Source organism: Thermoproteus thermophilus, assembly GCF_055392855.1.
In genome coordinates this window covers 493,646-603,679 of sequence record NZ_AP042466.1, presented here as the reverse complement: position 1 = coordinate 603,679, position 110,034 = coordinate 493,646, and the positions used below count along the sequence as shown (strand labels likewise).

At 58.7% G+C, this 110,034-nt stretch carries 115 protein-coding genes, 7 tRNA genes and 2 pseudogenes (2 of these 124 only partly in view); 48 read left to right on the top strand and 76 right to left on the bottom strand.

The annotated features are described in order from the left end of the window. On the bottom strand, positions 1–847 hold the 5' portion of the coding sequence (gene glyS, locus ACZ5PA_RS03545) for a glycine--tRNA ligase (RefSeq protein ID WP_464930904.1). The gene continues 920 nt to the left of window position 1, outside the view; the window shows 847 of its 1,767 coding nt (coding positions 1–847); the start codon lies at positions 845–847; the stop codon falls past the left edge of the window. An 86-nt stretch (positions 848–933) separates the two neighbouring features. Between glyS and ACZ5PA_RS03540 the strand changes: the two genes are divergently transcribed. Further along, on the top strand, positions 934–1,722 hold the full coding sequence (locus ACZ5PA_RS03540) for an arginase family protein (RefSeq protein ID WP_464931271.1): 789 nt from the start codon (positions 934–936) through the stop codon (positions 1,720–1,722). Here ACZ5PA_RS03540 and ACZ5PA_RS03535 read toward each other — a convergent pair. The 5 genes from ACZ5PA_RS03535 to ACZ5PA_RS03515 form a co-directional block, all read right to left on the bottom strand. Beyond that, positions 1,700–1,885 carry a DNA-directed RNA polymerase subunit P gene (locus tag ACZ5PA_RS03535; RefSeq protein WP_464931270.1) on the bottom strand — a complete coding sequence of 62 codons (186 nt, stop codon included), beginning with the start codon at positions 1,883–1,885 and terminating at the stop codon, positions 1,700–1,702. The two genes, ACZ5PA_RS03540 and ACZ5PA_RS03535, sit on opposite strands and share 23 nt — an antisense overlap. 53 nt (positions 1,886–1,938) lie before the next feature. After that, on the bottom strand, positions 1,939–2,439 hold the full coding sequence (locus ACZ5PA_RS03530; protein WP_464930903.1) for a nicotinamide-nucleotide adenylyltransferase: 501 nt from the start codon (positions 2,437–2,439) through the stop codon (positions 1,939–1,941). Between the two features lie 106 nt (positions 2,440–2,545). Then, positions 2,546–3,025 carry a Mut7-C RNAse domain-containing protein gene (locus ACZ5PA_RS03525; protein ID WP_464930902.1) on the bottom strand — a complete coding sequence of 160 codons (480 nt, stop codon included), beginning with the start codon at positions 3,023–3,025 and terminating at the stop codon, positions 2,546–2,548. Next, positions 3,022–4,896, bottom strand: a complete 1,875-nt coding sequence (rqcH, locus tag ACZ5PA_RS03520) for a ribosome rescue protein RqcH (protein ID WP_464930901.1) — start codon at positions 4,894–4,896, stop codon at positions 3,022–3,024. Before rqcH ends, ACZ5PA_RS03525 begins: the two co-directional genes overlap by 4 nt. Further along, positions 4,893–5,723, bottom strand: a complete 831-nt coding sequence (locus ACZ5PA_RS03515) for a TIM barrel protein (protein ID WP_464930900.1) — start codon at positions 5,721–5,723, stop codon at positions 4,893–4,895. Before ACZ5PA_RS03515 ends, rqcH begins: the two co-directional genes overlap by 4 nt. A 43-nt stretch (positions 5,724–5,766) precedes the next feature. Between ACZ5PA_RS03515 and truD the strand changes: the two genes are divergently transcribed. Then, positions 5,767–7,002, top strand: a complete 1,236-nt coding sequence (gene truD / locus ACZ5PA_RS03510; protein WP_464930899.1) for a tRNA pseudouridine(13) synthase TruD — start codon at positions 5,767–5,769, stop codon at positions 7,000–7,002. Between the two features lie 39 nt (positions 7,003–7,041). Beyond that, the gene (locus tag ACZ5PA_RS03505) at positions 7,042–7,842 is read left to right on the top strand and encodes a DUF362 domain-containing protein (protein ID WP_464930898.1); all 801 of its coding nucleotides are present in this window, start codon (positions 7,042–7,044) and stop codon (positions 7,840–7,842) included. Between the two features lie 14 nt (positions 7,843–7,856). On the opposite strand, the gene ACZ5PA_RS03500 is transcribed toward ACZ5PA_RS03505, so the two are convergent. Continuing rightward, on the bottom strand, positions 7,857–8,291 hold the full coding sequence (locus ACZ5PA_RS03500) for a 50S ribosomal protein L14 (RefSeq protein WP_464930897.1): 435 nt from the start codon (positions 8,289–8,291) through the stop codon (positions 7,857–7,859). Positions 8,292–8,436: 145 nt separating this feature from the next. On the opposite strand from ACZ5PA_RS03500, the gene ahcY reads away from it, so the two are divergent. Next, positions 8,437–9,750, top strand: coding sequence for an adenosylhomocysteinase (ahcY, locus tag ACZ5PA_RS03495; RefSeq protein ID WP_464930896.1), 1,314 nt, complete (start codon positions 8,437–8,439; stop codon positions 9,748–9,750). Between the two features lie 11 nt (positions 9,751–9,761). Here the strand turns inward: ahcY and ACZ5PA_RS03490 are convergent, their stop codons facing one another. Both ACZ5PA_RS03490 and ACZ5PA_RS03485 read right to left on the bottom strand, forming a co-directional pair. After that, positions 9,762–10,127, bottom strand: coding sequence for a hypothetical protein (locus ACZ5PA_RS03490; RefSeq protein WP_464930895.1), 366 nt, complete (start codon positions 10,125–10,127; stop codon positions 9,762–9,764). After that, positions 10,118–10,435, bottom strand: coding sequence for a hypothetical protein (locus ACZ5PA_RS03485; RefSeq protein ID WP_464930894.1), 318 nt, complete (start codon positions 10,433–10,435; stop codon positions 10,118–10,120). Before ACZ5PA_RS03485 ends, ACZ5PA_RS03490 begins: the two co-directional genes overlap by 10 nt. Before the next feature lie 119 nt (positions 10,436–10,554). Between ACZ5PA_RS03485 and ACZ5PA_RS03480 the strand changes: the two genes are divergently transcribed. Next, a complete protein-coding gene (locus tag ACZ5PA_RS03480) occupies positions 10,555–11,229 on the top strand; it encodes a B3/B4 domain-containing protein (RefSeq protein ID WP_464930893.1) in 675 nt (224 codons plus the stop codon). On the opposite strand, the gene ACZ5PA_RS03475 is transcribed toward ACZ5PA_RS03480, so the two are convergent. Continuing rightward, positions 11,216–12,538: a cyclic 2,3-diphosphoglycerate synthase gene (locus ACZ5PA_RS03475; RefSeq protein ID WP_464930892.1), complete on the bottom strand. Its 1,323-nt coding sequence runs from the start codon at positions 12,536–12,538 to the stop codon at positions 11,216–11,218. The genes ACZ5PA_RS03480 and ACZ5PA_RS03475 overlap by 14 nt on opposite strands. A gap of 63 nt (positions 12,539–12,601) precedes the next feature. Between ACZ5PA_RS03475 and ACZ5PA_RS03470 the strand changes: the two genes are divergently transcribed. Further along, entirely contained in the window at positions 12,602–13,201 is a 600-nt protein-coding gene (locus ACZ5PA_RS03470; protein WP_464930891.1) for a metallophosphoesterase family protein, read from the top strand. On the opposite strand, the gene ACZ5PA_RS03465 is transcribed toward ACZ5PA_RS03470, so the two are convergent. Beyond that, positions 13,169–13,612, bottom strand: a complete 444-nt coding sequence (locus tag ACZ5PA_RS03465; RefSeq protein ID WP_464930890.1) for a hypothetical protein — start codon at positions 13,610–13,612, stop codon at positions 13,169–13,171. The two genes, ACZ5PA_RS03470 and ACZ5PA_RS03465, sit on opposite strands and share 33 nt — an antisense overlap. A 166-nt stretch (positions 13,613–13,778) precedes the next feature. Between ACZ5PA_RS03465 and ACZ5PA_RS03460 the strand changes: the two genes are divergently transcribed. The 7 genes from ACZ5PA_RS03460 to ACZ5PA_RS03430 all read left to right on the top strand — a co-directional run bounded on the left by ACZ5PA_RS03460 (position 13,779) and on the right by ACZ5PA_RS03430 (position 19,323). Continuing rightward, positions 13,779–16,322 carry an adenosylcobalamin-dependent ribonucleoside-diphosphate reductase gene (locus ACZ5PA_RS03460; protein WP_464930889.1) on the top strand — a complete coding sequence of 848 codons (2,544 nt, stop codon included), beginning with the start codon at positions 13,779–13,781 and terminating at the stop codon, positions 16,320–16,322. A 31-nt stretch (positions 16,323–16,353) separates the two neighbouring features. Next, on the top strand, positions 16,354–16,836 hold the full coding sequence (locus tag ACZ5PA_RS03455) for a hypothetical protein (RefSeq protein ID WP_464930888.1): 483 nt from the start codon (positions 16,354–16,356) through the stop codon (positions 16,834–16,836). Positions 16,837–16,873: 37 nt separating this feature from the next. After that, positions 16,874–17,131: a hypothetical protein gene (locus ACZ5PA_RS03450; RefSeq protein WP_464931269.1), complete on the top strand. Its 258-nt coding sequence runs from the start codon at positions 16,874–16,876 to the stop codon at positions 17,129–17,131. A 28-nt stretch (positions 17,132–17,159) separates the two neighbouring features. Further along, complete coding sequence (gene serS / locus ACZ5PA_RS03445; protein WP_464930887.1) at positions 17,160–18,521, top strand: serine--tRNA ligase; 1,362 nt, start codon at positions 17,160–17,162, stop codon at positions 18,519–18,521. Positions 18,522–18,569: 48 nt separating this feature from the next. Next, positions 18,570–18,677: transfer RNA gene (locus ACZ5PA_RS03440), tRNA-Leu, on the top strand. Positions 18,678–18,785: 108 nt separating this feature from the next. After that, positions 18,786–18,892, top strand: a tRNA-Ser gene (locus ACZ5PA_RS03435). Positions 18,893–19,190: 298 nt separating this feature from the next. Further along, positions 19,191–19,323, top strand: a tRNA-OTHER gene (locus ACZ5PA_RS03430). 240 nt (positions 19,324–19,563) lie between these two features. On the opposite strand, the gene ACZ5PA_RS03425 is transcribed toward ACZ5PA_RS03430, so the two are convergent. The 3 genes and pseudogenes from ACZ5PA_RS03425 to ACZ5PA_RS03415 all read right to left on the bottom strand — a co-directional run bounded on the left by ACZ5PA_RS03425 (position 19,564) and on the right by ACZ5PA_RS03415 (position 21,076). Beyond that, positions 19,564–19,664 (bottom strand) — tRNA-Gln (locus tag ACZ5PA_RS03425). A gap of 269 nt (positions 19,665–19,933) precedes the next feature. Beyond that, positions 19,934–20,025, bottom strand: a tRNA-Asn gene (locus ACZ5PA_RS03420). A 26-nt stretch (positions 20,026–20,051) separates the two neighbouring features. Next, positions 20,052–21,076 (bottom strand): annotated as a pseudogene (locus ACZ5PA_RS03415) (zinc-binding dehydrogenase). A gap of 132 nt (positions 21,077–21,208) precedes the next feature. Here ACZ5PA_RS03415 and ACZ5PA_RS03410 point away from each other — a divergent pair. Together ACZ5PA_RS03410 and ACZ5PA_RS03405 are read left to right on the top strand one after the other, a co-directional pair. After that, the gene (locus ACZ5PA_RS03410; protein ID WP_464930886.1) at positions 21,209–21,826 is read left to right on the top strand and encodes a cysteine hydrolase family protein; all 618 of its coding nucleotides are present in this window, start codon (positions 21,209–21,211) and stop codon (positions 21,824–21,826) included. Between the two features lie 95 nt (positions 21,827–21,921). After that, positions 21,922–22,878, top strand: a complete 957-nt coding sequence (locus tag ACZ5PA_RS03405; protein WP_464930885.1) for an MBL fold metallo-hydrolase — start codon at positions 21,922–21,924, stop codon at positions 22,876–22,878. Here ACZ5PA_RS03405 and ACZ5PA_RS03400 read toward each other — a convergent pair. Continuing rightward, positions 22,875–24,701 carry an aldehyde ferredoxin oxidoreductase family protein gene (locus ACZ5PA_RS03400; RefSeq protein ID WP_464930884.1) on the bottom strand — a complete coding sequence of 609 codons (1,827 nt, stop codon included), beginning with the start codon at positions 24,699–24,701 and terminating at the stop codon, positions 22,875–22,877. The genes ACZ5PA_RS03405 and ACZ5PA_RS03400 overlap by 4 nt on opposite strands. 65 nt (positions 24,702–24,766) lie before the next feature. Between ACZ5PA_RS03400 and ACZ5PA_RS03395 the strand changes: the two genes are divergently transcribed. The 3 genes from ACZ5PA_RS03395 to ACZ5PA_RS03385 are packed head-to-tail and all read left to right on the top strand — an operon-like array spanning position 24,767 to position 28,114. After that, the gene (locus ACZ5PA_RS03395; RefSeq protein WP_464930883.1) at positions 24,767–26,224 is read left to right on the top strand and encodes a glycogen/starch/alpha-glucan phosphorylase; all 1,458 of its coding nucleotides are present in this window, start codon (positions 24,767–24,769) and stop codon (positions 26,222–26,224) included. Further along, on the top strand, positions 26,224–27,597 hold the full coding sequence (locus tag ACZ5PA_RS03390; RefSeq protein ID WP_464930882.1) for a glycoside hydrolase family 57 protein: 1,374 nt from the start codon (positions 26,224–26,226) through the stop codon (positions 27,595–27,597). Before ACZ5PA_RS03395 ends, ACZ5PA_RS03390 begins: the two co-directional genes overlap by 1 nt. Before the next feature lie 22 nt (positions 27,598–27,619). Beyond that, positions 27,620–28,114: a hypothetical protein gene (locus tag ACZ5PA_RS03385; protein ID WP_464930881.1), complete on the top strand. Its 495-nt coding sequence runs from the start codon at positions 27,620–27,622 to the stop codon at positions 28,112–28,114. Here ACZ5PA_RS03385 and ACZ5PA_RS03380 read toward each other — a convergent pair. Together ACZ5PA_RS03380 and ACZ5PA_RS03375 are read right to left on the bottom strand one after the other, a co-directional pair. Next, a complete protein-coding gene (locus ACZ5PA_RS03380; protein ID WP_464930880.1) occupies positions 28,111–28,530 on the bottom strand; it encodes a hemerythrin domain-containing protein in 420 nt (139 codons plus the stop codon). The genes ACZ5PA_RS03385 and ACZ5PA_RS03380 overlap by 4 nt on opposite strands. Next, positions 28,518–28,943, bottom strand: coding sequence for a bis(5'-nucleosyl)-tetraphosphatase (locus tag ACZ5PA_RS03375; protein ID WP_464930879.1), 426 nt, complete (start codon positions 28,941–28,943; stop codon positions 28,518–28,520). Before ACZ5PA_RS03375 ends, ACZ5PA_RS03380 begins: the two co-directional genes overlap by 13 nt. Before the next feature lie 36 nt (positions 28,944–28,979). On the opposite strand from ACZ5PA_RS03375, the gene ACZ5PA_RS03370 reads away from it, so the two are divergent. Together ACZ5PA_RS03370 and ACZ5PA_RS03365 are read left to right on the top strand one after the other, a co-directional pair. Then, entirely contained in the window at positions 28,980–30,107 is a 1,128-nt protein-coding gene (locus tag ACZ5PA_RS03370; RefSeq protein ID WP_464930878.1) for a SufD family Fe-S cluster assembly protein, read from the top strand. 38 nt (positions 30,108–30,145) lie between these two features. After that, positions 30,146–32,644 (top strand): WD40 repeat domain-containing protein, encoded by a 2,499-nt coding sequence (locus tag ACZ5PA_RS03365; RefSeq protein ID WP_464930877.1) that lies wholly within the window; start codon positions 30,146–30,148, stop codon positions 32,642–32,644. Positions 32,645–32,649: 5 nt separating this feature from the next. Here the strand turns inward: ACZ5PA_RS03365 and ACZ5PA_RS03360 are convergent, their stop codons facing one another. Beyond that, a complete protein-coding gene (locus tag ACZ5PA_RS03360) occupies positions 32,650–34,059 on the bottom strand; it encodes an elongator complex protein 3 (protein WP_464930876.1) in 1,410 nt (469 codons plus the stop codon). A gap of 15 nt (positions 34,060–34,074) precedes the next feature. Continuing rightward, positions 34,075–34,650: a class I SAM-dependent methyltransferase gene (locus ACZ5PA_RS03355; RefSeq protein ID WP_464930875.1), complete on the bottom strand. Its 576-nt coding sequence runs from the start codon at positions 34,648–34,650 to the stop codon at positions 34,075–34,077. 254 nt (positions 34,651–34,904) lie between these two features. On the opposite strand from ACZ5PA_RS03355, the gene ACZ5PA_RS03350 reads away from it, so the two are divergent. Next, the gene (locus tag ACZ5PA_RS03350; RefSeq protein WP_464930874.1) at positions 34,905–35,114 is read left to right on the top strand and encodes a hypothetical protein; all 210 of its coding nucleotides are present in this window, start codon (positions 34,905–34,907) and stop codon (positions 35,112–35,114) included. Between the two features lie 44 nt (positions 35,115–35,158). Here the strand turns inward: ACZ5PA_RS03350 and ACZ5PA_RS03345 are convergent, their stop codons facing one another. The 5 genes from ACZ5PA_RS03345 to ACZ5PA_RS03325 are packed head-to-tail and all read right to left on the bottom strand — an operon-like array spanning position 35,159 to position 39,599. After that, positions 35,159–35,647 carry a hypothetical protein gene (locus tag ACZ5PA_RS03345; RefSeq protein WP_464930873.1) on the bottom strand — a complete coding sequence of 163 codons (489 nt, stop codon included), beginning with the start codon at positions 35,645–35,647 and terminating at the stop codon, positions 35,159–35,161. Then, positions 35,644–36,768 (bottom strand): DUF58 domain-containing protein, encoded by a 1,125-nt coding sequence (locus ACZ5PA_RS03340; RefSeq protein WP_464930872.1) that lies wholly within the window; start codon positions 36,766–36,768, stop codon positions 35,644–35,646. The genes ACZ5PA_RS03345 and ACZ5PA_RS03340 overlap by 4 nt, the downstream gene beginning before the upstream one ends. Then, positions 36,756–37,682, bottom strand: a complete 927-nt coding sequence (locus ACZ5PA_RS03335; RefSeq protein WP_464930871.1) for an AAA family ATPase — start codon at positions 37,680–37,682, stop codon at positions 36,756–36,758. The genes ACZ5PA_RS03340 and ACZ5PA_RS03335 overlap by 13 nt, the downstream gene beginning before the upstream one ends. Further along, complete coding sequence (locus tag ACZ5PA_RS03330; RefSeq protein WP_464930870.1) at positions 37,679–38,515, bottom strand: hypothetical protein; 837 nt, start codon at positions 38,513–38,515, stop codon at positions 37,679–37,681. The genes ACZ5PA_RS03335 and ACZ5PA_RS03330 overlap by 4 nt, the downstream gene beginning before the upstream one ends. Beyond that, positions 38,499–39,599 (bottom strand): hypothetical protein, encoded by a 1,101-nt coding sequence (locus ACZ5PA_RS03325; protein WP_464930869.1) that lies wholly within the window; start codon positions 39,597–39,599, stop codon positions 38,499–38,501. The genes ACZ5PA_RS03330 and ACZ5PA_RS03325 overlap by 17 nt, the downstream gene beginning before the upstream one ends. Positions 39,600–40,202: 603 nt before the next feature. On the opposite strand from ACZ5PA_RS03325, the gene ACZ5PA_RS03320 reads away from it, so the two are divergent. Continuing rightward, positions 40,203–41,183, top strand: coding sequence for an ornithine cyclodeaminase family protein (locus ACZ5PA_RS03320; protein ID WP_464930868.1), 981 nt, complete (start codon positions 40,203–40,205; stop codon positions 41,181–41,183). Here the strand turns inward: ACZ5PA_RS03320 and ACZ5PA_RS03315 are convergent. Both ACZ5PA_RS03315 and ACZ5PA_RS03310 read right to left on the bottom strand, forming a co-directional pair. Then, positions 41,170–42,051, bottom strand: a complete 882-nt coding sequence (locus ACZ5PA_RS03315) for a hypothetical protein (protein ID WP_464930867.1) — start codon at positions 42,049–42,051, stop codon at positions 41,170–41,172. The genes ACZ5PA_RS03320 and ACZ5PA_RS03315 overlap by 14 nt on opposite strands. Next, positions 42,051–42,224 carry a hypothetical protein gene (locus tag ACZ5PA_RS03310; protein WP_464930866.1) on the bottom strand — a complete coding sequence of 58 codons (174 nt, stop codon included), beginning with the start codon at positions 42,222–42,224 and terminating at the stop codon, positions 42,051–42,053. Before ACZ5PA_RS03310 ends, ACZ5PA_RS03315 begins: the two co-directional genes overlap by 1 nt. A gap of 105 nt (positions 42,225–42,329) precedes the next feature. Here ACZ5PA_RS03310 and ACZ5PA_RS03305 point away from each other — a divergent pair. The 3 genes and pseudogenes from ACZ5PA_RS03305 to ACZ5PA_RS03295 all read left to right on the top strand — a co-directional run bounded on the left by ACZ5PA_RS03305 (position 42,330) and on the right by ACZ5PA_RS03295 (position 43,950). Further along, positions 42,330–42,444: transfer RNA gene (locus ACZ5PA_RS03305), tRNA-Tyr, on the top strand. Positions 42,445–43,005: 561 nt separating this feature from the next. Further along, positions 43,006–43,173, top strand: a pseudogene (locus tag ACZ5PA_RS03300) (Rieske (2Fe-2S) protein); the annotation flags it as partial. Between the two features lie 288 nt (positions 43,174–43,461). Next, on the top strand, positions 43,462–43,950 hold the full coding sequence (locus tag ACZ5PA_RS03295; protein ID WP_464930865.1) for a hypothetical protein: 489 nt from the start codon (positions 43,462–43,464) through the stop codon (positions 43,948–43,950). A gap of 25 nt (positions 43,951–43,975) precedes the next feature. Here the strand turns inward: ACZ5PA_RS03295 and ACZ5PA_RS03290 are convergent, their stop codons facing one another. Further along, positions 43,976–44,605, bottom strand: coding sequence for a nucleotidyltransferase (locus ACZ5PA_RS03290; RefSeq protein WP_464930864.1), 630 nt, complete (start codon positions 44,603–44,605; stop codon positions 43,976–43,978). A 30-nt stretch (positions 44,606–44,635) separates the two neighbouring features. On the opposite strand from ACZ5PA_RS03290, the gene ACZ5PA_RS03285 reads away from it, so the two are divergent. After that, entirely contained in the window at positions 44,636–45,859 is a 1,224-nt protein-coding gene (locus ACZ5PA_RS03285; protein ID WP_464930863.1) for an urease accessory protein UreH domain-containing protein, read from the top strand. A gap of 2 nt (positions 45,860–45,861) precedes the next feature. Here the strand turns inward: ACZ5PA_RS03285 and pdo are convergent, their stop codons facing one another. From pdo to ACZ5PA_RS03255, 6 genes are all read right to left on the bottom strand, one after another. Next, positions 45,862–46,602 carry a protein disulfide oxidoreductase gene (gene pdo / locus ACZ5PA_RS03280; RefSeq protein WP_464930862.1) on the bottom strand — a complete coding sequence of 247 codons (741 nt, stop codon included), beginning with the start codon at positions 46,600–46,602 and terminating at the stop codon, positions 45,862–45,864. Positions 46,603–46,620: 18 nt separating this feature from the next. After that, positions 46,621–47,019 carry a hypothetical protein gene (locus ACZ5PA_RS03275; protein WP_464930861.1) on the bottom strand — a complete coding sequence of 133 codons (399 nt, stop codon included), beginning with the start codon at positions 47,017–47,019 and terminating at the stop codon, positions 46,621–46,623. Further along, positions 47,016–47,942 carry a malate dehydrogenase gene (locus tag ACZ5PA_RS03270; RefSeq protein WP_464930860.1) on the bottom strand — a complete coding sequence of 309 codons (927 nt, stop codon included), beginning with the start codon at positions 47,940–47,942 and terminating at the stop codon, positions 47,016–47,018. The genes ACZ5PA_RS03275 and ACZ5PA_RS03270 overlap by 4 nt, the downstream gene beginning before the upstream one ends. Positions 47,943–48,018: 76 nt before the next feature. Further along, entirely contained in the window at positions 48,019–49,365 is a 1,347-nt protein-coding gene (locus ACZ5PA_RS03265) for an FAD-dependent oxidoreductase (protein ID WP_464930859.1), read from the bottom strand. A gap of 49 nt (positions 49,366–49,414) precedes the next feature. Continuing rightward, a complete protein-coding gene (locus tag ACZ5PA_RS03260) occupies positions 49,415–49,837 on the bottom strand; it encodes a thioredoxin family protein (RefSeq protein ID WP_464930858.1) in 423 nt (140 codons plus the stop codon). Positions 49,838–50,029: 192 nt separating this feature from the next. After that, positions 50,030–50,620, bottom strand: a complete 591-nt coding sequence (locus ACZ5PA_RS03255; protein ID WP_464930857.1) for a 50S ribosomal protein L6 — start codon at positions 50,618–50,620, stop codon at positions 50,030–50,032. Between the two features lie 75 nt (positions 50,621–50,695). Here ACZ5PA_RS03255 and ACZ5PA_RS03250 point away from each other — a divergent pair, with 75 nt between their 5' ends. Both ACZ5PA_RS03250 and ACZ5PA_RS03245 read left to right on the top strand, forming a co-directional pair. Then, the gene (locus ACZ5PA_RS03250) at positions 50,696–51,250 is read left to right on the top strand and encodes an XTP/dITP diphosphatase (RefSeq protein WP_464930856.1); all 555 of its coding nucleotides are present in this window, start codon (positions 50,696–50,698) and stop codon (positions 51,248–51,250) included. 16 nt (positions 51,251–51,266) lie between these two features. After that, complete coding sequence (locus ACZ5PA_RS03245; protein WP_464930855.1) at positions 51,267–52,097, top strand: CBS domain-containing protein; 831 nt, start codon at positions 51,267–51,269, stop codon at positions 52,095–52,097. Here ACZ5PA_RS03245 and ACZ5PA_RS03240 read toward each other — a convergent pair. After that, positions 52,063–52,626 (bottom strand): hypothetical protein, encoded by a 564-nt coding sequence (locus tag ACZ5PA_RS03240; protein WP_464930854.1) that lies wholly within the window; start codon positions 52,624–52,626, stop codon positions 52,063–52,065. The two genes, ACZ5PA_RS03245 and ACZ5PA_RS03240, sit on opposite strands and share 35 nt — an antisense overlap. Before the next feature lie 76 nt (positions 52,627–52,702). On the opposite strand from ACZ5PA_RS03240, the gene ACZ5PA_RS03235 reads away from it, so the two are divergent. The 3 genes from ACZ5PA_RS03235 to ACZ5PA_RS03225 are packed head-to-tail and all read left to right on the top strand — an operon-like array spanning position 52,703 to position 57,026. Further along, complete coding sequence (locus ACZ5PA_RS03235) at positions 52,703–55,501, top strand: DEAD/DEAH box helicase (protein WP_464930853.1); 2,799 nt, start codon at positions 52,703–52,705, stop codon at positions 55,499–55,501. A gap of 20 nt (positions 55,502–55,521) precedes the next feature. Further along, positions 55,522–56,535 carry a sugar phosphate transferase gene (locus ACZ5PA_RS03230; RefSeq protein ID WP_464930852.1) on the top strand — a complete coding sequence of 338 codons (1,014 nt, stop codon included), beginning with the start codon at positions 55,522–55,524 and terminating at the stop codon, positions 56,533–56,535. Between the two features lie 35 nt (positions 56,536–56,570). Further along, positions 56,571–57,026: a vitamin K epoxide reductase family protein gene (locus tag ACZ5PA_RS03225; protein WP_464930851.1), complete on the top strand. Its 456-nt coding sequence runs from the start codon at positions 56,571–56,573 to the stop codon at positions 57,024–57,026. Here the strand turns inward: ACZ5PA_RS03225 and ACZ5PA_RS03220 are convergent, their stop codons facing one another. Beyond that, positions 57,027–57,149, bottom strand: coding sequence for a hypothetical protein (locus ACZ5PA_RS03220; protein WP_464930850.1), 123 nt, complete (start codon positions 57,147–57,149; stop codon positions 57,027–57,029). A gap of 75 nt (positions 57,150–57,224) precedes the next feature. On the opposite strand from ACZ5PA_RS03220, the gene cc1 reads away from it, so the two are divergent. Continuing rightward, on the top strand, positions 57,225–57,392 hold the full coding sequence (cc1, locus tag ACZ5PA_RS03215) for a DNA-binding protein CC1 (RefSeq protein ID WP_013680911.1): 168 nt from the start codon (positions 57,225–57,227) through the stop codon (positions 57,390–57,392). Between the two features lie 33 nt (positions 57,393–57,425). Here the strand turns inward: cc1 and ACZ5PA_RS03210 are convergent, their stop codons facing one another. From ACZ5PA_RS03210 to ACZ5PA_RS03195, 4 genes are read right to left on the bottom strand one after another with little or no spacing between them, the layout of a single operon-like run. Beyond that, the gene (locus ACZ5PA_RS03210; RefSeq protein WP_464930849.1) at positions 57,426–58,241 is read right to left on the bottom strand and encodes a putative RNA uridine N3 methyltransferase; all 816 of its coding nucleotides are present in this window, start codon (positions 58,239–58,241) and stop codon (positions 57,426–57,428) included. 22 nt (positions 58,242–58,263) lie between these two features. Further along, complete coding sequence (locus ACZ5PA_RS03205; protein ID WP_464930848.1) at positions 58,264–58,407, bottom strand: hypothetical protein; 144 nt, start codon at positions 58,405–58,407, stop codon at positions 58,264–58,266. Then, entirely contained in the window at positions 58,404–59,816 is a 1,413-nt protein-coding gene (secY, locus tag ACZ5PA_RS03200; RefSeq protein ID WP_464930847.1) for a preprotein translocase subunit SecY, read from the bottom strand. The genes ACZ5PA_RS03205 and secY overlap by 4 nt, the downstream gene beginning before the upstream one ends. Beyond that, positions 59,816–60,289, bottom strand: a complete 474-nt coding sequence (locus ACZ5PA_RS03195; RefSeq protein ID WP_464930846.1) for an uL15 family ribosomal protein — start codon at positions 60,287–60,289, stop codon at positions 59,816–59,818. The genes secY and ACZ5PA_RS03195 overlap by 1 nt, the downstream gene beginning before the upstream one ends. Before the next feature lie 36 nt (positions 60,290–60,325). Here ACZ5PA_RS03195 and ACZ5PA_RS03190 point away from each other — a divergent pair, with 36 nt between their 5' ends. Next, positions 60,326–60,970 carry a uracil-DNA glycosylase gene (locus ACZ5PA_RS03190; RefSeq protein WP_464930845.1) on the top strand — a complete coding sequence of 215 codons (645 nt, stop codon included), beginning with the start codon at positions 60,326–60,328 and terminating at the stop codon, positions 60,968–60,970. Here the strand turns inward: ACZ5PA_RS03190 and ACZ5PA_RS03185 are convergent. Next, entirely contained in the window at positions 60,964–61,332 is a 369-nt protein-coding gene (locus ACZ5PA_RS03185) for a HEPN domain-containing protein (RefSeq protein ID WP_464930844.1), read from the bottom strand. The genes ACZ5PA_RS03190 and ACZ5PA_RS03185 overlap by 7 nt on opposite strands. A 23-nt stretch (positions 61,333–61,355) precedes the next feature. Continuing rightward, positions 61,356–61,529, bottom strand: a complete 174-nt coding sequence (locus tag ACZ5PA_RS03180; protein WP_464930843.1) for a hypothetical protein — start codon at positions 61,527–61,529, stop codon at positions 61,356–61,358. 26 nt (positions 61,530–61,555) lie between these two features. Here ACZ5PA_RS03180 and rnhB point away from each other — a divergent pair, with 26 nt between their 5' ends. The 3 genes from rnhB to ACZ5PA_RS03165 are packed head-to-tail and all read left to right on the top strand — an operon-like array spanning position 61,556 to position 63,331. Further along, complete coding sequence (rnhB, locus tag ACZ5PA_RS03175) at positions 61,556–62,143, top strand: ribonuclease HII (protein WP_464930842.1); 588 nt, start codon at positions 61,556–61,558, stop codon at positions 62,141–62,143. A 31-nt stretch (positions 62,144–62,174) separates the two neighbouring features. Next, positions 62,175–62,783, top strand: a complete 609-nt coding sequence (locus tag ACZ5PA_RS03170; protein WP_464930841.1) for a 30S ribosomal protein S5 — start codon at positions 62,175–62,177, stop codon at positions 62,781–62,783. Beyond that, positions 62,780–63,331, top strand: coding sequence for a 50S ribosomal protein L30 (locus tag ACZ5PA_RS03165; protein ID WP_464930840.1), 552 nt, complete (start codon positions 62,780–62,782; stop codon positions 63,329–63,331). The genes ACZ5PA_RS03170 and ACZ5PA_RS03165 overlap by 4 nt, the downstream gene beginning before the upstream one ends. Here the strand turns inward: ACZ5PA_RS03165 and ACZ5PA_RS03160 are convergent. From ACZ5PA_RS03160 to ACZ5PA_RS03110, 11 genes are all read right to left on the bottom strand, one after another. Next, positions 63,318–64,133, bottom strand: coding sequence for a KaiC domain-containing protein (locus tag ACZ5PA_RS03160; protein WP_464930839.1), 816 nt, complete (start codon positions 64,131–64,133; stop codon positions 63,318–63,320). The genes ACZ5PA_RS03165 and ACZ5PA_RS03160 overlap by 14 nt on opposite strands. 33 nt (positions 64,134–64,166) lie before the next feature. After that, a complete protein-coding gene (locus tag ACZ5PA_RS03155) occupies positions 64,167–64,730 on the bottom strand; it encodes a cysteine hydrolase family protein (protein ID WP_464930838.1) in 564 nt (187 codons plus the stop codon). Between the two features lie 3 nt (positions 64,731–64,733). Then, the gene (locus ACZ5PA_RS03150) at positions 64,734–65,219 is read right to left on the bottom strand and encodes a hypothetical protein (RefSeq protein ID WP_464930837.1); all 486 of its coding nucleotides are present in this window, start codon (positions 65,217–65,219) and stop codon (positions 64,734–64,736) included. 4 nt (positions 65,220–65,223) lie between these two features. Further along, the gene (locus tag ACZ5PA_RS03145) at positions 65,224–65,868 is read right to left on the bottom strand and encodes a phosphoribosylanthranilate isomerase (RefSeq protein ID WP_464930836.1); all 645 of its coding nucleotides are present in this window, start codon (positions 65,866–65,868) and stop codon (positions 65,224–65,226) included. After that, positions 65,865–66,860 (bottom strand): anthranilate phosphoribosyltransferase, encoded by a 996-nt coding sequence (trpD, locus tag ACZ5PA_RS03140; RefSeq protein ID WP_464930835.1) that lies wholly within the window; start codon positions 66,858–66,860, stop codon positions 65,865–65,867. The genes ACZ5PA_RS03145 and trpD overlap by 4 nt, the downstream gene beginning before the upstream one ends. Then, complete coding sequence (locus ACZ5PA_RS03135; RefSeq protein ID WP_464930834.1) at positions 66,850–68,079, bottom strand: TrpB-like pyridoxal phosphate-dependent enzyme; 1,230 nt, start codon at positions 68,077–68,079, stop codon at positions 66,850–66,852. The genes trpD and ACZ5PA_RS03135 overlap by 11 nt, the downstream gene beginning before the upstream one ends. A 29-nt stretch (positions 68,080–68,108) precedes the next feature. Then, positions 68,109–68,933: a DMT family transporter gene (locus ACZ5PA_RS03130; RefSeq protein WP_464930833.1), complete on the bottom strand. Its 825-nt coding sequence runs from the start codon at positions 68,931–68,933 to the stop codon at positions 68,109–68,111. Beyond that, entirely contained in the window at positions 68,930–69,655 is a 726-nt protein-coding gene (gene trpA, locus ACZ5PA_RS03125; RefSeq protein WP_464930832.1) for a tryptophan synthase subunit alpha, read from the bottom strand. Before trpA ends, ACZ5PA_RS03130 begins: the two co-directional genes overlap by 4 nt. Positions 69,656–69,684: 29 nt before the next feature. Continuing rightward, positions 69,685–70,908: a sugar phosphate nucleotidyltransferase gene (locus tag ACZ5PA_RS03120; RefSeq protein ID WP_464930831.1), complete on the bottom strand. Its 1,224-nt coding sequence runs from the start codon at positions 70,906–70,908 to the stop codon at positions 69,685–69,687. 352 nt (positions 70,909–71,260) lie between these two features. Further along, a complete protein-coding gene (locus ACZ5PA_RS03115; RefSeq protein WP_464930830.1) occupies positions 71,261–72,820 on the bottom strand; it encodes a glycogen/starch synthase in 1,560 nt (519 codons plus the stop codon). 612 nt (positions 72,821–73,432) lie between these two features. Further along, on the bottom strand, positions 73,433–73,717 hold the full coding sequence (locus ACZ5PA_RS03110; protein ID WP_464930829.1) for a hypothetical protein: 285 nt from the start codon (positions 73,715–73,717) through the stop codon (positions 73,433–73,435). Positions 73,718–73,820: 103 nt separating this feature from the next. Here ACZ5PA_RS03110 and ACZ5PA_RS03105 point away from each other — a divergent pair, with 103 nt between their 5' ends. Further along, positions 73,821–74,438 (top strand): YkgJ family cysteine cluster protein, encoded by a 618-nt coding sequence (locus ACZ5PA_RS03105; RefSeq protein WP_464931268.1) that lies wholly within the window; start codon positions 73,821–73,823, stop codon positions 74,436–74,438. Here the strand turns inward: ACZ5PA_RS03105 and ACZ5PA_RS03100 are convergent. Continuing rightward, a complete protein-coding gene (locus tag ACZ5PA_RS03100; RefSeq protein ID WP_464930828.1) occupies positions 74,422–75,252 on the bottom strand; it encodes a sulfite exporter TauE/SafE family protein in 831 nt (276 codons plus the stop codon). The genes ACZ5PA_RS03105 and ACZ5PA_RS03100 overlap by 17 nt on opposite strands. A 505-nt stretch (positions 75,253–75,757) precedes the next feature. Between ACZ5PA_RS03100 and ACZ5PA_RS03095 the strand changes: the two genes are divergently transcribed. Continuing rightward, a complete protein-coding gene (locus ACZ5PA_RS03095; protein WP_464930827.1) occupies positions 75,758–76,324 on the top strand; it encodes a DUF998 domain-containing protein in 567 nt (188 codons plus the stop codon). Here the strand turns inward: ACZ5PA_RS03095 and ACZ5PA_RS03090 are convergent. The 7 genes from ACZ5PA_RS03090 to surE form a co-directional block, all read right to left on the bottom strand. Beyond that, positions 76,321–76,461 (bottom strand): hypothetical protein, encoded by a 141-nt coding sequence (locus ACZ5PA_RS03090; protein WP_464930826.1) that lies wholly within the window; start codon positions 76,459–76,461, stop codon positions 76,321–76,323. The two genes, ACZ5PA_RS03095 and ACZ5PA_RS03090, sit on opposite strands and share 4 nt — an antisense overlap. Positions 76,462–76,711: 250 nt before the next feature. Further along, the gene (locus ACZ5PA_RS03085; protein ID WP_464930825.1) at positions 76,712–76,921 is read right to left on the bottom strand and encodes a hypothetical protein; all 210 of its coding nucleotides are present in this window, start codon (positions 76,919–76,921) and stop codon (positions 76,712–76,714) included. Positions 76,922–77,140: 219 nt separating this feature from the next. After that, positions 77,141–77,506: a hypothetical protein gene (locus ACZ5PA_RS03080; RefSeq protein WP_464930824.1), complete on the bottom strand. Its 366-nt coding sequence runs from the start codon at positions 77,504–77,506 to the stop codon at positions 77,141–77,143. Positions 77,507–77,814: 308 nt separating this feature from the next. Further along, positions 77,815–80,379, bottom strand: coding sequence for a hypothetical protein (locus ACZ5PA_RS03075; RefSeq protein WP_464930823.1), 2,565 nt, complete (start codon positions 80,377–80,379; stop codon positions 77,815–77,817). Positions 80,380–80,412: 33 nt separating this feature from the next. Then, the gene (locus ACZ5PA_RS03070) at positions 80,413–82,596 is read right to left on the bottom strand and encodes a hypothetical protein (RefSeq protein ID WP_464930822.1); all 2,184 of its coding nucleotides are present in this window, start codon (positions 82,594–82,596) and stop codon (positions 80,413–80,415) included. Positions 82,597–82,627: 31 nt separating this feature from the next. Continuing rightward, complete coding sequence (locus ACZ5PA_RS03065) at positions 82,628–82,948, bottom strand: hypothetical protein (RefSeq protein WP_464930821.1); 321 nt, start codon at positions 82,946–82,948, stop codon at positions 82,628–82,630. 340 nt (positions 82,949–83,288) lie between these two features. Beyond that, the gene (surE, locus tag ACZ5PA_RS03060) at positions 83,289–84,104 is read right to left on the bottom strand and encodes a 5'/3'-nucleotidase SurE (RefSeq protein WP_464930820.1); all 816 of its coding nucleotides are present in this window, start codon (positions 84,102–84,104) and stop codon (positions 83,289–83,291) included. A gap of 280 nt (positions 84,105–84,384) precedes the next feature. On the opposite strand from surE, the gene ACZ5PA_RS03055 reads away from it, so the two are divergent. The 6 genes from ACZ5PA_RS03055 to ACZ5PA_RS03030 all read left to right on the top strand — a co-directional run bounded on the left by ACZ5PA_RS03055 (position 84,385) and on the right by ACZ5PA_RS03030 (position 91,526). Further along, positions 84,385–84,681 carry a hypothetical protein gene (locus tag ACZ5PA_RS03055; protein WP_464930819.1) on the top strand — a complete coding sequence of 99 codons (297 nt, stop codon included), beginning with the start codon at positions 84,385–84,387 and terminating at the stop codon, positions 84,679–84,681. Continuing rightward, positions 84,678–86,624, top strand: coding sequence for a hydantoinase/oxoprolinase family protein (locus ACZ5PA_RS03050; RefSeq protein ID WP_464930818.1), 1,947 nt, complete (start codon positions 84,678–84,680; stop codon positions 86,622–86,624). Before ACZ5PA_RS03055 ends, ACZ5PA_RS03050 begins: the two co-directional genes overlap by 4 nt. Then, positions 86,621–88,180, top strand: coding sequence for a hydantoinase B/oxoprolinase family protein (locus ACZ5PA_RS03045; protein ID WP_464930817.1), 1,560 nt, complete (start codon positions 86,621–86,623; stop codon positions 88,178–88,180). The genes ACZ5PA_RS03050 and ACZ5PA_RS03045 overlap by 4 nt, the downstream gene beginning before the upstream one ends. A gap of 155 nt (positions 88,181–88,335) precedes the next feature. Next, positions 88,336–89,247, top strand: coding sequence for a hypothetical protein (locus tag ACZ5PA_RS03040; RefSeq protein ID WP_464930816.1), 912 nt, complete (start codon positions 88,336–88,338; stop codon positions 89,245–89,247). Positions 89,248–89,667: 420 nt separating this feature from the next. Further along, on the top strand, positions 89,668–90,810 hold the full coding sequence (locus ACZ5PA_RS03035; RefSeq protein WP_464930815.1) for an ABC transporter permease: 1,143 nt from the start codon (positions 89,668–89,670) through the stop codon (positions 90,808–90,810). Continuing rightward, positions 90,807–91,526 carry an ABC transporter ATP-binding protein gene (locus ACZ5PA_RS03030; RefSeq protein ID WP_464930814.1) on the top strand — a complete coding sequence of 240 codons (720 nt, stop codon included), beginning with the start codon at positions 90,807–90,809 and terminating at the stop codon, positions 91,524–91,526. The genes ACZ5PA_RS03035 and ACZ5PA_RS03030 overlap by 4 nt, the downstream gene beginning before the upstream one ends. Here the strand turns inward: ACZ5PA_RS03030 and ACZ5PA_RS03025 are convergent. Beyond that, positions 91,501–92,223, bottom strand: a complete 723-nt coding sequence (locus ACZ5PA_RS03025) for an MqnA/MqnD/SBP family protein (RefSeq protein ID WP_464930813.1) — start codon at positions 92,221–92,223, stop codon at positions 91,501–91,503. The two genes, ACZ5PA_RS03030 and ACZ5PA_RS03025, sit on opposite strands and share 26 nt — an antisense overlap. Positions 92,224–92,365: 142 nt before the next feature. Next, positions 92,366–93,316 carry a metal ABC transporter solute-binding protein, Zn/Mn family gene (locus ACZ5PA_RS03020; RefSeq protein ID WP_464930812.1) on the bottom strand — a complete coding sequence of 317 codons (951 nt, stop codon included), beginning with the start codon at positions 93,314–93,316 and terminating at the stop codon, positions 92,366–92,368. A gap of 205 nt (positions 93,317–93,521) precedes the next feature. On the opposite strand from ACZ5PA_RS03020, the gene ACZ5PA_RS03015 reads away from it, so the two are divergent. Both ACZ5PA_RS03015 and ACZ5PA_RS03010 read left to right on the top strand, forming a co-directional pair. Next, positions 93,522–94,253 carry a metal ABC transporter ATP-binding protein gene (locus ACZ5PA_RS03015; RefSeq protein WP_464930811.1) on the top strand — a complete coding sequence of 244 codons (732 nt, stop codon included), beginning with the start codon at positions 93,522–93,524 and terminating at the stop codon, positions 94,251–94,253. Beyond that, entirely contained in the window at positions 94,237–95,115 is an 879-nt protein-coding gene (locus ACZ5PA_RS03010) for a metal ABC transporter permease (RefSeq protein ID WP_464930810.1), read from the top strand. The genes ACZ5PA_RS03015 and ACZ5PA_RS03010 overlap by 17 nt, the downstream gene beginning before the upstream one ends. Positions 95,116–95,295: 180 nt before the next feature. Here ACZ5PA_RS03010 and ACZ5PA_RS03005 read toward each other — a convergent pair. Continuing rightward, positions 95,296–95,396: transfer RNA gene (locus tag ACZ5PA_RS03005), tRNA-Gln, on the bottom strand. A gap of 46 nt (positions 95,397–95,442) precedes the next feature. After that, the gene (gene panB / locus ACZ5PA_RS03000) at positions 95,443–96,240 is read right to left on the bottom strand and encodes a 3-methyl-2-oxobutanoate hydroxymethyltransferase (RefSeq protein WP_464930809.1); all 798 of its coding nucleotides are present in this window, start codon (positions 96,238–96,240) and stop codon (positions 95,443–95,445) included. Positions 96,241–96,285: 45 nt separating this feature from the next. On the opposite strand from panB, the gene ACZ5PA_RS02995 reads away from it, so the two are divergent. After that, on the top strand, positions 96,286–97,080 hold the full coding sequence (locus tag ACZ5PA_RS02995; protein WP_464930808.1) for a 4-phosphopantoate--beta-alanine ligase: 795 nt from the start codon (positions 96,286–96,288) through the stop codon (positions 97,078–97,080). Here the strand turns inward: ACZ5PA_RS02995 and ACZ5PA_RS02990 are convergent. The 3 genes from ACZ5PA_RS02990 to ACZ5PA_RS02980 all read right to left on the bottom strand — a co-directional run bounded on the left by ACZ5PA_RS02990 (position 97,064) and on the right by ACZ5PA_RS02980 (position 100,626). Next, positions 97,064–97,894 (bottom strand): GHMP family kinase ATP-binding protein, encoded by an 831-nt coding sequence (locus ACZ5PA_RS02990; RefSeq protein WP_464930807.1) that lies wholly within the window; start codon positions 97,892–97,894, stop codon positions 97,064–97,066. The genes ACZ5PA_RS02995 and ACZ5PA_RS02990 overlap by 17 nt on opposite strands. 20 nt (positions 97,895–97,914) lie before the next feature. Beyond that, on the bottom strand, positions 97,915–99,192 hold the full coding sequence (locus ACZ5PA_RS02985) for a Glu/Leu/Phe/Val family dehydrogenase (RefSeq protein ID WP_464930806.1): 1,278 nt from the start codon (positions 99,190–99,192) through the stop codon (positions 97,915–97,917). 225 nt (positions 99,193–99,417) lie between these two features. Then, positions 99,418–100,626 carry an MFS transporter gene (locus ACZ5PA_RS02980; protein WP_464930805.1) on the bottom strand — a complete coding sequence of 403 codons (1,209 nt, stop codon included), beginning with the start codon at positions 100,624–100,626 and terminating at the stop codon, positions 99,418–99,420. Positions 100,627–100,785: 159 nt separating this feature from the next. On the opposite strand from ACZ5PA_RS02980, the gene ACZ5PA_RS02975 reads away from it, so the two are divergent. Next, on the top strand, positions 100,786–102,054 hold the full coding sequence (locus ACZ5PA_RS02975; protein ID WP_464930804.1) for an MFS transporter: 1,269 nt from the start codon (positions 100,786–100,788) through the stop codon (positions 102,052–102,054). Between the two features lie 245 nt (positions 102,055–102,299). On the opposite strand, the gene ACZ5PA_RS02970 is transcribed toward ACZ5PA_RS02975, so the two are convergent. The 9 genes in view from ACZ5PA_RS02970 to ACZ5PA_RS02930 are tightly spaced (at most 50 nt apart) and all read right to left on the bottom strand, a layout consistent with a single transcriptional unit that may run on beyond the window. Next, positions 102,300–102,851: a nucleoside-diphosphate kinase gene (locus ACZ5PA_RS02970; RefSeq protein WP_464930803.1), complete on the bottom strand. Its 552-nt coding sequence runs from the start codon at positions 102,849–102,851 to the stop codon at positions 102,300–102,302. A 23-nt stretch (positions 102,852–102,874) separates the two neighbouring features. Beyond that, the gene (locus tag ACZ5PA_RS02965) at positions 102,875–104,134 is read right to left on the bottom strand and encodes a proton-conducting transporter transmembrane domain-containing protein (RefSeq protein WP_464930802.1); all 1,260 of its coding nucleotides are present in this window, start codon (positions 104,132–104,134) and stop codon (positions 102,875–102,877) included. Continuing rightward, positions 104,131–106,002, bottom strand: a complete 1,872-nt coding sequence (locus ACZ5PA_RS02960) for an NADH-quinone oxidoreductase subunit 5 family protein (protein WP_464930801.1) — start codon at positions 106,000–106,002, stop codon at positions 104,131–104,133. The genes ACZ5PA_RS02965 and ACZ5PA_RS02960 overlap by 4 nt, the downstream gene beginning before the upstream one ends. Beyond that, positions 105,999–107,429 (bottom strand): complex I subunit 5 family protein, encoded by a 1,431-nt coding sequence (locus ACZ5PA_RS02955; protein WP_464930800.1) that lies wholly within the window; start codon positions 107,427–107,429, stop codon positions 105,999–106,001. Before ACZ5PA_RS02955 ends, ACZ5PA_RS02960 begins: the two co-directional genes overlap by 4 nt. Then, a complete protein-coding gene (locus ACZ5PA_RS02950; protein ID WP_464930799.1) occupies positions 107,426–107,722 on the bottom strand; it encodes an NADH-quinone oxidoreductase subunit K in 297 nt (98 codons plus the stop codon). Before ACZ5PA_RS02950 ends, ACZ5PA_RS02955 begins: the two co-directional genes overlap by 4 nt. After that, the gene (locus ACZ5PA_RS02945) at positions 107,719–108,147 is read right to left on the bottom strand and encodes an NADH-quinone oxidoreductase subunit J (protein ID WP_464930798.1); all 429 of its coding nucleotides are present in this window, start codon (positions 108,145–108,147) and stop codon (positions 107,719–107,721) included. The genes ACZ5PA_RS02950 and ACZ5PA_RS02945 overlap by 4 nt, the downstream gene beginning before the upstream one ends. Positions 108,148–108,197: 50 nt before the next feature. Beyond that, positions 108,198–108,734: a NuoI/complex I 23 kDa subunit family protein gene (locus tag ACZ5PA_RS02940; protein WP_464930797.1), complete on the bottom strand. Its 537-nt coding sequence runs from the start codon at positions 108,732–108,734 to the stop codon at positions 108,198–108,200. Positions 108,735–108,736: 2 nt separating this feature from the next. Next, positions 108,737–109,750 carry an NADH-quinone oxidoreductase subunit H gene (locus tag ACZ5PA_RS02935; RefSeq protein ID WP_464930796.1) on the bottom strand — a complete coding sequence of 338 codons (1,014 nt, stop codon included), beginning with the start codon at positions 109,748–109,750 and terminating at the stop codon, positions 108,737–108,739. Between the two features lie 18 nt (positions 109,751–109,768). After that, positions 109,769–110,034 carry the 3' end of an NADH-quinone oxidoreductase subunit D gene (locus tag ACZ5PA_RS02930; RefSeq protein WP_464930795.1) on the bottom strand. 988 nt of this gene lie beyond the right edge of the window, so 266 of the gene's 1,254 nt are visible here — the last part of the coding sequence; its start codon lies off the right edge, out of view — the gene reads right to left on this strand; it ends in the stop codon at positions 109,769–109,771.

The following is a 110,034-nucleotide window of genomic DNA, read 5'->3' as shown; positions in this document are numbered from 1 at the left end:
CGAGTGCCATGAAGAAGGCCATCCACTCGTTGGCGTATCCCCTTTCCACGACCTCCCTCGCCGTTAAGTACAACGGGTCTGTCTGGCCCTTGGCCACTAGGTCCTCGGGCACTATGGGCACCTCGAGGTTCTCCACCTCCGAGAAGTAGGGGCATTTGGGGTTCTGCGGGTCGAAGAACAGCTCTATCTCCATCTGGGAGAACTCCCTGAGCCTTATCAAGCCTTGTCTGGGCGAGATCTCGTTCCTCCCCACTCTGCCTATCTGCGCCACGCCGAACGGCACCTTTCTGCCCATGTAGTCGGCCAGCCTGGGGAACGCCACGAACATGCCTTGCGCGGTCTCCGGCCTGAGATAGCCGTATTCGTTGGCGTAAGGTCCAATGGTCGTCTTGAACAACAGATTGAATTTCTCGGACTTGCCGAGGGGGCCTCCGCACGCAGGGCACCTTATTCCGTACTTGGCGATTATCTCGTCTAGTTGTTCCCCGGAGAGGCCCTCTAAGCTCAGCCTTATGCCCTTCGGGGAGAGGGCCTCCTCTATTAAGTGGTCGGTGCGGAACCTCCTTCCGCATTTCTGGCACGCGACCACGTAATCCGTGAAGTGGTCGAGGTGGCCCGACGCCTTAAAGACCACTTCGGGCATAATTATAGGTGTCTCGACCTCTATTATGATGTCTTGATAGGGCAAGACGAACGTCTTGCGCCACTTCTCGATTATATTACGGCGGGTGAGGACGCCGAGAGGGCCGTAATCGTAGAACCCCCCGACGCCTCCATATATCTCGAAGGAAGGCCAGTAGAAACCCCTCCTGATAGCCACGTCAGCCACCAGCTCGCTCCTCTGCATGGGGGGCCGAGAACGCGTTATTAATTAATTTAAGGCCGCGTTGACGCCGCGTCGTGATCGCTGTGTGTAGGGAGGACGAGGTGAAAATGGTGGGGGCGCCCATGGAGGACACCCTCAGCTTTAAGCCGGGCACTAGGTTCGCGCCAGCTAAGATAAGACAAGTATTGCCCTATTTGGAATATAACACGGCTTTCGGCAACGTCTACAGCCCATGCGACGCGGGCGACGCAGATCTATTGAGGGGCGAGCCGGTTGAGAACTTGAGGCGTATAGAGGGCCTTTTAAGGCGCGTTGGACCGCCTTGGGTGATGATAGGCGGCGAGCACACAGCTACTTTGGCCGCCCTTAGGGCCTTGAGGCCTAGGACGTATATCCACATAGATGCCCACATGGACACAAGGGGCGAATGGCCGCCGGGCCAGAAGTTGTCCCATGCTACGTTTGTCAGAAACGCCGTCGAAGAGCTCGATATTTATGTAATATATATAGCAGTAAGGGCCTTCGACGACGAGGAGCTCAAGTACGCCAAATCGAGGGGCTTCTACGTCGTGGACGGAAATAGGGAAATATCCAGGGGACAGATCCTCGACGCCTTGTCCACGGCCAGCGGCACGACCTACGTCTCCTTAGATTTAGACGTGATGGACCCCTCGGAATTCCCGGCCGTCGGGACTCCGGAGGCCGGCGGGTTGAGCTTTAGGGATCTAGAGGGGATTTACATAGACGTATTGCTAAGCGTTAAGCCGGCCGCTGTGGACTTAATGGAGTATTCTCCTCCCTATGATCCCTCGGACATAGGAGCCGTCAAGGCCGTGAGGCTTATGTTAACCGCTGTCGGAATATTGCGTAAGCTCAGATCGCGGGGATCCTCTTGACCATCGGCGATCTGACCTTGAGGATTATCTTGTAGTTACAATAAGGACATCTTATTCCCGGTAATATCTCCATCTCGCTTCTCGAAAAAGTACGACCACATCTCATACACATGTATATCTTGCGTTCGCCGGACGCCTCAGTCGTCGGCTCGCCCAACGTCATCTCCTCGCCGCCCTCCTCGCTCATAGGCGCCGATACGGCCGGCCTTTATAAAACTACCTCTCAACGTATAGCTCTCTTATCCTCTCGACGCCGTCCACCTCGTCTATTACCTCTGACACAGCCCGCGGGACTAGCTCGCGCCAGCCCTCGTCGCCAGAGGCTATCATCTGCCTAATCCGCCGGCCAGACAAGATCTCCCTGTCGAAGAACGGATGTTCCATCGTCGGCACACCCGCATATCTCAACGCGGCCCTCACGTAGCCGTTATTCGAGTACGCTATCTCAAAACGAGGGCACCAGTGCTTCACGTAGGCGCCCCACAAGCTCGACCCCCCGTTCGTGTCGGGCACGCCGCACAAGGTGAAGCGTTTGCCGAACGTGCGCAAGAACATCTCAATCCTCTCCCCCAAAGTGAAGGGGTTGTCCCTAGTCACGCCCTTGTCGGCTGAGCCTATGATCACCAACACGTCGTCGTAACGCTCGGAGAGCCACTCGAGCACCTTGACGTGGCCCAAATGCAGAGGCTGAAATCTGCCTATGAACGCGGCCCTCACGTGATCGAGTTTCAGGCAGTTTTTAAATCAGGCAGTATGCCTCTTCGTCACGGATAGGCCGCGAGCTACTTCATCACGTCGGATTAAAATAAGGGGGTATAATTCCTTAGGCCTCCGCGCAAACCACACGTCTTCTCAACGCCTCGTCCACGACTTTCCTGATGCCGCGCCAATGCGATCCTTCCCAATACGCCGATCCGCAACTAGGACATCGCCAACACTTGCTCGAGCGTACTGGGTGTCCCATTATGCTCTCGACTTCGGGACAAGGCGCTTCGACGAGCCTCGCGTTGCATTTAGGACATCGCGTCTCCTTGAAAGGCTCTACTTCTAATATTCTCAGTAAGGCCGATATCCACTCCACGTGGTCGTCCGTCAACAACAACACAGCTGGCCCTTTACGTCTCTTGAATAGCTCTTTATCCCTAGTCACCAATAGACACCTAGTGGACGCCAGCTCCTCGTCCGACGCTAGGCTGTATCTCGCATCGACGCCTATTATCCTCAACCAACGCGCCAACCAGCCCAACATGGCGTCGACGGCCACGCAATTGGGCGGAGGTCCTCCCTTGTAGAGGCAGCTCACCACGTCGAGAACTTCGCCTTGACCTCGTCCCAAGGTAAAGGAGAGCCCGAGCCCCATTCGTGGACGTTAGATGGGCCCGGAAGCGCCGCTATTATCTCGTCCACGAGCTGCTCGGCCCTCCACCTCCTGGCCAGCTCCTTGGCCAGTCTGCTCTTCTCCAGCGATCCAGGCGTTAACACTACGTACTTCTCGGCTAGATGCTGTATGGACTTAGTCGGCGCAGCCACCACGCGCCTCACGCCGCCGTCGTCTCTGACCCCTACCGCTAGCTCTAACCTGACGTTTCTTACGTAGTTCTTAGAACCGTATATCATGAAGCTGCCCTTGGCCAAGTATTCCCCGGAGGGGGGCTGCTTGCTGACTTGCCTCCCCGGCACGTAGAAGACGTCAACGGCGTGTATGCCGGCCTTCCACGCCTTGCTGTACGAGGCGGCGAATCGCGCTATTTCGAGCAACGCCATTTCGTCGTCGGTGGGCTTGGCCACCACGGCGGAGGCGCCCGGCACGTCTGCGTGGAAGAACAAGTACTCGTCCCTCAAGTAGCGCCTAACCAGCGACTCATTCTGGGACGCGTCTCTGCCGCCCAACGCGGGCACCTCGCCTAAGGCCAAGAACCACCTGTACTTCTCGAACCAAGCCCGCTCGACGGTCCTCCTAGCTTGCTCCGCCGCCATCCTCTCGACTTCAATCCTCTTGTTCTCCAGATCTGCTAACTCCTCTTCGAGCTTCTTGAGGACCTCCTCGGCCCTATCCGCCTTTCTGGCATATTCCTTTGCCTCCTCGAACAACGCCTCTATTTGTTTACCCACTGGGCGGTTGAGCCTCAAGGAGAACCTCAATCCGGAATACTCCATGACGACTTCCTTATTGGACTTGTTTACGTTTACTATACGTATACTTGTCTTCACTTCTTTATCGCTCGAAAGGGCTTGTAGGACCTCCTCCAGCTCGTACTTGATCGAAAGCAGAGTCCTCGCTAAGGCGTACAGCCCCTCGCTCCTTTTCTTGTACTCGGCGATCTCCTCCCTCAGTTTATTTATGGACTGCTCGAGCCTTGCCCTCTTGGCCCTCAACTCGGCCGTCTTCTGCTCCACTGCCCTCCTGATCTCCAAGTCCCTGAAGTACCTGTCAAGGGCTTTCCAGAAGGCGTCGTACGCCTCCTCCCCGTCGGTTTTTATGGACAAGTACTTGATCGGCGTGACTGAGATGGGTTGTCCGCCGGAGAGGTAGACGGTTGGCTTGAGCTCGCCCCTTGTCACCTCCTCCACTAGTGCGTCTAGGGCCTTCAGGAGATCCTCGGCTGAGCTGCTCGAGGCTCTGGCCAGTACCTCCTCGGCGACTTCGGGCCCCAGTCCCAGCTCCCTCGACAGAGCCCTCTTAACGTCCGACGCCCTCTTCAGGACGTCCAAGGCCGCGTCCCTCCGGCCGAGCGGATCCACGTAGGGCATCGGAGGGGACACGTACGGCGCGCCAACTTTCAGTTCTCTATCTTTGCCCTTGTAGTAGTGATCTAGCCACACTACTTCGCCACCCCTCACGGCTATGAGGTTGAAGGGCTTCAGGAGCTCAGCGATGAGTTCCACTTCGCCGAACTTCAACACTAACAACTTGTCGAACCTGGGCACGACTACGTCGATAAGCCTCTCGTCTCTTATAAGGCCCCTTAAGGTCTCGGCCCCTCGATAGTCGCGCTCGCCGACTATGCCCGTCAAGGACGCTCTGACGTCGTTGATTACTAAGTATTGACCTCCCGAGAACTTGAACAAATACCCAGAGGGTGTCGTGTATATGTTCTCGACTCGCCTCCCTACTAAGCTCTTTATCTCCCTGGCCGAGGCCAGTATGTCGACGACGGTGAGCGAGGTCTTCACTGGACGAGCCTTACGCCGTGTTTTTCAAGTATCTCCCTCATCAGAAGAGCGTCTTGATCCAAGAGGGGTGATTCGCAGATCAGAGTTATCGACATATCCCTTTTGGCCAACTCCTCGGCCAGGGGCTCAAACGGCGGCATGTTCATGGATATGGGTTCGTGCTCGTCTACGTACTTTCCGTTCCTGTACTTAACCGACGTGAAGTGCGTGTGCATGTGCTCATCGCCGAAGGCCGTGCGCCAGAGGTCGAGCACGCTCCCGTAATCTATAACTCCGTTGTTCCTGGCGAATAGATGTCCCCAATCCACGACAGGCCTAACCCTCCTCAGCTCCTTGGCGAGCGCGAACGCCTCCTCGACGCTACCGAATTGGTTGTTCCTGGCAGTTATCTCCACGCCTACGACCACGTCGTCGATGCCCTCCTTCGACATCTTGTCGATCAACTCCCCTAGCCTTGTCTTGACGGCGTCGTAGCACCTATCGGGCCCCAGCTTGCCGTAATACGCTGCGTGGACCACCACGATCCAAGCCCCCATCCTATGGGCCCTATCCACGGAGTCCCACAACCTCTTCATGGAAGCATCGGCCTTCTCGTCCGAGCACAAGTTTATGAAATACGGGGCATGGACGGACAGCTTAACGCCGAGGTCCTTCGCGACGGCGCCGACCTTTTCCGCAATGTCGGGCCCCATCCTCACGCCTTGGACGAACTCGACCTCCATGGCGTTGAGGCCCAGCTCCTTGACGGCCCTAACGCCGTCGAGCGTGTCCTTGGCCTTTTTGACGTATTTAGGTATCCCCGCGGGCCCCAGCCAAACTCTAGCCACGTGGGGTTGATGTCTATTTTAAAAATGTGGTTAAGGCTTGGCCGTGAGGAGGGCGCCGGCCTTTGACGAATCGCTCGGCCTGGAGTGGTACGTGACGGACACGCCGCCATGCGGCGGCCGTATTAAGGAAAGGCCCGAGGACTTTGTCGTAGAGGAGGTGCTGGAGGGAGGCGCAGTGGTCTCGACGTCGGGCTTCGGCGGGATACAGCAGAGGCCTGGGCCTTGGCTATGGGTCCACGTGGTGAAACGCGACTTGGACACGTTGAAATTGATAGAAACGCTCAGGAGGTCGTTAGGGCTGAGGAGATCCGATATAGGCATAGGGGGTATAAAAGACGCGAGGGCCGTGACGTCCCAGATAATCTCGCTCCTAGGGGTAAACGTAGAGGATTTGCCGAAGATACAAGGAGTCGACTTCAAGGGAGCTTGGCGTATGGACTCGCCGATATCGCCGTCTAGGATAGAGGGGAATAAGTTCACCGTAGTTATAAGGGATATAGACGCGGATTGTGCCGCCGAAGCGCTACGGGCTCTAGCGGAGACGCCTCTGCCAAACTATTACGGCTATCAGAGATTCGGCACAATTAGGCCCGTCTCTCATCTGTTGGGCAAGGCGCTCGTGAAGAGGGACGCCGAGGAGTTCTTGAAGGCGATGTTCTGCGAGATATTCGACGCCGAGTCCCCCGCGGCCAAGGAGGCGAGGGAGCTGGCTTGTAGAGGCGATTATCCCAAGGCCCTGTCCAAAATGCCCAAGTCCATGGTCGAGGAGAGGAGCCTCTTGAAGGCCTTGGCCTCGGGGCGAGACCGGTGGAACGCGATTATGGCCATACCGCGCGACGTCCTCAAGATATACGTCGAGGCGTATCAATCCTATTTGTTCAACAAGATGTTGAGCCTTAGGCTCGAGGAGGGCCCTCTAGGAATCGCCGATGATGACCTAGTGCTCGTGAACGGCTATCCGGTCCCTGCAACGCATGCCAAGGACGAGGCGCCAGTCTTGCCGGTGCCCGGCGCCGGCCTAATAGTGCCCGAGAGCCGCGCAAGGCGATATCTCGTGAGGGTCCTCAGAGAGGAGGGCTTAGAGTTAAAGGACTTCGCGTTGGCCAAGATAGGAGCCTCGGGCTCCTATAGGCGTATCTTCATCTCGCCTATATGGGAGTCCAAGGAGCTGGGCGCCAGGACGGCGAGGCTCTCCTTCAGGATGCCGAGGGGCAGCTACGCCACGATAGTGCTCAGAGAGATAATAAAGCCCGAGAGGCCCCATCTCCACGGGTTCTAGCCCCAGCAAGAGATATATTCCGAGAGGTTCCTCACTATCGTGATAGTAGTGTCGGGGCCTGACGCCGTGCCCGAGATAAACAGGAAGGACGCCTTGTTGTTGTTAGCAGTCCACAGCTACATCCCAGCCCCCTCTAACCCGCGCCCGGAGATCATCGAGGCGGTTTTGGAGAAGCTCCAAGGGCGAGATGTTACGATAACCTTCTCTATGCCTAAGAGCTATTTTGAAAAAGCTGTCAAAATATTGGGTCTAGAAAAACTTGCGGCTAAGTATAAGGCCAAAATAATACAAGTTCAAGGAAATGCCAAGGAGAAGATAGAACTACAATCGCCGACGGGGCGAAGAGTGCAGGTTAAAGTGCTCCAACAAGCCCTCGACGATTCCCTCATGAAGATAGCTCTGGCCATGCCGGTGAGTCACTCCCAAGTGATCGTGTACTTGACTATGCCCACGGCCGCGTTAAACGTCGTCGACCCCAAGGACTCCCAGAACCTCTACGAAGGGTTTAGGCCGCTCTATAAGCATATAGCGGACATATACAAGATGGAGAGGAACGTAGTCTGCTTAATAGACGGCAAGTTCGTAGTCGAGGGGGATGGCCCCGTCAAGGGCTTCCAGAGGTACTGGGGGCTCACGATCTTCGGCGACAACTGCGGCGAGGTCGATTACGCGACGGCCTGGGGCCTTGGCGTGCCGCCGTTCGATTTGGGGTACCTCTATTTCTATTTCGACGGCAAGGAGCCGTCCTTGGAGATCCCTAAAATGCTCGCGGAGAACAGGACCAAGATAAAGCTCTCGTCGAACGTGGGAATTCAACTATCGTGGAAGCGCCAGATCTAGCGCCGGCCCGCGGACTACACAACTATAGAAGCCAGGTTAGCTATACTAGGCCATCTAAGCGCCGCCTCCATGGCGACGGGCCCTCTGATCTCTGTCCCCTTGGGGTCGCCCTCTGGCGTCAACAAGACCACGGCGTTGTCCTCGAAGGCGACCCACGTCCCGTCAGGCCTTCTAAAGGGCCTACGTTGTCTTATCACCACGGCTCTGAAGATTTGTTTCCTCAGCTCAGGCTTGCCCTCCTTGACCACGACCACCACCATGTCGCCAACCCCGGCGCCTTTGACCCTCCTATGAGTCCCCTTGGAGATGTGGCCAACGACGCCTATGACCCTCACCAGCTTAGCTCCCGAATTGTCGGCTACTGGGACTATGCTGTTGAGGAAGACGCCCGGCGTGACGTGGAAGCGGTAGCTCACTCCTACCTGCCTTTTGCCGCCGCGCTTCGCCATGAAAGCCTCGAACTGTGAAACTTTTAATCTTTATGGGTCAGTGATCGCGGTGATGCGACGCGTTGGTGTATGAGCGATGATATACGACGGACGGGCTGAGATCCCCAACGCGATAAGGCTTTAATATAGCGGCGCTCCTTGCGCCATGCCCGAATCGCGCGTCAAGGACCTTTCTTTGGCGAGCCGAGGCGAGGAACAACTCTATTGGGCTGAGAGGAACATGCCGGTGTTGATGGAGATAAGGAGGAGGTTCGAGAAGGAGAGGCCCTTGTCGGGCCAAGTTGTCGCGGCATGTCTACACGTGACGAAGGAGACGGGCGTCTTGGTGCGGACCCTCGCGGCGGGCGGGGCGCAAGTCGTCCTCATACCCTCGAATCCCCTCTCGACTCAAGACGAGGTAGCTGCCGCGTTGGCCCAAGAAGGGATCCACGTCTACGCGTGGCGCGGCATGAGCGAACGGGAATACTACAACGCGATAGGCTTCGCCTTGTCCTTCAACCCCACGATCACCCTCGACGACGGGGCTGACTTGACGGCGACTATACACAAGATAGGACACGGCGTAAAGGACCAGACCGTGGAGTACGTTTACGAGACGGCGGGCTCCATCGAAGGGGGGAGGCTTATATCGGGCCTTAGAGGCGGCACCGAGGAGACCACAACTGGCGTGATTAGGCTGAGGGCCCTCCACAAGGAGGGCAAGCTCCTATATCCCATAATAGCCGTCAACGAGTCCTACACGAAGTACCTCTTCGACAACCGCTACGGCACGGGGCAGTCCACCTGGGACGGCATAATGAGGGCCACCAACGCGCTCATAGCGGGCAAGGTGGTGGTCGTGGCCGGCTACGGCTGGGTCGGTAGAGGCATAGCGGCTAGGGCCAAGGGCTTGGGCGCCAGGAGGGTGATAGTTACTGAGGTTAACCCCATAAGGGCCCTCGAGGCGGTCTTCGACGGCTTTGAGGTCATGCCCATGTCGGAGGCGGCCGAAATAGGCGATATATTCATCACGGCGACCGGCGATGTACGCGTGGTGAACCTCGGCCATATCCTCAAGATGAAGGACGGGGCCATCTTAGCCAACGCGGGGCACTTCAACGTGGAGATAGACGTTGAGGGCCTCGAGAGGATCGCCAAGACCAAGAGGAGGATAAGGCCGTATTTGGACGAGTACGAGTTGCCCAACGGCAAACGCGTCTACTTAATAGGAGAGGGGAGGCTCGTCAACCTAGTAGCGGCTGAGGGCCACCCATCGGAGGTCATGGACATGTCGTTCGCCAACCAAGCACTCGCCGTCGAGTACTTGGTCAAGAACAAGCTGGCAGTGGGCGTGTACAAACTGCCGGATCAACTAGACGAGGAGGTGGCTAGGTTGAAGCTCATCGCCATGGGCGTGAGGATAGACGAGCTGACCGAGGAGCAGAGAAGATATATATCCAGCTGGGAATTAGGGACCTAAATGAGCGGACCTCAGAGCTGATCGTTGACGAGACTGACCTGCTGCGAACACCTCCTTAAGATCTCCTTGTAAAAAGCGCTGAGGCGCCTCACCTCTCTGATCCTCGCTCTGAGAACGACGAGATCCGAGGGCGACACGCCGCCGGAGCGCAACTCCGCGTAGAGGCCTCTGAGCTTGCCCAGCTCCGCCTTGTAGAGTTCCAACAAGGATCTAGCCTTGCGGCACTCTAGCTCCTCGAGCTTGTCGTCATCGACCCTTACGCCGAGGATCCTCTCCACGGCTCGACCCCCCTCGTCGTGGAGCAAGCTCATCACCCTCTCGACGTCTATGCCGCCGAGCCATTTGCCGTACTTGGCTATTATCAGCTCTAGCTCCATGGAGCAGCCTTAGCGAGGATGGACCTTCCGACGTATTCCTCCTCCACAACCTCCGCCCTCTCGTCGACCGGCTCGAAGACCTCCTCCGCTTCCTCTATTTGATCATCGGCCAGCTCTACGTCATCGACGAGCGCGTATCTGCTCCTGTGCTCCGCCCTAGCCACGGGCACGTTGGCGAGCCTCGCGGCCTCCTTAGCGGCGTCCAAACCGGACTCTAAATATATCAAGGCTATTGCCTTGATCCTCTCTATTGGCGACAACTCCGCGAGTTTGTTCAGCCGAGCCGCGATCCTGAGCTTCGCCTCCACGGATCCTCGGAGGGGCTCTAATATAAGCGGAATGTTTAAAGAATTGGAGCGGGGTTGACGAAAAGTGATGAATACGTCGAGAGGCCTCGGTGGCCGGCTATCGCCGCACTGATAAAAATATGGCCGAAATCGAACTCGTGGAGATCAAGAACTTAGTCTCAGACATGGGCGTCAGAATAGCGTACCGAGTAGTTACTGGGATAAACAACAAGGATAGGCCCAAAGAGGTGGACGAGCTCATCAGATCGGTCGAGGAGGAGGTCCGTCGCAAATACAAACTTGAGGAGTTGAAAGAGAACCCCATCATAAGGATATACAGGGACTTCTACTGGAGGATGGGTATAGATCCCACTAAACAACGCCCAGCCCAAGAGGCTTTATTGCGCAGAGTCCTCAGAGGGGAGGACTTGCCGAGGATAAACCCGGCCGTGGATATCGGCAATGCGGCCTCGATGAAGTACCTAGTCCCCGTGGGGCTCTACGACGTGGACAAGATAGGCGGCGGCGTGCTCGAGCTGAGGTGGTCCAAGGGAGAGCTCTTCCAGCCCATAGGGGGGAGGCCGTTCGCGGTCAACGGACAGATAGTCTTGGCCAAGGGCGACACTATAATCCACGTATACCCCTATAGGGACAGCGAGCTCACTAAAGTCGACGAGGGGACGAAGAACGTGTTGATAGTGGTGGCCGGTCTGAGGGGCCTAAACGACGAAATCTTGGTGGAATGCGCTGAGTTCATATCTTCTGCCTACGATAAAATACTAGGGGGGAGATCGGGCGAGGTCAAGCTCGCCTAACTCTCTCTAAGAACATATCGACGATCTCCTTAATGGAGGGGCCTTCTATTATCTTCAACTCCCACTTGACTCTCGCTACTGGCTTCGTTATCCTTATGGCCTCCTCTATCCTCGCGGGCGTGCCCACGATCACCACGTCCACATCGGCCTCGGCTATGGTCCTCTCTAAGTCCCTCTTCTGCTCGTCGGTGTATCCCAGACTGGGCAACACGGGCCCTATGTGGCTATATCTGGCGTAGAGCTCTTTTATAGCCCCCACCGCATACGGCCTGGGATCGACGACTTGTGCGCCGTATTTACGCGCCGCGATGTAGCCCGCCCCGTAGGGAAGGCCTCCGTGGGTGACCGTCGGCGCGTCCTCTATCACGAGAGCTCTTTTGCCCTTCACGGACTCGGGCTTGTCGATTACCACTTCTAGATCGGCCTTAGCCACAAGGGCCTTGGGGTTGTTACGCCTCACGTTGCTCTCGACCGCCTTCACCTTGTCGGGCTCGGCATCGCTGACCTTAGTTATTATCACGACGTCGGCTATCCTCAAGTTGACCTCGCCCGGGAAGGACCCCACCTCGTGGCCGGGCCTCCTCGCGTCGGTCACTACAATCGTGAAGTCTGGCCTGAAGAACGGGAAGTCGTTGTTGCCTCCATCCCATAACACCACATCGCCGAGCTCTTCGGCCCTCCTTAAGACCTTTCCGTAATCCACGCCGGCCAATACGGGCACCCCCATATCGACGTACTGCTCGTACTCCTCTCTTTCCTCAAAGGTTATCTTGGCCAAATCCTCCTTGCTCGTATACACCTCAACAGCGCTGGCGGCCAGATCCCTGTAAGGCATGGGATGCCTCACGACGGCCACTTTAAGCCCTCTGGCAGATAGCTCTCTGACGAGAGCTCTGCTGACCGTCGATTTGCCGGCCCCCGTCCTGGTGGCCAAGACCGCCAAGACGGGCCTTATGGAGTTGAGGTACGTGTCGTTGGGCCCCATCACGCGGAAGGAGGCCCCGGCGCTCAAGGCCGAGGAGATTATGTGCCCCACGTCTTCGTAGAGCAGATCGCTGTAGGCCAACACCACCTCGTCGACGCGTAACTTCCTTATGAGCTCAGACAACTCGCCGTAGTCCTTCCAAGCGTATATAGGGATCCCGTCCGGGTAGAGATCGCCGGCGAGCTCCGGCGGATATCGTCGGTTGGGTATGGGTATTTGAGTCATTAGGAAGGCCACTACTCTGTACTCCTCGTTGTTTCTGAAGAATGTGTTGAACACGTGGAAGTCCCTGCCGGCCGCCCCTATTATCGCAACTCTTCGCATATTATATAGACTACAAGAGTTTATATAGATTCCAATGTTATAAACGGCGAACGACGCGCTTGAGTGTTGGTGTTGTCGGATATACACATAGGCTCTCCGAGATCCCGCATAGACGAGCTCAGGAGATGTCTCGCAGGCGTGGAGGCCGACGTGTTGGCCATAGCCGGCGATCTATTCGACGACGAGCACAGACGCGTGGGCAAAGAGGAGGCGGCAAGCCTCTTTAAGAGGTTGTTAAAGGTATTAGGCGCTAGGCCCAAGCTCCTGATAGCCTCTTTGAGCTCCTCGTCACATGACCCCTTGTTAGGCCATTTCGCAGAAGTCGTGGAAGGCGTCGAGGTCCTCGCGTGCAACTGCCCTATAAGCTTCACGTACAGGGGGGAGAAGATCGTAATAGCCCACGGCGATGTGGCTATCGGCGACGGCTTTTTGGCATACCTCCTAGATAGGCTTAAGCCGGGCGCCGTGGGGAGGCTGGCCAGGAGGAAGCTGGGGCTGCCTAGCGATACGTGGCTCATATATGGCCACAGCCATGTGCCGTATCTGGATACGCGCGAGCGGTTGTTGAACCCTGGAGCTTGGAAGGTGTACGGAGTCAGGAGGATCAGAGGGATGGTCTACGAGATGCCCTCAGCCAAGCCTTTCTGCGAGCCAAGCCCTTAGTGAGTCTAAAGCCTCGGGGAGCGGGCCCAGCTTATCCGCGCGCCCTTCCTTGCGCTCGAGGGCCAAGCAACGCCTCCAGTCGAGGACGTATCTCCTATTCGCTTGGGCCTCTTTTCTTATGTTTTCGGCGCTCGGCTCTTCGGGATCCAGCACGACGCCATGCCCCGCGTAGGCCAACGCGTAGGAGTACTTTAAATAAACGGGCGCTCCCCTAGCCCTGGCCAAGGCCTTGGCTAAGGTGGCGGCTCTACAAGTGGGCAAATTAAGCACTTGAACCGCATATCCCCACTTGGCTATCGCCAAGGCGAGGCCTAGCCACCTCTCGGCCTCGCTCGGCGGAGGGGGGATCAAGGTCACGTATTTAGCCCCGTTCCTCACGACTATGTCTAAAAGCCCGTACTCGATGTCCACGAAGGTTTAGATAGGGTTTATGAAAGTGATGAAATTGGTCTTGCCGGAGAGGTGACGAGGGGAACGAATTCTGATGCCTGAGATACAGGATGGCGTAAAAGTTTCATTCAACTGTACTGCAAACATTTTAAATACTAGAAGTTATATATGAGGATCGAGGGATGTCATGGCCGTTAAGGTCATCAAGACGTCCGGCGCCCGGGAGGACTTCTCAGAGGAGAAGCTACGCGCATCGTTGGCCAAGGCAGCGGGCGAGGTAGGCGTGAGCGTAAACGGGGAGGTCAAGATAAGGCCCGAGCGCGATCTAACATCGGCGGAGCTGTCGGATTTGGTAGAGCTGGAGCTCTTGCGTTTAGCCATAGACAAGCCCGAGATGGCCGAGGTGGCCAAGTCGCACCTCCTCGGCAAGATATACAAGGAGGCCTTCGGCAAGGACTTCTTGAAGGACAAATCGGGGTATCGCGAGAGGGCGGTCTCGAGGTTCAAGTCGTTGGCCGAGGCGGGCTTGCTCAAGCCCGAGTCCTACCAGCTCTTGGCCGAGTTCGAGCCCAGAGCCGACTTCGACAAGTCGTTGAGCTACAACGCGCTTAGGCTTTTCACCAACGGCAACTACGCCCTACGCGATAGCTCCTTCAAGCTGGCGGAGACTCCCTCGATGGCGGCTTGGCGCGTGGCCACCGCCGTGGCCAGGGACGCGGAGCGGGCGAAGCTGTACTACGACTACATTACCCAGTTGAGGATAGTCCCCGCCTCGCCTTTCTGGTTCAACGCCTGGACCAAGAAGGAGATGTTCGCCTCCTGCTTCACCTTGGAGGTGGAGGACTGCCTCTCCTCCTTGACCCACCCCGGGCGTTATTGCATATACGACGCGTTGGCCTACTCGGGCATAATACAACAACTGGGAGGAGGGGTGGGCTACGACTTCTCTCTGCTGAGGCCCGAGGGCGACGTGGTGAGGGGCAGCGTTGGCGTGGCCTCTGGCCCAGTGAGCTTCATGAAGCTCTTCGACGCCAACGTCGAGGTGATAAAACAAGGCGGGAAGCGCAGAGGCGCCCAGATGGGCACTCTACACGTCTGGCACCCAGACATACGCAAATTCGTCAAGGCCAAGACCGGCGAGCTCAAGGACGCGCACCTCCAGAACTTCAACATCTCGGTCTTCGTGGAGGACTCCTTCATGGAGAAGGCCTTGGGGATCGACCCGGATCCAAAGTACGAGCTGATAAACCCGAGGATATTCGCCGAGAGGACGGGCTCGAGGCCCGTGGAGCTCGTGGACGTCCACAAGGAGGGCGGGATACCCAAGGAGGCCGTGTGGGGCGCGGCGGACGCGAGGGAGCTCTTCGCGGAGATAGCCCGCGGCGCTTGGGACTCGGGCGATCCGGGCCTCGTGTTCAAGTCCAACTTGAACGCCTCGAACCCGTTGTTGGGGGCTGAGCTGGAGGTCTCCGGCTATAGGTTCAAGTACGTGTGGCGCTCCGTCAACCCCTGCGCCGAGACTGTGCAGAACCCCTTCGAGGTGTGCAACTTGACCCACATCAACCTGGCTAAATTCGTTAAGGACGGTTGTAATAACAAAGATAAGCTGTCTTGTATAGACTGGGAAGGGCTGGCGCAGGCGGCGAGGGTTGGCACCCGCTTCCTAGACGACGCCTTGGAGAGGAGCAGGACGGGCATAGGCGTAGTGGACGAGATGAACCTAGCGACTAGGAAGAACGGGCTGGGGATCATGGGCTTCGCCGAGCTCCTCATAAAGCTGGGCGTGCCCTACGCCTCTTGGGAGGCCGTGGAGCTGATAAACCGTATAATGGGCTGGATATACGTCAACGCGTTGGAGGAGTCGGCCGAGCTGGCCAGAGAGAGGGGCCCCTTCAAGTTCTTCGAGAAGTCCATATACGCGAAGGGGGAGATACCCGTCTTGAAGTACCAGGACTTCGTGTGGTCCCGCTGGGAGCGCATAAAGCGGGCGTACCCGCGCGAGCTCCAAGAGGCGGGCGACCGCCTGCGCGAAATCACCATGCGCACTAGGGAGTGGCTGAGGCCGCATCTCGAGGAGCTGAAGGAGAAGGTGAAGGGAGGCGTGAGGAACTCGGTGGTATTATCAATTGCGCCGACTGGCAGGACGAGCATATTGGCGGGCACCACCAGCGGGATAGAGCCCGTGTTCGCCTTGGCCTTCTTGCGCAACGTGACCGTGGGCACCCTCGTGGAGTACTACGAGCCGGGCATAGAGCTCTTGAAGGCGCGCGGGCTGTGGACGCCCGAGGTGAGGAAGGCCGTGGAGGAGACGGGCATGCTCAGGAACGCCCCGGTGCCCGAGGAGGTCAAACGCCTCTTGGCCACTGCCATGGAGATAGGCTGGCTTTGGCACCTGCTCATGCAGGCGTCCGCCCAACAGTGGGTGGACCAAGGCATATCCAAGACCATAAACATGCCGGCCAACGCGCCTGAGGAGGACGTCTACTGGGCCTTCGCCCTCGCTTGGGCCCTGGGCGTTAAGGGGATAACGGTGTACCGCGATAAGTCCAAGTCGGTGCAAGTCATATACACGGGCTTGAAGGAGCAACCGAAGGTCAAGTTGGCCGAGACGAAGATAGTGGTGAGGCCCATATCGCTCGAGACGGCCATAGACGAAGCCGCCGAGGAGGTCAAGCTGAAGGCGTTGGAGGAGGGCAAGGATCCCTACTGCAAGACCGGCGAATGTAGCTGAAGGCTTCAAATACGACCGCGCCCAGTCTTTCATGTTCGATATAATCGTAAAGGCCGTCAGAGTGGGCCTAATGGCGCTCCTCGCCTCGGTGTTGTACTCGGTGTTTTATTTATGGTTTTATGGAATATTTGATGTTAGAATTATATTAATTGGTATATATACAATGACATTAATATCTATTATCCCATATATATTCATTAATATAATTTATAATATCAAGAACAGACACGACGGCAGGTGGGTGATATACGTGGCTTTGTCCATATCGCTGTTCCTCACGGTGGCCATGGCCTTCGCGAGGCTGTTGTCCCTGGACGGCTACATATCGCCGATATCCGTCCCGCAGCTGCGCTACGACGGAACTCTGGCCTTGTCCTTGGCCTTGTTGGGCCTCGCGACGTTGCTTTATTTGGGCTCGGTGGTGCCCGACGCCGAGAAGATAGCGGGCAAATTCCTCTTGGCCTTGAGGGAGCGGCGCCCCGACGACGAGGGGTACGAGATAGAGATAGTTTAGGTTTTTAATCGACAGCGATTATGGACCAGTGGACTACATGGAGCTAGTGAGGTATCTCGAGTCGCAGGAGCTCTACAAGCTAGTGGAGGTAGTGAAGTACCAACACGGCAGACGCTATATATTCAAGACGTCTATCAGAGACGGAGAGATGTATATACATCTAGTCTTCTATAAAGATAAAGCGTATTTAGAGCTATGGCCGCAGAGCTTCGCCATACCTCTAGCCGTCTACGACCTCGGAGAACACGTCGTGTTTACGCCGTTGGCTATAATCAACATACTCCGCAAGACGTAGCTTATAAGGTGGCCCTTAACGTTGTCTTATGTCCTGGAGCGTCCTGGAAGCCCTCAGGAACAACCCGTCCTTAGTCAAGAGGACTCTGGAAGCGCGCCGCATGGACGCGTCGTTGGTTGATAAGTTCTTGGAAGTGGACGCCAAGTGGAGGGAGCTCAAGAGGGAGATCGACGAGCTCAGACACCAACACAACTTGTTGTCCAAGGAGGCCTCCAAGGCGGGGCCCGAGGAGAGGAAAGCGTTAGTGGAGAAGGCGCGGGAGTTGATCGAGAAGTTGAAGGGGCTGGAGGAGCGGCTCAAAGAAGCCGAGGCGGAGCGCGAGCGCCTCTTGTTCTCGTTCCCTAACTTGGTCCACGAGAGCGTCCCCGTATGCCCCGAGGGCGTCGACGCAGTCCCCGTGAGGTATTGGGGGACCATAAAAGTGGCGCGGGAGGATCTCGAGAAAGTGCTCAAGATGGACCCCCGGCCCAATTACGAGGTCGTTGAAAGGCCCCCGGTCGGCCACGCCGATGAGGCCGAGAACGTCTTGAAGATGGCGGACACGCTAAAGGCGGGCGAGGTGGCGGGGAGCCGTTTCTACTACCTATTCGACGACTTAGTGTGGCTGGACTTCGCGTTGGCTATGTACGCCATGGATTTCCTCACGCAGAAGGGGTTTAGGCTAATGGTGCCGCCCTACATGCTGAAGTACGACATAATACGGCGCGTGATAGACCTAGATACCTTCAAGGACGCGATATACAAGATCGAGAACGAGGACCTCTACCTAATAGCCACCGCCGAGCACGGCATAGCGGCTTATCTGTACGGCCGCGATCTGCTCGAGGAGGATCTGCCCCAGCTCTACGTCGGGTGGTCTCCTTGTTTCAGGAGGGAGGCCGGGGCCGGCAACAGGGACATAAAGGGCATTTTCAGAGTCCACGTATTCCACAAAGTGGAGCAGTTCGTGTTCTCCCTGCCCGAGGACTCGTGGAAATGGCATGAGGAAATTACGAAGAATACCGAGGAGCTCATCAAGGGGCTGGGATTGCCCTATAGGGTCGTCAATATCTGCGCGCACGACTTGGGCGCGCCCGCGGCTAAGAAATACGACGTAGAGGTTTGGTATCCTGCACAGGGTATGTACAGGGAGTTAGCCAGCTGTTCCAACGTGACGGATTGGCAGTCCTTTAGGCTGGGGATTAGAGTGACTAGGAAGGGCATGAGGAGGGAGTTCGTCCATACGCTCAACTGCACCGGCTTGGCGACCACTAGGACGATCACCGCAATACTAGAAAATTTCCAGAAAGAGGACGGAGCGGTCGAGGTCCCCAAGGTCTTGAGGAAATACCTAGAGCCGATACCTCTAGCTCCTAAAGACTACATATTGCCGAAGGGCGCCAAGCGGTAGCGCCGACGGCGAAAAAAGCTTAAAAATACGGTGAGTAATTCCAGATAGGCGGGGGTGCCCGAGCTAGGTCAAAGGGGCAGGGCTCAAGACCCTGTGGCGTAGGCCTGCGTGGGAGGGAGTAGAACCCCACGAATTCAAATCCCACCCCCCGCACCATTTCCTAGCCTTTAACACAAAGGCGGATACTAGTCGAGATAGACCGCGGCGTGCACGACCAGCAACAACGTGGGGAAAAAGTTAAATACGCACGGCACGGCTGAAACGGCCGGGGTGGCCGAGCGGCCCAAGGCGCGGGCCTGGAGAGTCCGTCCCCGCGAGGGGGCGTGGGAGGGAGTAGAACCCCACGAATTCAAATCCCACCCCCGGCGCCACGGGCTTAATTATAGCGTGCGTAACGCCATCAGTTGGTTTAGCCCAAAGGTCTTTAAAACGCTCTAGGGAGGTTGCGACTTCCCCCATCGGCAAAGCCGTCGAGGCGCCGCGCGGCTCGGCCGGCTTAGAATCGCCGTCGCGTACGGCATAATAGGCGTCTATGCATACATCCCCTCGTCTCGGCTTTACCGGCTCCGTCGCTACGGGTAAACCGCGGCGGCCATGTCGTCGGCGATTTGGATCGAAAGGCCTGTTTATTCGGAGAAAAAGATTTAAGGCGATTTATTGAGCCGAACAGGGCCGGTAGTCTAGCGGAAGGATGCCCAGGCGCCCCGGGCCCGATAGGGCCTAGGGGCCGCAGATGCTTGGCGAGGCGCCCGCGGCAACCGCAGAGCGCGGGAGATCCCGGGTTCGAATCCCGGCCGGTCCACCTTTCCTCTATTCACCGCCCCGCAGTCGTCAGCGCGGCCTCTCGACTATAAGACCGCGCCCTGCCCTCCTCGGCGGGCGACGTGGCCGCCTGCGCGGGGCAGTACTCAAGCCGATGGGACGGAGGCCTCCTGCGCTCGGCTACCGGCTCCGATTCCGAAAGGCGATGCCTCAGCCGCTCAGCCAACAACGACGTTTAATCGCGGGAGGCCAGCACTTAGGCCGAGGATTGGGAGAAGGGTAGCCCGGCCGGGATTCGAACCCGGGCCACGGGGTCCAAAGCCCCGCATCCCTAGCCGGGCCGCCATCGCCGTGGCCCGTTGGCCGCTAGACGACCGGGCTCGGCAGAATCCAAATTGGCGTTTTATAAGGTTTTCCGCCGACCTAACAAGCCGCCATAGCAGAACGCTCGGACGCCGTAGGCGCCCGCCCTTGCTCGTAGAACCGCCCAACTAATGGAGCGATTCACAACGTCTGTGCGCCACGACGGCGAGTCTGAACTCGACAGCTAGCACGGGCCTATGCGACAGATGCGGGCGGCAGCGAACGGGGCTGGCTCGAAAAACGCAACAAAGCGAGCAATAGCACGTCACAGTCCGACAGATCAACAACGCCGCCGCCGGGATTTGAACCCGGGACCTACGGGTTAACAGCATCAGCCCCCTGCGGGGACCGCCGCTATACCGGGCTTAGCTACGGCGGCGACTATGAGAACATAGAAGCTCTTTATTAGTCTTTCGCCGGGTTCACGACCACTCTACCCACCGCCTCGCCCCTTCTGAGCCGCTCTATGCCCTTGTTTATATCCTCCAAGCCGATCACGCTGTCGACCACCACCCTTATCTTGCCCTCGGCCACTAGCCTCACGGCCTCCACGAGCTCCTCCAAAGTGTTGCCCACAGACGCCGTTATCACGGCCTCTTTGACTACTAGATCTAGCGGGTTTACCTCTAGCTTATCCTTCCAGTACCCGATGAAGACGAGCCTCCCCCTTTCGCCAACATCTTCAGCGAGTTCTCCATGGTCTCCGCGGTCCCCATGAGCTCGTACACGACGTCTGCGCCCCTACCGCCCGTTATCTCCATGATGCGCTTCACTACGTCCTCCTCCTTGGCGTTTACGACGTAATCGGCGCCGAGCTCCTTGGCCACTTTCAATTTGGCCGGGCTTCTGCCCACCGCTATGACCTCGGCGCCTATGAGCTTGTTGTACTGTATTAAGGCGAAGCCCACCGCGCCGACACCGTACACGACAACGCGCTCGCCCACGCTGGGAGACGCCCTCTTGGTAGCGTGTATGGCCGTGGTGACGCTACAGCCTATAGGGGCCGCCTGCTCGAAGGATATGTTGTCGGGCAGCCTCACTAAGTTCCTCTCGGGGACTTTCACGTATTCGGCGAAGCCCCCGTCTGTGATAAAGCCGTACTCGGCCTTGGGCGATTCGCAGAGGTTCTCCTCGCCTCTTAGGCAGAACCTACATCGGCCGCACCCGACGTAGTAATACACGATCACTCTATCCCCGGGCTTAACCGTTGTTACGCCGGGTCCCACATCCTCAACGACGCCGGCTATTTCGTGGCCTAACGTGATCGGCCACACCCCTAGGTTGAGGATGCCGTCTATGAAGTGCAACTCGGTGTGGCAAATCCCGGCGGCTTTTACCTTAACCAACGCCTCCCCAGGCCCCGGCACAGGCTTGGGGACCTCCTCGATCACGAGCGGTCTCCCAGGGCCGTACAATCTCGCCGCCCTCATAAGCCCATTATAGCTAATTTATTAAAACTTTATGGAATTGCGCCTCCGCCTCAGCGCGCGTCGAGAGGAGTCCTGCGCCCCTCCTCCCAACTTGCGCGGACTGTTTATATAGCAACGAGGTCAAGGAGTTGCGTGATCCCCTCCGTCGTGTCGGTCCCCAGAATACCAATAGTGGACAAAGTCGGCTTGCCTGCGAAGAAGTCGGCAGTTGTCGTGGTGGATATGCAGAACGACTTCGCCCACCCTGACGGCAAGCTCTACGGGCCGGCGGCGCGGGAGATAATACCGCGTATAGCCTCCCTTTTGGAGAAGGCCAGACGCGCCGGCGTGAGGGTTGTGTACACGCAAGACACTCACTATCCCGACGACCCTGTGGAGTTCCCCATATGGGGCCCGCACGTAGTGAAGGGGAGTTGGGGCTGGCAGATAGTGGACGAGCTCAAGCCCAAGGAGGGCGATATAGTCATCGAGAAGATGCGCTACGACGCCTTCTTCGGCACGCCTCTGGACCACGTCCTCAGGATGTACGGCGTGCAGCACCTCGTGGTGACGGGGACCGTGGCTAATATATGCGTCCTCCACACTGTGGCCAGCGCTAAGCTTAGGCTCTACGACGTGGTCGTGCCCGTGGACGCGATAGCGGCCCTCAACGAGTTCGACTACGCCGCGGCCCTCAGACAGATGGACTTCCTCTACAAGGCGACGCTCACGACGGTAGACGGCGTGGTGTTCGATCAGCCTGTGGCATAACCGGCCACCTCGGCCCAAAGGGACAGCTCATCATATCTCTCGCGGGGATCCACGACGACCTCCGCGCGTTTTTTAAAAACAGCTTCTTTTTTGAAGTGCGCGTTTACTTCGATAACGGCGTCGTGGTGGAGGGGAGGGGCTTCAGGATCTTGGTCGACCCCTTCAAGCCCTTCGACGAATCGAAATACGACGTAGTCCTCGTCACGCACGGCCACAGCGACCACGTGACGAGGCATTTGAGGAGAGCCCGCGTCGTCTTGACCAAGGAGACCCTCCAAGTAGTAGCGTTGAGATACGGCGTGAGGCCCAGGCGCTACCACGTGGTGAGGCCCGGCGATAGGCTAGACCTCGGCGGGTTTTACCTACACGTCCTCAACGCAGGCCACGTCCCCGGCAGTGTGATGTACGTCCTCGAGACGCGGGAGGGCACCGTGGGTCTAACCGGCGACTTTAACCCAGAGGGCAGTAACGTGGTCGAGGGCGCAGACGTGGTCGAGGCGGACGTCCTCGTCATGGAGGCCACCTACGGCTCGCGCCATTACGTCTTCCCCCCTCGCGAGCGTTTATACGAGCAGATAGCTGCCCTGGCGGAGGACGGCAAGACGCCCGTGGCCATAAGGGCCGGCCCCCTGGGCAAGGGCCAAGAGCTCGTTAGGCTTTTGCCGAGCCGCAAGCTATATCTGGAGCCCAGAGTGGCGGCCTTGAACAGAGCCCTCGGATTCCCCGGCGGGAGAGAGCTAGTGCGCGGGGCCTCGTTAAGCCCCGGCGAGGTCCTAGTGCTCGGTCTCACGTCCCGGCCCCCTCCCGGCTTCTTGCTAGTAGAGCTGAGCGGTCGCTACGTCGTGGAGAAGCCCGCGGGCGTAGCGGGGATACCCCTTAGCAACCACGCGGATTTCCCCTCGCTTCTGGAAACGGCGTTGAGGAGCCGGGCCAAGAGGATCTACACAGTGTACGGCCACGCCGAAGAGCTCGCCAAGTGGCTCAACAAGCTGGGCCTAAAGGCCTCGAGGATACCCCCCAAGGGCCAGACCGAATTGACCCAGTGGTTTTAGTCCTCGAGCTCCACGAACTTCTCGAGCACGGGTATCGCGTACTCTAGGCCGAGGCGCCTCAACGTGCTCCTCCTCGGGATTCCGTTCTCGTCCCAGCCCCTCAAGTCGTAGTAGTGGCTCAACATCTCGTGGTATTTCCCGTAATCCAGATGCGCGCCCTTCAACGGCCCCTTGGTCAAGGGCTTCTTGAACCACTTCGGCGGAGGCACGTCCAGCTCCCTGCTCCACCAGCCGTATTCCCTAATCCAGAAGGCCCTTATGAGCGCGTAGATCCGGTCCCCCGCCTCGTTGAAGTACTCGGGAGTCGCGTCGATTCCCGTCGCGGCCTTGAAGAGCTTGGGGTACCAGTCCAAGGGGAGGCTTATTTCCACCCAGGGGAGGCGGCAGCCGACGAACGCCTCGAACCAGCCTCCTCTTATCCTCTGTAGCTCTATCACCTTGGCGGCCTTCTCCCTCGTGTAGCCGAAACGGTCCGTCCTCACCTCCCACGCTATCACCCAAGCGTCTTTGTGATGGGGACCTATAGGCGACGTCGCGTAGGCTAGGGCCATCGCGGGCGCCGCGTGGCAGTCATAAGCCGAGACTTCAAGGCCTTTGACTTGAACCGCCAGCTCCTCGGCCTTGAGCCTCCTAGAGGCCCTCATAGCGCCCTCGGCCAAGAGATCGCCGAAACCTCTCCTATAGGCTATGTCGAGCGCGAGGTCTCTGGCCGCCTTGTAGTCGCCCCACTCTATCTTGAACCCGTGGTCCTTGGTGAGGCCCTTCTCGGACGCCTCCATGGCGAAGCCCAAGGTGTTGCCGAGCGAGATCGTGTCCATGCCCATCAGATCTGCTATGCGGTTCAGCTCGGCCACCTTGGCTAGATCGCCTATCCCCAAGTTCGATCCCAGAAGGGCTATGTTCTCGTAGTCCACCTCGGCGGTGCCGCCCTCGGCGGGGACCCAGTGGCCGCACGGCATAAAGCACAACGGGCAAGACTTCAAGTCGACCTCCATTTTCTCCACCATAGCGCCACCTATCTTGTCGAACTCGTCGAATTGCCCCTCGGAGAAGTTATAGGTCGGGAGCACGCTGGCCTCTTGGGCCCACTCCACTGTGGACGTGGTGCCTTGCCTCATCCAGAAGTTATACCCGGGCGAGCTCCTCCCTTGTTGGACGGCCTCGAGCCCGATCTTGTTTATGGACTTATCGGCCACCGGTATCTCGCCGCCGCCCTTGACCACTATTGCCTTCAAGTTCTTGGAGCCCATCACGGCCCCCATGCCGGGCCTCCCGCCCGCTCTGCCCTTCTGGGCGACGATGACCGCGTATTTGACTAAGTTCTCGCCGGCAGGCCCTATGGAGATAACCCCGGCGTCTCTACCGTGTATTCTCTGTAGTTTATCCTCGGTAGCCCAAGTATTAAGCCCCCAGAGGTCCGAGGCGTCTAGGAACTGCACCCCCTTGCTATCTATATAGAGATATGTAGGCCTCGGCGCCTTGCCCTCGACCACTATCGCGTCGTAGCCGGCCCGCCTCATATTGACGCCGGCCCAAGCCCCTATGTTGCCGTCGCCGTAGCCCCCGGTTATCGGGGACTTGGCTGCGACGACGAGCTTGCCCATATTGACGTTGGTGAGGCCCGTGAGGGGGCCCGCGGCGAATATCAGTTTGTTGTGAGGAGATAGCGGATCGACGCCGGGGGGCAGCTCATCCCACAGAATCTTGATGGCCAACCCCCTGCCGCCTATGAAGTCCTTGGCGATCGGCGCGTCGAGCTCTTGCACGACGTATTTCCCTCTGGTCAAGTCCACCCTTAGAATCCTCCCTTGCCATCCCGCCATTAAGATACCACCAGCTATAGCTATTAAAACATGAACTTTATAAGACGGCCCCGTCAAGGCGCTTCGTGATCGTGTCGGTGACGCCCGAGATAGCGCTAGACGGTAGCCGCAACTATGCGGGCGGCCTCGGGGTGTTGGAGGCCGATAAGTTCTACGCAGCCGCGCGCCTGGGAGTGCCCTACACTGTCATAACCCTCTTCTACGACAAGGGCTACGTCAGCTACAAGGACGAAAACAGCCAGCTCGTGGCCGAGGAGGAGCCTCAAACCGACTTCCTCAGGTCGCTTAGGCCGATTGGGACGTGTTGGATAGAGGTCGGAGGCGAGGACGTGGAGCTGGGGCTTTACGAGTACAAGCTCAACACCGCAGCTGTTATATTCATCAAACCCCTTAGGCCTATCTGGGCCGTGAGGGCCACAGAGCGGCTATACGTCGAGGCGACCGATCTGGATCGCTTCAGGAAATACGTGATATTGGCCAAGGCCGCGGTCCGCTACGTAGAGAAGCACATAGGGTGGGATAAGGTCAAGTACTTCGACTTACAAGAGGCGTACACGGCATTTGTGCCTCTGGTGAGGCCGGGCGCGAACTACAGGTTAGTCATCCACACGCCGGCGCCTTGGGGTCATCCCGCGTTCCCCAACCGCTTCTTCAGGCAGGAGTTCGGCTACGAGTTCGCCATGAACCCCGTGGTGCTCACGGAGCTGGGCCTCGCCTTGAGCAAGGAAGGCATAGTCGTGTCCAAGAAGATGTTGGACTTCGCCCGGACGACCTTCCCCCACCACGCGGCCAAAATAAGAGCTGTGACAAACGCTGTGGAGATACCGCGGTGGAGGCATCCGGCTTTAGCCGATGTCAAGAGCCCCGAGGACCTCAAAACGGCGAGGGCCGAGGCGAAGGCCGAGGCCCTGAAGGCGCTCGGCGTTAAGACAGACAAGCCGGTCGTCGTGTGGGCGAGGCGCCTCACTAGATACAAGCGGCCCCACTTCATGGTCCAGCTAATTGAGGAGTTGAACTCGGACCTTTTCTTCATACTAGGAGGCCGGGCCCACCCCAACGACGACTTCGGCGTTAAGATAATGGCCGAGTTCAAGAGGCTGGCATCGACACGGCCCAACGTCGTGTACGTGCCGGACCTATACGTCGAGAAGGCCCGCTACATCATATGGGCGGCCGACGTTTTCACTTTTACGCCTTTCTCGGGCTGGGAGGCCTCCGGCACTTCGTTCATGAAAGCCGGCGTTAACGGAATACCGCCCGTGGCGTCGAGAGATGGCGCGGTGGTTGAGGTAGTGAGGGACGGGTTCAACGGCTGGTTGTTCGGCGAGGATCGGAGGAGGCTCCTGCCGCCCGACACGGCCGAGATAGACGGCAAGGAGTACGAGGAGTTCAAGCGCAAAGTCGAGGAGGCCTTGGACGCATTAGCAAACGGCAGTTATTGGCAAATAGCCTTCAACGCCTACAAGACGTTCGGCGAATACTACTCCATGGGGAGGCTGTTCAAGGAATACGGGTATTTGTAATGGACGTCGTCTTCTTCTTCGAAGTACATCAGCCGTATAGGCTGAGGCCCGATCTACACAGAGTCTTCCCCAAGACGCCCTCCCTCGAGGAGCTGTTCTACGCAGAGCTGGACGCCCAGATATTCTCCAGAGTCGCCGATCGCGTCTACAAGAAGGCCACTAGGATAATCCTCGAGGCGGCCAAGGAGGTGGGGTTCAAGGCCACTTTCAGCGTCAGCGGGCTCGCCCTCGAGCAACTCCGGAGACATGCGCCGGACGTGTTGGAGCTGTTCCGCGAGTTGGCGTCCAAGGGCTTCGAGTTCGCGGCTCAGACGTACTACCACAGCCTGGCTTGGCTAGTCGACGAGCGCGAGTTCGAGGAGCAGATAAGGCTTCAGACGAAAGCCGTGGAGGAGCTCGTGGGCTATAGGCCCACGGCCGCCGAGAACACGGAGTTCATCTACAACAACGACATAGCGTGCAAGCTGGGCGACATGGGCTTTAAGGCCGTGGTCACCGAGGGGGTGGACTGGGTGCTCGGCTGGCGCTCGCCCAACTACGTCTACAAGGCGTGGGGTTGCGACGTGAGGGTGTTGACCAGGAACTACCGCCTCAGCGACGACATAGGCTTCCGTTTCGGAGCGCGTTGGTGGGACCAATGGCCCTTGACCGCGGACAAATACGCCTCATGGCTCGAGGCCGTTCCGGGCGACTTAGTCCTAATAGCCGTGGACTACGAGACGTTCGGCGAACACCATTGGCCCGAGACCGGCATATACGACTTCTTGAGGTGGCTCCCCAAGGAGATCGCCAAGAGGCCCCGACTCCGCTTCGCCACCGTGTCGGAGGCTGCCGCTGGGCACGCGCCGAGAGACGTCTACGACGTCCCTCCATGGGCCACCATCAGTTGGGCCGACGAGCGCGACCTCTCGGCGTGGCTGGGCAACGAGCTACAACGGAACGCCTTCGCCGCGCTTAAGTGGCTCTACCCATACGCCAAGGCTCTGGGCGGCGACGCGCTCAAGCTCTGGCGGCTTTTGTCCACCAGCGACCACTTCTACTACCAAGCGACCAAGGCGGGGCCCGCCGGCGAGGTGCACTCCTACTTCTCCCCCTACGGCTCCGCGTATAAGGCACACGACATATACATGGAGGCGCTCGCGGTCTTGCTCACGCGTATAAGAGAGGCGTGGAGCAGAGAAGCGGCCAAGAGGCTGGCGCTCGACGACGAGAGGTGCTTCTACGGCGAAGGGATCAAATTGTGCTCGCTCAAGGATTTGAGGTCGGTCGACTCCGCGTTCAGGGAAAGGCATAGAGGGGACTTCCGCAAATGGCTGATGGACGTGTTCCTGCTCAGCGCCGAGGAGGCCGAGGAGGTCTTGAGCAAATTATAAATTGAGCCGCCAGCAATACGGCGTGAGGCCCGCGGTGTTTCTGGCCTATCTAGACGACGCGACGCGGACCATGATAACGACCAAGTTGAGGGCTTTGGGCATCAAGCCCGAGAGCATCATGGACGACGAAAAGGCATTCTTCTCGGCGCTTCAGAAGGCTTTAGGGAGGCATAACTTGGATATGTTGATCAAGATCGTGGAATCCCTCAACGGCGTCGTGGAGAGGGCCAGAGAAGCCCTCGGCGATCCGGCCCAGTTCATAACAACGGCGGCCGGGGTGCCCGACGAGGTTATAGCGAAGCTGGGAGGCGGCGACACGCTCCAGGCAAACAGAGGGCTCGGCTGCCCCGAGGCCTTAGCCAAGGCATCTGCCTTAGCCAAGGCGCTCCTCAAGTACATACCAGAGGAGGGCGCCAGGTTGGCCGAGCTCGAGGGCAAACTATGGGAGATCATGACTCAGGAGTGCACGGTCCTCTCCGCCTTAGCGCGCCAAGTCTTCAGCGTCGAGGAGGCCTAGAGCTTGCGCGGGTCGAGCCCCGTGATTTTGATGTATTCCTCGATGCCGAAGTCCTCTATTACGTCCATGGCCACCGGCAACTGGCGGCCCACCTTGGGGAACACCTCGAGCTCCTCGTGGTCGTTGTGGTAGACGACCACGGAGACGTACCTCTCGAAACGGCGCCTGTCCCTCTCCCTCAATAGATTATCGCCGAACGATTGTATCAGCTTGTGGTCCGCCGCGAACGGGTGGATCTCCCTCTCGGGGAATAATGGAAACACGTAGAGGTCCTCGGCCCTCGCGTGGACGTCTACTATGAAGTGGTGGAGCCGCGAGAACTCGTCCCAGAACACGTCGTCCGGTAGTTTGTACATGAGGGAGAACCTGACCTTGAACACGGCGTGCTCGAACTTCAGAAGAGTTATGAGGTCCATGCATCTCCCCTTTCCTTTAAATACATGTGCGCCTTGGCTAAAACCCTCCTCGAGTTCTCGAAGGTCACCCTCGCGAGGGCTTGCCCGAAGGGGAGCCAGGCGAAACCCTTGTGCTCCCAGGAGATCTTGACGTCCTTGCTCGACGCCCGCGCCAAGAAGTAGACCACCCTCTTCTTGACCCTGCGCCCTTGCTTGAAGTAGAAATACTCCACCTCTTCGCGGAAGCCGGGTATCATCTCCACGTCGAGCCCCGTCTCTTCCTTTACCTCCCTCAATGCCGTCTGCTCGGGCATCTCCCCGAGCTCCACGTTGCCCTTAGGGAAATCCCAATGGCCGCCCGGGTACAACAACAAGAGGTACTCCACGTCGCCTTGTCCCTTGTAGAAGACCACGGCTCCGGCCGATATCTCCACGTCCTCCTCTTTTTATTAATAGAAATCGTTTATGCCGTGAGGCTAGAGGAGCTGAGGGCGAAAGCCAAGGAGCTTGAGGCGAAGCTCCCGTTCCAGGAAATGGCCGATTCGCCCGGCGTCAAGCATTACATAGACTGGGGTAAGTACGAGGGCTACGCCGAGCTCGCCCCCTCCTTGACCGGAGCGGCGGGGCCTTGCGAGGTCTTGGTGCTCAACGGCAGATTGGCCGGAGCTGGGCCTTGCGGCGGCGTCGAGGCGAACTCCTCGGACGACGCGCCGCTGAGGCTCGTGCAGATGGACAACAAGATGAGCGCCATGATAGCCGCCAGGCTTCCCGAGGTCGTGCGCGTGAGGCTCAGCGGCGTGCCGGAAGCCCCGGTTTTGGTCAGAATATCGGCTAGGGGCGAGGGCGCCTTCGCGGCCGCGTACTTAGTCCTCGAGGTAGCCGACGGCTTCGCGGGGGACGTCGCGGTGATAGTCGAGAGCGAGGGCGACGTGTTGAACGCAGCGCTTATAGAGGGATTTATAGGGAGGGGCGCGACGGTCGACCTATCGCTTGCCTCGATATCGGGAGGAGGCCCCCACTACATATCCGCTAGGTTCGCCGTCGGCGACAACGCGGCCATCTCGGCGAGGCCCCTTGCAACATACGGCTCAATGAACAGCTTAATGGAGGAATACCTCGTGGAGGGCGTCAAGTCGTCGGTGGAGGCCATAGGCCTTGAGTTCGGGTCCGGCAGATCGAGGATACACCACTACGTCTCGGTCGTCAACGACGGCGAGTACGGCAAGGGTAAGATAAAGCTCATGGCCGTGTCCAAGGACGAGGCGTGGGTAGTGCAGAGAGCTCTGGGCAGGATAACTAAACGGGGCAAGTGGAGCGAGAGCGTGGCGGAGGGGGTGACGTATATAGCGTCGAGGAGCGCTGTCGCCATAACGCAGCCTATACTTTACATAGACACAGGCGACGTAGAGGGCGCAAGGCACGCCGCGGCCGACGCGTCTCTGGACGAGGAGAGGGCCTTCTACCTCAGATCCAGGGGATTCTCTGAGGATGAGTTGAGCGAGTTGATAGCTCTGAGTTTGATCGATCAATACGTGTCGTCGTTGCCCGAAGGGCTTCTGAAACCCCTTTCTCCCTATATCGAACGGCTCATAAGTTAACGTAAAATATATATCTTGAATTAAGCGAAAAGGGAATTATGAGAATCTCGTTAATGGCGCTCATCATCTTGTTAGGCCTCGTCTTAGCCCATGCCTATATCCTAGGCACCGAGAGCCTAGACGTCGTGTACCAAGCCACGCAAGGCGGCGTTAACATAATCGCGGAGGACGGAGGCACGATATGGAGCAACCCAGCGCATTACCCCCTCATAGCCACCAACGCCTATGGCGGCTGCCTCGCAGTGGCCGATAGGCCGTATATATACCAAGTTTTCTTTAACGCATCACAAGCCGGAGCCCAGCGCGCCGCATTTACTTTGCCCAACATAACCGTGGTGTTGGGCAAGTACTCCATAGTCTCCCTCTTCACGCCCTACGGGTATATGGAGTGGTCCTATGGGCTCAGCAAGGCCAACATAACGGCCGTGGCCACGAATTGCGTCAACGTGGCCGTGGGCACTATCGGCGGCCAAGTCTACATAATCGGCGAGAAGGGCGTCTTGGCCGTATACAACGTCGGCTCGCCGGTGACGTATATGGCGTATAGCAGAGACGGGAACACCCTATACGTCGGCACGTTCAACGGCGGATTTTATCAAATATCGGGCAATTCCTTGAGCTTAATCGCGACCGTTAACGGCGCGATCTTGTACATAGGCATAAACCCGCAAGGACAGCCCTATGTGGTATCTTTCTACAAGGATACGTTGCCTCACGTATACATATGGCCTCTCGGTATCGGCTTAACGCCCGGCGCCATCACCGAGTACGGGACCAACACGCCCGCGGTGGCGGCCGCGGCGAGCCAAGACGGCTCCACGCTGGCCGTGGGCATATACGACGTCCTTTACGTCTACAGAAACGGAGGGCTCTGGTACACGGCGTTCCTCCCATCGGCGCCTACGGCTATTGCAGTCTCCGGCAACGGCTCGATAGTGGCGGTCGGGACTCTGGGAGGCCAAGTATTGGTCTACTGGAACGGGCACAGGGCCGCTGAGTGGAGCGCGGGCGCCCCCGTGACGGGCTTGGCCACGTCTTGGGACGGCTTGACCGTGGCGGTCGAGACGTGGACCGCCGTGAAGTTCCAGAGGTTGGCCGTAGGCGTTGTGAAGATAGTGGACCCGGCGGCCACTATAGAGATATCGGGCCCCGAGCCGTGTCTGAACGAGACCATAGACGTAACGTCCGGCGGGACCACTTTCACGTACAGTGTGGCGGGCACGACGCAAGTGCTCCTGCCGGTGGGCCCCGTGTCGATACTGCCCCGGTACAGATACTTGACGGACTACTCGAGGTGCGCGCCGCTGAACAATGTCTCTCTGACAGTCGCCGGGAACTTGCAACAGCCCATAGTTATCTACTACCAGCTACAGTACAAGGTGTCAATAAGCCCTCCCGGCCTCGTGAGCGGGCCCGCCTGGGCTTCCGGCACAGCCGTCTACGCGGCGCAGCCCAACGTCAAGGTCTCGATGTTCGGGGGACCTGCCGGCGCTGGGACTACCGCCGATATGTCGCTCGATCATTGGCTAATCAACAACACGCCGATAAACATACCGACTCCGTCCATAGCGGTTAATATAAACGGGCCCACCACGATAGCCGCGGTGTATAAGATCAGCGCTCCGCAAGTGGTCCAAGTGAACTCGACGGCCCGTTGGTTTTTGAAATACCTCACAGTGTACGACCAATACGGCAACCCCATAGCGTCGGGCCCCTCGCCTCGCGTGTCAGCGTATCCTATCACCACGACAGCGTACTACGTATTGCAGTACTTAGTGACGACGAAATGGCCCGCCTCAGTCAACGGCACGCAGTCGATTTGGGTGGATCAAGGAGGATATGTCGACTTCACGGCGCCTAGGATATACTATTTCAACAACGGCACGCGCTTGTACTTCAAGGGGTGGTCCAACGGCGAGGTGGGCAACTTCACGGCGCAGGTCCTCGGGCCTATGTCCGTGGATCCCGTATACTCGGTCCAGTATCTCGTGACGGTGAAGCCGCCCGGCACCGTGAACGGGCAGGGCTCTGCTTGGCTGGACAAGGGATCCACGGCGACGTTGAGCATAAACCCGGTGCTCAACTCCTCCGGCTCTGTCAGAACGGCCTTCGCCGCTTGGGTCATAAACAGCAAGGCGGGCCCGACATCGCCCACGGCCCAGATAACCGTGGAGTATCCTATGAACGTGACCTACTCCACCAAGACCCAATACTTGGTCGAGTTCCAGAGCAAGTACGGAACGCCGGCGGTGACGCAGACTTGGGCCGACGCGGGATCAGCCATGACCGTCGTAGTGACTCCCAGCCAAGTGTGGTCCCCGCCGCCGCTCCTCTACGAGTTCAAGGGCTGGCGGACCCCGGGCGGTCAAGTATTCGAATCGCCCACCGTCGTGATCGTGTCGCCCGGCGTCTACACGGCTGTGTGGAGCTTGAACATAATACCGTTGGTGGTCATAGGCGCTGCGGCCGGAGGCGGGGCCGGCGCGTTCTTCATAATACGCCGCCGTAGATTAGCCGGGATAGAGGCCGGCGAGTAGGACGGCTAGCCTAGCTCCTTGCACATATAGGGGCCGCACCTCTCGTAACCCAGTTTTTTGAAATAAGGCCTAGCGCCGACCCCCGCGATGACGGCTATTCGCCTATACGAGCTCTCGAGGGCCGCCTCCTCGGCCAGCTCGACCAGCCTCTTGCCTATGCCCTTGTGTTGGACTCCCCAATAGCTCCTAGCCCCTATCGGCACCTCGGCGCCGTAGACGTGCACCTCCCTTATCAGCGCGGTCCTCCTATTCAGCTCGGGCCTCCAAGGCCTCGCCGGGATCCTCAGCCTCAAGATGCCGTATAGCGAATCATCGCCTCCCACTGCCTCTATGAAGAACTCGAGGCCTCCGCTGGCCTCGTACTCATATCTCCTATAGCTGATGGCCTCGTCGACGCGTTTGCCGTGTATGGCCCTTATCCCCACCTCCCTACACCTTATTTCTTGGCAACGGAGCCCCAGCCTCTCGACCTCCCGCTCCACGACCTCCCTCACGTTGCCCCAACGCGGCCCGTCGACAACGTGGTGTAGCGGTATGTCGCGGCCGAGCCTCATGACTCTCGCCCAACGAGGAATCGACGCGTATATCTTCGCCAGAAGCCAACGCCAAGTCTCCTCGTCATATGTCTTGTACTTGCCGGACTTCCACCACTCGTAGAGCTCCGTCCCCGGCACCACGAGCGTCGGGTATATCTTCACGCAGTCGGGCATGAACCGAGGGTCCGAGAACGCGGCTTTTACCATCTCCAGATCCCTATCGGGGTCGTTGCCGGGCAGGCCCGGCATCAAGTGATAGCACACCTTATAAGCCGCGTCCTTCAACAAGGCCGTGGCCTCGGCCACCTCCTTAATGCCATGTCCCCTCTTGACGAAGGCCAACACGTCGTCGTATAGCGACTGGACGCCGAGCTCCACCCTAGTGACGCCCATGGCCAACAAGTCGTCTATCTGGCCTTTGCTGAGGTAATCGGGCCGCGTCTCCACGGTCAACGCCACGAGCCTCATGATCGCCTCCTCGTTCCTCGCGTGTTCCCCCTCTATATCGACGAAGGCCGACGCTGACGTCCAGTGCGGGTAGTCGTTGAGGGCCTTGAATATGTTCCCCACGAACCAGAACCGGTATTGTCTCGGAAGCGCCGTGAAGGTGCCGCCCATGATTATCACCTCGATCTTAATCGGTGTGTGGCCGCCCGAGAGGTAGTTGGAGATCCTCGCGACGACTTGTTTATATGGATCGTACTTGGCTCTAGAGGCCCTCATCACAGCCGGCGAGTCCGGCAGATATGATTTGGGCACGCCCTTAGCCGCGGGGCAGAATACGCACTGGCCGGGACAAGGCGCAGGCCCCGTCATCACGGCCACGACGTGAACTCCGCTGGCAGCCCTCACGGGCTTCTTCACGAAGGGGATCTCCACGGTATTGCCGACCGGTTAATTAATCCTCTCGACGACCGCGAAGAGGTTCCATCGCCTCCCCCTCCTGATATAGCCCACGCTTAACGCCTTGGCGCCGGCCGAGGCGATCGCGTCGACCAGATCGGAGATAGTGTAAGCGTAGTACACCCTCACGGCCTCGGCGCGCCACCTCCAGGGGATGAGCCTCGGGCTTCCCCCGCCGCCAGGGATGAGCCAAAAGGTCGCCACCAAGCGCCTCCCCACTCTGACCGCCTCGCGAATAGCCGTCGTGAGGGCCGAGGGGGGCAAATGGTGGTACACCGCCACGGCGTGCACTACGTCGAACGACCGATCCCTGAAAGGCAACATGGTAGCTTCGCATAACACCGATTCGGAGCCCGGCGGCACGAGCTCCTCGGCCAGATCGCAGTGTACCACATAGGGGTACTCGGTCTCCAGGTACCGGGGCTGGGGGCCCAGCCCCGACCCGACGTCGAGAGCCTTAACGCCGAATTGGGCTATATCCGCTGTGGGCAAAGGCGTTTTCCTAGACTCCCTGTAGGCCCTCGATATTGCTCTGTAGGCCTCGCGCGATTTCGCGGCCCAATCCACGATCTGGAGCACTTCTTAATATATAGCGCGGCGGCCGCGAGGGCTCAGCGCCGGTAGTAGCTCGTCACCCCTCGGTACATCCCGCACTCAGCACGTTGAGAAGGAGCTCCAAGTTTTTATCCCACACGCCATAATGCCTCGTGATGAGTCAAGGGCGCTGCCGCCTTGTGAGGAGTACGGCGAAGTGCTGACGTAAAACTAATGGAATATCTGAGATATCTATGTCCCATTTTTGCGGGAGCCGAGCGGATCTCGTGGATTTCTGGTTATTGAGGCTACACGGTAGATATTCGTCGAGGGGCAAGCCTCCTTTTAAGGTCGAGAGGCTGAGATGCGCCAAGTGCGGCTCAGAGATATCTTGGGACGACGCGGGGTACATAAGGATAAGCGGGGGGAGAATCGTGGCGTATTGTCCCAAATGCCTCGAGGAGGACTTGAGGACTGTCGGCGTGAGGATCGCGTAGTCAGATCCGCCTTCCCTATCACCTATCAAGATCTCCGACCCGCATCACCGTTTTTTATATCCGAGGAGCAATATTAGGATTACGGCGAGGGATGTAGCAGATAGGGCCAACGCGATGTCGGGCGGCGTACGCGGTAGGCTCCAGACGGCGTACGACAAGGCGTGGGAGGCCGACAACGCGGCGGCAGACCAGAGCGAGACCGTCAGCTCGGCCTTCGCGAAAGCCCGCGCGACCTCGTCGGCGTTGTACCCCCTCGCTAACAACTCACCTTTGAGCCTATCCGCCTTGTTGCCGTACAACGATAAGAACGCGGCCAACTCGGCCAAGGGGGAGAACAACGCAGCGCTTGAGAGCGCCAGCGACAAGAATGAGGCCATATAGACCGCGGCCGCGAGGAGGCCGGCGCGGCCAAAGGCGATGAGGCCGACCGCCGAGAGGGCCGCCGCCAAGAGCCCGAGCGGACCATGCGACGAGACGCCTATGATCGCGACCGCGGCCGTGAGCGCGACGGCAGCTATCAAGAGGGGCCTCATAGGAGCGCCAAGACCCTTGCCGGCGGCTCTAGAGGGGGCGACCAGACTATCTTATACGCGCAAAACAGCCTACTCACGCCGCCTGCGAACAATTTTGCCAAGTCGGCGAAGGGCCCCCTTATCGGGGCCACCTCGACTACTAAGACCTTCTTGGCCCTCGTGCAGAGGGCTCCGACGTATTCTCGGCTAGGCCTACAGGATATGTATATGTATACATCGGCCTTAGGCGGCGTTGGCATATGCCGCGAGGGCCTCAAGTCGAGCTCCATGAGGGCTTTCCTGAACGTCTTAAGGCCAGCCGGCGAATCGGTCGGAGGCAACGAGACGCCGCTGGGCACCACGAGGAGGCCCACGGGGAGCCCCGCCCTCACAGCTGCGTGCGCTATGCTCAAGGCCAACGACGCTCCGTGGCCCACCGCGTCTGGCCTACAACCCGTGTCCAACACTATGTAGATCGTGCCGCTGCCCTCCTTCAACGTCTCGTTCACGTGCAGGACGCCCGTCTTCGCGTACGCCTTCCAGTTCACGAGCTTGTAAGGATCGCTGGGCCTATACTCCCTCACCTCGAAAAACTCGGCTGAGTGCGGGCCCGCCAAAAGGCCTGGAGCCCTCGGCGTCCCGACGCTGGACGCGAGCGCCCTCATCTTGGCCGGGACCAAGTAGGGCGACACCTCCACGGCCCCGACGCTGGCTCGGCCCCTCGCGGGCCTGGAGAGGTGGAGCGGGTAGAAGGCCCAATCGACGTCGGGCAACCTTCTACGCCCCGGGACTCCCGCTATGGCCTCGGCCGAGGCGAAGCCTCTGCGCGACACGTAGATCGCGCCGACCGCCGGCCTCTCGACGACGAGCCTCCTATCGTCGAACGCGTTGAAGAGAAAGATCCCCGGGACGTTCGACGAGACCTCGAGCTCTAGACGGAGCTTGTCCTCGACCCTCAACGAGCTCTCGAGCAGGCGGGCCCTCACGTCGATTCGCCAGTCCCTTCCGTAGACTAAGTAGAAAGCCGCGAGAATCGCCAACGGGAGCACAGCTGAGGGCAACAGCTGAGGCTTTTTGGCGAATATGAGCAAGGCCAACGCCGGTATCTCCAAGACGAGAGCGTACCGCGTTATCTCCTCCATTTCGGCGCCGGGATCTTGGCCAGATACTCCCGCACTATCGAGCGGGGGTCGACGCCCATGAGCTTGTGCTCCGGCTTTAAGTATATCCTATGGCCCAACACGTCCGCGGCTAACGCCTTTATGTCGTCTGGTATCACGTAGCTCCTGCCCTGGATTAATGCATAGGCTCTTGCTATCTTGAGCAGAGAGGCCAAGGACCTCGGCGAGGGCCCCGCCAAAACTCTTCTGTCGGACCTGATGGCCGCGAACTCCGCGATGTAGTCTAACACCTCGTCGACCACCTCGACGTCCTCGACCTTGGCCATGGCGGCTAGGACGTCCTCCTTGTTCAGAACCGCGCGGGCGAGCGACGCCGGGTCGTCGGTCCTCCAAGAGAGCCTCTCCCTCAAGAGCCTCTTGTCGTCGGGATAGCCCAAAGATATCCTGAGCATGAAGCGGTCCAATTGGGCCTCTGGGAGGGGATACGTGCCCTCCAACTCGATGGGGTTCTGCGTCGCGAGCACGAGGAAGGGCCTATCGAGCGCGTAAGTCTCGCCCTCTATGGTGACCTGTAGCTCCTGCATGGCCTCGAGGAGGGCCGCCTGGGTCTTGGGAGGAGCTCTGTTTATCTCGTCGGCTAGGAGTATGTTGGTGAAGATAGGCCCCTTCACAGTCTCGAAGACCTCCTTCTCCCTTCGCCAGACCTTGGTCCCCACGATATCGCTTGGGAGCAAGTCAGGCGTGAACTGGATCCTCTTGAAGGAGAGGCCAAGGACTCTGCTGAAGAGCTTCGCCAAGAGCGTCTTGCCTACGCCGGGGACGTCCTCTATCAAGACGTGGCCTCCCGCTATCAAGGCCGCCATTATCTTCTCCACGACGTTCCTATCGCCGACATAGTATCTGCAGATCCAGTCAACCGCCTCCTTGAGGCTCATGCCCCCCTCAGCTTGGCCAACGCGGCCTCGAGGGCGGCTTTGCGCTCTCTCTTGTTCTTGGCCCTACCCAGCGCCATGGCTTCATTAACTGCGACCTCGAGGGGGATCCCCGCCAAGGCGTAGGCGTACGAGAGGACGGCTATCACCGCTTCCGCATCGCCCCTCTCGACATAGGCCTCTGCGATTTCCCTAAAACGTTTGTCGTCCGCCGCGATCCAAGCCCTCGCCGTTGTGGGTATATAATCCTCGCTTGCGCCTCCGCTCATGGCTATAGCCACGGCCGGCACTGAGATGAACGAGATGTACAATATATCGTTTGACACCTCCTCGGACAGCGGCGCGACCAAGAAGGCGATGGCAGAGAGCGCGCCGAGGGCCTCCAAGGCAGCGCCCAAGTGTCTCGGCCCGCGGCCGATCCGCCTCAAGGAGCTCCCTACAGCGATCAAGAGGGCGGGGATCCACAAGCTCTTAAGCGTCGGCGGCAAGAAGGGCGCCGTCAAGAATGCCAGAGCTGCGGTGAAGTAGAGTAGACGCGACGCGGCGAACAACACGCCGTCCTTGAGCCTTTCGGCGGCCGAGGCCAAGTAGCGCCCGGAGGCGAGGAGGGGCAAGGGCTCTACGATCCACGCGGCTCCGTCCACGAAGAAGTTGACGAAGCCTCTGGCAGCCAAGTAGACTGCCAAGGCAGTGAGGGCCGTCCGCGGCCTCCCCTCGAGGGCCCCGGCCCCTATCCGTAGCGACAACGATAGGGCCAGCTCGAACAACGGAAGCGGTAAGAAGAACGAGAACAATGCCACGACAGCGGCCGCCGCGACGTTACGGATGGCCCTCATGGACCAACCACCTGTAATACTTGGCGAAGTCTTGATAGGTCAAGGGCATATTGCTGTAGATGGCCCTCTCCACTATTTCGATAATATCAGCGGGAGCGCCCCTCGACCTCAATATCTCCCTGGCGGTCATCGACTGCGGATACGACTTAAACGCGTCGAAGAAGGAGTTGGCGACCTCCTTGTGCAGATCGGCGAGCTTTACGCGCAACGCTGTGCGCGCGCCCTCGTACTCGACGTAGATCCACACGTTACATGCGACGTCCGATACCACCACCAAGGCATTGCCTGAGGCCTCGGCGCAACAAGAGGCGGACAACTTCACGCCATTGCGCGCCGCCTCGACGACTAGGGGCACGCCGATAGGCCAAACGGGCGGGACGTCGTCCGATAAGGGCCACTTGATCAGCTCTTGCTTGACCGGATGAGGCAAATCTACCGACACAGACGGCAGTTCCGGCGAATAGGGGCGTTGAGGCTGGGCCGCGGAGGGGGCAAACGCCGAGCCCTCCTCGGCCGGCGTAACGGCCAGGCTCCGGGGAGCTTCGGCCTTCCGACCGCGGGGCCTAAACGCCAAGGCCGCCGCGGCCACGACGATGACGGCGGCTAGGAGAACCGCCAAGAGCGTAGGCGCAATTGTCACGGCCTGGCGCGCAGTCGCGGCTTGATGAGCGGCCCCTCCGCCTCCAATCGACGTCATAGAGGTCGGCGGGGTGCCGGCGGGCGCGGCGCGGTTTGCTTGAACAAGTAGGGAGGATGCGCGGACGAGGAGGGAGAGGAGCTCCGCTATGTAGTAGGAAATCCAAGCCGCGATCCCAGACAAGAAGAAGTACAGAAGGGAGAGAAGCCAGGCTATACAGTAGTAGAGCCAGGCCAGTAGCCCGAGCAGGGGATCGACTATGTATTTCAAGTACTCAGACAAAGGGGCGCTAGTCCGCAAGGAGCTGGGCGGGGGCGTGAATGCCGGCGCGCCGGAGCTAAACGGCAGAGATCCCCAACCGCTCGGGATCGCAGTATAAGGGGAGAGCAAGGAATAGAGCGAATAGGCGAAGGCCGCCAGAAGCGCCAACGCGACGAAGCGGCGCACGTATCTACACCTCGACGTATCTAAAAACATACTCCGGCTGTACGGGAAACCCGCGTTGGGCTTCGGCTGATAGAGGGCGACGTCTAAAAACGCGGAGGGATAATGGCCCATGTCGCGTGCGGCGAAGCTCGCGGCCGCCCTCTCGGTATAATGCACGCCACTGTGATGGGGGCCGTCCGGGATGCTCGCGGCCCAAACGCTCGATAGGTCCTCCGCCTAGCTGGTCCTCGAGATGCGCTTGGACGCGATATGCGGAAGGTGTGTCGAGCGGTAGCATAAGCAGAGCCGGGGCGTCCAGAAGCTTCGAGCAGTCGCCGATCTGCGGCCTCCTCAGCCGTTGCTCATCGCGACCAAGAGCTCCCGATAAGCCATGCTCGACGCGTCGCCGTCTATCGAGAACAAGTAGCGCAAGTCGGGTGAGGGAGGGCTCCGCGGCGGCAAACGGCGAGGCGATCCGGTACGTCCTGAAGCCGGTGCCGGCCGGGCGTTGGCGAAGAGACCTCCACTACGAGGCGGAGCTCGCTCCGGCTAGGTTTAAGCGCTCGCGAGGGCGCGCGAAGACGTCTCGGGCTCACGATTTTAAGGTTGGGCAAACGCCTCCTCGTGTTGTTGATCCGGGAGCGCGAGGTCGACGAGCTCGTCTCGTTCGACGACGCGATAAAGGCCGTGGAGGACGGGTTTAAGCTGTTGGCCAGCGGCGGCGCCGTCAATTTGCCGAGGCGCCGAGCCGTGGCTGAGGGCGCCGTGCTCCACGTACTACAAGGGATCGTCCTAGGCGACTACAGAGTAGCCGGCTTGAAGACGTACTTGAGCACTAGGCGCGGCGCCAGATTCGTCGTGGTGCTCTTCGGCCTAGACAGCGGGGAGCCCCTCGCCGTTATAGAGGCCGATAGGCTCGGCCAGCTGAGGACCGGCGCGGCCAGCGCAGTGGCCACCAAGCACATGGCCAGGAGGGACTCGTCCGTGTTGGGCATCGTGGGTTCCGGGGTGCAAGCCAGAGCCCAGTTCGAGGCGTTGAGCAGAGTCCTCGACTTGAGGCTCGTCAAGGTAATGAGCAGAACTCGCCAACACGCCGAGGATTTCGCTAGGTTTATAAGGTCCAAGGGCATAGACTCAGCGGTCGTGGACGATTACGGGGAAGTCTGCAGAGGGGTCGACGTCTTGGTCACGGCGACTAACTCCAAGGACCCGTTTATAAGGGGCTCATACATAGGCCCTGGTGTGCACGTGAACGCCATAGGCAGCAACTGGGCTAATAGAGCCGAGCTCGCGCCCGACGCGGTCCTAAAAGCCGACGTCATAGCAGTCGACGATTTAGCCCAAGCCAGGGAGGAGGCCGGCGACTTGATAATGGCGGGCAACGCCGTCTGGCAAAAGGCGATTCCGTTGGCCGATATCGTTGTCGGGAAGGCCAAGGGCAGGCCGAGCGACGGCTCTGTGACGATATTTAAATCGCTCGGCATCGCCGTAGAGGACCTAGTGCTCGCCAAGCTGGTCTACGACAAGGCCGTGAGGGAGGGGAAAGGGGTCGAGGTCGAGTTCAAGGGCGTCGATATGCGTAGATTCGGCGCTACAGCTCTCTGAGCTCCTCCGCGGGCTTATACTCGATCCTCAAGATCAGGGGGATCGACAAAGCCGTCAACAAGGCCGTCCACGCGATTGCCGACAAGACGCCGTAATACAACGGCGCGGCTTTATCCACCATGAGGCCCGCGCCGGCTTCGTACCTCATTATGAGCTGGCTCGGCAGATAGTCCATGCCGGCGTAGACAGCGGCTATGGCGCTTAGCATCGCCGTGAACGGGTTTATCAACAAGGCCCAGCTGGGCATGTTGAGGTAGAGGTATGTGAAATACGACACGTACGTCAACATCATAGGTATGAAGGACATCCTCCCGACGTGTCTGGGGCTAGTGTTAAGCGCGATTACCCCCATTAAGAACAATAGCGACTGCATGAACAGAAACGCAAGGACCGATAGCCCGAACACCTCCGCGAGGCCGAGCGCCGGATCTTTCGGCAACACCGAGGACAAAGCCGCGTCGAGTCCGTGATGCCTAAAGCCGATGTAGAACAACGACGCTATCAACGCGATCAACAAGGACGAGAGCGCCAACGACGGGATTATCATGGCCAAATAATAGGAATAAATCAACTTTCCAGGAGTCAGTTTGCCGTATCTGCGCAGATACGCTATACCCCCCGTCTGGTACACCAACGCGTAGAGCAATCCCACGAAGACGCCGGAGGACACGTAGACGACGAAGAAGGGAGTCCAGGCGGCCGTGTAATACCTCACGGCCTCGTCCAAATACGGGCGGGGGATCTCGACGAAATCCTTATTGAACACGAAAGCGCCGAGCAGAATCCACATCAACGACCACGCGAAGCCCCAGAACCACAAGTTCTCGTTCTTAAGCTGTGAGGAGACTAAGTACTTGGCCAAGCCCATCACCCCACCAAGCCGTATAGCTTGTTCAAGCTTCCCATCTCGGCGAATTTAACGCTTGCGCCCTTGACGATGGAGTAGGGCTTGCCGTTGACGTATACGGTGAGCGCGCCCTTGCCTCCCCCTCCACGAAGCCCGGTAACGCGGGGCCTATCGCCTCCGCTGAGCCGACGCAATCGCGAATGCGGCGTCGCGCCCTCGGCGAACAGCCGGAGGGGCTCGTTGGATCGCCCTTCGCGGCATAAAGCTTAAAAACGTAACGGAAAATCTGATAACGGACGCGGCCCGTAGCTCAGCGGTGAGAGCGCCCGGCTGTAGACAGCCCCTGGGGGCACACCGCACGAAAGCCCCCAGGCCTGTAGCGGGCGGTCCCGGGTTCGAATCCCGGCGGGCCGATAGTTTCCACCAGCATTGCGCCCTATTACGTAAACCAATAACTGTAATCCCCTCCTTATCATGTGTCGTCTCGGCCCAGTGCGCAGACCCCTCTATGAGCAAAGCCCGAGCGTCGTGATAGGGTCCAGGCGCTTATGCTCTTTCAATCAATTTCTGCAAAGCATAAAGGCCGTCGGCTGGCTAACGCTCGATTCCGCTAGCGGCATCTCGCCTTATCGCGCGTTTTAACACATGCCGTCGGCCCTCTTAATGCCATAGGCCATGGCCTTCGAGCCTCTTCACGGCCGTTTGGCGCGATCGGTTATATGGCAACGATCGCCGTGAAGGTCGCCCCTCGTATATGCCGCTATAGCCCTTTTTAATACTCGATGGGCAAAACCGGCGATAGCAGTCAATCACCAAGCCGATCCTTAGCGAATTACAGACTTATAGCCAGACGCCGTTGCGCCAAGACGGTGTAGTATTAACGGCGCTGGATATGAAGACCATATAGAGCCTTTAATATACATAAAGCAATAACGCGGCCTAGGCATGTGGGCGAGGACTATATAGACAGCCGCATTGGAAAAGGCCAAGGCGGTTGCCGTTAAGATAGACTACAGAGCAGAGGACAAAGTCCAGAGCAAGATCGTGTTCATCGCGTATGTAGATGGCAACCTTTATGGGATAGACGCCGTATGTAGCCACGCTAGGTGCATACTGGGCGTATTGGATGAAAAACCCATATCGCAGTACACTCCTAACTACGAGCCCAAGGGCTACTAGCTTCTCGTGGTATATCTGCTTGCCCTCGAGGACGAAATACCCCATGTCCGCGGCGTTTTGTTCGACATGTCATAGACGCTTAGACAGACGGAAGCGCGGTGAAGGATTGTGGAGGATGCCGGCAACGAAGGCTGGGGCGAGGCCGGACGGACCAAGGCATCTCGGGCGTGCCTATATCTGGTTACTTACGACGATCTCTCCCTGCTAGTCCATCGTCACTTCACGCTTTAAATCCCGAGTGCGCACAACGTCGTGAAGCCCGACGGCATTGCGCCGTTCGTGCGCCTCGGGGATATCCTCAAGGCCGCCAGAATCGTGGCGGGCATGGGCGGAGCTACGCCCCCCGAGCGCTTCTACGAGCTCTGGGGCGATTACGCGTTCGTCGTGATAAAGACGGCCCAAGCGTTGGGCGTGCTGAGGCCGGCTAAGAGGAGGAAGGGCGGTAGGGTCCAAGAAGTCTTCGTCTTGGACGTAGCGGGCATCTCGCTCTTGAACGTTGCGGAGGAGAGGTGCCTTCTCGACGCGCGCCTCAACGGAGGGAGGCTGAGGATATCGACGCCTTTCGGAGCCCTCGACGCGGAGCTCTCTACGAGCTCGCTTCTATCGCTTGCCTACAATATATCCGGCGCTTGCGGAGAGGATCCCCGCGTCTTGTACAACAAGCTCAAAAGGGCCGTCGAGAGAGCCCTTAAGGCCTCACGGGGCTTGGAGAAATGGCTGGCGCACGGCGGGGGCCTTTAGCGATTCGTCGTCCTCGGCCGCGAGCTCAGCAACATAAATACTCTATATACCTCTCCGCGAGCCAATCGAGCTCCTCGTCTAGATCGTCGGCGTAGATCAGCCTCCCCTCTTTCAACACTCTGCCGAGCGTCCCGCGATCTGCCACATCGTTTACCACGAGCCTTTCCGGCGGAATGCCCAGCTCCGCCGAGAGCTCGGCGGCTAGCCTAAGCCTTTCCTCAACGCCGAGCGGCCTATCGGCCCTTACGGCTATCTCGCCTCGGCTTAGGGAATAGGCGGCCTTGACCCCGGCGGACTTAAGGGCGTACCTAACGCCCTCGTTGGACTCAACTGCGGGGTACCTACGCTTCACGGCCCTCGCGATTTTCTGTATGAGCTCCACGGCGTCTTCGGCCACCCTCTCGGCCGCGTCAGGGTCCTGCGTCCGGTGCAAAGATCTGGCCGTCTTGAGCACCTCCGCCAACTTAGCCGCGTCGTCTGCGCCGAGCGCGCTCCCCGCCAACGCCAATGGGAGGTCCTCGCACCTCTCCGGTCTCGGAAGCCCGAGCTCCACGACGGCTCTGGCGGCCACTTCCGCGAGCGACCTAGCGGCCACATAGGCCCTCCACATTTTACCCCAGCCCGAGGCCTCGGCTATTCTCCTCAAGACCTCCATAAAATTAAAAATAGATAACGAAGTTAAGTAATGCGGCTCTGGCTCCTCGTCTTGTTGTTGGCGGGGCTGGCCTTAGCCGGCGCCTATACCTCGCTAGGAGGTCTGCAGTTCTACGAGGCGTCTAGTCTTCAAGACCTTAACGCCTATCTAGCCTCACACCAAGGGCCTACGCTTATATTTATACACGAGGAGGGCTGTCCCGGTTGTAATTACATGATAACACAAGTATTCACGAACTACGCGGTAATCTCGACGTTGTCTCGTCTAAACCTCATCGCCGTCGACATAACGTACGTCCCCATAAGCTACGTGTCGGTCTATATAGACGGCCCAGTTTTCGTCGTCGAGAATGGACAGGCCGGATATACTGGGTCGTACCGCGGCCCCTACTCGGTGCCCATAATCGGCACGCCGATGATTCTATTCGGCTACTCGACCGATGGAAAGTTCTACTTGAAGGGCCTATTGCTGGGGGCCCTGCCGCCGCAGAGCTTCTTGCAGTTCCTCGACGCGGCTCAGTCGCAGAGCGCGACGTCGGCCAACGCCGCACATAGCGGCGGCAATATCTTGTTCGCCACCTCTGTGGCCTTCGCCGTGGGGGCCGCCAGTGTTCTCTCGCCGTGCGTCCTCCCGATGCTGACAGTAGGCGCCGTGGCCGTGGCGGCGAGGCGTAGCCTCTGGAAGCTGTTGTTGGGCATGGCTCTCTCCTTCAGCGCGTTGGGGGTCATGGTCTCCGCGCTGGGCCAGATCGCCTCCGGCTTCAAGACGGCTCTGGAGGCGGTCGGGGGCGTTGTGTTGGTAGCGCTCGGCCTAGTGATGGTAACGCCGTCTTTGGAGCGGAGGTTCGTCATGTCGATGTCGGGTCTTCAAACCAAGGCCTCCAAGACCGCGAGAAACGCGGGGGATTTCGCATTGGGCCTCTCGCTGGGGGCTGTGTGGACGCCGTGCGTGGCGCCGTTTATGGGCTTGGCGGCGGTCTCTGCGCTCATATCCGGCAACTTCCTAGAGGGCTTCGCGATAATGTTGGCCTACGCCCTAGGCCTCGCCGCGGCTCTCTACGCGATCTTCAAGGCCATCTCCAGATGGGGGAGGAGGGCCGCCCTCAAGTCGATGGGCTTGAGCAAATGGGGAAGGCGCTTGGAGCTCATCGTAGGCGTTGTATCGATAGCGATAGGCGTGCTCCTATTAGGCGAGGCGGCCGGGCTGGGGCTCTGGAGCTCCCTCTTCGGAGGATTCCAGAGCTTGTTCGTATAAAATTACAAAACTCCCGCGTACTCCTTGACGCGAGCCAAGAGCTCGTGTTCTGGAGGAACTCCAACGAACTCCATGTTGCCCATCGGGTCTCCCTCCCTCAACAATATCACCGCGGGCACGCCGGTAACGCCGTATTGATCGGCTATGTCGGGGTTCTCGTACGCCTCGACCATAATCGAGACCACCTTGCCCTTGCTCTCGAACGCGAACATATTGGCCAACAAAACCGCGTATGGACAATAGGGACACGACGGGGTGACCACCGTCATCACGTATACCCTTTTCTGCGCCTTCTCGGCCAAGGCGGCTAGCTCGTTCTTGGTCCTGGCTCTGAGGCCAGTCCTCTTAGTGGAGAGCCTCACGATCGTCTCTATGAAGGCCCTGACCTCCTCGCCGAGAGGCGCGCCCCAATATTTTATGAAGCCGTCGCCGAAGTATATGGCGGGGACTCTCGACGGCTCGACGCCGAACTTGGCGACGGCCTCGTTGTCCTTAGCCACGTCGTATTTCCTCACCACCAGCTTATCGGGAGGGGCCAGTTGTTGTAGCAAATCGAGGAGCTCCTCGGTGGGGACGCACCAGTTCGTCTCCCTGCCTCCGCAGTTATCGCTGTGGAAGAAATTGATCTCGACCGGTGAGTCCATCTGGGCCAAAGTCTCCTTGATTATCTCCTTGGTCTCCTCGTCGACCTCGATATGCGGCACCTCCACGGGCGCTGGGCCTATGGGTGTTGCCTCAGCCATGGAGCTCTTGTCCGTATGTCATTTTTTACTTTTTCGACTCCTCTTTCTACTCGACTTCTTGCTCTTTTTCCTCTTCTTTTTTCTACTACGCTTTTTCTTGCGCCTCGGCTTAGCCTCCCTTGCCTCCTCCACTATCTTCTTAATGACGTCGAGTATCTCCTTGTACTTGGCCTCGAGGGCCTTGCTTACGGCTTGGAGGTCCAGCTCGTTCTCGCCAGTCCACGCCGATATGTCCAAGATGAGGCCGAGCCCGTCCACGTACCGCCAAGGATCGTGCGTGGCTGTGATTATGTCCCTCACAACGGCTTGCGTCAACTTCTTGTCCACTGGTATCTGGGCGTAGAGGTATCCGAGCTCCTTGTCGTGGACGATTCTAAAAACTAGGGGGCCTTGGACCTCGGCGATTACCTCGCTCACTTATATTGGCTCGGGAGCGAGTTTAATAGTTTACGTATGGCCTCGACGCTTTGGGCGAACTTGGCCCTCTCCTCCTCGCTCAGCTCCACCTCGAGCACCCTCGAGACGCCGCCTCTGCCCAACACTATGGGCACCTCGACGGGCACGTCGGATACGCCGTACTCGCCCTTCAACACCACAGACGCTATCAAGGCCCTCCGCTCGTCCCTCTTCACGGCCTTCGCCATCAACGCCACGCCGGCGCCGGGGCCCCAGTTCGAGGAGAACCCCCTCAGCTCAGTTATCCTCGCGCCCGCCTTGACCGTCTCGTCGACTACTTCCTTGAGCTCCTCCGGCCTTAACAACTTATCCAGAGGGACGCCGTAGACGAAGCTCTTGCTGGGCACCGGGAACATGCTCTCCCCGTGTTGGCCCAACACTATAGGTATTATCGAGGCCGGCGATATGCCCAGCTTCTGCCCAGCGTAGAAGGCGAGCCTCCCGCCGTCCAGCACGCCGCTGAAGCCTATCACCCTCTCCCTCGGGAAGCCCGTGGCCCTCCACATGACGTAGACCATGGCGTCTAGCGGATTCGTCGTTAAGATGACCACCGAGTCCGGAGCATGTTTCGCGATCTCCTTGCCTATGTTGTAGACTATCTCGGCGTTCTGGCCGAGCAGCTGTTCTCTGGTCATGCCGGGCTTTCTCGGAAGCCCCGCCGTGACGATCACCAAATCGCTGCCCCTCATGTCCGCGTAGTCGTTGGAGCCTGTGTAGTACACGTCCAGGCCCAGTATAGACGACATGTGGTTGAGGTCAAGAGCCTCGCCTTGCGGCAAGCCCTTCACGACGTCTATCAACACGATCTTGTTGTCCACGCCCATTAGGCCGAGCATCGCGGCGGTGGACGCGCCGACCCTCCCGCTTCCTACTATCGTTATCATAACGCAGGAGGCGCATAGGTATATAACGTTCGACTACGACTTTACGCCTCTTCCGATTCGCCTTTTGATAAAACGATTATAGCCTCCCCTTAGATAAAACTCTAGCGGCAACTATAAGCGGGTGCCACACGGGCGCGGTCGCCGGCATATAGCCTATGTCGGCGAAGAAGAGGTCCTCTATAGTCATCCCGCGTTCAATAGCCACGGCGGCGATATCAGCGTATGCGGCCACTACGTGGTCCCAGCCCAGCGCCTGGACGCCCAAGATCCTCCCCGAGGAGTCCGCCAGCATTTTCACGTGGACCTGCGCGTATCCCGGATAATACTGCGCCTTGGTCCTCGCCTTTATCACGGCCTTCTCGTACTTTATCCCAAGGCGTTGCGCCTCCTCCTCGCTGAGGCCGGTCCTGGCTATGTATAAGTCGAAGAACTTGGTGACAGCTGTGCCGACAACGCCAGGGAATCTTAACACGCGGCCCTTGACCGCGTTTCCGCCGGCGACTTGTCCCTCCTTGTTGGCAGAAGGTGCCAGCGGGATCCAGACCTTGCGCCCAGTGAGTTTGTGGACCTTTTCTGCCACGTCGCCCGCCGCGTAGACGTCGGTTGCGCTGGTCTCCATGTACTCGTTAACGGCGACGGCGCCCGTCTCGCCGAGCTTCGCGCCCGCTTTTAAGGCCAAGTCCACGTCGGGCCTAACTCCGACAGCCATGACGACTTTGTCTACCTTGTACTCCCCCTTCTCGGTGACCACGGCGGATACCCTTCCGCCGACGCCTCTGAACTCCACGACCTTCTCGCCGAGGTGCAACTCGACGCCTCTCTTCTTCATCTCGTCGGCCAAGATAGCGGCCATGTCGGCGTCGAGCGCGGCGGGGAGCAGCCTATCCATCATCTCGAACAAGACGACCCTCTTGCCGAGATGCAGCAAGGCCTCGGCGATCTCGACGCCTATATAGCCTCCGCCCACGATGCCGACCGTGGTCGCGCCCTCGAGCTCCGATTTTATGACGGGGACGTCGTCGGGCAACCTGACCGTCAAGATCCCCGATAGGTCGACGCCGGGTATTTTGGGCACCAGAGGCCTTGCCCCAGTCGCTATGATCAGCTTATCCCATTGGAGCTTCTCGGTGTTGTTGCCCCTGGAGATGACAACCGTCCTCTTATCGGGATCCACGTCTATGGCTTTAGTGTTTACTAGGACCTTCACGTTGCGCTCCTTCTCGAACTCCTCGGGCGTGTACGTCATAAGGCTCTTGTAATCGGGGACTACGCCGCTTATCGCGTACGGTATGCCGCAAGGAGCGTGGGTTATCATGGAGCCGGCTTCTATCATCGTTATCTCTGCGCTCGGGTCGAACCTACGTGCTCTGGCGGCAGCGGAGGCCCCCGCCGCCCCGCCCCCTATTATGACGACGCGGGTCATATAACCGCTATTCGACGCCTTTTTATAAGTTCTGGTGAGCCCTGAGCGCTTACGGGCGTTTGCAGTTGGCGTGCTCCAAGACCGATTCCACGAAGGACTTGAACTGAGGCGCCGTCATGAAGCCCGGGGCTATGCCCACGGGCCGCCCCTCGACGAAGGCCACCGTCGTGGGAGTCCCCATGATGCCCAACGAGGCGGCCAGCTGGTAGAACTCCTCTATATCGGCCTTGACGAAGTTAGCTACATCGCGGTACTTCTCGCCGACGTGCCGGAATATGGGATCGAAGGCGCGGCAATAGGGACAAGTCTTGCCGAAGAACATAACAAAGGCCACCTTGCACCCGTACACCGCGTTCTTCAACTGAGACCCCCTCACGACGTAACCTGCCTCGTAGCTCACAGAGCAACAACTGGGCCTTCTGGCGGAGAGCTCCACAGCCTTTTTCCACAAGAGTCTATCCAGCTCGTCCATCAGCGCTTCACTGTTTACCACATAAAAGTTTAGGCCCTGAACCGCATCGATGCCTCGTCGTATATCCGCTGGGGCTCCGGCCGGTGATAAGTTCAGCGTAGCCATGGCCGAGCGTATAAGTTCTGACCTTGACGACGTCTCTGAGTATTACGAATATTAGAAGAACATAACGATGGGCGGCGTAGGCGATAATCAGCTCTTGATGTGCTCGTAGCCGACGACGTAAATGCCGTCCACAACGCCGAGACCTCCCTCGCGGCCGTGAGGCGACGGCCTCTCGTCGCCGTGCAACTCGACGGCCCTTTCTATATTTGCTGCGAATTGGCTCACGACGTCTTTGTCCACGCCCTCGACCACGATATCCTCTTTGCCTTGTAGCTGGACCTTCACGCCTTTGGGTATCTCGAGGATTATCTTGGACTTACGGCCGAGGAAGTTCTCTATCGAGAGCTGGTTGCCTTGCACCTTGACGAGCATGGGGAAGTGGGTGTAGATCACCTTGAGCTTATACCTCCACCCCTTAGTCACGCCGAGGAAGGCGTTCTTGAGCTCTCCCTTTATTGTGCCCAATATGGCGTACTCCCTCTTCCTCGCTCCGAACACCTCGAGGACGACCTTGCCGTCCGAGATCGATATAAACACAGGGATGTTCCTATAGGTCCTCTCGATGGAGCCCATGGGCCCCTTTACGACGATTCTGTAGTCGAACTGCCCTATCTTCTCCACGTTGACGGACACCCCTTGGGGCACCTCCAACTCCTCCCTCGCGTAGCTCGTGTACACGTCGACCCGAAGCGCTGCCGTTTTAAAGTTTTATAGCCGTCGTAATCGATATTAACCGGCGCGTCCTCGTCGTCGGTGAGGATATACTTGGCCACGTCCAACAGCCACAAGTTGGCCGAGGCCCGCTACGTCTTAAGCAAGTACTCGATAGAGGTGGAGCAGAAATACGTGAAGAAGCTCGAGGTGCAGGCCGACGACGTGGAGAAAATAGCGGCAGAGGCCGCCGAGAGGTTGTGCGAGCAAGGGGAGGACCTCACTGTTGTGGAGGACGCGGGCCTCTACATAAAGGCGCTTAACGGGTTCCCGGGACCCTACTCCGAGTACGTCTACAGGACTCTGGGAATTCCCGGCGTCTTGAAGCTGATGGCGGGCGTGGGCGATAGGTCTGCGTATTTCAAGTCGGCCGTGGCGATCTGCGCCGGGGGCTCCGTGGAGGTGTTCGTCGGAGTCGTCGAGGGCTTTATAGCGGAGGAGCCCAGAGGCTCCGGCGGGTTCGGCTTCGATCCTATATTCGTTCCCCTCGGCTCGCGGAGGACCTTCGCCGAGATGACGCTAGAGGAGAAGAGCGAGGTCTCACACAGAGGAAAGGCCTTCAAGGCGTTAGCCGAGTGGCTGAAGAGATATAAATAATGGCGTAAATGAACACATGGAGATTTTGTCGATTCCGCTGGCTGAGGTCGCTACTAAGAACGTCGTCACGATAGGGGAGAGGGAAAAAGTGGTCGACGCTCTGCGCAAAATGGTAGAGCTCGATATAAGGAGGCTCCCCATAGTGCGCGACAAGACCCTCGTCGGCATAATAACAGCGCTTGACATACTTGACGCAATATATACCTCTGTGGAGTCCGGGAGCAAATCGCTTTACAGCGACGTCTATATGCGCCCGGCTATAGAGCTGGCCACCCGGAACGTCATAACGGCCAAGCCCAACATGACCGTGGGCGAGGCCATATCGCTCTTCTTAAAACACAACTTCGGCTCTATGCCTATTGTGGACGAAGGGGGCAATTTGGTCGGCATATTCACCGAGTGGGACGCAATGAAGATAGTGGCGCAAGCCGGCTTCCCGCACCAAGTAAGGGACGTTATGACGCGCATAGTCTACGTCCTCACCAAGTACTCGACGGTGATGGACGCGCTCGAGGGGATAACTGTGTACAGATTCCGACGCTACCCCATAGTCGACGAGAAGGGAAAAGTTATAGCAATGTTGCACGCTAAAGATATCCTGAGGTACTTCGCCGAAGAGTCCACCCTCAACAAGGCGAAAGAGGGCGAGATCGACGAGATAGTCAACGAATACGCGATAAACATCGCCAGGTCGCCGATTTTCTTGGCCAGTCCCGACGACTACGTGACCGACGTGGTCAAGAAGATGTTGGAGTTCGACGTCGGGGGCGTGCCCGTGGTCGACAGCCAGAGCGGCAACGTGATAGGGCTGGTCACCGAGAAGACCCTGCTTCTCTTGTTCGCTTGAGGACCTCTAAGAGGAAAAGGCCCGCGATCGTTATCGACAAGGCTACCGTTAAGGCGCTCAGCGCGGCCGTGATAATTCCTAAACTCGGGCTCAATGCAGCTCCCACAATGCCACTGACTACTTTACAATCTAAGCGAAGCGAGTTGAACTGCATGATGTTCACGAGCCCTTGGCTCTGCCTCGATTGAGGTTGTTGATAACAGCTTAACGAGTAGCCGGGCGAGGCCACGTAGGCGACCACCATGGGCTCGTTGGTTACGCAAGTTATGGAGAACCCGTCGGGCCCGGTGGTGAGAGAACAAGCCGATGTGGGGTAGCTCACGCCGATTATAGCAGAGTAGTACTTACCGGATACCGGATAGAGCAATACGTTATAGGCGGCGTTGGGCACCCGGTAGGCGGTTCCGTTAACCACCAACGTGCTTCCGTTGAATGAAACCGGTATAGTCGCGTTGGGGCCCACGAGCAGCGGGTACTGGACGGCCAAGGCTAGGGCGGGCAACAACAGCGTCAACAAAGCCGCGCGCATGGCGGCTCAACGGGACTAATTTATATATTATCCCATCTATCGAAAAACGTTTTTATTTCCGGGGGGCTCCGCCGTCGTGGTTTTCGCCGCGTTGCACGAGGCGATCAGAAGCGCTTTGCTCGAGCGCGGCTTCGCCGAGCCGACGGAGCCGCAGAGATTAGCGATACCGTTAGTGCTCGAGGGGCATAACGTGTTGATAATAGCTCCGACGGGCTCGGGCAAGACGGAAGCTGCTGTATTGCCGGTCTTGTCGAAGCTGTTGGAGCTCGGCCCCAAGGAGCCCGGCATATACGTCTTGTACATAACGCCGTTGAGGGCGCTGAACAGGGACTTGCTGGATAGGCTCAAGTGGTGGGGGTCCAGGCTGGGCATAGCCGTAGACGTGAGGCACGGAGATACTGACGAGGCGGATAGGCAAAGGCAGAGCAGGAACCCGCCGCATATGTTGATCACAACGCCGGAGATGCTCCAAGCGATCTTGACGGGGAGGAGGCTCTTGGAGCACCTCAAACAGCTCAGATGGGTGATAGTAGACGAGGTGCACGAGTTGGCCGAGGACAAAAGGGGCGTCCAGTTGAGCATAACCCTAGAGCGGCTGCGGTACCACGTCGGGAGGGATTTACAGATAGTGGGCCTTTCGGCCACAGTGGGCTCGGTCGACGAGGTCGCCAAGTTCCTCTTCGGCATCGGGAGGCCCTATAAGGTAGTGCAGGTGAACATAGTCAGACACATGAAGCTGGACGTCGTGAGGCCGATGTCGACCGATAAGGACCGAGAGGAGGCCCAAAGGCTCTCCCTGCACGAGGACGTAGTCGCCAGGTTGAGGACAATAAGAGAACTAGTGGAGAGCCATAGGACAAGCCTCATCTTCGTCAACACTAGGAGCATGGCGGAGCTCCTCGGCTTTAGGCTGGCCCAAGTCTACCCAGACCTCCCCGCGTCCGTCCACCACTCCTCGCTCTCTAAAATGGTGAGGTTGTCCGTCGAGAGCGGCTTGAAGAACGGCTCGCTCAAGGCGGTCGTGGCCACCTCGAGCCTCGAGCTGGGGATCGATATAGGACACGTGGATCTAGTCATACAATACCTCTCGCCGCACCAAGTAGTGAGGCTGGTCCAGAGGGTCGGCCGTAGCGGCCATAGGCTCACGTCGGTGCCGAAGGGCGTGATAATATGCGATGACATAAACGACGTGTTGGAGGCCTTCGAAATCGTGAGGAGGGCCAAGGCGGGCCGGCTCGAGGCGACGAAGGTGCCCAATAAGCCATACGACGTCTTGGCAAACCAAGTCGCGGCCTTCCTAATGCTCAAGCCGAGGTGGAGGCTCCAAGAGCTCTACGAGGTTATAAGGAGGGCGTACCCCTACAGAGACTTGACGCTGGAGGAGCTGAGGAGGGTCGTGAGGTTCATGGGCCAGCTCAAGCCGAGGCTAGCGCTGTACTTCGAGGAGGACGACGTGGTGGTGAGGCCCCGTAATCGGGGCTTCTTCAAGTATTTCTTCGAGACGTTGTCTATGATACCCGACGAGAGGCAATACGCGGTGATCGACGCCAAGACGGGCGAGTTGATAGGCACTCTAGACGAGGCCTTCGTGGCCGAGTACGGCTCCCCGGGCGTGAAGTTCGTGTTCAGAGGAAGGCCTTGGCTCATAACCGAGGTGGACGGGCGGGCCGTCAAGGTGGTCGAGGTGGACGACCCCTCGGGGGCTATACCCAGCTGGGTCGGCGAGGAGATACCAGTGCCCTTCGACATAGCGCAAGGCGTCGGCGCTTTGAAGAGGGAGTTGAGGAGCCTTAACGATAAGGAGGAGGCCACGAGGAGACTAATCGAGATGGGCATGTCAGAACAGACGGCCCGGTACGTGGTCGACGAGTTGTACAAACAACCGGCCGACTTGCTCCCCGACGATAAGACCGTGGTGGTCGAGCAGTTCTCCGACAACATAGTAGTGATCCACGCCCATCTCGGAACTCTGGCCAATAGGACTTTGTCGAAGTTGCTGGGAGAGCTCTTGATAAAGGAGTTGGAGGTGCCGATCGGCTTCCACCAAGACCCCTACTCGGTCATAGTCCAGTCCTCGCGCAAGCTGGACGCTGAGGTCGTAGCGAAGGGCCTCTACAAGCTCGCCGGCCTACAGCCGATGGAGCTCGCCGAGTTGGTCAAATCTGCGCTCATAAAATCGGGCTCTTTCAAGAGGAGGTTCCTCTACGTGGCGAAGAGGTTCGGGGCTGTGGACAAGGAGGCGGACATATACAGCGTGAGCATAGGCAAACTCGTCGAGGCCTTCAGCGGCACGCCCGTCTTCGACGAGGCCCTTAGAGAGGCGTTGGAGCAAGACCTCGACTTGGACTCGCTTTGGCGCGTCCTCCAGGATATCAAGGACGGGAAAATCGCGGTCAAGGTGGCCAGGGGCCCCACCTATTTGGGCAAAACGGCCTACGACAAACTGGCCCACAGACTCGAGATAATACCGCCCGAGAGGATGAGGAGGCTCGTGTTGGAGAGCGCCAAGGCCAGGCTCTTAAACACTTCTATGCTCTTCGTGTGCGCCGAATGCGGATGGACTGGCTTGATGAAAGTGGGGGAGATCTACGACGTGAGATGTCCGAGATGCGGAGGGCCTGTCGGCGTCGTGAGGTACTTCTCGACGGACAACGTGGAGAGGGAGGTCAAGAGGAGGGCCGAGGAGGTGGCGAGGACCAAGGCCTTGCTCGAGAGACATGGATGGAGGGCGCTCTACGCGCTCGCCAGCAGGTTGCCGATAGAGGCCGTTGAACATCTGCTCTCTAAAATAAACGGCGCCGATCTCAACAAGCTCACCGAGGTTGTCATCGAGGCCGAGAAGGAGTACTTAAAGGCGAGGCTCTTGGAGAATTAAATAAAAGGCGCTTTAAGCACATGGAGTTGGCTTTGACGGGCGAGTTGAGGCCGAGGTTGTTGATACCGGCGCCGTTGGCTATCGTGGGCGGCTTCAGAATCGCCGAGTTGGCCGCTCTGGCCTTATGTAATAAGGCGGATAAAGTGATCGTATACGTCGAGGGCCCGGACCTAGGGCTCCCCCTCTCTTTGAGCAGATACTGTCACGTCGAGATCAAATACGGCGAGTTGCCCAACGACGTGCCGAAGGTCGACGTGACTATCGCTCCTTATTTGTTGAAGTCCCTCTCGGTCGACTGCGGAGGTAAACGCGCGGATCTGGGAGGAGATCCGATTAAGGGTTGCGAGCCCTTAGAGACCTACGCCGACTTGATCGCCAACAATTTGGAGATAATGAAACTAGCGATTGACAAGCTCAAGGAGCTCAACGTGGAGTTGGTCAAGGGGGATGTAAGAGGCGTAGTCAAGGGCGAGGTCGTCGTGTGGGGCAAAACACACGAGTACACCTACGTATTAGGGCCGGCCGTGATAGGCCCCGACTCGGAGGTGCTCCCGTTCTCCTACGTGAGGCCCGGCGCCGCGTTGTACTACGGCGTGAAGGCGAGGGACGAGGTAAAGAACTCCATCGTGGACGCGTTCGTCCACAAGGAACACCACGGCTATCTGGGCGACAGCTACGTATCGGCGTTCGCGAACCTCGGAGCAGGCACCACCGTGTCCAACTTGAAGAACACTTTAGGGCCCATAAGGCCTAGCTACAGCAATAGGGAATACCCCAAACTGGGCCCGATCATCGGCGAGTTCGTGAAGACGGCCATCGGCTCACTGATATACGGCGGCAAGTACATAGGGCCTATGTCGCACGTGTACGGTCTCGTGGACAGAGACGTCCCGCCGTTGTCGGTATACAAGAACGGCGCAATAACGCCGATGGATAAATCGAAGGCGGCTAAGTTTATCGAGAGGGATCTATCCAGATTCGGCCTAGCCCACAAAGTCGATATATATATGAAGACGTTGGCAGGGCTCGTCTAGCGAAATAGTAAAAATATCGGTCAGAGCCCAAGCCCATGGGGCGGAGGGCGTGGTTCGTTCTACTCATCGCGTTCTCTATCGGCGGCTTGATCTCCTCGGCCCTCGTCCTCTATATGTGGTACGTGCTGGAGACCGCGCCGCCCGGGTGTTATCTGCCTAGCAGAATACTGCCCGGCGTGACGATCGACTGCGTCAAGGTGTTGACAAGCCCTTACTCGCACGTCGGCCCGATACCGTTAGACGGGCTCGCCGCGGCGTGGTTCGCTGCAAATATCGTCATGGTGGCCGCGTATTTCTACGCCAACAACCGCGGCTTGCTCAAGGCGCTTTTCTATTGGCGACTGGTGGGGCTCGCGATATTGCCCTATCTGCTCTACGTCGAGTTCGCGGTGCTCGAAGCCCTCTGTCTTTATTGTACAATGATGCATATATTTATTATAATAGATTTTGTATTAATAACTTTATTTATAAAAAGAGTTAGATTTATATAATTATTTCTTTTCTTTTTTCTTTTTCTCCTTCTTGCCTTGCTCCTCGCCACTTGTCTCGATGCCTAGCTTTTTCGCCTCTTCCTCCGACGTCATGAACAAACTAGTCCTCTGCCTTCCGCCCATGCCCCTTCGCGTATACTGACCCTAAAAACTTTTTTCTTAACCGCTAGAGGTATATATCTAAGCGTTCGGAGCGACATGCCGCAGAAGCTGAAGTTCTACGACATAAAGGCCAAACAAGCGTTCGAGACCGACAAGTACGAGACCGTCGAGAAGAACACAGCCCGCGGCCCCATGATATTCGCCGTGGCCACCTCGCCGTATACCGGCATAAAGGTCTGGAGGCTGATCGGCAAGAAGAAATAAGGGGGCAAACCCTCCTTTTTCCCTCAACTCTTTTTACCTCCTCTTTATGGGTACCCCTGCGCTACAGACGCTTGCGTAATTGAGAAGGGCCAAGACCGCGAAGATGGCCTCCTCGGTCCTGACAGTCTCAGCCCCTTGCCTCGGGATGAAGTTGAGGAAAAGGCCCTTGAGCTCGACCCCCTCGGCCTTGGCTATCTCGTCGACGCCTGCCCTCGGCCCTCCAAAGACTACGAGCGTGCGCCCAACGGGCCTGGGGAGGCCTTCGCATATCGAGCGGCCCTCTTTCCCGGTATATATGACCGTGTCGTAGCCCTCGGCCAGCTTGGCGAATGGCTTGACCTCGACTTTATACCCCCAATAATCGGGGGGTTTCTTGAGGACTATTGCCCTAAATATGTCCGGTCTATCTGTCTCGGCCTCTATCTTGACCGCCAAGCGGGAGCCTATGGGATAAGGCTTGGGGACCTTGGCGTATTTCCCAGCGCCTATATATACTAGGGAGTAGTAGCCGTCCCACCGCTCTACGACGCCCTCGACCACATCGCCTACGGAGGGGTCCTTGGGGGCGAGATGGCTGGGTATCTTCAAAGGGGGTAGAAGACCCGCTAGCCTGAGCCTCTTGTCTAGCTTGAAGACGCGCCTTCTGAGATGGGGAGGCGTCGCCGCGTATTCCAACAACAGCCTCATCTTCTCCACCTCGTCCCAGTCCACATTGCCGCCGTAAGTGTATATCAAAATCTTCTCAATCCTAAAGACAGCGGCCGCCCTCGCTATATACCCCAACTTCCTCACCTTGCTCTCCTCGTCGGGAGCCTCGGACAAAATGTCGTGAGGTATCGCGAAATCCACGACGGAGCTTCTCCGTATAAATTTAGCTCTCCTCCAGATCGCCTAGGAGAGACCTCAGCTCCTCCACGGCCTCTTCGACCAGCTCCCAATCGCCATCTTGGATCGCGCCCTCCAAGAGGTCTATCACGTCCCTTAGCCTATCAGCGAATTTCTTGTCGGCGGTCACTTGCTCAGCACGCGCTTGAGGCCTGGGTACACCTCCATCAACCCCTCTTGCACTATCTGCGTGTAGTAGCCTAGCCCGATCTCGACGAGCAGAATAAGGCCTATGCCAGAGCCCCATACGCCGAATATATCGCCTATAGCCGCCAGAGTTCCCGCCATTAAGCCGCTCAACAAGATCAACGTATTTATGGGCCTCCTCAAGATCTTGGCCACTATCTTTTCGCTCTGCCTGAACCCGGGTATGTGCAGGCCCGATTCGACTAAGCTCTTGGCGTATTCGTCTGGGCCTATGCCTCCTATCTGGCCCCACAACCAAGCGAAGATCGCCGCGAGCGCCGCGTATAGGATTATGTGTATAGCCACGTAGTCGGGGGATAGTATCCTGGCCGGCGTCATGGCCGTGAGGAGGACCGCCAAGGCGGGCGAGATGCCGCCGGTCAAGGCCGCGAACCCGGCTATTATCTGCTCGGCCAATATGAGGGAGTATGCGGTGAATATTATGGGTATCACCGAGACGTACATGAACCTTAGAGGTATGTTTATCCTGAAGCCCCAGTACTGAGTGTAAGCCGTCGGTATGTTCACGTGCATTTGCTCTATATAGACGAGTATGTAGGCCAACGCCAAAGTCGCGGCGAGGCTTACTATATCGGGAAGGGCCAACGTGCCCACTTGTCTAAAAGCCAACGCGAGGAGCCCAGGGCCTGTGCCGTATATAGTATTGTATATAGCCACGGCGAGGGCCGGCACGAAGCCGAGGGGCAGTTGCATGGCGGGATTGTCAGCGGGGTTCACGTTGGGATAAGTGGGCATGTTCCAGGAAAAGAGGTCTACGAAGAGGGTCCTGGTTATCGACAACAGTATGATCAAGTTCACGGCGCTACCGCCGAAACCCCAGCCCTTCGCTATCATGTCGTCGAGCAGTATGATTATCTGCGTCGCCACGAGCAACTGAACCACCACAGCCGCGGCTTGTATCGGGGCGAGGGGGCCGAACGCGCCCATGGCTATTGTGGCAGAGGCCTCGCCGGCTGCTAAGATCAAGGCCAAGAGCTTCTGAAACGCCGAGAACCTAAGCCTATCTCTCTTGTCCTCTAAGTCGAAAGGTAACAAGTTGGAGAACTGGAGTATCTCCATGATTATCCCGGCTATGACTATCGGGCCTATGCCGAGCTGGGCCCACGTGCCGAACGTGGAGCCGAATATCGTGGACACTAGCGGGTTGTAGAATATAGTCGCGACGGCCCCCGTCGGGGCGGTCCTCTGGATGCCCCAGAGGGGAGTGATGGTCATTAGCGTATACACCACGGCGGCTAGCGCCGTCCACATCAAGCGGGTCGAGAGCGGCAACGGCCTCTTGGGCCTCTGGACGGTCAAAAGGCGCTCTAGGATTGGGTCGAGGGCCTCCATTATCTGTGGATAACTCCGTGGACTACGCGGACCTCGCCGCCCGCGCCCACTACCTTCTTCACGGCCTCCTCGGTGGCCGCCGGCGTGTAGACGACGACGGCCCTCTCTATCTTGCCGCCGCCGAGTAGCTTGTTGTAGCCGAGCTCCAGCAGATTTACCACGTACCTATCGCCCTCCTTGACCGCCTTCCCCTCCTTCTCGAGCTCAGATATCAACTCCTCCAGCTTGCCCACGTTTATGGGCCTCCACTGCACCGTTAAGGGCTTGGGCTGTTTGAAGCCGTGTTTGCCGTAGAAGGGCCAGCCGGACGTCTCCTCGGCGTATACCATGACGAAAGACCACTTGTGCTTGTGGAAGCCCACTAAGCCCTTGCCGCCCGAGGAGCCGCTCTTCCTGTGCTGCCCGACTCTGCCCCAGCCGTGAGTCCTACTGCCTCTTCTATACTTAATCGCCGGTTTAAAACGGCGAACCATCGCCGGACTTTATTAACATCTATATAAGTTTTGAGCATGGAGGAGCTCATCAAGGCGTTGGTCCAGTGCAGGAGATGCCCGCGGCTGGTCGCTTATAGGGAGGGCGTGCCGCCTCTGCCTAGATTCTCCGGGCAACATTACTGGAGGAGGCCGGTGCCGCCGTGGGGGGATATTAAGGCCAAGTTGATGGTAGTGGGCCTAGCGCCGGCCGCGCATGGCGGCAATAGAACGGGCAGGATGTTCACAGGCGACTCCTCGGCGCAATTCCTATTCAAGGCCCTCCACGCGCTCGGGCTCTCCAACCACCCCTTCAGCGTTTCTAAAGACGACGGCACGGAGGTGAGGTGCGTCTATATAACCTCGGCCGTCAAGTGCGCCCCGCCGAGGAATAGGCCGACTGCAGAGGAGGTGGAGAACTGCCTCCCTTGGCTTAAGGCAGAGCTGGAGCTCGTGAAGCCCAAGGCCGTGGTGGCCTTGGGAAGGCTGGCGTGGAGCGCTGTGTTCAAGGCCTTGGGGCTCAAGGCGCCTGAATTCGCCCACGGGGCCTACGCTGATGCGGGCTCTGTGAGGATCTACGCCTCCTACCACCCATCGCCTCGGAACACCAACACCGGTAGGCTCTCGCTAGAGTCGCTCGTGCGGGTGCTCAACGAGGCCAAGGCCTACGCCGGATGTCAGTAGGGCCTCCAAATCTGCTTGGCCCTCTCTATGGCCTTCAAGAACACGTAGAGGTAATTGCTCAAGACCTCGGCGCATTTCACGCACGTGGCGCCGTCTTCTCCAAAGGCCTTGGCCTCGAGACACGTAGCGCACTTGGCCACGTCCTCCGGCGGCTCGGCGCCAGCTACTTCTCTGATCAGCGCTGGCAACCTCTTTATGCTCTGGTAGTGGCCATAGGGATCATAGCCCAGTATGCCCTTAGCTAAGGCCTCCACCGAGACGTAGGCGTTATAGCACGCCGATTTGTGATCGCCCTCTTCGAGGGCCCTTAGCGCGTCGTTGAAGTGGCGGACGTGGCGCTCGTACCATTTAGGGTGGATCACGAGCCGCCTCCGGTTCTTTCGTTTTAAGTTTTCTCGTAGAACTGAGCCGCGAGCTTGACGCCGTGGACCTCGGCCAAGTGCCTCGCCGCATCTTTAAGGGAGAAGAACCGTTTGCCGCACTTCCTACAAGCCAAGTGTTTAACCCCGCCGTCATCGACTAGCTGGAGATAACCCGAGAGCTCCTTGGGCACGTCCATATTATGCCCTCCGCGCGGATTTATATATGGTCGTGGCCGGCATAGACGAAGCGGGGCGGGGGCCCGTCGTAGGGCCCATGGTCATCGCCATAGTGGCGGGTCGCGAGGAGGAGCTGGGATCGCTCGGCGTGAGGGACTCGAAGACGTTATCGCGCCGGGCGCGCGAGAGGCTATACGCCGCTATTTTGGACGCGGCTACGTGTGTAAACTATGTAATAATTGAGCCCCATGTAATCGACGTCTGGGTGGAGAGGCATGGGCTCAATGAGCTTGAATACGAGAAGATGGCTCTGCTGATCGGGCTCTGCGAGGCCGACGTCTACTACGTCGACAGCCCGGACCCCAAGCCCTCGCGGCTCGCGTCCCGGCTCAGCGCCTTGACCGGGCGTAAGGTGGTGGCGATGCATAAGGCCGAGCGCGTTCCGGCCGTCGCGGCGGCCAGCATAGTAGCAAAGGTCGTCAGGGATCGGCTCGTTGACGTGCTCAAGGCCTATATGGGCGACTTCGGCTCCGGGTACCCCTCAGACCCCAAGACGATATCGGCTTTGAGGACCGGAAGAATCGCGGAGGAGTGCGTAAGGCGCTCGTGGAGGACGGCGAAGAGGATACGGTAACGTTTAAATACAGCTGGAGCTCAGCACGGCGATGAGCGCTATTGATCTTTCGATGTGGGAGCCCAGGACTAAGCTGGGCCAGATGGTGAAGGAGGGGAAAATCCGGACGATAGATGAGATATTCGCGGCGAATATGTTGATAAAAGAGCCGGAGATAGTCGACGCGCTTCTCCCCAATTTGAAACAAGAGCTGCTCAGCATAAACATCGTTCAGCGCCAGACCGATGCGGGCGAAGTGAGCCAGTTCCAAGCAGTGGTCGCGCTGGGCAACGAGGACGGCTATGTCGGCATAGGCATAGGCAAGGCTAGACAAGTGAGGCAGGCCATAGAGAAAGCGATTAGGGAGGCTAAGCTTAACATAATCCCGGTCAGAAGGGGGTGCGGCTCCTGGAGGTGTTCTTGCGACGAGCCGCACTCGGTGCCGTTCGTCGTCGAGGGTAAATCTGGGAGCGTCAAGATCAAGCTCATCCCGGCTCCGAAGGGCGTGGGGCTCGTGGCCGGCGACGTGGCCAAGGCCGTCCTCAGGCTCGCGGGCATTAGAGATGTCTGGACTAAGACGTTCGGCGATACTAGGACCACGCTCAACTTCGCCTTGGCCACCTACAACGCCTTGAGGAACACCTATAGGTTCAAGCTATGACGACGCTCGCCGAGGCGAAGAAGGAGGTGGTTGTGTATCCGCGATACGCAGTAGTGAGGATCAAAGGCGTCGTGAACACGCCGAGAGACGTCGAGAGCACGTTGAGCTATCTCAGATTGAGGAGGAAGTTCGTCATGTCGCTCGTCGTGGGGCGGCCCGAGGTCGAGGGCATGTTGAGGAAGGCGCAGAATTGGATCACGTGGGGCGAGATCGACGCGGACACCTTGGCCCAAGTTTTGGCCAAAAGAGGCAGAATAGTAGGCGATAAGCCCTTGACGCTCGATCACTTAAGGAAGTACGGGTGGAACAGCTACGAGGAGCTGGCTTTGGCGTACGTATCCGGCGAGATAGACAGAATAGCGTGTCCGAAGAAAGGCGTTTGGCCCAGGAGAGACGGCAAGGTCTTATGCGTGCCGTACCTCAAGCCCTTCTTCAGGCTCCATCCGCCGATCGGGGGGTTCAAGGACGTGAAGAAGAGCTTCTCTGAGGGGGGCGATTTGGGGTACAGAGGCCCTGAGATAAACGAGCTAATACTCAGGATGATATAGGCTTCAGCACCAGCCCCCTCCCCGGCTCTATCTCTACGTCGAACGCGCGGCGGGAGTGATTGGTCATGCGCATTTTCTTGATAATGAGGTGTCTGCGGACCTCCCTCGCGGTCTCCACGTCGTCCATCCACATGTGGATCACGCCATCGGCTATATGCTCTAGCCCGAAGCCGTAGGCTTGCCCGGTCGTGGGCGCGTATTGGCTCGTGAGAAGCGCCGTCACGTTGTCCCTATGCGTCGCTATTTTGAGCTGGTAGGAGTACTTGCGCGCCATCACGGGCTTATCTACCCAGAAGGCCGACATCGAGTCTATCACGAGCCTGACGTGCCTCGTCGGCGCCCCCCTCTCCTCCTCGACGACCTCGAGCACTTTGTATGCCTCGTTTATCGCCTCGATCAAGGTGTCCACGGAGAGGGCGGCGTATCGCCTAGCTCCCTCAGCCTCCTTGGCCTTCTCCGTCAACTGCCTCGCCACTTTGAGGAGGCCGAATATGTCCACGACGACTATTTGGGGCAACTCCTCGGGCTCTCTCCTCCACCCCAGGCTGTACGTCGAGTATTTCGAGAAATCCATGCCTAATTGTTTGGCTTGCGTCATCACGTCCTTGAACTCCTGCTCGGTGGTCACGTACACTACCGGGTCCCCCACCTTCAGCCCCGCGTATGCGAAGTGCATGCACAATATGGACTTCCCCACGCCGGGCTCGCCGGTGACCACCACCCAAGAGCCCTGGGGTATTCCCCCTTCGAGCGCCTTGTCCAACTCCTCTATGCCTGTCGAGATCCTCTGGACCTCGGCCACGCGAAAAACCGGCGCGTGGGTAAATAAGGCTAACTAGGGGTTCTTCTCCCAGAGTTCCAATATCTCGGCGTTGCTCAACACCGGGAGCAACTTAGACAAATTGGCGAGGGACCTCTCGTGGGCCGCCTTGTCGGCCGAGGAGACGGCCTCCTTGGCCACGACGGGCAAATAGCCGAGCGCTTGGGCGTGGCGCGCGGAGGTCTCGACGCCGATCTCTGTGGCTATTCCCGTGAAGACTATCGTGGTGATGCCCGCGTTCCTCAACAATAGCTCGAAGTTGGTGCCCACGAATATCGACGTGGTGTTCTTGTTGAGCACGACGTCGCCCTCGCGCGGATAGACGTCCTTGTATATATCGCCTGGGTTCCAGCTCCTCCTAAACGGCGAGGCGAACCTCTCGGGAAACGGCGTTATCTTCGTGTACACTACGGGCACGTCGAACTTCCTAGCGCCCTCTATTAGCTCCTTTAATTTTACCAAGAATTCTTCCTTGTTGAATATCGAGTTCACTAAGGCCTCTTGGACGTCCCAGACAACGAGCACCGAGTTGCTCCTCTTAATGAACCTCTTCAACTCCTCGGGTCTAAGCATAGACATACCCTACTTCAGCTTTAAATACTCTGCGTTGGCCTCTTTAAACGCCTCTTGTAGATCCGCGACCGCCGACGTGTATAGGCCGAGCTTGGCGGCCGCCTCGTTTATTTGGGCTGTCGACTTGGCGAGCCTTCCGAACTTTGCCTTGAGCTCTCGGGACCGCCCTCCGCCCCTCCGCATCTCGGCCGCCAATCTCCTGAGCTCCCTCGCCAACGCGGCGGCTTTTTCGTCCAAGGCCCTCCTCGCCATATGACGTAGGGCGTTGTACTGCTCCTCGGAGAGGGGGATCGCGGCATATTCGAACACGGGGCCTGAGCCCTCCGCCTCCCATCGCCTCAAGAGCTCCCTCTTGACCTTCTCCAAGGCCCTCTCCACGACCTCTCTGGGCTCCCAAGTCACCGCAACTCCTCGCCCCAGCTCCACGTTGGGGAACCCCCTCAAGGCCTCGGACATCACGTCCTCGTCGTTCGAGTGGACCAGCACCAGAATCACGCGCCTATATAGCTCCTCTTTTAAAACCTCTCACCTTTTCGGCGAGGGCCATAACCTTGGTTTTGTCCTTGACCCCGGGCTCGGACTCAACCCCGCTGGCCACGTCTATCATATAGGGGTTGTACTCCAACACGCGCTCCACGTTTTCGGGCGTTATGCCCCCCGCTATGGCGACCCTCCTCAACGGCGCGACCCTCCTTATCAGCTCCAAGGGCACCTTGAGGCCGTGTTCGTACCTCAACCCCGCCTCCTTGATCGCGTCGACCAACACGTACTCGAAATCGCCCGACGACAACCGCGCGGCCTCCTCCACGACGTCGTCCCTCCCGAAGAGAACCACGGGCGCTAACGCGATTCCCCTCTCCTCGGCCCTCTCGACCACACTTGCGTCGAGCTTACGCGGGATCTGCGCTATGGGGAAGTCGTATGCAGCCGCGAGGTCGACCGCGCTCGCCGGGTCGTATGAGTCGAAGACTGCGACGGGCTTGGCCTTGCTCAAGACCGAGGCCAAGTCCTTGGCCAAGCTGGGGGGTATCCTCCTGGGCGAGCGGGTCTCCGGATCTACGATAAAGCCCGCGTAGTCCGCCACCTCGTCCACGAGCTCCACGTCTGAGCGCCTGGTCAAGCCGCATATCTTCAACAAGGTCATGGCCTACTCGCCTTGACGACGAGCTCCACGTGGCGGGCCACGCGGCCCGACTTAATGGCTTCAAGAGCCGCCTCGTAGCCGTCTCTGGGATCCTTAGCCAAACCGGCCACGTATAGGGCCAAGGCTGCGTTGATAGCTATGGCGTTGGCCGCCTCGACGTCCTCGCCCCTCAGCCCGCCCAGCGTCCTCGCCACAGACTCCTCCTTGGTGTCCGCTCTAGGTATCCTCCCCCTCTTGGCCCCGAAATCCTCAGGGGCTAGCTCGTACTCCTCGACCCTCCCTCCTCTGACCTCGGCGATTATCGTGCGGCCCTCCGGGGAGGCCTCGTCCACTCCGGGCTCTCCGTGCACCACCAGCACGTGTTCGAGGCCGAGGTGGACCGCGGCGTTAGCCATCACCGGCACTAGGCGCCGCTCAGCCACGCCTATGACTTGCCTCTTCACTTGGCCCGGATTGGCCAGAGGCCCGACTAAGTTGAATATTGTCCTAAACGGGAGCCTCTTACGTATCGGCGCGACCCGCGCAAACGTCGGGTGGTAGGCCGGCGCGAAGAGGAAGGCGAACCTGGACGCCCTCAGCGCGACGATCGCCTCGTCGGGCTTGAGGTTGATATTATAGCCAAGGGCCTCCAAGAAGTCCGCGCTACCCGTGGGGCTCGTGACGGACCTATTGCCGTGTTTGAGCACGTAGGCTCCGAGGGCCGACGCGACCAAGGCGGCCGCCGTGGAGAGGTTTATAGTCCTCTGGCCGTCGCCGCCCGTCCCGGCTGTATCTATCGCGGGCAGATCGCCTATGTCGACCCTCACGCAAGTCTCGCGGGCGGCCTTGGCGAACCCCGCTATCTCCTCGGGCGCCTCGCCCCTCACCCTCATGGCCGTGAGGGCCGCGGCTACCTCGACGTCGCCAACCTCGCCCTTGAGCATGGAGAGCGCTAGCGAATAGCTCTCCTCGAACGTCAAGGTTTTCCCCTCGCCGAGTTTTCTAAGCGACATGTTTCTCGTAGGCGTCTACGTCGAGTAGGCCGTGGCCGGACAAGTTGAAGGCGATCACGGAGCCCGGCGGCAACTTCTTGGCGATATCGATTACGGCCTTAACGGCGTGGGCGCTCTCGGGCGCCGGCACGATGCCCTCGGACCTGGCGAACAAGACGGCCGCCTCGAACACATCCTCTTGCCTATACGCCACCGCCTCTACGAGGCCCAGCCTTTTTAGCAAGGAGAGGCTCGGCGCAGCTCCATGATAGCGGAGACCGGCCGCGTGCACGGCGGGCGGCACGTAGTCATGGCCTAGGGTGTACATCTTGATCATGGGCAAGATCCCCACCGCGTCGGGGAAGTCGTATTTGTAGTCGCCGGCCGTCAACTTGGGCGCCGCGGCCGACTCAGCCGCTAGGAACTTGGTCTTCTCGAAGCCCTCGCCTCTCAGCTTCATGCCTATCATGGGATAGGCGAAGCCGCCGAAGTTCGAGCCACCGCCGACGCAGCCGACCGCGTAGTCGGGCTCCTCGGGCATCTGCTGGATCGCCTCGAGGCCTATCACCGACTGGTGTATTAGGACGAACTCGAGCACGCTGCCCGGGAGGTATCGCCTCCTCTCGCCTGCCAGCGTGTACTCAACCGCCTCCGAGATGGCTATGCCGAGCGAGCCGGGGTGGTCAGGCTTGTAGAACTTCTTGCCCGTCTCGGTGATCTCGCTGGGGCTCGGGTACACCGTTGCGCCGTAAGTCCTCATGAACACGACCCTCTGCCTTTTCTTCTCGTACGAGGACCTGGTCATGAACACCACGGCCTTCAGCCCGAAGAGGGCCGCCGCCAAGGAGACCGCCATGCCCCACTGGCCGGCCCCGGTCTCGGTCGCCACTTCCTCGGCCCCGTCCAGCTTGGCGTAGTAAGCTTGAGCCAACGCCGTGTTGAGCTTATGGCTGCCGACGGGCAAGGCCCCCTCGTATTTGTAATATATATGGACCTTAACGCCGAGGGCTTTCTCGAGCCCCTCGGCCCTCCTATACGGCGTCGGTCGGCCCACCCTCCTGTAGGCGTCCCTCACCTCCTCGGGTATAGGTATCCAGCGCTCCGCCGTGAACTCTTGATCTATTAGCGCAGAGGGCAAGATCCTCGTCAGAAGCGCGATCCTGCTATCGCCGTCGTCGGGATCCTTGGGCGGAGGCAACGGCGTGGGGAGATCCGCCGCTATGTTGTACCACCTATCCACCCCGATGACATAGCCGCAACAACACGGACCTATTTAAGTTTTGTCGTAGCTATATAGATCGTGGATATGCCCAATAGTATTAGAGCTGAGCCGATCGCTTGGCACAACGTGGGCACGGCGCCTAGCATGAGGTAGGAGAATAGGTATGAGAGGACCGGCACTAGGAGGGACGCCTCGCCGGTTCTGACAGGCCCCAGCTCGCGGACCGAGCGGAACCACAGAAGCCAAGCAACTCCTTGGGCCAACACGGCCAAGGCTATTAAGAGCAAGAGAGGCCTCGCCGAGAAGTCGGCCCTATATGAAATAAACACCGTTGGGAGGAGAAAGGCCGCCGCCGCTCCGTTCATAGCGGCTGTGGTGGGCAACACAGGCCTATCCGCTAGCCAGAGCTTGTACGCCACGGTGCCGAGCGCCCACAGAAAACCTCCGAGGATCGGGAGGACGTCGTACGCGCTCGCCCCGCCTCCCATAGTCGACACGATTACGCCAAAGACTCCCAGCGCTACTCCGAGGACCTCGCCGGGCTTAACAGCGGCCTTGAAGGCTATCGTCGATATCACGAGCACGAAAATCGGTTGGGTGTACATCAGAGCGGAGACCAGGCCAGGGCTTCCCGCGAATAGGAGCGATATGTTTATCAACAACACCGTGGCCCCCATGTTCAGGAGGCCTACCACTGCGGTTTTGCCGTCGAGGCGGGCGGGCCTAGACGCGGCCGACAAAACGACGAACCCCACAAACGCTCTGAAAAAGGCGATGAAAGTGGGCGAGAAGTACGCTGTTAAGTACTTGGTCAGAGGATAGGCGAGGCCCCAGATTATCAATACGGCTAAGAGGTTCCCGTACGCCCTCATTTAATCGATCTCTTTATTTCGTTCAAAAAGCCCAAGGCGGCGTCTAGCCCCCTCTCTTTGACGAGCCTCATGGCGGCAGTCCCCACCACCACGCCGTCGGCGCCGGCCTCCACGACGGCTCGGGCCTTCTCGCCGCTATCTATGGCGAAGCCCGCCACCAAGTAGACATCGCCGATATGGGCCCTAGCTATTCTTATATTCCTCTCCACATAGACGGGCAACTTGATGCCAGTGGCCGCGTATAGGCCTATGTAGATGAAGAGCGGATCGTGTCGAGCTAGCCTCTCGGCGAGCTGGTAGGGGAATTTGCCCGGCAAAAAGAAGGCGACTTCTAGCCCGTGAGATCTCATGGCATTTACGTAGTCGTCCAGCCTCTCCGGCGTATCTATGAGTAGATCGGGCAGGAGGACTGACGCGGCCCCTGCCTCGGACGCGACGCGAGCCAACTCGTCGAACTTGCCGGCGAAATCCTCCGCGTATCCCATTAACACTGTGTTTTTAGGAAACGACATCCCCTTGACGGCCTCTAGCCCCTTGACAGGGACGGATCTATGGCTAGCCCTTATGAAGGGCCCGTCGTATTTGGGGTTCTCTGAGGGCAAGCCGACCTCGACGAAATCGGCAAGGCTCTCGATCGCCTTGAGGAACGACGAAAAGGCGCTCGGATCAGGCCATCTAGCAGTGATATACACGCCTAGGCCGGGCCTGGGCAGTTTCGCCATCGGCCATGCGTAGGGGGGTGCTAAAAACGTTAAGTAAGCGTGAAGTTCTCGAGCCTGACGCCGTTGTTGATGATCTTATGCGGCCACACTTTGACATTTATCAACACAGCGTTGTCGCCCACGGTCACGTCGTTGCCGAGGACAGAGCCCATCAAGCGGGCGCCTCTGCCCACGAAGCTGTGCCTGCCCACCACGCTCCTCTCTATGCGCGCGCCGGCTTCCACGACCGATCTATCCATGACGACGGAATCCGCTACCTCGACGCCGTCGCCTACCACCGTGTAGTTGTCTATAACAGCGTTGCGCAAGCGGACGCCCTTGCCTATCTTGACGTGTCTGCCTATCAAGACGCTACCCTCCACCTTGACATCTCCCGAGTTTATACGCTCTTTCAGCTCCCTCTTGAACGCCAAGGACTCGGGGCTCGTCCCTTGGACCAACACGCGGGCTAATATCTCCTCGGAGGCTAAATCTGACGGGCTTAAGTTGTTCAACAAGTACAGAGAGGCCTCCAGATAACGCTCCGGGCTGCCTACGTCGAACCAGAATCCCCTGGTCACGTAGCCGTATACCGGCAAGCCCGCCTCTATAGCCGCCGGTATGACGTTGGAGCCGAAGTCCATGAGGCCCTCCTTGTACAGCTTAGAGCCCACTTCGCCCTCGAAGAAGTTCAAGAAATCCTCCGAGAGCAAGTAGAGGCCTGTGTTCACTAAATTGCTCGGGGCGTCCTCTCTCCGTTTAGGCTTCTCGACGAATTTCAAGATCCTCATCCTCTCGTCCACGGCTGCTACGCCGAACTCCTCGACTCTCTCCTCCTCTTTTAGGGCTATCGTCATGAAGGCCTTATTGGCCTCGTGTACTTTGTAAAAGGAGCCCAAGTCTATCTCGAACAAGTTATCGCCTTGCACCACGAGGACGGGCTCCTTTATGTTGTAATACTCCAGGGATATCTTGACGGCCTCGGCGTTGCCCCTGGTCTCGGCTCTGGGCATGTACCTGAGCCTGACCCTTACGCCGTACTCCCTCTCCAGCCAATAGCCCTCGCCGAAGTAGTCGTATATGTCCTTGTAGTTGTAGTATCCTCGCACCCCCATGATGATCTCCTCGATGCCTTGTCTAGCGAGGTTGACCACAATGAACTCGGCTAGGGGGCGGTTCAAGATTCGCACCATGGCTTTGGAGGTCTCTATGGTGAGGGGGCGAAGGCGGACGGCCTCGCCCCCTATGGGTATTACGGCCACTCTGACGCCCACGTATTATTTCGTTGTAGTAATAAATATACATGGCGTCGCCCGCGTCGAGCTCAACGCCGCAGCAATGACGGATCGACCTCTTATTATCCGGTATATTGTTAATACCAGGTCTACTTATTATATATCAATTAACTATATAAAATTCATCTATTTACATACTAGTATTCTTGTTATAATTTGTCAAAAGATCTATTGAGAGAAACAAGTTGCATTGGCGGACTATGCCAAAGCGCTCAAAGGAGTCCAAGTGCAATAGACCACACCAGCTGACATCAGGCCTATGGCCATACGCTAGGACCCCGGCGACTAGCCCGCTCCTTGAGGGCGCTCGCTGCGTCGCGGGCTAAGCCCCTCACGCCGTTATCGCCTTGTAGTAGGCCATCTGCCTCGCCTTCTCGTAACAACCTACTAGTTGATCCAACAAGTTCCTCTCCCTAAACTTCTTGTCGACGTAGGCAGATATATAACGCTTAAGGCCTTTTATGTACTCAGCCCCGCGCCCGCGCGCGATTTCCCTAAGGCGGGGGTCGGGGATCAAGTCGGGCCTAAAAGACCAGAGCCAATTCGCCAACGACTCCATGGCCGCGCCCAACGCGTCGACGTCGTCTGGCGGGACCAAAAGACCCGTCCCCTCGCCGTTTCTGAAATCCACGACGACCTCGGGCAAGCCCCCCACCGCCGACGCGATGACGGGAGTGCCGACCGCCATGGCCTCTATAGCCGATATGCCGAAAGGCTCCCAGCGGGACGGCATGACGAGCGCCGTGGCGGCGTAGTTCAAGGCCATGTAGAGGTCCCTCGGGATTTTGGCGAACGACAAAAACGCCCTCCCGCCTCTCTCTTCGGCTAACCTCTTGAGGTACTCCTCGTAGCCGACGTCGCCGACAGATATGGCCAAGACTAACAGACGCGCCGAGGGGGCGCGGTCCAGAGCTCTAATGGCCAAGTCCAGCCCCTTTTGGGATGTGGCGCGACCCACTGCCAAAAATAAGGCCCCGCCTCTGTCCAGCCAACCGCTGCCTCCTATTCGTTCCACGCGCTCCACGAGAGTCCAAGGAGAGCCGTCCGGCGCGAGTTTGCGGAAATAGGACTCGGCCTCGTCTAGGCGCCAGTCGGTGGAGTTGTACAAGACGCAGGATTTCCCCCGCATCCATTCGCCGTATTTGGAGAGGACCTCGTTGAGATAGCCCCAGCTCACGCTGGACAATACATCGCTCTCGACGGCGGCGAACCCCTCCGCCGATCCGCCCACGGAGTTCCAGACGGACGAGTAGAGCTCTGGCCTATGGCAACAAACCCTCCAGACTAAGTGAAGCCTATCCCCGAGCCCGGCCCACTCCGACGACGCGTAATGCCACGGGAAGGAGTAGCCGGAGGATAAATGCACTGTGAAGACCAAGGGGACCGCGACGCCTTGCCTCTCGGCGTAGTCCCTCAAGGCGACGCCCGCTAGGCCGGAATGCCAGTCGTTGGCGTGTATCAAGTCGGGGATACCGTACCTCTCGGCGTAGGCCACCACGGCCCTCGCGAACAATGCTGCCTTCTCCTCCACGTTCTCGTAGGGGTACCATCTATCGAAGACCAAGCCGGTGGCCGTGTCCAATCCCTTGAACATGACCACCTTCGCGCCATCCGCCCAAGTCGTCTCGGCGCCTAGGCAGTAGGGGTAGATCCTCCCGTCTAGCCCCCGCCTCTCGCCGCAAGCCTTGAAGTCGAGTTGCGAAAGCGGGAATCCCCTATTGGGGTCGAGGTGTCTGCCGTGAGACGGCATGAGCACAGTCACGTCGTAGCCGCCTTTGGCCAACGCAGACGCGTACTGCTTCACGGCCTCCCCCAGCCCGCCCACTTTGACGAGACCGGCGTACTCGAACGTCAGCAAGTATATCTTTTTGACGGCCTCGGGCGCCCTCACGTTATATCAGAGGGGGTTATAAAAAGGCGCGGCGTTTAGGCGCTCGAGGAGCCTCGCCTGTCGGAGATCCCGCAAGCCGCGATCGCCGAGGCCGGACCTTGGGCGTTGCCCGCGCCGCTCGGATAGAGGAGCCGCCTCGTTGTTCCCCGAGCCGCACCTGCAGATCCTGGACGCGTCATCGCGGCGGACGTAGAACAATTACGCCGGTTGTTTCGCCGCTAATATACATCACCGAATAGTGGAGGTCGGCGAGAAGGACGAGTGTAGTGTTACGGAGGAAATCGCGCCGAGCAGTCGCGAGGGGGCGCCGCATACCCCCGCTTCTGTTGGGGTATCGATCTAACCCCCTACCCGGGCCTCGCCGCGGCCTCATAGGCCCTGCTTGGGGGCCGCACCCCCGGCTGGTTTTTGCCCCCGCCTTTCGGCGGCCCGCCGGGGGTCTCCGCGGGCGGTGCGGGAGGTTCCAGAGGGCGGCCGTCTCCGAGCCGCCCCCGTCCCCTCGGCGCCCCATAAGGACTTCGTCTGCGCCTAAAAGTTTTTCGGAACGTTTATAGAGAAAAGGGCCGATAACAGCGGCCTTATAGGGCGTCGTAATGACGATAGGTCAAAGGCTTATTTGATCAAAAGACCTATGATTAGCCCAATTATAAACGTCAAGGAGGAATAAGGTATCATGGCCTTAAGCACGCCTAGCTTCTCGGCGGCTTGATAGGCCGTGTACCCCAAGCTCTGTATTATGTTAATGGCCGTCGAGGGGCTGATATAGCCGAGGGCAACCGCCAGTATCAATATAGCGAGGAGCACTAGCGCGACGCCTAGGAGCCGTCTTATTAACACGCCCACGAGTAGCCCGAACACAAACGGCACGATCAACGCGATGATTTGTGCGAGCGACATCGGGAGCAGCCCATTCATGGTTAATTAAGGTTGCGCCGCAAGGCCTACGTTAAAATTTTAAACGTCCAAGCCGCTTTACATTTTTGTGAGACAATTCCAGTGCATGCCTAACTGTGCGCTCTGTTGTAGGGCCAGCCCAGTGACGGTGCTCCCCCACGAAGTCTACGTACTGGAGTCGTTGGCCAAAGAGCTGGGCGTTAGGGCTAGGTTCGTCCCCGCCTATACCCTCTTGGACTCCATCAGCGGCGTTAGGATCGCGTTGAGCTATCTAATGCTCTTGGACGAAGAGGGGAAATGCCCTTTCCTCAAGGGCACGAAGTGCCTCGTCCACGACCTCTACAAGCCTTTGACGTGCCGCTCCTTCCCCTATCTGCCGAAGGTTATCAGATATGAGCTGGACCCCGTGGCCAAGGAGGTGAGGATGGAGATAAACTTCGTCATGTCCACGCTCTGCCCCGTGGTCAAGTCCGATCTGAAGCCGACGGATTTGGTGAGAATGAGCAATATCAAAATAGCCGTCCAGTACGCCCCTAAGGAGGTCGAGGTGGCCAGGGAGACCGTCGAGAAGAGGTCCATATACGCCCGCTTGTTGAGCGATCTCTGGCGCGAGGGCTACGTCGACTTACACGACGGAGGCAACAACCCGTTCTATCCCGTGGTTAACGGCTTCGCCTTTCTACGGCGTTTTAGGCCCGAGTTGACCATCAAGGACCTCCTCTAAAATATATCCGGTACAAGATATAGATGCCAACGGCCACTATGATGGCCCCGTACGCCTTACTCAACGCGCTCTTAGGCGCCTTGACGGCCAAGCTGGTGCCCAAATAGCCTCCGGCCACGCCCCCCAGCACATACAACGCAGCTATCAAGGGCAGTACGTCCCCGTAATACCAATATTCGGCGCCGGCCGCAACGCCGAACGTCCCCACGCTGATGAGGGAGGTGCCTATAGCTCTAGTTATGCAGAGCCCAGCGGAGAACATCAAGCTCGGTACTATCAAGAAGCCGCCGCCTATGCCGAAATACCCGCTCAAGAGGCCGACGACGAATCCGAGGCCCGACACCTTGGCGATCACGGAGGGGGTCAACCTAGGACATCCCCTCACCGCCTCGCGTAGTCTGTCGGCCTCCTCGGAAGTCCCGGCCCTCGCCGATTCCCGCCTCGTCGCGACGTATACCCCTAGCACTATCATGGCTATGGCGAAGTACGTCAAGAGGGATGTGCCCGGCGTTATGTGGCCCAAGTAGGCCCCCAACAAAGAGCCGACGAGCCCTGTCGCGGCGAAGATAGCGCCTACCCTTGGCGCTATGTTCTTCTTACGGAGGTGCATATAGGAGTTTATATAGGCGTTAACGCCGACGGCCAACGCGGTGGTGCCTATGGCGATATGGGCCGAGTTGGGCAAAGAGGAGAGGTCCACGAAGTAGAGGAAGAGAGGGACGGCGAGTATGGAGCCCCCGCCGCCTATGAGCCCCAACGAGAACCCGACCAACACCCCAGACACCACCGAGAGCGCATATTGTAGCGCATCCACATCGGTCGACAAAACTGAAAATTATAAATAATTTTATCATATTTTGATATAGATTATTTTTATAATAAAATAATTAATTATTTTTATTAAAAATTTTAAAACTTATAATTATTAAATTGAGTCTTGATCTTGAAAAAATACAAAATGATACTGGATTAGTCGTCGAGGGCTATTTCCTCGCCCCTCAGCCCTCTAGGTGGTCGACTTATTGTTAGTGCCTACAGCCAGCTCAGTCGGCTTGACGCTCGCTTCTCCCGGCCATAAAGCGGAATGCGCTTGGACGACAAGACGTAGATCCTCCATGCGACTGTCAAGAAGACAAAGAGGGCGCTCGACTCTGTCGGCAACATATGGGCGCCTCCTGTGCGCCGGCACGGCCTCCCGTTGGCCATATGCCGGGGCGGCGGGGACGCGCCTCCGCCAGTCCCGGTATTCGACCTAGCGACGTCCGCGTAGTAGGGGCTCGTCCGAGCTATGTTTCATTATATTAAGCCCCCTCGGTATTATGGCGATTAAGATATACGGGATGTTGCTCGCGGCGGCCGCTCTACAATTCATAGCTGTGGTCCAAATCGCGCAAAGCCTCTATCCAGGATACAGCGTTTGGGCCAACTACATCAGCGATTTGGGCAATAAGGACTTGGCGGGATCCGCCATTGCGACCGCGTTTAACGCCTCGGCGGCTGTCTTGGGGATACTAGTGGCGATCTCCTCGTACGGCCTGGGGCGCATCACGACGAGGAGGGCCCTGTGCACGACGTCGTTGGCGCTGTCCGGGCTGGGGGCCTTGGGCGTGGGCCTTTTCCCGGAGGGATCCCCCATGCACCTACATACCATATTCGCGCTCATGGCGTTCCTCTTCGGCGGAATAGCCGTGATCGCGCTCGGCCTCTACACGGCGATGCCCAAGGCCATGAGGCTACTCGGCGTAGTCCTCGGGATAATTTCCTTGACCTCGCTAGCGGCGTATATAGCGCTGGGGGAGCCCCCCATCGTCGAGAGGCCGGTGGTCTACCCTATACTAATATACGCGGTTTTATACGGGCTTTATGTGGCCGTAAAATGGGGTTAGTTTAGAAGCGAACACCTCACGACTCTCACCTCTTTTCTGTCAGTACATAGCTCCTTATTAACCCCGAAGCACTTCACGTCCAGATACGGCGCTATCAGCAGATGCGACGACGTTATGTACTTCTTCAGCTCGATCATGTATATATCATACAAGGGGGGCTAAAAACTAGAAGGGTGCGTGCAACTAGCGCACTAGAATGGGCTTAGTGCGCGCCCCCCTCGCCCCGCATCCTAGTCGGCCAACGGCCTCACCTTCGGGGCGGTTCACGGCCAAGGCGTTTTTAGACAAATGCCACGGCTACACGGCTCTCCAAGCAGTAACGCCGCAGGAGGGAAAAAGGGGATTTAACCCCAGCTCCAGGCAACGCACTTAGCTCATGTAAGGGGGTTACAGAAATTCTACTTCGTCGACGTCGCTGTCCAGCAAGTACTCCATCAAGGCTTGGACCCCCTCTTTCTCGTAGACGGCGAGCAGCTCCTCAATTAAGTCGGCCGCGCCGCGAACTACAACAACACTATTTCCAATTTCAACCACCGGGGCGGGTGAAAAGGCCCCGGCCACGGCGATTATTTTCGTTACTTCCTTTGGCAATTTCATGTCTCTACTTGCGCGTGCCGTGCGTTGAACACTTGCCCCGGCCATCTGCCTTTGTCAAAATTTTGAAAACTAGGTAAAAGACGGTTTTCACGGCTGTATAGGCGGTCAAAGCGTGTTCACAAATGTAAAGAGCCATTTTCCCACCGAGTTGGGGGTATATGGAGTCTCGGGGGGAAGGCGTCGGCGACGCTTAGACGAAGATTACATCTAGGGAAGATTTTATACAGCTCCAGGCGCCTGTTTTCTGCAGTCGAAGACAAATTTGGTTGCGACAGTGTAGTATTTCACGTCGCATTTGTCTTTTACCTCATCCCAAAGCTTCAACGCCGCTTTTCCCGCGCCTCTCGACATGTCGGGGATTTCGGCGTAGGCCTCGGCGTCGCGCCTCGCCGCACGCTTGTACGCCTCCCACATCACTTCGTCAAGGGGCTTGTCCATGCACAGCGCCTCCAGCTTCTCTCTCCTCCATTCCACTCCGTCGAACACTTCCACCTCCGCCACGGGGCCCTCCACGGGGACGAGCCAGTACCTCCCGGCCCTCCTCCCGCCCTTGGCCGGGGCCTTGACCACGGCCACGCAGACCACGTTGATATTTTGTACGGCCAAATAAGTAGAACACCACTAGTCTGAACCCAAACGACGAGAAGAGAGGCGTCCTGTCTTTTCCTGTCCTCGCCGATTTTTTCGGCGGGTCCTGAATTTCTGAAAACGCCGAATTTCTCGGCGTGTAGGAACGGCTGAATATCCTACGCCTGGAAAATTCGCCTAGTCAGGACGGATCAGGATCCGGCGGAAAAACGGCGGGTGTAGGAAAATTCAGGACGCCGAATTTGTCGGGTCTGGGTTGTTAAAGTAGGAAGTGTTGAAAAACGTTGGGGGTTGGGAAAAAGGCGTTATTTTCTGCGTCTTCTAAGCAATACGGCCGCAACTACCGCTGTAGAGGCTACCGTGTAGGGGCTGATTGGGGAGGCGAATTGCTCTACTCGACACAGCTTGGTGGTGGTGACGTTTAGCTCTACGACGCCGGCTGGAGAGGCCCAGGCCCCGCGCCCGCAGAGTCTTGCGTATGTAAGGGGGTTTGGCACGCCTAGCAAGTCCTTGGCCTCAAGGCGCAGATACGCGTTGTAGACAACAGTGTAGTTAATTGGCCCATCTACCGCCACGACGGGCACGACGGGCGTGTAAAACACATCGCCGACGCGGGTGGCGTTCAGCACGACTACGCTCCCAGCCCTCCTCCACCCCTCTACCGTCTTGTCTAGAGCTGTTATCTTCGTCCAATACTCCCTGGCGTACGCCACCGCGACGTTTTTAGGCCCGTCGGCGGCCACGAAGGCTGGTTGCGGGTCTACGAGCCTAGTCCCATTGCCGAAGTCCACGACGGGGGGCGGTCTCACGACTTCGCCGACGGGCGTCCAATTGGCGTAGCGCCAAGCGGGGGCCTCCACGACAAGCCAGTAGAGGCGCTGTCTATAAGACACTGTGCAGTTAGCAGGGCCCGACACTACGAAAGTACAGGAATTGGGGGCCGAAACGGCCGTGCCGTTGCCCAAGTCTACAAAGGCGGGGGGCGTGTAGTTGAAGAGCGAGCCCTCTACAGCCCAAGTTGCGTTTGCGCCAAGCGGCGTCTCTGCCACCACTCTGTACAGCCTAGTGGCGTTGTACAAGACGCGGACGGGGCCCAAGACGGGCACCTCTACAGGCGGCGAGAAGGACAGCTTCACGTCTCTGCCCTTGACAATCGCCGCGATGGGGGCGAGGCGTAGGGCAGTGCCGTTGCCCAGGTCTACAAACCTCGGCGATGGGCGGACCACAGCCCCCTCGGCCACCCACTGGTCCTCCTCCCAGCCAGCCGCCGTGTGCGCCACCAAATACAAGCGGGTGACGTTAGCCGCCACCACCGCCGGCCCCTTGGCCCTAACCGCCGAGGCGTTGTAGGCAGTGCCGTTGCCCAAGTCTACAAAGCGGGGCGGGACCTCCACCACGCCGTCGGACCAGTAGTCTTCGAAGCCCCAGGGGTAGACCACCCTCACGCGGTACTCCACCTTCGAGACGGACGCCTCCACCTCTACAGGCCCCGCCACGTACAGCTTAATCTCGCCGTAGTGATACTTCACGTCGCCCACCACCTCGGGAGGCGGCGTGTAGACAAAGGTAGAGTTGACGTCTGCGGGCACGACGTACCTCCCAGCCTTAGTCACAATTGTGACAGGCGCTTTTGTACACGAAAAGCTACCGGGCCCCGTCACCACGTACCACCCCGGCAGAGAGACGTTGTACGCCCTCTCAAACGGCACAACCCCGCCCCCCGCCACGCCCTCGCCGAATTGACACTTGAGAATAGAACCTCTAAGAAGCTTCACGACGCGGCCAAAAACCAACACGTCGTACTCCGGATTCTCCACGATCTCGGCCTCCCTAGACGCTCCAGGCCTCACATATACACTAACGCCGTCGAACTCCACAGCGGCTTGAAGCTGACCAGCATATGGATGGCCGCCTTTGTCGACTACTAATGTCTCTAGTCCGTGGCTTGAGGCGTATTTTGGCGGTTGCCACGCAACCACGCCTGGGATGTCGGTGCCGTTGTCTATGTAGAGCCACGCGCGGCCGAGCGGCTTTAGGGCCTCTGCGTTATATGACGTGGATATGAAGGCCGTGGCGAAGCTCTGCATTCCGAAGAGCTCGTAGGGCCCGTTGAATAAGAGGCCGGTGGCGTTGAAAGTCTTCATCAGGCGGCCGTCTACGTAGACTTCTACCTCCCTGCCGGTGGCCAGGATAGTGATGTTTCTAGGCGGGGGCGCGTCTACGCACTCGTCTTGCGGAGCTACTTCCTGCCTCCCTTTTAGGAAATCTTGGTGGCTGAACCAGCGCCATACAATACACAGCTTTTCCTCCCCCGTGTAGTAGTAGTGGTAGGCCACTGTGATAGTCAAAATCTTGGCGCACGTGGGGCAGTTCACGGGGTCTGACGTGTAGTACACTATGGGCCGCCCGAACCAGTCTGTGCTGTATGAGGGGATCCAGTCGAAATAGTACACCCGTCCGTTCACCTCCACCCTCACAGATGCGTTGAACACCGGGCCGTCTCCCGCCTTCACAGCCGCTGTGAGGCCGTACACGACGGCCACGGGCCACATGTTGTAGATGTCAAAAATGTCGTGGAAGTAAAGCTTGTACCACCTCACGTCATTCTTGGCGTCTATCTCCGGCACGTCGAAGAGGGCCATGGCCCTCTTGTAGTAAGTCTCCCTCACCGTGCCGTTGGGAAGCCAAGGCGAGGCGGAGGGGCCGGGCATCCCCCGCCAAAGCCCCACCTTCTCCACAAACCACTCGGGCCCAAAATACGCCACCAGCTTTGTTTCATATTTTACCCACCCCTCTGCGTATGAGGGGTAGTAGTACACATACGCCAAAGCCAGCGCGGCCAGGGCCAGTACTAGAAGCGCCGTTCTCATAGAGAAAAAAGCGCCGGAGTTTAAAATGTACGCTTATTGTCCACAAATAACTTTGCCATCTTGACCTGTAGTCGCACCGCCTAGCGAGCACATCATGTCGTTTTTCTGGTCGTAGTATGAGTACGTCCCCGTCCCTGGGTTGTACACCGTTTGCCAGAGCTCGTCCACTGTGTAGGTCTTGGTATTGCCCTTGCAGTCTATCTCGATGATTTTCCACTTTATCCAAATCTCGTCGTAATACTTGCCGTTGCCGAGTTTTGTGAGGTTTTTGTCGTATATCTCCACCGGCTCTTTGTATTTCGTCGTCCAACACACCGGCTCGATTTCTGGGATGGTGCCCCCGCCGCTGGCGCCCCCGCCCGAAGGGCATTCCGTAGCCGGTCCCCCCTTTATTCTCATTGTTTGCCCCCAGTAGGAAACCGGCTTGCCGTCGTAGTAGAGCTGTGCAAATATGCTAAAAACGTACTCGGCTAATTTGCCCTGATAGATACACTGCCAATCGATACACACTGGATTGCTACTACACCATAGCAGTTTTTTGTCCAAGCTGTAGACCAGCTTATACGGCTTTATCGAGGGTATCGTCCTCACCTCGTATAGAAGCGGCACCGAGATGTGGTCGGCTGGGCCGTAGACGGCGTTCCAAGTAGGCAACGGCTTTCTTTGAGGCGGCGGGACTGAGCTCGGCCAGTAGCCCCCGGCCGTCTTCCGTGCGTAGGCCAGCTTCGCGGTGTAGTTGCCGGCCGGCACCTCGGTCAGATTTAGCATTACTGTAGAAGTGAGCACGGCACATCCCCCGGTAGCACATGGGACGGTTTGAGAGCTATTATACTGCACAGTTCTAGAGGCTAGGACCTTGCCACTGGCGTCTGTTACAGTGATCGTTACGCTTGTAGTTGTAACCGCGGCCGTCACGTTGTAGACTCCGTCTGGCAACACGAGCTTTATCGTCGAGTTGGGGTCCGCCAAGTCGTACCCGGGGACGCCCACTGTGACGAGCCAGTGCGTGATGTTGTGCCTGGCCTCCACGGCGTATGTCCTCACGGGGGAAAGCGCGCCGAGCCCCGCCAGTTGCGAGCCCCCCTTCATGACGGCCCCGGTCTCCCCGATTAAGAACTGGCCGTTGCCGCTGGCGTTGGCGTAGACCGGGAGCGCCGGGAAGGCCCACAGCCACATGTAGCCAGAGCCAGCACTCCCCGGGGCGTAGAATCGAGTATTGTTATTGACGGAAGGGAATTCAATGGAAGCGTTTATTCTCAGTACAAACGTAGTCCCCACTTTCTCCCACCTTGCATTAAGTGGGTTGAATGCATACGTCCCGGTGTCGTTTACCAGCACAGAGGGGTACAAGGAGTTTACGCTTTGGTCTAACATGTAGAGGACGCCGTTTGGCAACTTGGCACCGCCTAGACACGAGGCGGGATTTGAGCTACAGCTTGACGGCACGTAGTATTTCGGAGCGCCTTTGAACAACATGCCGTTTATAAACGTGTAGTTGCCGCTTCTTAGCACTGTAAAGGCGATTCTCCAGTCAAGCTCCCAATATATGAAATAGTATTGTTTGAGGCCTACTATTGGCAAGCTCTGATTGGGGAGCAAAATTCCGAGTAGCTGTACGTCGGGCGGCACGGTGTAGAGGCCCGGCAACGCCCCTGGGCCGCCTGGGCTTGTCTCCGTAGAGCCCACCCCTGCGAAGAGCAGGAGCGGCACGTCGCCGGTGTTGACTACGCGGATGGCGCTGTCTCTAACAGTGACGGCCAACATGGGGTTGTCGGCGGCTAGCTGGGCAAGCGCCTCGGCGAAGGCGAGGAAGCCGCGCCTAATCTCGCCGAGGTCGAGCATGTAAATACCCCTCACCTCCCCGGTGGGGCACACTGCCTTGAACTGGAGGGCCCTGGCGGCTGAACCCCTCGCGATCTCCAGCACCACTGTGTCGTTGCATCTCGCGTATACGGGCAACCACGTCACGTTGCCGTAGGGCGCCTTTACATTGAGGTCGTAGGGAGCGCCGTTTATCCAAACCCTCTTCACCACCACATCGGCATAGGCCGGCACGACGCCGAGTTGAAACACGTCGCCTACCCTCATGGCGGTGGGGTAGGCAAAGGCGTCGGACCAGTCTACAGCAGACGCCACCGGCAACGCGAAGTAGCCCACGGCGGCCAACGCCGCGGCTGCCAAGGCCACGGCCACCACGAACGCCAAGACTTGGTCCATAGAAGAGGAAAGAGGGGGGAAAAGACGTTGATTACGTATTGACCTGGACAACTGCGGCGCCGTTTTGCACAGCCGTGGCGTTGACAAGCGACATAAAGACGTCCCAGCCCCCAGTGGAGAGGTCGCGGAATATGCCAGGCACGGCCAGCCACTCGACGTACCACTTAGCCACGGATCCGTATTCCTCATAACGCGCGACGTATACGGCCTCTGTCCAAGTCTTATTCACGTTTTTATACAGCTGGCCGAAGGTGCCCTCGAACCAGTTCTGAACCGCAAAGGCCTGCCTCAGCGTCTTCCAGAAGTTGTCGAAGGCCTCGCTGCCGGTCTTCTCGAGCCCGGCGCTTTTCAAAGCCTTTAAAAGGTTGAGGAGCTGGCTAATTGCTGTGTCAATATCTCCAACGATGTATACTACATATTTTTCGCTACCCATTGTGACGTTTGCTGAAACCCCCAAGCCTTGATGGAGTACTTGCTGGACAGCGACGTCGACGAAGTAGAATTTCTGTAACCCCCTTACATGAGCTAAGTGCGTTGCCTGGAGCTGGGGTTAAATCCCCTTTTTCCCTCCTGCGGCGTTACTGCTTGGAGAGCCGTGTAGCCGTGGCATTTGTCTAAAAACGCCTTGGCCGTGAACCGCCCCGAAGGTGAGGCCGTTGGCCGACTAGGATGCGGGGCGAGGGGGGCGCGCACTAAGCCCATTCTGCTCTTATGGATTTGTTCAAGACGTCGGTTAGTCTCTGCAACGCCGTCAAGTCGAGCTCTCGCCTAGGCCCCAAGACGTTCATGTCGAAGCTCAGAGGAGTCAAGGCTATGTTCCCCTCTTCGTGGACGACGTAGACGTCGGTGCCGGGTTCCGCCTTAACGAGCTCGCCGTAGAGCCAGTAGTACGGAGAGCCCCTCGGATCCCTCCTCTTGTCCACCTTTTGGGAGAACTTCATCTTGGCGGCCGGCACGATCTTAACCTCGACGTTCGGCTTGAACCTGCGTGGGAAATTTATGCTTATCACGTCGACCCCCTTCGGCATGCCCTCCTCGGCGAGGAACTTGACGACGGCTCTGGCCACGTTCCTCATAGCCGATATCAAGGCGGGGTCCTCGAGGAGCTCCCCCGGCTCGCTCACGTTAGCCGAGAGAGCGACGGCGGGTATTCCCAGAAGCGCCGCCTGCATCGCCGCTCCGATCGTGCCAGAGGATAATATGACTTGTAGCGAAGTGTTATCCCCTATGTTCACCCCGGAGAGCACCAAGTCGATGTGGTCGACTATTTCCAGCACGGCTAGATAGACGGTGTCCGAAGGCGTGCCCGACGTGGCGTACAACTGCAGCCCCTCTAGCTCCATCTTGGAGACCCTCAACGGCTTATGTAGCGTGATGCCCAATCCGGACGCCGACTTGGGAGTCTCGGGGGCCACCACGTACACCTCGCCTAAGTCCTTGACGAATGAGTACAACAGACGGAGCCCTGGGGAGTAGATGCCGTCGTCGTTAGTGACAAGTATGTTCATGGCCCTCACTCCGCGGACTTAATATATCCGTAAGCGTAAACCATGGCGATGGTCGACCCTGCATATCCGCAACTCGACGGCGTTGTTCTTTACTGCAGTAGTACGTTCTTGCCCAACATCGTCGGCGCGCTTAATCTAATCACATCAACCGAGAAGTTCTCCGCGATTATCCTATTCGCCGTGTTCGACCTCGTGGGCATAATCGTCGGCGGCTTCCTCGCAGAGCGCCTCGGCAACGTGGTGCCGATAACTATTATTCTTCATAATAGCGGCTCTCTTGGTGGAGGTGGGGCTATCCAGCCTCGCGGGACTAGCGGCGTTGGCCTTGCTGACAGGTATAGCGCACGGCATAGTGTACACGCCCGAGGCCGCATATCCCGCCGAGCTCTTCCCGACGTTGGCGAGGAACACCGGCGTCTCGGCCGCGTACCAAATAGGAAACGCGGCCATAGCCAGCACGGCGCCCTACGTTATGACCGCGATATTGGGTTATGGCCGTTTTTGGGCCGGAGTATACTTAGCGGCGGTGGCGCTCGTAGGGCTCATCGGAGTTGTAATATATAGGCCTAAGCGATGAGCTTAGTCGGAGTCGACGTAGGGGGGACCTTCACCGACTTCGTCGCAGTGGACGAGAACGGCGAGGTGAGGACCTTGAAGATCTTGTCGACGCCGAGGGAGCCCGAGAGGGCAGTCATAGAGGGGCTTTCTTCCTTTAAATTCTCCGAGGTCCTACACGCGTCGACCATAGGCACCAACGCGCTTCTGGGACAAATAGGGCTCGAGGTCCCCAAAGTGGCCTTCTTCACGACGAAGGGCTTCAGAGACGTCGTGGAGATAGGCAGGCAGAACAGGCCGAGGCTCTACGACCTCTTCTTCCAGAAGCCCAAGCCCTTGGCCCCGAGGGAGTTGAGGTTCGAGGTGGACGAGAGGACCCTCCCCGACGGGACCGTGGAGAAGGCCGTGGACCCCGGGCAAGTGGCCGAGCTGGCTAAGAGGGCTAAGGCCGCCGGCGCCGTGAGCGCGGCCGTGGGGTTTCTGCACTCCTACGCGAACCCCTCCAACGAGGAAGCGGCAGCGAGGGTCTTGAGGGAGTATTTCGAGTACGTCACTACGTCCTACGAGGTGGCTTGGGAGCCCAGGGAATACGAGAGGTTCTCGACGGCATTGGTGAACGCCGCGTTGATGCCGCTTGTCGGGAGGTATCTGGCCGAGCTCAAGAGCTACGTGGAGTCCCGGGGCGGGAGGATGTACGTCATGGCCAGCTCGGGGGGTCTTGTGACCGTGGACGAGGCGGCTAGGAGGCCCGTCCAGCTGGTCGAGTCGGGGCCCGCGGCCGGCGTAATAGCCGCGGCCGAGTTGGCGAGACTTCTCGGCGAGGGGCGCATTATATCCTTCGACATGGGCGGCACGACGGCGAAGGCCGGGACCGTCGTCGGCTTTGAGCCGGCCATAACCACCGAGTACGAAGTAGGAGGCGAGAGCCACAAGGGGAGGATCGTGAAGGGCTCCGGCTATCCCGTGCGTTTCCCCTTCGTGGACTTGGCTGAGGTGTCGGCCGGAGGCGGCACCATAATCTGGAGGGATATAGGCGGCGCCTTGAGGGTCGGCCCTCTGAGCGCAGGGGCGGATCCGGGCCCCGTCTGCTACGGCAGAGGCGGGACGGAGCCCACAATCACCGACGCCAACTTGGCGCTGGGCAGAGTCCCCGACTCCTTGGCGGGGGGTCTACTGAAGCTCGACGCAGAGGCGGCTAGGAGGGCCCTCGCGAGGCTAGGGGATCCCGTCGAGGTGGCCGACTTAGCTACGCGGCTCGTGGATCTAGAAATGGCCAGGGCCATTAGGCTGGTCACGGTGGAGAGAGGGCACGATCCCTCCTCGTTCGCGTTGATGGCTTTCGGAGGCGCCGGCCCTCAACACGCGGCCCAACTCGCCGAGGAGATCGGCATAGGCCGCGTCCTTATTCCGCCGATGCCCGGCGTCTTCACCTCTCTCGGCATGTTGATGGCCGATTTCAAGTTCGAGGCCCGTATGGCCTACCCAAAGGACGTGGCCGCGGGCTTCGCCGAGCTTGAGGCGAGGTTGTCCCGGTATAAGCCCGACTACTTCTTGAGATACGCCGATGTGAGGTATAAAGGACAAGGATGGGAGTTGACTGTGCCCGTGGGGGCGGACGCGTCGCTAGACGCAGTGAGGAGGGCCTTCGAGGAGAAACATGCGGCGATCTACGGCTTCACGCTTGACGAGGAGATAGAAGTTGTCACCATCAGAGCCTTCGCCGTGGTGAGGAGGGCCAAGCCGAGGCTAGCCGATCCGCCGGCCGAGGGCAACCCCGGCGCCTCGGAGAAAGAAGTCTATTTCGACGGCTGGGTCAAGGCTGCTGTGTATAAGAGGGCCGAGCTGCCGTTGGGGTACAAGGTCAAGGGACCTGCGCTGGTCGTGGAGGACTACTCGACCACAGTCATACCGCCGCGTTGGGAGGCGACAGTGGGCAAATACGGCGTGTTGGAGCTGAGGCTATGAGGTGGGAGATAGTGCACAGGGCCACCGAATACGTGGCGGAGGAGGCGGGCGTAGCGTTGAGGAACTCGGCCTTTTCGCCGAATATAAGAGAGCGCATGGACCACAGCGTAGCCGTCGTGGACCCACAAGGCCGTATCGTCGCGCAGGCCGAGCACATCCCAGTCCACTTGGGGTCTTTCTACGTGGGGGTGAAAAACCTCCTGGACTACATGGCCAAGGAGGGCGAGGAGCTAGAGGAGGGAGACGCCGTGCTGACCAACGACCCCTACATCTCGGGCACCCACCTCAACGACGTAATGGTCCTATACCCCGTTTACTGGCGGGGCAGGCTCGTGGCATACATAGCCTCTAAGGCCCATTACGTTGACGTGGGAGGGCCGTTGCCCGCGTCGCTTAACCCTAGGGCGAAGACCCTTTATGAGGAAGGCGTAGTGATACCGCCGGTGAGGATATTGAGGCGCGGCCGGATCAACAAAGAGGCGTTGGGGTTCATCCTCGAGAACTTCAAAACGCCGGCCGTCGCCAAAGGGGATCTCGAAGCGCAGCTCGCGGCCTCGCGCGTGGGGGCCGCCAGGGTGAGGGATCTCTTCGAGAAATTCGGCGATGTGACAAATCAGTGGGATGAGGCGATAGAATACGGCAGAAGGCTCGCGTTGGCCGAGATAGCTAAATGGCCTCCGGGCAGATACGAGGCCGTGGACTACCTCGACTGGGGCGGCGAGATGTTGCCCATAAGGCTCGCCTTGGAGATATCGGAGAGTGGGATAAAGGCCGACTTCGAGGGCACGGCGAGACAAGTCGAGGGCCCGGTCAACGCGGTCTTAGGCGTTACGTTTTCCGCGGTCTCGTTCGCGACGAGGTCCGCGATAGGGGGATATCTGCCGACAAACCACGGCTTCTACAGCGTTATAGAGATAAAGGCGCCTGAGGGCTCATTAGTGAATCCCGTGAAGCCAGCGGCGGTGGGGGCGGGCAACCTCGAGACCAGCCAGAGGGTGGCCGACGCGACCTTTTTAGCCCTCTCCAAGGCGCTTCCGGGCAGGATACCCGCGGCGGGCTCAGGCACTATGATGAACGTGATGATGGGCGGCATGTGGAGAGGGCGTTATTGGTCCTACTACGAGACCATAGGCGGCGGATCCGGCGGAAGGCCCAACGGCCCCGGCGTGTCGGGAGTCCACGTTAACATGACCAACACCTTAAACACGCCAATAGAGATAGCGGAGAGGGAATACCCCATAAGGTTCACCGCCTATATGATAAGAGAGGGCAGCGGAGGGCGCGGGAGGTATCCGGGCGGCGACGGGATAATCAGGGCGTTCAAGGCGTTAGCCCCCGCCACGCTCTCGATAATAGCCAGTAGATTGGCGATAGGCCCTTGGGGCCTCGAGGGCGGGGAGCCGGGCAAGCCGGGCAGAATCACTATAAAGAGGCGCAGCGGCGAGGTCGAGGCGGTGGGGAACAAGACCGTGGAGCTCGCAGAGGGCGACGAGGTGGTGATAGAGACGCCGGGAGGAGGAGGATACGGCCGTAGGGAACCGGAGCCGCGCTCATAGCGGGCGACAACGGCCCCCTCGGCGGCCGATCCTGCCGTTATATTCAACGAGCTCAGCTTATAAGCCTTATCCGCCATGCACGGAGCCTCGTGAATAACGCCGGAAAGACCCAGGCGCCGTGCACAAATTTTTAAGCTCGAATCGACAAGGAGGATATGAATTGGCTCCAAATCGCGTTGAACCCGCCGGGCGGGTTGCGTTTGGGGGAAATACTCCTACTATCCTTCTTGCTGGGGGTCCTACACGGCGCCACGCCCGACGAACACACTTGGCCTATAACTTTCAGCTACGCCGTGGGCAAATACAGCACAAAGGGCGGCGTCAAGGCCGGTTTTCTATTCTCGTTGGGCTTCACGGCGCAGAGGGCCTTGTTGACCACGTTGGGCTTCCTCGGGCTGGCCGCTATATATAACAAATACAACCTAGACGGCCCTGTCTATATCGCCGTCGGCATAGCCATGGCGGTGGCGGGCTCGTACGTGCTCAAGGGGAGGTATATACATTTGCCTATAGACGTCGTGTTGGGAGGGCGTAGACATCACAGCGATAGGGTCGGCGGCGTGCCTATGCACGAGCTGGAGGAAAGGGACGTCCCGTTGGGCATGACCGTGGTGCACGGCTTAATAGCAGGTTTCGGGTTCGGCACCTATGCCAGCATATTGACCTTCGCCTTGGCCCCCCAAGTCGGCTCCCTCGCGTACGCCCCTCTGCCCGGCCTCTTCTTCGGGCTGGGCACGATGCTTATGCAGATGGCCTTCGGGGCGTTGTTCGGGTCCATAATGAGGATCAAGAGGCTTACGGAGGACCAAATAACCAAGATCGCGAGGCGCACCGCCGCCTTTACCCTCTACTACGGCGGGTTGTTGTTTATAGCGGCCGGGATCCTCGTGTTGGCCTTGCCCGTCGTAGATAACTTGGCGATAGCCACAGGAGTGCCCGTCCCCAACCTAGACTCCATAAACATAGGCACGATGCTCGTCTTGACCGTGGTCGGCGCGATAGGCATCGGCACTATGCTCAGAGAGATAAACAAAGCGACGAGCGCCTATAGGGCAACTCGGCGTTGATACATCGCTCCACTCGACTTGGCCTCCCGCAGTGTAGCCTCTAATCGCTCCGCCCAGAGGCCGCCGACAGCGGCCCCGCGTCGCAAAGAGGATACCGAAACGGCGCCGACTCGCGCCACGGCCACGCTAAGCCCATTTGCGTAAAGGCCCATCGCCCACATCTATGCCCAACAACGGGAGGCCCGACGCGGTTGCGTAAAGGGCTGTGTTTAACGCCAAACCAGGACCGACTCAAAGGATGTCGAGGTATCGTTTACGCCCTCTGGCCTTTCCTCTTGGGCCTCGCCGTCCCGTCGGCGACGCAAAGGACCTCGCGTCGTGGGCCCCGCCTCCTCAGCGGCTCGCCCCTAGCTAATGTAGTCTAGTAAAATCCGCGGATCGCGAGGGCCCGCCAAATATTTTTACGCCTCGTCTAGAGGCATGGGTGCCTTCACGGCTATAGTGACCAAGGACCTTAAGGAGATTCTCGTCTCGCGGTTCTTTGTGGCCTCGCTCGTGGGAGGCCTCGCGGCCCTCGTCATCTTGGGGGTCTCGCTCAACATGGCCGTATCGAGCGCGAAGACCCCAGCGGGCAAATTCGCCGTGGTCGTGAACAAGACTACGGAGCTCGGGCTGAAGTATTCAGATTTGTTGAAGAGCCTCGGCGGCGAGATCTACGACAACTTCACGCCAGATCTGCTGGACAAATACGACTTCGTCGTGATAGTGCCGGAGAACTTCAGCCTCCCGGCTGAGGTCGAGGTATACGCCCGCTACAAGGGGCTCTTATCCCTCGGCGTGCCTCCCGTGTTGAACTACGCCGCGGCTGAGCTGGCGTCAGAGATAGGCTTGCCGTCCCATTTAGTGAACGTGAGCATGGCCCTCTACATAGATGGGGTCAAGCTCAACGAGGCTGAGGCGGCTTCCCTCTTAGGGCTATTTTTATTCTCCTTCATCTTCATGCTCTTGGTGCCCCTCATAGTGGCCTCGACGGCTGCCATAGCCATGGGCTTAGAGAAAGAAAAACGCACCTTCGAGCTCATACTCTCCACGCCCGCCACGCCGAGCGTGTTGATATGGGCGAAGCTCGTCAGTACGTTGATATTGGCCTTGATCCAATATTCGGCGCTGGCCGTCGGCCTCTTGATCTATTTTACGAACCTCTCCCGGGCAACCTCCCAGTATATGCCCCCCGGCGCGGGCAGCGCGGCGATCACCACGATTTCGCCATCTATCGCCGCGTCGATCCTCGCCTCAACGCTGGCGCTGTCCGTATTCCTACTGGTGATATCCTTCTTGGTAGCTACTAAGTCCGAGGACATAAGGACGGCTCAAAGCGTCGGGATGTTGGTTATATTGCCCTTCGTGCTTCCCTCATTTGCGGCGTTGTTCCTACCTCCTAGAGCGTTGGAGGTATACCCCTTCCTGCACCCCATGGCCTCCGCGTATTCGGCGCTGGCAGGTCGGTGGGATAGAGTCCTCCTCTACTTGCTCGAGGATTGGGGCATGGCGATAGCCTCCCTCATCGTTGCGCTTAAAGTCATCACGGCGGAGTTCCTAATAACCGGGAGGCTGAGGAGATGATACGCGCTGTCCAACTCCGCAAACGCTTCGGCCGCGTCGAAGCGTTGAGGGGTCTCTCGATGGAGGTGGCCGAGGGGGGCGTGGCGGGCCTAGTGGGGCCCAACGGCGCTGGGAAGACCACGACTTTGAGAATCTTGGCGGGTCTTCTAAAACCCGACGGCGGATACGCCGAGGTCCTAGGCGTTAGAACAAACGCCGCCGAGTTCAGAGGGGTGAAGAGGTGGATCGCCTATTTGCCTGAGGAGATCTCGCCCTATGACAACATCACCGGCAAGGCGTTTATAGAATTCGTGCACGGCCTTTACGGCGTGGACAACTCGAGGGAGGCGGTCGAGATCTCGGGCCTCGGCAGTAGGATAGAGGATAAGATAAAGACGTACTCCAAGGGCATGAAGAGGAGGCTCGTCGTCGCCGCCCTCTTGACGGTCGGCGCTAAGGTCCTCCTCTTGGACGAACCCACGGCGGGCGTGGACGTGGCGCACGCGGTGGAGATAAGGAGATTAGTGAAGGAGTACGCGAAAGCGAGGGGGGCCTCAGTCGTATACTCGAGCCACAACTTGCTCGAGGTGGAGTCCATCAGCGACTACGTCTACTTTATAGATAGAGGCGCGATAATCGACGAGGGCCCTCCCCAGAGGCTCATCGAGAAGTACTCCGCCGCCGATTTAGAGGAGGCGTTTGTGAGGGCCGTCAACGCGGCGAGCTCAAGAACTTGAGGGCCGGGAGCCCCAGGATCTCGGCCTCCCTCTCCATATGCCTCACGCCGTCTTGGCCCACGATATAGCGCGACCTGGAGTAGTACTCCTCCAAGAGGCTCTTGCTCACGCCCAGCCTCTTCGCCACAGACTCTATTACGGGGCGCGGGTCCTCGTAAAAGGAGGCCACGGATCTCTCCATCTCGGCCAACGCCCTCTCCGCCTCGGCGCTCCACCTCCTCGCGACCAACACGGCGAAGAAGAGCGGCGATCCGATCCTCGCATGCCACAGCTCTCCCACATCGACCAGGTAGGGAATTCCCCTATCGGCCATCCTCAACGCCTCGTCCCCCACGACTAGTACGCCTCTACACCTCCTCAACGCCTCCCAAGGGTCCTCCACTCTGACGAACTCCAGGCCTAAAAGACGGCGGAGGACCAAGGCGCTTACAGTCGTGTCGGACACGGCGCAATACGCCGAATCGCCGTCGCCGCGGAAGAGCCGGGCCGATATTATCGGCCCAACGCTGTATATGGCCAAACGGGGCACTACTGGAAAGCCCAGCTCAGCCGCCATGGTGATCGGGACGAACCCCAGCTCCGCCGCCCCGTCCGCCAACAGCTTAGCCGCCTCTAGGTTGCCCGCCTCTAGCACCTCGAAGCCGACCTTCCAGAAGATCGGCTCGCTGTGGGCGTACCGAATTCTGACCACCTTCACTGCGGCGAATTAGTTGTCGATATATAAGTTAAGGCGCTCTCTTTCGTTGTAGCGACGCGACAGCCCTCGCTAGGTCTACGGCCGACGCGCCGGAGTTCGCCGTAGACCGACTGGGTGCTCAAAAACCTAGGATTCAGAAAATTTACCGACTCCTCTTCAGCGCCAGGAAGACGACTGCCGCCACGACAGCAACTGCTACAAGCGTTGCTGAGATCAGCCAGATATCGGCTACTGCAGGCGTCGTCGTTGCAGTGGTCGTCGCCATGGCTATGGCGGACATCTGGGCCGTGAAGTTCTTCAAAGCGGAGATGTACCCTCTAGAGAGATCCACCACTACTACCTTCGGCGTAATTCCCTGCTCTTTGGCCTTCTGCACGAATTGGTCTATAATGCGTGCCGACTCCCCGCTGACTAGGACGGCCACGACCGGGGCCCCCTCTTTGGCGTATTGAAGGGCCTTTTGGACGTCCTCGGGGCTGGGTGGCACTTCGGGGTCCTTCACGACCACGACGATATCCCTGTATCCGAGCCAATATAGTAAGTATTGGGCCGCGGGCGTCAAGGCGACCGCCTTGCCGGAGAATCTACAGCAATAAGTGGCGTTCAACTCGCGTAGCTGGTTCAAGAAGTGCTCGTCGGGGCTTAGGCCTGTGGCCTTGGAGACGGCCTCGACGAGCTTGAACACGTTCGGCGGGAAGACCCCGTGGTCGTGCGGGTTCACGCCGGGGCCGTAAGCGGTCAGCCTCCCGTCGTACGTGAGGTAAGATTGTATCGCCGTCAAGTTTATCACCTTAGCCTTTATCTCGCCGTTTTTCGCCATCTCGGCTATTTTGAACTCGAAGGGCGCGTGCATCGACAACACCACGACGTCGCTCTCGTTTAGGCTGCGGAGGAGCTCCAAGTCGCTCGCCGTCAGTTGGTACTCGTGCGGATCGGACGCGCCCTTAGTCAACAATATCAAGTCGGCGTTGGGGAAGGCCGCTTTCAATATTGAGTCATACGCCGGGAAGGAGACCACGATAGTCACGGCTTTGGCGAAGACCGCCGCGAGCAACAGAGCTACGAATATTGCGATGCTCGCCCTTAAGGCCATGTGACGAAGAATCGGCGAGTTTTTAAATGTTGTGCACGGAATCGGCTAATAAGTCCTTGGATTATCGGAGCTCTGTGCACGACGAAATTACGCCTCGAATACCGGGTCGCGCGACGGCGGCTCCTCGCGTCGTGCACGATGACGGCGAGATTACGACGAGTATACACCGGCGCTGTGCATTTATATGCATATGTAAGATCCGCATATGTCGCTCCGCGTCGAGAACGTGACCGTGTTCCGGGACGGGCGCCCCGTGTTGCGAGACGTCTCCTTCACGGCGTCTAGGGAGTTCGTGCTGGTGGCGGGGCCGAACGGGGCGGGGAAGACTACTTTGTTCCACGCCATACTCAACATAGCGCCGTACACGGGGAGGATCTGTATAGACGACGAGTGCGGGCCTAATAGGGTCAAGAAAGTCGGCTACGTGCCGCAGACGCTCAAGAGGGAGTCGTACGCCACGGTCTGGGAATACGTCTATCTCCCTGCCAAATTCAGAGGCGTGGAGCGCGCCGCCGAGAGGGCCTCGGAGGCGTTGAGGATCGTGGACCTAGACAAAGCGCGGGACCGCCCCATCACGGCGTTATCGGGCGGGGAGCTTCAAAGGGCCGCCATCGCCAGGGCGTTGGCCATAGGCGCCGACGTTCTGTTATTGGACGAGCCGTTGGCGAACGTGGACCCGGAAGGGCGCGTGGAGCTGTTAAGGCTCCTGAGGGAGTTGAAGAGGGAGAGGACTATATTGATGTCCTCCCACGATTTGACCCTGCCCTCGGATCTAGCGGACAAGGTCTTGCTCATCAACAAGAGGCTGGTGGCGTACGGCGCGGTGGACTTGGTGTTTAGAGAAGACGTCCTCTCCAGAATTTATAGGTACGTCAGACTCGCTAAGACCCAATACGGCTATGTGTGCGTCACCGAGGATTATGCCCATCCCTATTGAGGCCCTCGCGGTAGTCCTCGCGGCCGCCGCGTTGGCCTACGCCTATTTTGCCACCCCGTCGTTGTTCGCGCCGTTGGTGTCCCTCATGATATCCTCGATAGTCCTCGCAATGCACAGCCCCCTCGCGTTGAGCAGAAGGATGGCGTTCTTGGCCCACGCCCAAGGCCACAGCGTGTTGACAGCCGCCTTGGCCGCGGCCGCCGTCCTCGCCGCAATAGCCGTTGGGGAAGCGCCGTCCGCCTTCCTCCTAGCCGCCTTGGCTTTCATGATCGCGTTGAACTTGGCCGTCTTGGCCGTGGGGAGGCTAGGCTATAGGGAGGACGTGGCGACCGGCGTGCTCATGTCGGTCCAAATAACGGCCGCCGTCGCGCTCCTCTACATCGTGAGGATGTTCTACAACGTGGACCCCTTGGCGTTGATAACCGGCGAGTACGTCTTGGTGAGCCTCCGCGACGTCGTGGCCCAAGCGCCGTTCGCGGCCCTCGCCTCGATCTTCCCCTTGGCGTACGGCACGAGGTATCTCTACGCCGCGATAGACGAGAGCTTCGCCGAGGCCGTGGGCTTGAGCCCCCGCAAGCTCGACAAGTTGTTCCTCATCTCGATGTCGCTCGCCGTGGCCTCTAGCGTCTACGCCCTGGGCTCCCTCATGCCGGCGGTCCTCTTGGTCATGCCCGGCGCTATAGCCATGAGGTACACGAGGAGCTTGACGAGACAACTGCCGACGGCTACGTCCTCGGCCTTGATAGCGGTCTCCATCTCGCACTTCATCTACACCTTAATCCCTTGGCTTTGGCCGAGCGTCGCGGTGGGCGTCATCATGTCGTTGATGTTGTTCGCCCCGACGAGGCGCACCTCGGGCTGAGGGGCGCACGAGCATAATAAGCACCGGCTATATAACCCATAGTTCCCGTTGGCTTGGCTTCTCGATGGACGTGGAGAGGGTAGCCTAAGGCCCCACGCTCCTCCGCGGAGCGCTGTCGCAGCATCGCGTCTATCGAATCTTGTCCTCCTCGAAGGGGGCGAACGGCGTATGAGAGAAAGGTAGCCCGGCCGGGATTCGAACCCGGGCCACGGGGTCCAGAGCCCCGCATCCCTAGCCGGGCCGCCATCGCCGTGGCCCGTTGGCCGCTAGACGACCGGGCTCAGCAGAATCCAAATTGGCGTTTTATAAGGTTTTCCGCCGCTGCCGCTAGACCTTGTAGTGCTCTACGCCGGGGAACACGCCCCTCTTAGTCTCGTCGACGTATTTCGCTATCGCGTTTTTTATGACCTCGGCCACATCGGCGTACTTCTTGGCGAAGCTCGGCGGCCTCTCGGAGAGCCCTATGACGTCGTGGAGCACCAGTATCTGACCGTCGCAATGGGGGCCTGCGCCGATACATATAGTGGGTATCTTCACCGACTCCGTGATCTCCTTCGCCAAGCCCGCCGGCACGAACTCGATAACTAAAGCGAAGGCGCCGGCCTCCTCCAAGGCCTTGGCGTCTTCGACTATCTTCCTCCTCTGATCCTCCGTCTTGCCCACCATCTTGAACCCGCCCAATGTGAGCGCCCTCTGCGGGTTAAGGCCTATGTGGCCCATGACTGGGATGCCCGCCTTTGTGAGCCTCTCGACGATCTTGGCTATCTCCTGCCCGCCCTCGGGCTTAACGGCCTCGGCCCCGGCCCTTATGAGCTTCGCGGCGTTCCTCAAGGCGTCTCTAGGCCCGGTCTCGTACGTCATGAAGGGCATATCGGCCACCACCAACGCCCTCGGCTTAGCGCGCGCGACGGCGGCTACGTGTATCAACATATCGGCGAGGGTGACGCCCAAGGTGTTCTCGAGCCCCAACACCACCATGCCCAAGGAGTCCCCCACGAGTATCCCGTCGACTCCGGCCGCGTCGGCCAGCTTGGCCGTGGGGTAGTCGTAGGCGGTTATCATGGCTATTTTCTCCTTGCCCTTCATGGCCATTATCGAGCGAACGGTAATTTTCCTCCGTTCCATGAGGCCCACGGGGGAGCATATATTAATGCAGTCGCCATCTGGGCCATGGCTTGGGTGCCGCCGAACCACCCGCGGCGGGAGTCCTTGTTGATTAGGGAGGCCTTGGTCGAGGGGTTCGAGGAAGGCCTCGTTGCGGCGCAAGGGCTGATAGCCCACGGACGCGGCGAGTGTTTCGACTACCTCCTCGGCGAGACCACCATACCGCCCGCGCTCGAGGCCGAGCGCGCCGCGACGGCTGCGTTGTTGGCCGCAGAACGGCCCGTCATTTCGGTGAACGGCAATGCCGCTGCGTTGGCGGCAAAGGCCTTGGTGGAGCTCTCGAAAGCGGTCGGGGCGCCTCTGGAGGTCAACCTCTTCTATAGATCTAGGAAAAGGGAGGAGCTCATAGCGAAGGCCTTGAGAGAAAACGGCGCAGACGAAGTGCTCGGCGTCGGCGACGACGCGGCGTGCACTATACCGGAGCTCTTCAGCGAAAGGCGCAAGGTATCTTGCAGGGGCATCTACGTGGCCGACGTGGTCCTCGTGCCGTTGGAGGACGGCGATAGGACCGAGGCGTTGAGGAAAATGGGCAAGACCGTCATCGCGATAGACCTCAACCCGCTCTCCAGGACCTCCAGGGCCGCCAACATCAGCATAGTGGACAACATAACGAGGGCTTTGCCCAACATGGTCAAAATCGCCGCGGAGCTGAAGGGAAAGCCGCGCGAGGAGCTCGCCGAGATGGCGCGGAGGTTCGACAACAATGCCAACCTAAGAGCAGTCTTGAAGTATATCAAGGATAGACTCGACGAGCTCGCGAACAAGGGCCTCGCGCTCGAGCTCCCTAAGCCTTCTCGATAAGGACTCTAGCGCCTGCGTCAGAGACCTCGAAGATCCTCGGGACGAGGCCGAGCCCCTCGAGGCACTCGGCGAGCCGAGGCGCCTCGTCTTTGTGCGAGAGGAAGGCCAACACCTTCTTCTTAACGTAATAAGTATCCGCATATCTTGCACAAGGCCTTATAGTGTTTTCGATCTCGGCGTTTAGGAAGCCTATATCCCTCGAGAACTCGCGGCTGAGCCTCGCGAACTTCTCGTAGGTGGGGTCCCGCGTTAGCTCTTCGAAGTACCTCTCGCCGAGTAAGGCTAACTTGTCCTTGAGGTCCGCGAGCATCCTATACGTCGGGTATTTGCCCAGATCCGATGTCACGACGACGAGGTCGCGCGGATAGGGGATTTTGTCGACGACCCCCACTCCGGGAGCGCCCGGCCTCAGCCTGAGCTCCACCCCGCCGCCGTAGTATTCGGCTATGACGTCCCCCAGCCCCGTGCCCAACTCCACCTCGACAACGTGCGCGGCCTTGGCGGCCTCGATCAGAGGCAGCCCAGCTAAAGCCGCCGCGCCCAAGGCGGCGCCCAACGCCAAGGCGGCGCTTAGCCCGTAGCCAACGCCGAGCTCCACAGGCGCCGAGTAGGACGCCTCGGCCTCAACGCCGAGGCGCGCCAACACGGCCTCTATGTACTTCACCTCGGCCCGCCCTCTGCCGGGGCCCACGCGCATCAAGACCCCTGGCCTGATCACGACGCCGCAACCCACCGAGCCCGTGGCCAAGCTGTCGTCAGCGTACCTGGGCGCCCAGATACTCGTTATATGTAGAGGGACGTCTAAGAAAATCACACGGGGTTTTCCGAGGCGGTTTAAATCCACCCCCTCGCCTTCATCGCCTTGTATACCCTCTCCACGGCCATCACGTACGCCGCATCTCTCATGGTCCAGCCTTTTTCTTGAACCCAACGCCCGAAAACTCTCTTGAAGTTCCCGGCCATTAAGGCCTCCAGCCTCTTTCTGGTCTCCTCCTCGTCCCATATAACCCACTGGAGGTTCTCCACCCATTCGAGATAGGACATCACGACGCCGCCGGCGTTGGCGAGGACGTCGGGCACCACCACGATGCCTCTCTTGTAGAGCTCCCTCTCGGCCTCGGGCGTGGTGGGCCCGTTGGCGCCCTCCACTATCAGCTTGGCCTTCACGACGCCGACGTTCTCCTCGGTTATGGCGTTCTCCAAAGCCGCGGGGATGAAGATATCGACGTCGACGCCGAAGATGGAGTTGGGATCGGGCAATACCCTCAAGCCGTTGTGCTTAGCGATCTCTTCCAAGAGGTCGGGCCCCCTCATGGCCTTGTTCCTCTCGATCAACTCGGCCACGGCCAAGCCGTCTTTCTTGTACACGACGCCGTTTATGTCGGATATGGCGACTACGCGTATGCCCATCTTCTCGAGCCAATAGGCAGTCCACCTGCCGACGTTGCCGAACCCTTGGACGGCTGCGGTCTTGCCCTCGGCCGATCCCCAAAGCGCCTTGGCGGCGTGGACCGCCGTCACGGCCACCCCGAGCCCCGTGGAGTACTCCCTCACCGGGTTCCCCCAGAGCTCCGGCGGCTTGGCCGTGAAGACAGCCGGGGCGTTCCTGCCCAAGATTTTGGAGTACTCGTCAACCATCCACGCCATTATCTGCGAGTTGGTCCCGACGTCGGGAGCCGGTATGTCCAACTCCTCGCCTATAAGCGGCGCTATAGCCCTCGCGTAACCTCTCGACAACTCCTCGAGCTCTCTCTGGGAGAGCTTCTTGGGGTCTACCCTCACGGCGCCCTTGGCCCCTCCATAGGGGAGGCCGGCGAGGCTGTTCTTCAAGGTCATGATTATGGCCAAGGCCACGTCGTCGGCTAGAGAGACCTCGGGGTGAAAGCGTATTCCGCCCTTATAGGGGCCTAACGCGTCGTTGTGTTGTACGCGGTACCCCTCGAACACAGCCAGCTTACCGCCGTCTAGCTTGACGGGGATGTTCACGATGAGGATGCGTTTGGGTTTCGACAAAAGCTCGTATAGCTCCTCTGGGAAACCGCCGAGCTCGATGCTTCTCTGAAGGAGTTGAAGCGTGTTGGCCAGGAACGCGTTCATTTGAAACATCGCCATCGGCATCTCCATGAATGTTACTTATAAGCTTTATTTACATACGTTCTATTTATCTCAATATAGAATATATTCTGGGAAATATAGTTTCTAAATCATTAATATTGATCATATATTTTAATATATTAACTAAAATATATATCAAAATGAAATTCTTTATTATACTGGATAAGTAAATTAATAAAGTAATTTTATAATATTTTAATAGTAAATTTAAATTATTAAAAATTATTCTCTTTTTATTATTTTAGTTTCTATACCAAATAAATATATTATAATTCCAGAAATCAACCAAGCTGTAGCGAATGCGGGCAACGCAATCGCCGGTCCCAACAAAGGCGGTAGCAACGGGCCTATTATCATGCCCAATCTGGCCATCGAGCCGCTGCTGCCCATGCCCGTCGCCTTGAGGTCGGGCGGGTACGACTCGGGCGTATAGGCGTATATCAAGCCCCACGCGCCTAGGTTGAAGAAGTTCAACGCGACGCCCGCTGCTATGAGGGAGGCGGTGCCGGGCGCCAAGGCGAAAGCCACGGCCGATATGGCCGAGCCCGCGAAGAAGAGGAGTAGGCTGTTCTTCCTGCCCCACCTCTCGATCAGATAGGCCGCGGTTAAGTACCCCGGCAACTGCGCGAGGGACATGGCGAACGTATATTCGAAGGTCTTCACTACGCCGTAGCCTCTTGCTGCCACTATCGACGGCAACCACAGAAACGCGCCGTAATAGCCGAAGGCCAAGAGGAACCACGCCGCCCAGAGCACGAGGGTCTGCGACAAATACCTAGTCAAGAGCTCCCTCACGGAATGCCGCTCGGCCGATTCGAGGACTACTCCGTATATCTGCGCTATCGCGGCGGCCTTTTGGGGATCTCTGAGATGGAGCCAGACGGGCGATTCGGGTATAGTGGCCCTGACAACTAGGGCGTAGAGGGCCGTCAACGACAAGACGGCCAACGGCATCCTCCATCCATATCGGGTAAAGGCGAAATAGGCCAACGCGGCGGCCAAGATCGAGCCCACGGACCAGAAGCTCTCGAGCAACACCACGTTCCTCCCCCTGTATTTCGTGGGCGATAGCTCCGAGATGAGCGAAGCCACGACCGGCAGCTCGCCGCCGAGCCCCAGCCCCGTGAAGAAGCGGAGTAGGGCTAAATCCGAAGCGGAGCCGACGAGAGCCGTCAGCCCCGTGCCTAAGCTGTAAATAGCTAGGGTCGTCATGAAGACGGGCCTCCGGCCCCACACGTCCGCAATCCTCCCGAACAGCAATGCGCCTATCAACATGCCCAAGTTGTTCGCCAAGATCACTAGGCCGGACTGGGCTGCGGTGAGCCCGAGCTCCTCTCTGGCGGCTACTAAGATGTAGGAGAGGAGCAAGACGTCCATGGCGTCGAGCATCCAGCCGATCCCCGCGGCCGTCAACAGCTTGGCCGTCCTCATGTCGGCAGAAGAACGCCGTAAGTTGTACACATTTACGCGCAAAAATTGCCGAGGGTCTAGCGCTCCGCCTCGCCGGGCGCGGCCCCTCTACGCACGGAATACATAGCTATATCCTCGGCGCGAGCTATATAACTTAAAAAAGAGTCTTTTAAACTACATATGCGGTTCATTATCGCGGCCTCGACGGTGGGCACGTTAATAGAGTGGTACGACTTTTTCGCATACGCCTCGTTGTCGCCCTATATAGCCGCATTATTCTTCCCTAAAGGAGACCCCACGGCCGCCATAATAGGGACTTGGCTCCTTTTCGCCACGGGATTCGCCGTGAGGCCCCTCGGAGCCCTAATATTCGGCCATCTCGGCGATAGGATAGGGCGAAAATCCACTTTCTTGACGACCCTCCTACTGATGGGGCTCTCCACAGCCGCGATAGGGGCTCTGCCGACTTATCAACAAGTGGGGGTCGCGGCCACGGCCCTCCTCGCCTTTTTGAGGATACTCCAGGGCATATCGCTAGGGGGCGAATACGGCGGGGCGATCACGTACGTGATCGAGCACGCGCCCTCGGGCAGGCGCGCCCTCTACGCCGGCTTCGTCTCGGCGACTCCCCCACTCGGGCTGGGCTTGTCATCGTTCACCGTGGTGGCGTCGTCGAAGTTGATGTCCCCCGCCGACTTCAACTCGTGGGGGTGGAGAGCTCCGTTCTTATTGGCGTTGATCTTAACGGCGCTAGGGCTCTACTTGAGGCTCAAGCTGGCTGAGACGCCCATCTTCAGCCGCCTCAAGGAGGCGGGGGCCATCGCCAGAGTGCCAATAGCCGAGGTCTTCGCGAGGTATTGGAAGTGGGTTCTCGTCGGGACGGTCGTGGCCGCCGGGCACGCAGTCCTCGCCTATACGTCCACGGCGTATATCTTCACGTTCCTCACTACAGTCCCTAAGTGGACCCCGGTGGATGCCAACGCGATAGTGGGCGCGGCCGCGATCGCCCAGCTGCCCTTGTACATCTTCGCGGCTTGGCTCGGCGATAGGATCGGGCGCAAGATCGTCTACATAATCGGCCTAGTCGTGGGCTTAACGACGTATTATCCGATATACCTAATGTTGGCGTCGGCGAAGGACATGGCCCTTGCGGCGTTGGGCGTCTTCGTCCTCATAGGAGCCACGGCGTTTACCTTCAGCATATTGGGCACGGCGCTCGCCGAGCTCTTCCCGACGAGGGTGAGGTACAGCGGGATGTCCATAGCTTTCAATTTGGGGATAGGCTTCTTCGGGGGCTTCACGCCCAGCATAGTCCAAGCCATAGGCGCTGCGTTGAGGAACCCGCTAGCCGGCGTCGTGCTCTACACCTACGTAATCGCCGCGTTGGCCCTCGCGGCGGCCCTCTCGGCTCTGCCCGAGACGAAGAACGCGGAGCTCACTCCTTCTTGAAAGGCCTGCCAAGAGATCTAGGCGGCCTCGCCCGCCCTATAGCTCCGGCCACCACCAACAAGGTGGCCGTCTAGCACGGGGAAATTGTTTTTAACAACGCCATCAAGAGGCACGTCGTGATGTGGTGTGCCGCCACCGATAGATGACGTCATTCCTGTCGGGGCTGATCTCGGCGACGGCGAGGCCTTTGGACACGAGTCCAGAGAAGGGGGTGGGCGCGGCCTGGGGCAAAACGCGCGAGACGCCTACCAGCTGTAAATTTCGGACTCCTTGAACCAATAGGAGATCTCTCGCCTGGCCTCCTCGGGGCTGTCGCTTGCGTGAACTAAGTTGCGGATAGACCTCCTCTCCTTATTGGCCAAATCGGGGCTGTCCACCGAGAAGTCGCCTCTTATAGTCCCCGGCTCGGCCTTATAGGGCAGGGTATTGCCCACGAGCTTTCTGACCACGCTCACCGCGTGGTTGCCCTCGACTACTAGCAGGAGTATCGGCGTCTCCGTCATGTAGTCGACCAGCCACTTCTTGACCATTTTGCCTATCTCCACGGGGTTGTCGGTGCCCAGCTCCGCCCTCGGGTCTATCCCCATCTCCTTATAGCTGTTCAAGGTCTTGTTGCCGACGCTCCTCAGCCAGTTCTCGTCGCTGGGGTAGAAGCCCTCTATTTGCTCCCGGGAGGCTCGGACCATCTTGGCCGCGACGATCCTCAAGCCCGCCCTCTCTAGACGCGATATAATCTCCCCGATCAGCCCCCTCCTCACGGCGTCCGGCTTGATTATCACGAGCGTCCTCTCGATCATGGACCGAGGGAAAAAAGACGGTTTTAAGGAATCAACGCGGAGACGAGGAGAGGCGCCGCGAGGCCCAGGACTACCGATAACGTAGACGTCAAGATCGACGTGGCGTTGTCGGCGCTCGGGCCCGGGGCCTCGAGCACTTGCCTAAAGGCGCGGAGGTAATAGGGCGCGGCCAACACGCTGTTCAGTACTACTATTATCGCCACGCCGATTTGGCCGAGCGATATAGCTAGTAATATCAAGAACAGCTTAGGCCAGAACCCGAGCAGAGGGGGAACGCCTAACAGCGACAACACGTTCAAGGTGTTGGAGAGGACGCGCCTCTCCGGCACAGTATCGGCGTGTTTGACCGTTAAGGCTCCGAAAATCCCCGCCTTCGCTAGGCCCGACGTCAAGCCCTCGAACAACACGACTAGGGACGCCACGGCGAAGGCGGACATGTTGCCCAACAACGGCAACGAGACGAACCGATTGCCGAAGTAGAACACCAGAGCGACGGCCGACAACGCGTAGGACATATGGGCGATCGACGAGTAGGCCATAATACGGCCGAAGGTCCGGGCCGTCAAGCCCGCTATGTTCGCGAAGGTCATCGACGCGAGCGCCACAACGAGGAACGCGAAGGCCGCTTGGCCCGCCATGGGCATCACGTTCAAGAGGGTCAACAACACGAGCAAGGGTGTCAACTCGCCGAAGAGGGCGAGCGTAGCGACGCCCTTAGGCGTGCCCAAGGCGAACGCGTCGATCATCCACAAGTGGGCCGGCACGATGCCCAGCTCGAACATGAAGCCGAGCCCTATTAGGACCCACCCGAGGACCGACGAAATGTAGAGGGCCGTCATGAAGCCCACCAAGATGAGCGTCTTGCCGACGGCCGAGAACACGAGGTATTTGAGGGCCCCCTCCAGGTTCTCCCTCGCCCTGCCGGAGGCCAAGAGCCCGTAGACGCTCGCGGTCGCCACGGCCAAGGCCGCGATGCCGGTTATGGCGTAGTTCAAGGCGTTTTCAGGAGCCGCTATCGACTGGTAATAAGAGTAGGCGGCCAGCGCGACTGCGGCGGCCGAGATGCCCAACGGGAGGCCCATGCCGCCGTACGGCCAATCGAGCGCCAACGCTATGGCCAATACGCCCAACAACGTGAAGAAGAACGCGGCGTTGGGCGCGAGGAAGGCCATGGCGAATAGCGCAACGCCTATGGCTATCGCCAAGTAGCGCCCGTCCAGCCTTAAGGCCAAGGGGGCCAACGCGGCGAAGACCAACGCGGAGATGAAGAGGGGGTCGATCATGCCAACACCAACAAGACTATTATTAACATCCCCGCCATGGCGTATAGGAGGTACCAGCTCAAGCTGCCCGTCTGTAGCCTCCTGAACGCTCCCGACAATTTGCCGAAGATCCACGGAAGGGCTACGTGGTACACGTTGTCGAAAACGCCGCGGTCCACGGCCCAGTACACGGCGTGGGCCAAGTTGTGGTAGATCCAGGCGATAGGCCCGTCGTAGAGCCAGGGGAGGTAGAACCTCCTATAGCCTATCCTCCACAAGGGCTCTAACGCCTTCGACCTAACGCCTGGCTTGAAGACGTATAGGGCGAGGGCTATGGCGAAGCCCGCCAAGAAGGCGAGGAAGCCGGGCGAGGCTATAAGCTCCACGACCTTATCGGAGTATATGTACGCGAGGTATCCGCCCACGCCCAACGCCGCCAACGCCAAGGCCGTATAGGGCGCCCACATTATGGGATGGGCCTCGTGGACGTGCTCCTTGGGCTCAGGGCCGTGGACTAGCGATAGGCCGATTAAGCGAAGGCCGTACAGAGGGGCCAAGAACGCGATGAGCCCGGCGGCAAAGACCCCGAGAGGCCCTAGGGCGACTATGTTGTCGACGGCCATCTCCTTTGTGAAGAAGCCGGCGAAAGGCGGCGTGCCCACCAGCGACAACATCGCCAACCACAAGGCGAAGGAGGTAATCCTCATGTAGTGCCCGAGCCTCCCCACAGCGCCTAGGTACTTCGTCTTGCCCTCGTGTATCACAGCGCCGTAGCCCATGAAGAGCGGCGCTTTGGATATGGCGTGGCCGACTATCTGCATGAAGGCGATCCAGAGCAACGGGAGCAACGCCTCGCCCTCTAGGCCGAGCAGGCCGGCGCCGCCGGCGGCCGCCGCTATTATGCCCAAGTTCGCGGCCGTCGAGCCGGCCAGGACTAGCTTGAACTCGTCGACCGTCAACGCAATTATGGAGGACAATATAGCCGTCAAGGCTCCGAGGGCCAACACGACGGCGAAGTACGTCTGGGCGCCTTGGACTAAGGCGAATATCGGAGCGGTTATTATGAGCAAGTAGACGCCCGCGTTGACCATGGTCGCCGCGTGTATGAGCGCCGAGACGCTGGTCGGGCCGGTCATGGCCGTGAGCAGCCACTCGGTGAACGGGAACTGGGCTGATTTAGTCAAGGGCCCCATCAAGAAGAGGAAGAGCGGCAAGAGGCCGAGCGCCGAGACGGCCGAGCCCAGCTTGAGCAAGCCGGACAGCTGGACGGTCCCCAACGCCGCGAAGATATACGCCAAGGATATTAAGAAGGCCGAGTCGCCGGTCCTTATGGTGAGGATGGCGCGTAGGCCGGCCTTGGAGGGCGGCCAGAAGTAGTCCACGAAGAGGACCCTATCGCCCGGATGGCCGACCCACTTGACGTCGGGCTCGTCGTCTTTATACCAATGCCCTATGAGGGCCCAAGAGGCCAATCCAATACCCTCCCAGCCTATTAGCAAGAACCAGAGGTTGTCGGCATACGTGACTATGAGCATAGACGTGGCGAAGAAGCCCATGAAGAACCAATACCAGCCGGGGCGGTAGTCGCCTTCCATGTACTTCACGCTGTAGAGGACTATGAGGAAGACCAGCCAAGACACCAACATGCCCATAACTCCGCTGAATTGGTCTATGTGGAGGGAGATGTAAAGGCCCAGCTGGGGTATCCAAGGCACGGCGTAAGTGCTCGCGTAGAGCTCGGCCGGCGTATAGGCTAAGATCGAGAAGACTGCGGACAAGAAGGCGCCCGCCACGACTAGCCAAGCCTTGGCCTTCTCCTTGGGCGCGAACAAGCTGAGGATCGAGGCGACTAGCGGCGAGAATATCGTCAAGAAGACGTACTCAATCATAGCCCGTGCGCGTAGGCGCTTATGTTAGCCCAAAGGCTCGACGACATCGGAGGGAGCAACAGAAGCACCGAGAGCAAGGCCGTGGCGACTATGGCGGCCAGGGCCGCGTCGTAGGGCCCTCGGCCCTCTATCTTGGGAGGCCCGAAGAAGACGTTCTTAATGGTCGTAAAGGCGTAGATGCCCGTGACCACGAGCATCGCGGCGAATGCTATGTACATTCCTATATACTCTATGCCTAGGTAGGCCTTGACCAGCGCTATGGCCAAAGTTATCTCGGATATCATGCCTATGGTGAGTATGCCGGCCAAGTTCAAGAACCCCACTATGGCCGCGCCGGCTAGGGCCGAGTTGTAGCCGTAGAGGCCGCCCATGCGGTCTATATCGCGCGTGTTCAAATGCATTATGAAGTACCCCGCGGTCATGAAGAGGACGGCTTTGCCCAAGCCGTGGCTGACGTATATCAACGCGGCGGCGGTTAGGCCGTAGATGCTCTTAAACGATAGGGCCAACACCATATAGCCCATCTGGCTGACCGTCGAGTAGGCGAAAAGCCTCTTGATATCCTTCTGGACGTAGGCCATCATGCCGCCGTATATGGCCGTGGCTATGCCGTACCAAGTCAAGGCGGGAAGCCAGCTCTGCGGCATTAGCGGTAGCGCCGCCACGGCTATGACGTAGCCGCCGAACCCGACCAACACGGGCGACAAAAGCGCCGAGAGGGGAGTCGGCGCCTCTGCGTGGACGTAGGGGAGCCACATGTGGACCCCCAACGTCGCCATTTTGATGAAGGAGCCCAATAGGATTAAGAGCGAGGCCAGATAGAGGGCCGGCGTGGCCGCGCTCGAGGGGATGGGCACCGAGGTTATCCCGTTGAGGTACAACAATATGAAGCCGGCCAACATCAAGAGCGCGGCCACGTGGGACCAGACCAAGTACATGACGGTGATCCTGACCCTATCGCCGTAGCCGTAGTAGAGGACTTGGAAGAGAGACGCTATGAGGGCTACTTCTATGAAGATATATATGCCGAAGAGGTTGCGCTCCATGAAGGCGCCCGCCAAGCCGCCCAGGAAGAAGCCGTAGGTCAAGTAGAAGATCGTGTTCCTAATGCCGAGCTCCTCGGCCCTATGCTCCATGTAAGGTGCGGAGAATATGGCCACCATTATCCCCACGAACGCCACTGTGAACACGAACGCCGCGTTGAACGGCTCGAGGTAGAGCTCGAACACGGACCAGAGGCCAGGCCCTATGGAGCCGTAGTACGCGGAGCCGTTGAAGAGCGAGAGGGAGGAGACGACTAGCAATGGCAACAACGCCACTGCGCTTATGTAGGCCGCTGTCTGCGTAGAGCGCTTGGCGGCGGCATAGGCGGCTATCGCCAAGACCATCGGCAAGAGGTCCGACGCGTAGAGCGCTAGGCCCGTCATGGCCTCTCCTCGCCGGCCTTGAACTGTTCGAGGTCCGTGGTCTTGGCAACGGCGTATGCCCTATATATGATGGCGCCTATTATGCCCACCTCGCCGGCGGCCATCGAGAGGAGGAGGACGAGAGCCCACAAGCCCGCCGACGGGGCCGCTACGATCACCGGCGCGAGCAACGTAATAGCGCCGACCACCACGACCTCGACCGCGATGAGTAGCCTCACCATGTTCCTGCTGGCCGCCAGCCCGTAGAGCCCGACGGCGATTAGCGCCAGCCCGACCGCCATTGCGACGATCATACCCTCTTGGCCGTTTCGACTGCTATTATTAACGACGAGACCAAGAACGCGGCTATCAGCGGGAGTAGATCGAAGTTCGGTTGCGGCGTTTGGGCTGTTCGAGGAGGCGGGGACTGGGGCACAAGGATCCAGAGCAACAACGCGGCCACGACGGCCAAGACGGCCACCGCCGCCTTGTAGCGTTTCGGGTACTCGAAAAAGCCCCCGTACATCGACGCGGTTATTATTACCATGAGCACGACAGAACCTACATAGATCACGAACACCAAGAACGAGGCGATCGCGAGTCCGAGGACGGCGTAGTACGCGGCCACGGCGGCCGACGAGAACGCCAAATTGAGGGCGGCCACGGCGTTGTCTCTCACCAAAACGGCGAGGATGCCGAAGACTAGGGCAACGGCGAGGATCGAATATTCGAGGAGCATAGTGTTGCGGAATTAAGTCCTTTAAAGTAATTCTTGGGCTAGTGCAAAAATCAGCTCTCCACTACGGGTACCGAGGGCGCTGGCGGGAGCGGCCTCGGCTCCTCCAATTTGCCGACCTTCACCTTGACCACTCTGCCGTTTTTGTACTCGTGGACCACCTTCACGACCTCGGGCACCAGCTTGGGGACTTGCGGCGGCTTGCGCATCATGTCGGGGGTGTACATCATGTCCTCGTGTCTGTAGAAGGCGAAGTCCCTTATCTCGGTGGGGTACAAGGCGTAGGTGGGGCAAGCGTCGATGCAGTAGTGGCACATAATACAACGGCCGTAGTCTATGCCGGGATAACGCCTCCCGTTCTTCTCCAAGTACATCTTTATGGCGTTGGTGGGGCATATCCTCGCGCATATCATGCAGCTAGTGCAACGCTCGGTCCAAAGCCCTATCCACCCCCTAATGCGGCCCATATAATCGGGCGTCTCGTAGGGGTAGTATATCGTCAACCTCTCGGGCTTTATGGCGTACTTGAGGCCCAGCCCTATGACGTCGAGGACGGCCTTGACGGCCTCGCCGAGTTTCTGGCCCGCCATGGTCACAACACGAAGTACTCGGCCGCGGCTATGGCCATGGCGATCACGCCGAGGGTTAACACCCAACGCCAGCTGAAGGAGAGCGCGTGGTCCAGCCTGGCCACCGGCATGACGGCGCGTAGGAACACGAAGAACAACATCAACGCGAAGGTCTTGAACATGAGAAATAGGGCGGCCGCGAGGTTGCCCCATATATCGGCCGGCCAAGGCCCCGGCGTTATGGGGGCCCACCCTCCGAGGAAGACCAAAGCGCCTAGGAGCGAATAGGAGAACAGGGCTATGTAGATCCCTCCGGCGTACGTCAACGCCAGAAATATCGAGGAGAAGTCGCTGTAGGGCCCCGTGGCCACGTCGCCCTCGTAGTCGGCTATCTCGAACGGGAATCTGCTAGTAGCCATAGCGACGCCGATTATGTACACTATGAAGGCCGCGGGGTTGTATATAGCCCCCACTATGTATGTTTGTTTAGAGACTATCTCTATGGGATCTATAGTTTTATACACTATGAACATAGCGGAGAAGGCGATGGCCAACGGTATCTCGTAGGCGGCTATCATCAAGGCCTCTCTGGCCGCGCCTATGTAGGCGAAGCGGTTGTTCACAGCCCACCCGATCCCTACTACGATTATGAACGCGTAGAACAAGATCGCGAGCGCTATTAATATGCCGTAATGGAGGGCTGGCCTCGACAAGAGGGCTATGTAGGGCGATAGGGGTACTAAAAACGACGGCGTTAAGGCCAGCGCCACGAAGAGCGGCGGAAGCGCCACGAACAATAGGCGATAGGAGTCCACGGTGATTATCACCTCCTGCATCACGAACCTGACGGCGTCGGCGATAAGCTGGAGGTAGCCGCCCAGCCTCGGCGAGATGTGGAAGGGGCCGACGCGCATCTGGACCCTGGCTGCGATCTTCCTCTCAGCCCAGACAATTGTCAAGAGTATAATCGTGGAGATTATGCCGTCTATGAGGAAATCCCAAAGCCGCGGGGAGAGGAGCCAAGCGGGGAGGTCCATGGCTCTACTAGGTCGTATTTATCTATCTGCCTCCGGCGGGAAGAAGCCGAAGCTTCCGTATATAGCAGGCAAATCCATCAGCCTAGCGCCTATCGTGGCCTTCATGAACGCCCGTAAGTTCTGCCATGAGGGAGTAGAAATTCTTACTCTGAACAACCTCTCAGTCCCGGAGCCGAAGACTTGGAAGAAATAGCGCCCCCGGCCCCCCTCCGTCAAGCCCGTGCCCTCGGCTAAGTTCGTCGTGGTGACGTAATAGCCGCTCATCCTCACGAATTCGTTGATGA

What these genes read in the sequence shown, in the direction of transcription:
- trpD (WP_464930835.1), bottom strand. Translation starts at nt 66,860, where the DNA reads ATGTCGCTTAGAAAACTCGGCGAGGGGAAAACCTTGACGTTCGAGGAG.
- ACZ5PA_RS03475 (WP_464930892.1), bottom strand. Translation starts at nt 12,538, where the DNA reads ATGCGAAGAGTTGCGATAATAGGGGCGGCCGGCAGGGACTTCCACGTG.
- ACZ5PA_RS03400 (WP_464930884.1), bottom strand. Translation starts at nt 24,701, where the DNA reads ATGGCGGGATGGCAAGGGAGGATTCTAAGGGTGGACTTGACCAGAGGG.
- ACZ5PA_RS03330 (WP_464930870.1), bottom strand. Translation starts at nt 38,515, where the DNA reads ATGAGGGCCATCCGTAACGTCGCGGCGGCCGCTGTCGTGGCATTGTTC.
- ACZ5PA_RS03110 (WP_464930829.1), bottom strand. Translation starts at nt 73,717, where the DNA reads ATGTCGCTCGCACAAATCATCGCGTTGATCGTGCCGTTTGTGTTCGGG.
- ACZ5PA_RS03020 (WP_464930812.1), bottom strand. Translation starts at nt 93,316, where the DNA reads ATGGCCTTAAGGGCGAGCATCGCAATATTCGTAGCTCTGTTGCTCGCG.
- ACZ5PA_RS03450 (WP_464931269.1), top strand. Translation starts at nt 16,874, where the DNA reads ATGGAGCTAGTGAGGTATCTCGAGTCGCAGGAGCTCTACAAGCTAGTG.
- ACZ5PA_RS03345 (WP_464930873.1), bottom strand. Translation starts at nt 35,647, where the DNA reads ATGAGGCCCCTCTTGATAGCTGCCGTCGCGCTCACGGCCGCGGTCGCG.
- ACZ5PA_RS02985 (WP_464930806.1), bottom strand. Translation starts at nt 99,192, where the DNA reads ATGGCGATGTTTCAAATGAACGCGTTCCTGGCCAACACGCTTCAACTC.
- ACZ5PA_RS02970 (WP_464930803.1), bottom strand. Translation starts at nt 102,851, where the DNA reads ATGATCGAGAGGACGCTCGTGATAATCAAGCCGGACGCCGTGAGGAGG.
- surE (WP_464930820.1), bottom strand. Translation starts at nt 84,104, where the DNA reads ATGAACATACTTGTCACTAACGACGACGGCATCTACTCCCCAGGGCTC.
- ACZ5PA_RS03165 (WP_464930840.1), top strand. Translation starts at nt 62,780, where the DNA reads ATGACGACGCTCGCCGAGGCGAAGAAGGAGGTGGTTGTGTATCCGCGA.
- ACZ5PA_RS02940 (WP_464930797.1), bottom strand. Translation starts at nt 108,734, where the DNA reads ATGGCGGGCCAGAAACTCGGCGAGGCCGTCAAGGCCGTCCTCGACGTC.
- ACZ5PA_RS02975 (WP_464930804.1), top strand. Translation starts at nt 100,786, where the DNA reads ATGCGGTTCATTATCGCGGCCTCGACGGTGGGCACGTTAATAGAGTGG.
- ACZ5PA_RS02945 (WP_464930798.1), bottom strand. Translation starts at nt 108,147, where the DNA reads ATGCTCCTCGAATATTCGATCCTCGCCGTTGCCCTAGTCTTCGGCATC.
- ACZ5PA_RS03130 (WP_464930833.1), bottom strand. Translation starts at nt 68,933, where the DNA reads ATGAGGGCGTACGGGAACCTCTTAGCCGTATTGATAATCTGGGGCCTC.
- ACZ5PA_RS03225 (WP_464930851.1), top strand. Translation starts at nt 56,571, where the DNA reads ATGGGGCGGAGGGCGTGGTTCGTTCTACTCATCGCGTTCTCTATCGGC.
- ACZ5PA_RS03015 (WP_464930811.1), top strand. Translation starts at nt 93,522, where the DNA reads ATGTCGCTCCGCGTCGAGAACGTGACCGTGTTCCGGGACGGGCGCCCC.
- panB (WP_464930809.1), bottom strand. Translation starts at nt 96,240, where the DNA reads ATGGAACGGAGGAAAATTACCGTTCGCTCGATAATGGCCATGAAGGGC.
- ACZ5PA_RS03075 (WP_464930823.1), bottom strand. Translation starts at nt 80,379, where the DNA reads ATGAGAACGGCGCTTCTAGTACTGGCCCTGGCCGCGCTGGCTTTGGCG.
- ACZ5PA_RS02965 (WP_464930802.1), bottom strand. Translation starts at nt 104,134, where the DNA reads ATGATCGACCCCCTCTTCATCTCCGCGTTGGTCTTCGCCGCGTTGGCC.
- ACZ5PA_RS02960 (WP_464930801.1), bottom strand. Translation starts at nt 106,002, where the DNA reads ATGATTGAGTACGTCTTCTTGACGATATTCTCGCCGCTAGTCGCCTCG.
- serS (WP_464930887.1), top strand. Translation starts at nt 17,160, where the DNA reads ATGTCCTGGAGCGTCCTGGAAGCCCTCAGGAACAACCCGTCCTTAGTC.
- pdo (WP_464930862.1), bottom strand. Translation starts at nt 46,602, where the DNA reads ATGGCTGAGGCAACACCCATAGGCCCAGCGCCCGTGGAGGTGCCGCAT.
- ACZ5PA_RS03260 (WP_464930858.1), bottom strand. Translation starts at nt 49,837, where the DNA reads ATGGACGAGCTGGATAGACTCTTGTGGAAAAAGGCTGTGGAGCTCTCC.
- ACZ5PA_RS03380 (WP_464930880.1), bottom strand. Translation starts at nt 28,530, where the DNA reads ATGGACCTCATAACTCTTCTGAAGTTCGAGCACGCCGTGTTCAAGGTC.
- ACZ5PA_RS03335 (WP_464930871.1), bottom strand. Translation starts at nt 37,682, where the DNA reads ATGAGCCTCAAGGAGGCGGTTGACTGGATCTGCAGATACTATGTCGGC.
- ACZ5PA_RS03365 (WP_464930877.1), top strand. Translation starts at nt 30,146, where the DNA reads ATGAGAATCTCGTTAATGGCGCTCATCATCTTGTTAGGCCTCGTCTTA.
- ACZ5PA_RS03010 (WP_464930810.1), top strand. Translation starts at nt 94,237, where the DNA reads ATGCCCATCCCTATTGAGGCCCTCGCGGTAGTCCTCGCGGCCGCCGCG.
- ACZ5PA_RS03190 (WP_464930845.1), top strand. Translation starts at nt 60,326, where the DNA reads ATGGAGGAGCTCATCAAGGCGTTGGTCCAGTGCAGGAGATGCCCGCGG.
- ACZ5PA_RS02950 (WP_464930799.1), bottom strand. Translation starts at nt 107,722, where the DNA reads ATGATCGTCGCAATGGCGGTCGGGCTGGCGCTAATCGCCGTCGGGCTC.
- ACZ5PA_RS03085 (WP_464930825.1), bottom strand. Translation starts at nt 76,921, where the DNA reads ATGAAATTGCCAAAGGAAGTAACGAAAATAATCGCCGTGGCCGGGGCC.
- ACZ5PA_RS03030 (WP_464930814.1), top strand. Translation starts at nt 90,807, where the DNA reads ATGATACGCGCTGTCCAACTCCGCAAACGCTTCGGCCGCGTCGAAGCG.
- rnhB (WP_464930842.1), top strand. Translation starts at nt 61,556, where the DNA reads ATGGTCGTGGCCGGCATAGACGAAGCGGGGCGGGGGCCCGTCGTAGGG.
- ahcY (WP_464930896.1), top strand. Translation starts at nt 8,437, where the DNA reads ATGCCCGAATCGCGCGTCAAGGACCTTTCTTTGGCGAGCCGAGGCGAG.
- ACZ5PA_RS03095 (WP_464930827.1), top strand. Translation starts at nt 75,758, where the DNA reads ATGGCGATTAAGATATACGGGATGTTGCTCGCGGCGGCCGCTCTACAA.
- ACZ5PA_RS03195 (WP_464930846.1), bottom strand. Translation starts at nt 60,289, where the DNA reads ATGGTTCGCCGTTTTAAACCGGCGATTAAGTATAGAAGAGGCAGTAGG.
- ACZ5PA_RS03535 (WP_464931270.1), bottom strand. Translation starts at nt 1,885, where the DNA reads ATGACGTTGGGCGAGCCGACGACTGAGGCGTCCGGCGAACGCAAGATA.
- ACZ5PA_RS03170 (WP_464930841.1), top strand. Translation starts at nt 62,175, where the DNA reads ATGAGCGCTATTGATCTTTCGATGTGGGAGCCCAGGACTAAGCTGGGC.
- ACZ5PA_RS03540 (WP_464931271.1), top strand. Translation starts at nt 934, where the DNA reads ATGGTGGGGGCGCCCATGGAGGACACCCTCAGCTTTAAGCCGGGCACT.
- ACZ5PA_RS03045 (WP_464930817.1), top strand. Translation starts at nt 86,621, where the DNA reads ATGAGGTGGGAGATAGTGCACAGGGCCACCGAATACGTGGCGGAGGAG.
- cc1 (WP_013680911.1), top strand. Translation starts at nt 57,225, where the DNA reads ATGCCGCAGAAGCTGAAGTTCTACGACATAAAGGCCAAACAAGCGTTC.
- ACZ5PA_RS03155 (WP_464930838.1), bottom strand. Translation starts at nt 64,730, where the DNA reads ATGTCTATGCTTAGACCCGAGGAGTTGAAGAGGTTCATTAAGAGGAGC.
- ACZ5PA_RS03480 (WP_464930893.1), top strand. Translation starts at nt 10,555, where the DNA reads ATGGCCGAAATCGAACTCGTGGAGATCAAGAACTTAGTCTCAGACATG.
- ACZ5PA_RS02955 (WP_464930800.1), bottom strand. Translation starts at nt 107,429, where the DNA reads ATGACGGGCCTAGCGCTCTACGCGTCGGACCTCTTGCCGATGGTCTTG.
- ACZ5PA_RS03245 (WP_464930855.1), top strand. Translation starts at nt 51,267, where the DNA reads ATGGAGATTTTGTCGATTCCGCTGGCTGAGGTCGCTACTAAGAACGTC.
- ACZ5PA_RS03090 (WP_464930826.1), bottom strand. Translation starts at nt 76,461, where the DNA reads ATGATCGAGCTGAAGAAGTACATAACGTCGTCGCATCTGCTGATAGCG.
- ACZ5PA_RS03490 (WP_464930895.1), bottom strand. Translation starts at nt 10,127, where the DNA reads ATGGAGCTAGAGCTGATAATAGCCAAGTACGGCAAATGGCTCGGCGGC.
- ACZ5PA_RS03315 (WP_464930867.1), bottom strand. Translation starts at nt 42,051, where the DNA reads ATGGGCTTGGCCAAGTACTTAGTCTCCTCACAGCTTAAGAACGAGAAC.
- ACZ5PA_RS03105 (WP_464931268.1), top strand. Translation starts at nt 73,821, where the DNA reads ATGCCTAACTGTGCGCTCTGTTGTAGGGCCAGCCCAGTGACGGTGCTC.
- ACZ5PA_RS02980 (WP_464930805.1), bottom strand. Translation starts at nt 100,626, where the DNA reads ATGAGGACGGCCAAGCTGTTGACGGCCGCGGGGATCGGCTGGATGCTC.
- ACZ5PA_RS03285 (WP_464930863.1), top strand. Translation starts at nt 44,636, where the DNA reads ATGCGGCTCTGGCTCCTCGTCTTGTTGTTGGCGGGGCTGGCCTTAGCC.
- ACZ5PA_RS03500 (WP_464930897.1), bottom strand. Translation starts at nt 8,291, where the DNA reads ATGGCGAAGCGCGGCGGCAAAAGGCAGGTAGGAGTGAGCTACCGCTTC.
- ACZ5PA_RS03220 (WP_464930850.1), bottom strand. Translation starts at nt 57,149, where the DNA reads ATGGGCGGAAGGCAGAGGACTAGTTTGTTCATGACGTCGGAGGAAGAG.
- ACZ5PA_RS03070 (WP_464930822.1), bottom strand. Translation starts at nt 82,596, where the DNA reads ATGGACCAAGTCTTGGCGTTCGTGGTGGCCGTGGCCTTGGCAGCCGCG.
- ACZ5PA_RS03035 (WP_464930815.1), top strand. Translation starts at nt 89,668, where the DNA reads ATGGGTGCCTTCACGGCTATAGTGACCAAGGACCTTAAGGAGATTCTC.
- trpA (WP_464930832.1), bottom strand. Translation starts at nt 69,655, where the DNA reads ATGGCGAAACTGCCCAGGCCCGGCCTAGGCGTGTATATCACTGCTAGA.
- ACZ5PA_RS03290 (WP_464930864.1), bottom strand. Translation starts at nt 44,605, where the DNA reads ATGGAGGTCTTGAGGAGAATAGCCGAGGCCTCGGGCTGGGGTAAAATG.
- ACZ5PA_RS03455 (WP_464930888.1), top strand. Translation starts at nt 16,354, where the DNA reads ATGTTCGATATAATCGTAAAGGCCGTCAGAGTGGGCCTAATGGCGCTC.
- ACZ5PA_RS03230 (WP_464930852.1), top strand. Translation starts at nt 55,522, where the DNA reads ATGGAGTTGGCTTTGACGGGCGAGTTGAGGCCGAGGTTGTTGATACCG.
- secY (WP_464930847.1), bottom strand. Translation starts at nt 59,816, where the DNA reads ATGGAGGCCCTCGACCCAATCCTAGAGCGCCTTTTGACCGTCCAGAGG.
- ACZ5PA_RS03265 (WP_464930859.1), bottom strand. Translation starts at nt 49,365, where the DNA reads ATGACCCGCGTCGTCATAATAGGGGGCGGGGCGGCGGGGGCCTCCGCT.
- ACZ5PA_RS02995 (WP_464930808.1), top strand. Translation starts at nt 96,286, where the DNA reads ATGGCTTGGGTGCCGCCGAACCACCCGCGGCGGGAGTCCTTGTTGATT.
- ACZ5PA_RS03240 (WP_464930854.1), bottom strand. Translation starts at nt 52,626, where the DNA reads ATGCGCGCGGCTTTGTTGACGCTGTTGTTGCCCGCCCTAGCCTTGGCC.
- ACZ5PA_RS03050 (WP_464930818.1), top strand. Translation starts at nt 84,678, where the DNA reads ATGAGCTTAGTCGGAGTCGACGTAGGGGGGACCTTCACCGACTTCGTC.
- ACZ5PA_RS03270 (WP_464930860.1), bottom strand. Translation starts at nt 47,942, where the DNA reads ATGATAACGATAGTAGGAAGCGGGAGGGTCGGCGCGTCCACCGCCGCG.
- ACZ5PA_RS03390 (WP_464930882.1), top strand. Translation starts at nt 26,224, where the DNA reads ATGGACGTCGTCTTCTTCTTCGAAGTACATCAGCCGTATAGGCTGAGG.
- ACZ5PA_RS03180 (WP_464930843.1), bottom strand. Translation starts at nt 61,529, where the DNA reads ATGGACGTGCCCAAGGAGCTCTCGGGTTATCTCCAGCTAGTCGATGAC.
- ACZ5PA_RS03460 (WP_464930889.1), top strand. Translation starts at nt 13,779, where the DNA reads ATGGCCGTTAAGGTCATCAAGACGTCCGGCGCCCGGGAGGACTTCTCA.
- ACZ5PA_RS03145 (WP_464930836.1), bottom strand. Translation starts at nt 65,868, where the DNA reads ATGACCTTGTTGAAGATATGCGGCTTGACCAGGCGCTCAGACGTGGAG.
- ACZ5PA_RS03040 (WP_464930816.1), top strand. Translation starts at nt 88,336, where the DNA reads ATGAATTGGCTCCAAATCGCGTTGAACCCGCCGGGCGGGTTGCGTTTG.
- ACZ5PA_RS03340 (WP_464930872.1), bottom strand. Translation starts at nt 36,768, where the DNA reads ATGGAGGAGATAACGCGGTACGCTCTCGTCTTGGAGATACCGGCGTTG.
- ACZ5PA_RS02935 (WP_464930796.1), bottom strand. Translation starts at nt 109,750, where the DNA reads ATGGACCTCCCCGCTTGGCTCCTCTCCCCGCGGCTTTGGGATTTCCTC.